Here is a 97,647-nt window from a genome sequence, read left to right on the forward strand (position 1 = left end):
TAGGGGCGCACGGGGCTCGCTCGGCGGCGGTCGCCGTCTACTACAGCGCCGTCAGCACCCGCGGGCCCTCGTCGGTGATCGCCACCGTGTGCTCCGCGTGGGAGGCGCGCGAACCGTCGAGCGTCCGGATCGTCCAGCCGTCGCGCGCCGTGTAGTGGTCGTCCGTACCGCCCCCGATGAGCATCGGCTCGATCGCGAGCACCATCCCGTGGCGCAGCTTCATGCCCCGGCCCGGCCGTCCCTCGTTGGGGACGCCCGGGTCCTCGTGCATGGTGCGGCCGATGCCGTGACCGCCGAAACCGTCCGGGACCCCGTATCCGGCGGCACGGCAGACGCGGCCGATCGCGTGCGCGATGTCACCGATCCGGTTCCCCACGACGGCCGCCGCGATGCCCGCCTCCAGGGCCTCCTCCGCCGCGGCGATCAGCCGGGTGTCCTCCGGCCTGGCCGGGCCGACCGTGAAGCTGACGGCCGCGTCGCCCGCCCAGCCCCCGAGCAGCGCCCCGCAGTCCGCGGAGACGAGGTCGCCGGGGGCCAGCCGGGTGCCGTCCGGGATGCCGTGGACGATGGCGTCGTTCACGGAGACGCACACGACCGCCGGGAACGGCACCGGCGCCCACTCCGGGTGGTAGTCGAGGAAGGGCGATCCGGCACCCGCCCCGGCCAGCACCTCCCGCGCCGCCCGGTCGAGCTCGGTCAGCGGGACACCGGGCGCCGCCGCCTCCCGCACGGCCGCGAGGGCGCGGGCCACCACCCGGCCCGCCTCACGCATAGCGGCCAGGTTCTCGTTCGTCTTGATCTCCACCATTCCAATTACTATACCGGTATTAGAATGGCGGCATGGTGCGCACACCCCTGACCCCCGAAGAGCGCGAGCGCGGCGAGCGGCTCGGCCTGTTCCTCCGAGCGGCACGCGGCGACCGGTCCATGGTCGAGATCGCCGCGGCAGCCGGCCTGTCCGCCGAGACCCTCCGCAAGATCGAGACCGGCCGGGCCCCGACCCCGGCGTTCTTCACCGTCGCGGCCCTCGCCGGGGTCCTCGACCTCTCCATGGACGAGCTGATCGTCCGGTGCGCGCCGGTGCCCGTCTGACGGACCGGGCCCGGGAGCGAGCGCCGGAGCGGGAATTCGGTGGCGCACCGGGCCGTCGCGGACGATCATGCGGAGCATGAGCGACGAACCCGTGCGATGGACCACCGCGACCGTCTACCCGGACATGTGGGCCGACCCGGACGACGACCCCCGCAACAACAACGGAGGGGACACTCCGGAGGGCGAGGCCGCGACGCTGCGGGACAGCCTGCGGGACTACCGCCTGACCCTGCGGATGAAGTGCGAGGGGCTGGACGCGGAGCAGCTGGCCCGCCGGTCGGTCCCGCCGTCGACCATGTCGCTGCTCGGTCTGGTGCGGCACCTCGCCGAGGTGGAGCGGGACTGGCGCAACTGGATCAGCGACGGTGAGCCGCTGTCGAAGCTGTACGGCGTGAAGGACGCGGACTTCCACGGGGCCGTCGCCGAACAGGCCGTGGTCGAGGCCGCGTTCGCCGATCTGGAGCGCGAGCAGGCGGCGCTCGACGCCGAACTGGCCGAGCACACGGACCTGGGCGCGCGGGTCGGGAAGGACGGGATCGCGATCCGGGAGCTGATGGTGCACCGGATCGACGAGTACGCCCGTCACTGCGGTCACGCCGACCTGCTGCGTGAGTGCGTCGACGGCAGGGTCGGCCAGTAGCACGTGGGGGGCCCGGAGAGGGTCCGGGCCGATGATCGGCGAGAGCCCGACCGGGGAGGCGCCCCGACCGGGGGCGCGTCGGCCGGGGGCGCCCCGGCCGCCGCGAGCCCGCCCGCGCGACCCTGACCCGCGCCTCCGGTCCGGCCCCGGCATAGGCTCCCGGGCATGATGCCCGAAGAGCTGCGGCGCGGCCGCTACATCAGCCTGACCACGTACCGGAAGAACGGCACGGGGGTCGCCACACCCGTCTGGTACGCGGTCGAGGGCTCCGAGCTGTACGCCTGGACCCGCACCGACTCCTGGAAGGTCAAGCGCCTGCGGAACGACCCGAGGGTCGAGGTCGCCGTGTGCGACCTGCGCGGGAACATCGCCGAGGGCGCCGAGCGCTTCACCGGCGAGGGCCGGCTCGTGGAGGGGGAGGAGCTGCGCCGGATCCGGCGGCTGCTCTCGCGCAAGTACACCTGGCAGTACTGGCTGACCGATGTCCCCGCCATGATCGTCCGGCTCGGGAAGCGCCCGCACACCGGGATCGTCGTGCGATTCGGGTGACGGGGGCCGTGACGCACACGCAGGAAAACGGTCCGTAGTCGTCCCGTAACACGACTGCGGTCCAATACCCGCGGACCGGAAGGTTCCAGTCGACTGCGGGGCAGGTGCGTAACGCATGACGGTGTATCAACTTCCGGTGGAAGTATCCACGTTCACGCTGTGGCTGGCGGAGCTCGCGGACCGCTTCCCGACCGGCGGCGGCTGGTACGGGGTATTCGCCGAGCGGGACCCGGAGGGGCTGCGCGCCTGCTTCGACGGGGCCGAGATCCTTCCCTGGGACGTCGTCGAATCCCTGCTCCAGGACGCCGGGGAGCCGGCCGACGGGCCGCTCGCCCTCCGGGGCAGGACCCTGTACCTGGCAGCCGCCGGCGTCCACGACCGCCGCCCCGGCGGGGCGGCGGCGCTCACCGAGCTCCGCGGCCGGATGGACCACGAACGCCGGTACGCCGAGTCCCGCGCCCATGAGCTGCTCGGCCGGCTCCGCGCCGTACCGGCCCCGGACCCCGCGGAGACCGCCCGGCTGGAACACGACCTGGCGTGGACCCGCGACGACCACGCCCGTGCGGTCGCCCGCGTGGCGGACCTGACGGCGCGGCTCGCGCGGCTCGCGCCGCCGCCCGCACCCACGGCCGGGCCCTCCTCCCGTCCGGCCAGGGCCGGGCGGCGGCCCCGCGGCGCGCGGTACGCCTGGCTGGAGGACGGCGACGACCAGGGGCCCGTGGTCGCGCCCGAAGCCGTGCCCGGCCTTCCGGTCGGGGGAGCGGAGGCACCCCGGGGGGCCCGGTTCGGTGCCTCCGCGGCCTCCTCCACCTCGCCCGGCGCGAGTGCCGCCGTCCCCGAGGCCGACTCCGCCGAGGCCGCCCGCGCCGCCGCCAACGCGGTCTACGCCCTGCGACGACTCCGCGCCCAGGGACGCAGCGGCGAGGCCCACGCCCTGCTCTGCGAGGCGCTCAACGGACCGCCCGCCCGGCTGCCGGCCCTCGCGGGGGAGCTGCACCGCGCCGGGCTCGGCGCCGACTGGTCGATCCTGCTCTGGGAGGCGGCCTCGCTGCCGCCGGGGCACCTGGCCGCCGTCGCCGGGGTGCTCGCCGACGAGGGCCGGGCCGCCGACTGCGAGCAGCTCCTCCGTCAGGGGGTGTCGCGTCCCGTCGAGGAACTCGCCGGGGCGTGCGGCGCCCTGCGCGCCGAGGGCCACCACCGCGAGGCCCGGGCGCTGCTCACCGCGTTCCTCCGCGTCCGCGCCCCCGAGGACGCGGCCCGCCTCGCGGCCGAGGACCCGCGCGGCCTCGTCCCCCAACTCCTCGAAGCGGCCCGCGCGGTATCCGCGGCCCGCGAGCGCGACCTGCTGCACGCCCTGCGGGTGGCGGGAATCGCGGGCACCTGACCGGCCCGGCGGGGGTGCCGGGGCGGAGCGGGCGCCCATGCGCCGGCCGGTCCCGCCGGGTGCGGCCCCCGCTCGTCGGCCGGTCCTGACAGGTGCGCCACCCGCTCGTCCGCCGGTCGCGCCGGGGGTGCGGCACACCTCTCTCGGCCGGTCTCGTTTTGTGCGTGTCGGGCATGCCGGTACGTGTCGGTACGTGTCCGACGTGGACCACTCGGGTATGAAACATGATCGACCCCGCCGCATCACGGCGGCGGTCTTGCTCCGAGGTGTGACGGGGCTTACGTTCTCCTCCTACGCATCGCGTCTACGTGCGTAGAGGCTCTCTGACGCCGTGCCGAAGGAGCAGCTCATGACCGACGTCGTACGCGCCGCGCTCGTCCAGGCGACCTGGACGGGCGACACCGAATCCATGATCGCCAAACACGAGGAGTACGCCCGGGAGGCCGCCCGGCAGGGCGCCAAGGTGATCGGCTTCCAGGAGGTGTTCAACGCCCCCTACTTCTGCCAGGTCCAGGAGCCCGAGCACTACCGCTGGGCCGAGCCCGTACCCGACGGCCCCACCGTCAGCCGGATGCGGGAGCTGGCCCGGGAGACCGGAATGGTGATCGTGGTCCCCGTCTTCGAGGTCGAGAGCGAGGGCTTCTACTACAACACCGCCGCCGTGATCGACGCCGACGGCAGCTACCTCGGCAAGTACCGCAAGCACCACATCCCGCAGGTCAAGGGATTCTGGGAGAAGTACTACTTCCGCCCGGGCAACGCCGGCTGGCCGGTCTTCGACACCGCCGTCGGACGGGTCGGGGTCTACATCTGCTACGACCGGCACTTCCCCGAGGGGTGGCGCCAACTCGGCCTCAACGGAGCGCAGTTGGTCTACAACCCCTCGGCCACCCACCGCGGACTCTCCTCCTACCTCTGGCAGCTGGAACAGCCCGCCGCGGCCGTCGCCAACGAGTACTTCGTCGCCGCCATCAACCGCGTCGGCGTCGAGGAGTACGGCGACAACGACTTCTACGGGACCAGCTACTTCGTCGACCCCCGCGGAAGGTTCGTCGGCGACGTCGCCTCCGACAAGACCGAGGAACTCCTCGTCCGCGACCTCGACTTCGGGCTGATCGAGGAGGTGCGCCAGCAGTGGGCGTTCTACCGGGACCGGCGCCCCGACGCGTACGACGGGCTGGTGCAGCCGTGAACGACCTCTACGACCGCCACCGCGCCGTCATCCCCGACTGGGTCGCCCTCTACTACCGGGACCCCATCGAGATCACCCACGGCGAGGGCCGTCACGTCTGGGACGTCGAGGGGCGCAGGTACCTCGACTTCTTCGGCGGCATCCTCACCACGATGACCGCCCACGCCCTGCCCGAGGTCACCAAGGCCGTCGCCGAGCAGGCCGGCCGGATCATCCACTCCTCCACGCTCTACCTCAACCGCCCGATGGTGGAACTCGCCGAGCGGATCGCCGGTCTCTCCGGCATCCCCGACGCCCGCGTCTTCTTCACCACCTCCGGTACCGAGGCCAACGACACGGCGCTCCTCCTCGCGACCGCGTACCGCCGGTCGAACCAGATCCTGGCCATGCGGAACAGCTACCACGGCCGCTCCTTCTCCACCGTCGGCATCACCGGCAACCGCGCCTGGACGCCCACCGGCCTCTCCCCGCTGCAGACCCTGTACGTGCACGGCGGCGTCCGCACCCGGGGCCCGTACGCCGAGTTCACCGACGAGCGGTTCACCGAGGCCTGCGTCGCCGACCTCGAGGACCTCCTCGGCCACACCAGGGACGTCGCCGCGCTCATCGCCGAACCCGTCCAGGGCGTCGGCGGCTTCACCTCCCCGCCCGACGGTCTGTACGCCGCCTTCCGCCGCGTCCTCGACCGGCACGGCATCCTGTGGATCTCCGACGAGGTGCAGACCGGCTGGGGCCGCACCGGCGACAACTTCTGGGGCTGGCAGGCGCACGGCCAGGCCGGCCCGCCCGACATCCTCACCTTCGCCAAGGGCATCGGCAACGGCATGTCCGTCGGCGGGGTCGTCGCCCGCGCCGAGATCATGAACTGTCTGGACGCCAACTCGATCTCCACCTTCGGCGGTTCGCCGGTCACCATGGCCGCCGGGCTCGCCAACCTCTCGTACCTCCTGGAGCACGACCTCCAGGGCAACGCCCGCCGTGTCGGCGGCCTGCTCATCGAACGGATCAGGGCCGCCTGCGCCGGAGTGGCGGCCGTACGGGAGGTCCGCGGCCGCGGACTCATGATCGGGATCGAGCTCACCGAACCGGGCACCGACCGGGCCGCCCCGGACGCGGCCGGCGCCGTCCTGGAGGCCGCCCGCGAACACGGGCTGCTGATCGGCAAGGGCGGCGGCCACAACACCAGCACACTGCGCATCGCCCCGCCGCTCTCGCTCACCGTCGCCGAGGCCGAGGAGGGCGCGGCGATGCTCGAAGCGGCCCTGCGAGAGCTGTAGAGGAGCGTCCGTCGACCGGCCGGGCCCCATCGGGCCCGCCCGGTCGACGGAACAGCCCCCTGGCCACACCGTCCCGCCGTATCGAGCAGGGAGAGTCCCCGTGAGCACCCGTACCGTTATCCGGGGCGGCCTCGTCGTCACCGCCGCCGACGAACTCCACGCAGACGTACTGATCGAGGACGGCCGCGTGGTCGCCCTCGCGGCCCACGGCTCCGACGCGGCGGCCGCCTGGACCGCCGACCGGACCGTCGACGCCACCGACCGCTACGTGCTGCCCGGCGGCGTCGACGCCCACACCCACATGGAGCTGCCCTTCGGCGGCACCGCCGCCTCCGACACCTTCGAGACCGGCACCCGCGCCGCCGCCTGGGGCGGCACCACCACCATCGTCGACTTCGCCGTCCAGAGCGTCGGCCGGAGCCTGCGCGAGGGACTCGACACCTGGTACGCCAAGGCCGACGGCAACTGCGCGATCGACTACGCCTTCCACATGATCCTCTCCGACGTCAACGAGCACTCGCTCAAGGAGATGGACCGGCTCGTCCAGGAGGGCATCACCTCCTTCAAGCTCTTCATGGCCTACCCCGGCGTCTTCTACAGCGACGACGGCAAGATCCTGCGCGCCATGCAGCGCTCCGCCGACAACGGCGGGCTGATCATGATGCACGCCGAGAACGGCATCGCCATCGACGTCCTCGTGGAGCAGGCCCTCGCCCGCGGCGAGACCGATCCCCGCTACCACGGGGAGGTGCGCAAGGCACTCCTGGAGGCGGAGGCCACCCACCGGGCGATCCAGCTCGCCCGGGTGGCGGGCGCGCCCCTCTACGTCGTGCACGTCTCGGCGGAGGAGGCCGTCGCCGAGATCGCGACCGCCCGCGACAAGGGACTGCCCGTCTTCGGCGAGACCTGTCCCCAGTACCTCTTCCTCTCCACCGACAACCTCGCGGAGCCGGGCTTCGAGGGTGCGAAGTACGTGTGCAGCACCCCGCTCCGGCCGAAGGAGCACCAGGCGGCGCTCTGGCGCGGACTGCGCACCAACGACCTCCAGGTGGTCTCCACCGACCACTGCCCGTTCTGCTTCACGGGCCAGAAGGACCTCGGGCTCGGCGACTTCTCCAAGATCCCCAACGGGCTTCCCGGGGTGGAGAACCGTATGGACCTCCTCCACCAGGCCGTTGTCGACGGGCACATCTCCCGCCGCCGCTGGATCGAGATCGCCTGTGCGTCCCCGGCCCGGATGTTCGGGCTGTATCCGCAGAAGGGCACGATCGCCCCCGGAGCCGACGCCGACATCGTGATCTACGACCCGCACGCCGTCCAGACCCTGTCGGCGGACACCCACCACATGAACGTCGACTACTCCGCGTACGAGGGGAAGAGGATCACCGGTCAGGTGGAGACGGTCCTCTCGCGCGGTGAACTCGTCATCGACCAGCGCAAGTACGTCGGTCACGCCGGCCACGGCACGTTCACCCCCCGGTCCACCTCCCAGTACCTGAACTGAACCGAACCGAGCCGCACCGAACGAACCAGGAGGTCCCGCGTGGACTTCGGACTCGTCCTGCAGACCGACCCGCCCGCCTCGCAGGTCGTCGGCCTCATGCGCCGGGCGGAACGCAACGGCTTCCGCTACGGCTGGACCTTCGACTCCGCCGTGCTCTGGCAGGAACCCTTCGTCATCTACAGCCAGATCCTCGCCAACACCACCAAGCTGCACGTCGGCCCGATGGTGACCAACCCGGGCACCCGTACGTGGGAGGTCACCGCCTCCACCTTCGCGACCCTCAACGACATGTACGGCAACCGGACCGTCTGCGGCATCGGCCGCGGCGACTCCGCGATGCGCGTCGCGGGCCGCAGGCCCAACACCCTCGCGCGCCTCGGCGAGGCCATCGACGTCATCCGCGACCTCGCTGAGGGCCGCGAGGCGGAGGTGGACGGCAGCCCGGTCCACATCCCGTGGATCAAGAACGGAAAGCTGCCCGTCTGGATGGCGGCGTACGGCCCCAGAGCCCTCGCCCTCGCCGGGCAGAAGGCCGACGGCTTCATCCTCCAGCTCGCCGACCCGTTCCTCACCGAGTGGATGGTCAAGGCGGTCCGCCAGGCGGCCGTCGACGCGGGCCGCGACCCCGACGCCCTGACGATCTGCGTCGCGGCCCCCGCCTACGTCACCGCCGACGACTCCCCGCAGGCCCTGGCGCACGCCCGCGACCAGTGCCGCTGGTTCGGCGGCATGGTCGGCAACCACGTCGCCGACCTGGTGTCCAAGTACGGCGAGCACTCCTCGATGGTCCCCGAGGAGCTCACCGCGTACATCAAGGACCGCCAGGGCTACGACTACTCCCACCACGGCCGCGCCGACAATCCCGACACCGCCTTCGTCCCCGACGAGATCGTCGACCGCTTCTGCCTCCTCGGCCCCGTCGACGCCCACATCGAGAAGCTCCGCCACCTGAAGAGCCTGGGCGTCGACCAGTTCGCCGTCTACGACATGCACGACAACCGGGAGGGCACGATCGACGCCTACGGCTCGGAGATCATCCCCGCGATCAACGCCTGAGGCGGCACCGCCGAGGCTCCACCGGCCGGCACGACATGGTGCCGGCCCTACTCGCTCGAGAAGCGTGGATTCTCGAGCAGCGCCGAGCGCACCTCTTCGGATTCATCGTCCTGAAGAGCGGCCAGTGTCTCCTCGCTGGTATTTCCGTTGACGGCAACCCATCGCCGGACCATCGGTGATGGATCCCGCGCCAGGATCTCCAATGTCTTCGGAGAGGCATGAGGGCCGGCGGCCATTTCCCTTCGGACTTGATCGCCGGCTTCTCTTGCGAGATGTTCAGCGAAGTGATCGATGACGTACGGGTTACGTGCGATCGCCATCATGACGAGTTCATCCATGTCGGCAGGGACATCGCCAGGGATGCGGGCGCAAAGAGCGCGGGCCGCTCTCGCGATACGCGGCGACAGCGGGCGCCATGCGAGTTTCGTGTAGACCGATGAATTCTCGTGCGAATCCCACCAGGACCGCCATCGATCCTGGATCGCATCACCGTCGAGTGAGGAATCCCGGGAAGGGGCGTCATCTCCGAGGGTTTCCCCGAGGAGGCGATCGAGATGGATCGCCGCCATCGACGAAAGTCGCAGATTGACCACGACGTACTCGATCGCTCCCACGCCGTAGCAGTCGACGAGTCGCCGCAGGGCGTCCTCCCGGACCAAGGAAAGAGTCGATTCCCTCAGGACGAACGAAACGAACTCCATGTCATCGGTAGTCCGATGCCCGCTCGGAGGCAGGGAGAGCGTCGAGTCGAGCATTTTGAGGCATCGAGCCGCGCTTCGGGGGATCGAGAACTCCGGCAGGCCGAGCTGGGGAGGGAGCTCCGGGATGAGGAACTCGTGGACGATCCGGGAGTGTGACTCGTTGTCCCAGTTCGGCGCCCTGCGTATGGCTGCGGGATCGCCGAGCCAGGCTTCGAGCCCTTCGCTCACGGAATCCGGCAGGCCGCAGGTCCGGCCGAATTCCGCGAAGGAGGCGACGGCCGGCCCGAAGTCGGGAGAGTCGCCGAACTTCGCCGCCACGCGGGTCCACACATCGGCAACATCGTCGTGGCGCAGATGTGCCACGCCCCTGAGGAAGAGTATTTTCGCATCTTCGGGATCGTGCTCGATGGCTGGACCGTGAATCGGGACGGGCGTTCCGTCCAACAGTGAGGACAATGCGGCCTCGCGCGAGATCAATTGTATGGACCCGGGGTAGCCGATCCTCATCAGAGGACTGTCCACGTAGATGATCTCTGACGGTCTCGCCATCAGGACGTGCGGCGTTGCCGCGCTGATGTACTCGAACTCGATGTCGACGAGGTTGAGCGTGCCCGTGACAGAGAGATCCAGGGTGAAGGGCTCCGCCTCGTACGGTCCGAGGTTCGACACCTCTCCGGGGAACGCCGAAACCCAGCTGCCCTGTCCCGCGGTCTGGAGGTTGAAGTCCAGTTGCAGACGGCGCCCTCGAAGATACTCCGCCCATTCGCCATTGATGGTGGATTTGATGGAGGCCGCCTTGAGGACGCGAATCGCCGTTATCTGGATCGGCGTCCGCCCCCTGTTGACGATGGAGAAATCCAGCTTCGGGAAACCGGGCCGAGCTTCGAAGATCACAGTCGGCGTGATGTCTCCACTTCCGGAGACGATCGCATCCGCGGGTTGGTGGACGTGATAGTGGACTTCGGTGTGAGAATTGCTGATGTTTCCGCCGGCGGACATCGACCCCGGCGCCGACGCTTCGACTGGGACGGGCTTCTTCCGCTTGGCCCGCCACGGCATCTTCACGGGCCCTGGTCCGTGACCTTCGTGCGTGCCCCGTCCACGTCCTGACGGGCGGCCAGCGAGCCGCGGCCCGAGGCGGACACGCCACGGCGGGCCATCAGTCGAGGCAACCACCCGCCGCGATGGGTCACTTCGATCTCCACGTCACGAGCCGATCCTCCGGTGGCGACGGCTCCCTCACCCGAGGCCGACACCGGGTCCTCGTCGCCCCGCGAGGGTGTGAGCCACCACTGGACGGCGATCCCGACCACCAGGAGGACGCCACCCGATACCCACCACACCACCGCGCCGTCGGTGAACCAGCCGGTGGCGATGTTCACCAGGGCCGCGACCGCCACGGTCCCGACAGCCCCCACCACGCGCTGAACCCCAGGACTCATGACGCTCCCCCAGTTCGTTTACGAACCGCCCGGTATCGTCCAGTATCGCTACCCTCTGGCACACCGCCCGAAGCATCCGACCAGCACGGTTCCTGAACACCGAACCTGATCGATCTCCCTCGAGTTTGATCGGACCGGTGACGGATCGCCCTCCTGTTAGCGTCATGTGGTGATCTCTCTGGGGGAACCCGTGTTCTTCAGTCGCCTGCGTGACGCGCGACGGGTGCTCATCGCCGGTGCGGGCGGCGGATTCGACGTGTACGCGGGGCTGCCGCTCGCTCTCGCCCTGTCGTCGGCGGGCAAGGAGGTGCACCTCGCCAACCTGTCCTTCGCCGACCTGTACGGCCTGGGTCTCGATGTGTGGGTGGCCCGGGACGTCGCGGCCGTCGGACCCGACACTCCCCTGCGCGGCGACTACTTCCCTGAACGGACGCTCGCCCAGTGGCTGGTCACGCAGGACCTGCCGTCGACCGTGTACGCGTTCCCGAGCATCGGGGTCGGTCCGCTGCGGGCGGCCTACCGGGCACTGATCGCCCATCTCGGCGGTGTCGACGCGGTGGTGCTGGTGGACGGCGGTACCGACATCCTGATGCGCGGCGACGAGCACGGTCTCGGCACCCCGGAGGAGGACATGGCCAGCCTGGCCGCCGTGAGCGGGCTCGACGAGGTCCCGCACCGGCTGGTGGCCTGCCTCGGCTTCGGGGTGGACGCGTATCACGGCGTGAACCACTCGCTCGTGCTGGAGAACCTGGCCGCCCTCGACCGGGACGGCGCCTATCTCGGCGCGTTCTCGCTGCTGGGGGCGGCTCGGGAGGGCGCGCTGTATCTCGACGCGGTGGAGCACGCGCAGCGTCACACGGCGAGCCACCCGAGCATCGTGCACGGATCCATCGCCGGCGCTGTGCGCGGTGACTTCGGCAACGTCCGGTTCACGGAGCGGACCAAGGACAGCGAGTTGTTCATCAACCCGCTGATGGCCCTGTACTTCTGTGTGGACCTGCCCGGACTGGCCCGCCGCAATCTCTACCTCGGTCTGCTGGAACGGACGGTGCTGATGCGGCAGGTGAGTTCCGTGATCGAGGAGTTCCGCGACACGCTGCCCCGTCAGCGTCCGCCGCGGACGTTCCCGCACTGAACCTGCCTCGACGGTCTTCCGCGGCTCGAACCGTTCGAGCAGGGCGCGCAAGGCTCGTTACGATCACCCGATGAACTCCACCCTCCTGCTCACGGCCCCCGCGACGCCGACCGCTCCCGCCCTTCTCGTGCGTCCCCGGCATGTCGACGACGTGGCGGAGTTGGTCGAGGCTTACCGGGATCCCGATCTGCGTCGGCGGGTGAGGGTGCCGATGGAGAACGAGGCCGACGGACTCGCCTGGGTGGAGGCCCAGCGGAAGGGCTGGGCGACGGGTGCGCGGTTCTGCTTCGCCGTCGTCGAGGAGTCCTTCGGCTCGGAGCCGCAGCGGCTCGCGGGCAGTGTGGTGCTCAAGGAGGTCGCGTCCGGCAAGCCGGGCGCCGAGGTCGGGTACTGGACGGCGGCGGCGTCCCGGGGGCGCGGTGTGGCGCCCCGCGCCCTGGAGGCTCTCACCGGCTGGGCCTTCGACAACTTCGAGGCCGATGGACTGGAGCGCATCGAACTCCTCCACCAGGTCGACAACCCGGCCTCCTGCCGGGTGGCGGAGAAGTGCGGCTACGCGTTCGGCAGGCTCCTTCCCGCGATGCCTCCCGAGTTCCCGCTGGACGGCCATCTCCACGTGCGGGGGCGGGCGTAGGCGTCCCGCGTACGGCGACGTGACGCGCGGGTCTACCCGCGTCGCGCGCCGAGTGGCAGAATCGGACCCCAACTCCATGGCCACAAGTGGTTCTTGACAGGCCACGATGGAGCCGATCCGGCATGGCACCCCTCGCCCCTCCCCGGGCGACACCTCGTTCCGTCCTCCCCGTCGAACGAAGGGTTCCTCCGTATGACCGCGACCGTCCCCCCGGGAAGAGCTTCCGGACCCGCCGCCGGCGACAGCCGGATCGAACTCGCCCCCGGCGCCACCCCCGCCGATCCCCGCTTCGTCAACGAGGACCTGCTTCCCGTCCCCGTCGCCCGACGTCGCTGGACCACCTACAACTTCGCTGCCCTCTGGGTCGGCATGGCCCACAACATCCCCTCGTGGCTGCTCGCCTCCGGTCTGGTCGCCCTCGGCATGGACTGGAAACAGGCGGTTCTCACCATCGGCCTCGCCAACGTCGTCGTCCTGCTGCCGATGCTGCTCACCGGGCACGCCGGACCCAAGTACGGCATCCCCTTCCCCGTTCTCGCCCGCGCCTCCTTCGGGCTGCGCGGCGCGAACCTGCCCGCCCTCGTCCGCGCCGGGGTCGCGTGCGCCTGGTTCGGCATCCAGACCTGGATCGGAGGCCAGGGCGTCTTCGTCCTCCTCGACAAGGTCTTCGGCGGAGGCTGGGCGGACGCGTCGAGGATCGGCGGTCAGCCGTGGACGCTCTGGCTCTGCTTCGTCCTCTTCTGGGCCCTCGAACTCGCCATCATCTACCGGGGGATGGAGGCCCTGCGCCGCTTCGAGAACTGGGCCGCGCCCTTCGTCATCGTCGGCGCGCTCGTCCTCCTCGGCTGGATCGCGGCCAAGGCGGGCGGTCTCGGACCGCTCCTCGACCAGCCGTCGAAGCTCGGCTGGGGCGCCGACTTCTGGCCGGTCTTCTTCCCCGCCCTCATGGGGATGATCGCCTTCTGGGCGACACTCAGCCTGAACATCCCCGACTTCACCCGCTTCGGCGCCGGACAGCGCGCCCAGGTGTGGGGGCAGACCCTCGGACTCCCCACCACCATGACGCTGTTCGCGTTGCTCTCGGTGCTCGTCACCTCGGGATCGCAGGCCGTGTACGGGGCGCCCGTCTGGGACCCGGTGGCACTCGCCGCCAAGACCGACAACGTCTTCGGACTGCTCTTCGCCCTGGTGACCGTCCTCGTCGCCACCCTGTCGGTGAACATCGCCGCGAACGTCGTCTCGCCCGCGTACGACCTCGCCAACCTCGCCCCGAAGCTGGTGAACTTCCGCAGGGGGGCGCTGATCACCGGGGTCGTCGGCGTCCTCATCATGCCCTGGAAGCTGACCGCCACCCCCGAGCTGTACATCTTCACCTGGCTCGGTCTCGTCGGTGGTCTCCTCGGTACGGTCGCCGGCATCCTCATCGCCGACTACTGGCTCGTCCGCCGGACCGTCCTCGACCTGGAGGGGCTCTACCGGGCCGACGGCCCCTACTGGTACCGGGGCGGCTGGAATCCGGCGGCCGTGCTCGCCTTCCTGGTCGGCGGTGTCCTCGCCGTCGGCGGCTCCCACTCCGCCCCGGGCACCGGGCCCTTCCCCGAGGACGGGCTCATCCCCTTCCTGAAACCCCTCGCCGACTACGGCTGGGCCGTCGGCCTCGCGGCCTCACTGCTGCTCTACACCGCCCTCATGAGACGCGGGGGAGCCTCCCGGTCGTCCGCTCGATCCAGCTGAGATACGAGCGCACCCGGGTGTTCACGGCGGGGGTGTCGGTGGCGCAGGCCTTGCCGTAGGACACCAGCCCGACGACGTACGGCCGCCCCCCGACCGTCCGGACCAGGGGGCCGCCGGAGTCGTACTGGCAGGTGTCGCGCCCGGGGGCGTAGGTGCAGATCTGGGTGGGGGCGACCTGCGCCATGCCCCGGCTCGCGCAGGCCGCGTTGCTGATGGTGCCGAGGGCCACGGTCCGCAGGACGTCGGAGGTGCGCCCGCCGAACGAGGTGGTGCCCCAGCCCGGAACCTCGACCCGGGTGTCCTCGGTGCCGCCGTGGACGGACGGGGCGGGCAGCCCGATCGGTCGCACATCGCGGTTGAGGGCGACCGGCTCGGCCAGTTCGATCACGGCGATGTCGTTCAGCTGGGTGTCCGGGTGGTACTCCGGGTGCGGGACGAACCGGGCCGGTGTCGCCATGACCGCGTGCGGGCTGTCGGCCCCGGTCGTCAGGTCGTGGTCGCCGAGCAGCACCCCCACCCGCGTGGGGCTGCTGTACGAGCCGGTCAGACAGTGGGCGGCGGTGAGGACGTACCGGTCGCCGATCAGCGCTCCGCCGCACATCACCCGCCGTTCGACGACATCCACGAGTCCCGCCATGAAGGGGTACTGGTGGGGCCGTGCCTCCTCGCCGCCGACCACCGCCCGCGCGGGTGGCGCGATGCCGAGGGGGACCACCGTGAGCACCGCGCCCGCGACCGCGGCCATGAGCCTTCTCGCCCGTCCCACCAGATCTCCGTACCCTCGGCGCCGTGTTCCCGGGGCCGAGGGCGTGCGGAGACGTTTCCTCTGAACCGCCCGGCCCATATGGGCATCAACGAACCGGGCGGACCGCGGTCACCCTCCGGGGGCCGTGTGAGGGAAGGGAAGCAGGGGCCAGGTGTTCGACAGACGCATGGCGGCCTCCGTGACCGCCGGGTCCGAGGAGCGCTCGGCCACCCCCATGAGGAACGCGTGCGCCGAGGCCTCGTACAACTCCGTCGTCGCCCGCTGACGGGCCCTGGTCGCCTCCGCCCGCAGCTCGGTGTCGTCGGTGGCCGACGCCTCCACCGCCCGCGCCCGCTGGGCGGCGAAGACGGCGTCCTCCCGCTGCCGCTCCAGCCGCGTGCCCCGCTCCAGATGGGAACGGTAGGAGTCGAGGTACGGGTGCTCCCGCAGCAGCCCCAGCAGGAGGCCGATGCCGCCCGACAGCACCAGAAGCGCCACGAACATCCAGGTCACGGTCGTCTGTTCGAGATGCAGGCTGTCGATCAGCGTCGGCTGCGGATCCCCCAGCCCGGCCACGTCGCCGTATTCCGCGGGGACCCGCTCCGGCTCGCGGTGCCGGAAGACGAGCTTGGACCGCAGATGGCCCAGGGCCCAGGTGGAGAAGCCCCAGACACCGATCAGCGTCAGCGCGGGCAGGTTCGCCCACTTCAGCGAGCCGGTGCCGGATCCGCCGCGCAGGGCGCGTCCGGCGAGGTGCGGGACGACGACCATGACGATCGCCGCCGAGACGGCGAGAGTGCCCGACAGGGTGTCCGACTCGGCGTTGCCGGACCCGTGGAAGGGCTGGAAGGCGATCCAGTAGATCGGCACCTCCACCGCCGCGATGACCAGCAGCAGGCTCCACACCATCCACCGCGGCAGGCCGGGACGGCCGGGCAGGCCCTCCCACTCGGTGGCGTCCGCCTGGGCACGCGCGGCGTGGTTCTCCGCCGACGAGGGCCGGTCCGACAGCCGGTGGAGGGCGGGACGGGCCGGACCGGGGGACGTCGTGTCCCGGTCCACCGGATCCCGGTCCAGGCTCTGGTAGTCCTCGTCGTCGTCGGGCAGCCGATGCGGTGTCGCGTCGGGACCGCCCGGGGCGTCGTCGTCGGAGCGGTCGCGGTCGCCGTCCGCGGAGGGGCGGCCGGGAGCGTCGGTGCCGTGGACGTCGCCGGACCGGCCCGCGAGGTCGTCCGCACCTCCCTCCGTGCCCGCGCCCTCGCGGCCGCGTCCGTCCGGCCCCTCGTCCAGGGCCAGATCGCCGAACCGGGCGCGCAGCCAGCGTTCCTCCACCCGCTCCCGCACACCGTCCCGGAACCGCTCCCAGCGCACGGACCGGGCCGCGAGCCGGTCCAGCTGCCGGCGGTTGGTGTCCAGCCACTTCCGGTTGTCGGCCAGCCGGTCCTCCAGCCGTCGGACGTCCGCCTCCGCGGCGGCGGCGGCCCTGGCGGCCCGGCTGCCCGCGGCGCGCAGCCGGGCCTCCTCCCGCAACGCCTCCTCGGACATCCGGGCGTGCAGGAGGTCCCGTACGGAGGCCAGTTCGGCGAAGTAGGGCACGCGGTCCCCACTGCCCAGGACCCAGGGGTCCAGGACGCGGCCCTTGGCCACCGCGCGCCCCCGGCGGCGGGCGGTGCGGCGCACACGCTCCTCGCGCCGGCTCTCGGTGACCAGCGGCACCCGGCGTTCCCCGGCCGGGTCCGCGGTGCGGCGGGTGCCACCCGCCGCGGCACCGGTGCCCCGCCGGAAGGGCAGGCGGAGCCTGGCGCGACGGGGCGTCCGTCCGGGGTCAGCGCCGGTAGTCGTCGTGGACACGGGCCTTGCCCCTCCTCACCATGAGCTCCGTCCAGAAGGCGTCGAACGGCTCGAACGCGCTCGGCTTGGCCTGACGGCTCATGCCGTAGCCCACCGGGTAGACGTCCATACCGGAGAGCGGCGGTACCCCGCGGGAGGCGATCAGCTTGTCGATCGACTTCCTGCGGGCCTCGGGCGTGGCGATGGACTTGCCGGTGAGCGCGAACTCGGGGTCGAACTGCTCGAAGTCGCTGACCACCAGCAGCGCCGTGCGGCCCGCTTCCGAGGGCAGCGCCTCCGCGGCGCGCGCGATCCCGCCGAGGACGTCGGAACCGCCATTGGTGTCGTGCGCGCAGGCGAGCATCGCGTGGGCACCCGCCACGGCCTTGACCCGGGCGTTCTGGCGGATCGCCGCCACATCGTCGGTGCTCTCGGACGGCGGGTCGAGGTCCACGTCGCTGATGTGGCACGGGGAGGCCTTGGAGGAGGCGGTGATCGGCGCGTAGGCCAGCGAGCCGCAGTGCTGGTCCTGCATGAACGGGACGATCGACGCGTTGAGTTTGGCCTTCGCGTCGAACCCCTTGTTCGCCGAGCCGGATCCAGAACCGTCCACGACGACCGCGCAGGCGGTGTCGAGGGCCTCGGGCTTGTCGTCGGTGACGCAGCCGGCCGAGGCCAGCAGGGCGGCGGCGAGCGGAAGGACGGTGAGCGGGCGGGCCAGCCTCCGGAACCGGAGCGGGTGTGGGCGTGGATCGGTGCTGCGGTGTCTCATCGGGTTCCCCTCCCGTGGTGGTCTGCGGCCCCGGGCGGCCGTTCCGAGCCGCCGCCGGCCCGGCCCCGGCGCCCCTGCGTGTCGAGGATCTCCAGTGCCCGGGCGACGGCGGGTATGCGGTCCCGGTCCCGCGGGGACCGCTCGGAGAGGCCCTCGACGAGCAGCCAGGCGTCGATGTCGTCCCAGCTGGCATCGAGCGTGACGCGCCCGGGCAGCCAGTGCTCGGGCCGGGCGGTGAACGGCGGGTAGGCCGGGGGCGTCCGGTCCGGCGCGACGGGCGCGACGGGCGACGCGATCGACGTGGCCGCCGCGGAGGCATCCGGCACAGGTCCCCGGGCGCCCCACGGCTCGTGCGCCCCCGTCGTCCGCGCCTGCGCGACCCAGGTCTCCTGAGCATCGGTCCCGTGCCTCCGGGCCCCCGGCACTCCGCTCCCCGGCGGCCAGGTTTCCGAGGTCCCGGTCTCCGGCGCGAGCCCGTTCCGCCGGTGTGCGTCGAGTGCCTCCGCCGCCCGCCGGTGTTCCTCGGCCCGGGCAGACTGGACGGTCAGCCAGACCGCGTCCCAGTAGCAGGCCAGCCGCTGGTTGGCCTCGTGCGTGAGCGCGGACGCGCGGGCACGGCACACCTCGGCGTCGGCCCGCCAGGCTCCGACCGTCGCGCCGTAGCGGGCGAGCGCGGCCGGTGACGGCACGTTCCGCACGTCGTACTGGGTCACCACGCGCACCGACTCCGCGTGGATGCCGATGATCGCCCGCCGTTCGTCCCGCAGCAGGCGGGAACGCAGCTGGCCCACCGCGCGCAGCGCGCCCGCGCGGGTCTCCATCACGAACGGCGTCACGATGTCCGGGAGTTCCAGGAGCGCTCCGGGCTCCGGCTGCGGCGGGTCCAGCAGGGGGCGCAGACCGGGGGCGTCGAGCCGGCCGCGCCGACGGGCCCGGAGCGCGGTCACCCGCCCGAGCCGGGCCCGGCGCGCGGGTCCCCTGATCTGGTCCGTGGCGATCATGATGACGGATTCCCCCTTCTCCGCTGCCCTCGTCCAGATGGAGGACGGTAGCCGAAGGAAAGCAGAAAGGCGCCCGTAATTCGAGAGGTTCTGGGCTTGCCGAGACCGCTGTTCGAATTCGTCCGGACGGCGCCCGGAAAACGACCGGAACAATCTCCGGAAGTGTTTGCGACCCGAGGCCAATTGCGTTGATACTCGATTCCGGTCCATCGGGGGAGGGCATGGTGCGCATCAGGATCGGCGGGACGCATTTCCCGCTGGAGACGCTCGGTCCGGGCCGTCGCCTCGGAGTGTGGTTCCAGGGCTGCCCGCTGGCCTGTGCCGGGTGCATGTCCCGGCACACCTGGGCGCCGGAAGGCGGCCGGGAATCATCGGTCGGTGAACTGCTCGACCTGTGGCGGGACGCGCTGGAGGACGGCGCGCAGGGACTGACGGTCAGTGGCGGGGAGCCGCTCGAACAGGCTTCGGCCCTGGCCGAGTTCCTGGCGGGAGCGGCGCTGCTGCGCGACACGGTGGAGGGGGCCGGGGGGAGCGGGGTGCGGCCGGAAGGGCGCGCCGACCTCCTCGTCTACACCGGTTACGAGCAGGACGAGTGGGATCCGGACCGGCTCCGGTCCCTGCGGCACGCGGACGCGGTGGTCGCGGGGAGGTTCGAAGTCGCCGAGCCCACCACGCTGGTGTGGCGTGGTTCGGCGAACCAGCGGCTGCTGGCCCGCACCGAACTGGGCCGGGCCCGTTACGCACCCCATCAGGACCGGCGGGCGACGGGCCCGACGGTCCAGGTGGTGGTGGAGGCGGGACGGAATCCCGGTGAGGCTCCGGCCGCCCGGCTCCTCGGAATTCCGGCACGGGGGGAAATGGCTTTCTATGAAAGGTGGTTGGGGGATCGTGGGCTGCGACTCAGGGAGCGGAGCTGGCGTCCGTGAGGAGCTCGGCCAGCTCGGGATCGCGGGTCACGAAGTGCACCGCCCAGTCCGGGTGCCGGCTCAACTCCTCCTGAACGGCCCAGCGCAACCAGCGGGCGGCCTTGACGGGAGGAAGGCCGCCCCGGCCGGATCCGAGCAGGGGGAAGCAGAGGGACGCCAGGGGAGGGTCGTATCTGTCCCGTTCCTCGTTCGCCAGGGCGAAGACGGCCGCCACGGCCTCGGCCAGCGTCTGGGGGGCGACGTGGTAGCCGCCGCCGTCGGCGTCGGGCAGGGCGACGGCCGCGTGGTAGATGCGGCGCACCCCCCGCCCGGCGAGGGCGCCCGGGGAGGTGGGGACGACGGTCCCGGGCCGCACGGGCAGTCCGGTGCGGCGGTGGGAGCGCATCCAGTCGGCGAGTTCCCGAGCGAGGACGTCGTCCGTGATCCCGCCGCCGGTGTCGCGTATCGCGGCGGCCCGGCGCAGAGCGCCCGAGACGGTGGGGCGGAAGGTCTTTGACATCTCCATGTGCGTGTTCTCCGAGGACACCAGGATGTCGATGTCCCGCAGCAGTTCTACGGAGGAGAAGTGCACGGTGATACGGCGCAGGGTCGCCGGCGGCAGCGCCGGGCCGGCCGCGCGGCTGGGGGGATCGGGCAGCTCGTCGGGGGCCTCGATCCGTGCCGGGGCGGCCGTGGTCGCGCGGGCCAACGCGAGTACGGAGCCCGCGAGTTCGGCGATGACCTCCTGCTCCTGGCCCCTGCGGAACCGTTCGGACGTGACGCCGTACACGGCGGCGGCCGCCTTGCGGCGCTCCGGGGCCGGGGCGCCCCGCCGGCCGGGGAAGAGGAGGCCGAAGGTGTGCGCGGCGGCCCGGCCCAGCGGATCACCCCGCCGGTCGTCCGCAGCGCCGTCGGGCGGGACGGACCCCCCGGGCGGGCCGGGGGTCGCGGCGAGACGTCGTGCGGCGGCCTCCAGCAGCGCCTCGATGCCGGCTGCCTCGTCCGTGCCGTCGGACGTGTGTCCGGTGATCCGGGCGACCTGTGCCAGGGCTTCGGGCCGCAGGCGTCTGAGACCGGCGAGGCCGGGTCGGCGCAAGGCGTGCAGTTCCTCCTCCAGGCAGGCGTGGGAGGGCAGTTCGGCCTCGGCCGGATCCGCGGCGGACCGCTGCTCCGGCAGGGACGGGGGAATCTGCTGGCTCATGGGCGACACGATAATCCCGCCGGTGGGATTCCGGCACCGAGCGGTGGGGGAAGCGACCGGAATGATCTTTTCCGACGGTGCGCGGTCCTTCGCGCGAAAGGGATATGCGAGTCCCCTTCGCCGGGGGCGGGCGGCATGAGTGCTCCCGAAAATTCCATCCCCTTGTTCGTGCTCCAGTTCGGAGGGAGGAGGACGTCATGACGACACTGCCGCCCACGGAATGGGACCCCGAGGGATTCGCCGGTCATTTCGACGGCGGCCCCGAGGAAACCCGCCGCGGACTCGACCGCGTCCCCGCCTCGCTCAGTGACCGACTGGACCTCACCGAGGTCCTCGGCGACGTCCGCCGGCCCGCCCAGGCGGTCGTGCTGAGGGTGAAGGACCGCGAGGCCCGCCACCGGGACGCCGCGGTACCGCTGGTCCTCAAGTGGTACCACCGCGCCTTCGCGCCCGACCCGGAGGCGAGCCGGGTGCTCACCGGCGACCTCGGCGAGCACGTCGTACGCGTCCTGGAACGCGGGATCGCCGACGGGCATCCGTACGAACTGCTGCCCTCGTACGGCGAGACCACCCTCGCCCAGTACCACGCCCGCAACCCCGGCGCCCTGCCCGCTCCGCTCGTGCGCACGACCGTCGCCCATCTGCACCGGGCCCTGACCGCCCTCCACGACCAGGAGCTCGTCCACCGGGACGTCACGCCCGACAACATCGTCGTGAGCACCCAGAACGCGGACCGGCTCGACCTGGTCCTCGTCGACTGCGGCGCCGCCGTGCACACCGGCCGGGACGAGGACTCCCCCCGCCGCCGGGACTGGCAGGGAAAGCCCCTCTACCTCGCCCCCGAGGCGAGCATCCACCGGCAGAGCGTCACCCCCGCCGCCGACTGGTGGTCCGTCGGCATGGTCGTGGCCGAACTCGCCGGCGGGCGGCACCCCATCGACTACCGCGGCGACGAGGAGGTCCTCGTCGAGATCGCCACCCACGACCCCGAGCTCCCGCTCGTGACCGACCCGCGCCTGCTGATGCTCTGCCACGGCCTGCTGACCCGGGCCCCCGAACACCGCTGGGGCGCCGAACAGGTGGGCCGCTGGCTCGCCGGCGACTCCCCGCCGGTCGCACCGCGCACCACCGGCGCGGCCCCCGAGAACCTGCCGCCACGTGCCACGACCGAACCCTTCGCCTTCCTGGGCCGCGCCATCACCAGCACGGAAGAGCTGGCCCGCCAGTTCGACGTCCAGTGGCGGGCCGCCGACGACCTGCTGGACCGCCGCGGCGGGCGCGAGCGACTGGCGGCCTGGCTCGGCCAGTTCACCGACCGGCCCGGCCGCTCCCCGGAGGACGCCAGGACCCTCGACGCGCTGCGCGACCTGCTCGCCCAGCCCCTGACCCCTCAGGACCGGCTGCGCCTGCTCAACTGGATGGGCCCCCGGCTGCCCGCGTCCTGGCACGGGGTGCCCCTGGACACCCTGGGCATCGCGGAACTGGAGCAGGCGGCGGTACGGGGCGACGACCGGAGCCGGGAGCTCGTGGCCGCCCTGGCCCGCCACGAACTGCTCCCCCTGCTCGGCGCCCGGCCCGGCGGCGAAGGCCTCGACGAGGTGCAGCGCCGCTGGGAGGGCTATCGGGAGAGCTGGCGAGAGGCCACCCCGGACCTGTTCTCCCGCGGCGGCCCGACCGACCGGCGGTCCGCGGGCCGGCTGCTCCGCCACGGCGTCGACCTGGACGCCCGGCTGCTGCGTCTCGCCCGCGAACCGGACCGCACGACCCTCCGGCTGCTGCACCGCACCGCCTGGGACCCGGGCCGCGGCGCCCCGCCCCCGTGGTACCGCGCGCTGCGCGCCGACGAGGACAACCCGCTGCGGCTCCTCGCCGCCTCGCTGCTCGCCGGACTCGCCCACCAGGAGGCCGAGCGGCAGCAGGCCGATGCGCAAGTCCGCGAGTGGGACAGGCTGTTCGCCCAGGAGACCGACGCCCGCTTCCACCTCCTGCGCCGCTTCGACCGGCCGCCCACCCTGGGCTGGGCCCTCCTCGGTGCCACTGTGACCACCGCGCCGTGGACCTTCGTCATCGGCCTCGCCGACCTGCTCGGCCGCGCCGAGCAGAGCGAGGTCGTCGTGGCCTGGATGCTCGCGCTGCCCGCCGCGGCGGTCGTGTTCGCGCTGGAACTGTGGATCGCGGTCTACATCGGTCCCCCCGTCTACCATCCGGCGCGATCCCTCGCCGGACTGCTGATCCGCACCGGTGAGGGGCCCGCCCGTGCCACCCGCTCCCGCGGCCGGCTCGGCACCGCGGTGGCCGCGGCGGCCCTGGTCGCGGTCGGGGCACTGGGCCTCTGGGCCGTCGTCCTCGCCCCCTGGGCCTGGCCGGCCGCGACCGTCGTCGCCCTCACGGCGTGGACCGTCCGACGGTGGTGGGCGTGGCGGAGGACCGCCCGGGACGCCCGGCTCGACCGGGCCGCCCACCGGGCCGGCCGGACCCGCGCACCCGGACCGGCACCCGGGGACCCGGCGCAGGCTCCGGTCCGGGGCCTCCCGCACCCACGGCACGGCGGACCGCGTGCGTCGGCACCCACCAGGAGGAACACATGAGCTACGGCATGGCCTACCCCTCGATCTCCGAGATCGTGCCGACGGTTGGCTATCCGACCTCCGCCTCGACCGGCACGGCCGACCTCGCCTCGCTGGCCGACGGTGCCGGCCAGAGCGTCGGGCACGCCGTCGACGGCGTGCAGGCCACGGCCTCGCACGCCATGGACGCCGCCGGCCACGCCCTCCAGGAACTCCTCGAACCCGCCGCCGTCGCACTCGGCGCACTCAGCGGCGCCCTGCTCGTGGGCCGCGCCGCGATGGTCACCACCCAGGCCCTCGCAGCGGCGGCCGTCCGCGCCGCCGACGAACAGCGCTGCCTCGAACACGTCCAGCAGGTCGCCGCGGCCGCCACCGCCCAGTGGGAGGCGGCGGCCTTCGCGGCCGTCCGAGCGAACGCGCGCCGCGCCGCCCTCGTCGCCCGGGTGCGCCGGGCGGCCTTCCGCACCGTGCCGGACACCCCTCCGCCCCCGATGCCCGACCTGCCGCCGCCGCTCACCCTCGTCGGAACCCGGCTGGACGCGCTGCGCCGGGAACTGGCCGAGATGGAGACGGCCTTGCGGCACGCGGAGTCGGTCCAGGACAGGTGGACGATGGAGCAGGCGCTCGGCACCGCCGACGGCCCGGAGGACGAGGACTGGCGGCGGCGACTGCTGGCCCGCCGCGAGGCCGCCGTACGGGCCCAGCAGGAGGAGCCGGCACCGTCCGCACCCGCCGTCCCGCCCCAGCCGCCCGCCGCGGACCTGCTCGACCGGAGTCGGACGGAGGAGTCGGGTGCCGAACTCCTCGCCCTGCTGGAGGCCGGCGCCGACCCCAAGGACGCCGAACTCGCCGTCGGCGCCGTCCGGCATGCCGTCGCATGCGCCGCGGAGCGGCCGGCCAAGGCCCGCAACCACCTCCGGGAGGCCCGCCGCTTCGTCACGGACGCCAACCGGGCGGTACGCACCCGGCTCGCGGCCCAGGAGAAGGCCGCCGTCCAGCTCGACTTCCTCCTCACCGAGGCGCCGCCCGGCGAGCCGCCGCTCGCCCCGGCCACCGAGGAGATCGCCCTGCTGCGCGGTGTGCTGGAGAAGGACCGGACGCTGGACGCCGACGAGCAGCGCAGCGTGGACCAGCGGGTGGGGGAGCGACTCGCGGACCTGGAGAGCCGCTACACCAGGGAGCTGATCGGGCTGGCCGTCGCACGGTTCGCCGACCCGACCGCCGGCGGTGCCGTACCGGCGGACGCCGACGCCGCGGCCCACGGAGGCGCCGACGGACCGCTGTGCCTCGACCTGACACCGGCCGGCTGGTGGCCCGACCACTGGCTGCGGATCACCGTCCGCGACAACGTCACCGAGATGGTCACCATGCACGCGGAGCGCCCCGGGCCGCGCGGCACGGCGGAGCTGGCCCTCGACGCCCGCCGTTGCCACGAGGCGCGCGGGCACCTGGAGGAACTGCGGGAGGCCGGGCTCCGGCTGGGGATCGACCTTCCGGTGCACTTCGAGGAGAGCGGATCGGCCGTCCCCGGGGTGCGGGGCGGGGACGGCGCGATCGTCCTGGACATGGCCGACGTGGCGGACGCGGCCGACGCGGAGGCCCGCCGGACGCGGGGCGGGACCGTCGGCGCGAGCGAGGCCCGCCGGTCCGAACCTCCCCGGGCACGACGCGTGGACGAGGACCGGAGGAGTGCCGGCCGATGAGTGCCGACGACCGGAGGGGTACGGGCCGATGAGTGCTGACGACCGAAGGGGTACGGGCCGATGAGTGTCGACGACCGAAGGAGTGCGGGCCGATGAGTGTCGACGACCGGATGATCAAGGCCCCCGTGACCGCGGGGACCCCGGGGCCCTCCCCGGACCCCGCCGCGGACCGGCGTGTCCCCCTGTTCGTCGAGGAACTCACCGGAACGCTCAGTGTCCACGCGCAGTACGTCCTGTACGGCAACATCCACGATCTGCACCTGGTGCGGCGCTCCGGCGGGGACCGCCACCACGAACTGGTCACCGTGCTGTGGAACTCCCTCCGCGCGCAGGGCTACCAGGCACTCGTGCGGTACGACCAGATCGCCGGGTTCAGCGTGGCCGCTCCCCGCGGCCCGGAGCGCGACACGGTCCAGCACCTGCTGACGGAGAGCGGGCCGGCCGCGCTCCCCAGGGCCGGCCGCGGCCCCCGCCCGTCGCAGCTCCTGGACGTCGTACCGCAGCTGGAGGAGCTCGTGGAGGGCTGGGCCCGGCGGCGCACGGCGGCCCCGCCCGGTGGACGCGAGGCCGAGCCGCTGCGGGTCGCCCTGCTCATCGACCACGCCGGCCGGCTGCCGGCCGATCCGAGCCGACTCACCGAGGCCGAGCGGGACTTCTTCCTCGCCTGCCTCAAACTGGCCGATTCGGCCGTCCCGCTCGCCCCGAGTCCGGCGGTCGCCCTGACCCTGCCCGACCACCACACCCCGCCCAAGCTGTTCAACCCGATCATCTGGCTCACGGACGGAGAACGGGACCTGCCGCACTGGCTCGTCTCCGGCAGCGACCGGATCCGCACGATCGCCGTCCCCGAGCCCGATGCCGACGAACGACGCCGGATGGCACGGCTGCTGGAGGACGAGCACGCCGACGAGTCGGGTCGCGCGCGCCGGCCCGGCGGAACCGGTTCCGGTGCCCGGCCCGCGGCGGAGGGCGGGACCGACCGGGCGGAGGTCTTCGCGCGGGCGGCCACGGGCATGACCCTGCGGGCGATGCGGGAGAGCGTCACCCTGGCCGTGGCCCGCCGCATGCCGTTCGCCGCGATGCCCGACGCGGTGCGCGTCTACCGCCTCGGAGTGGAGAAGAACCCATGGCGGCGGGAGGAGATCCGGCGGCGGATCACCGAGGGCGAGAAGCAGATCCCCGCCCGGGTCCTCGGCCAGGACGCGGCCGTGTCGATGACCCTCGCCATCCTCAAACGGGCGGCCCTCGGCCTGTCCGGAGCGCAGGCGAGCAGCCCCGGCCACCGGCCCCGCGGCACCCTGTTCTTCGCCGGACCCACCGGCACGGGCAAGACCGAACTGGCCAAGGCGGTCGCCTCGGTGCTCTTCGACAGCGACCAGGCCTATCTGCGCTTCGACATGAGCGAGTTCTCCGCCGCGCACTCCGCCGACCGCCTCGTCGGCGCTCCGCCCGGCTACGTCGGCTTCGAGGCGGGCGGTGAGCTGACCACGGCGGTGCGGGCCAACCCGTTCCGGGTGATCCTCTTCGACGAGATCGACAAGGCGGACAAGGGGGTCCTGGACAAGTTCCTCCAGGTGCTGGAGGACGGACGGCTGACCGACGGCCAGGGGGTCACCACGTACTTCAGCGAATGCGTCCTGATCTTCACCTCGAACCTCGGCGTCCAGCGCACGGATCCGGTGACCGAGGAGCGCCAGTGGATCGTCGAGCCCGGCACCCCCTACCGGGAACTGGCGCAGCAGGTGAAGCGCAACGTCAAGTACCACTTCGAGGCGGTCGTGGGCCGGCCCGAGCTGATGAACCGCATCGGCGGCAACGTCGTGGTCTTCGGGTTCATGACCGAGGAGACGGCCGGCCGGATCCTGGACCTCCAGATCGGCAACATCGGACGCCAGCTGGCCGCCGAGCACCGGCTCCGCCTGGAGCTGTCCCCCGAAGCGCGCAGCCGGCTCGCCACGTACTGCACCCGGGACCTGTGGAACGGCGGCCGGGGCGTCGGGATGATCCTCGAGACGCATCTGCTCAACCCGCTGGCCTGCGAGCTGTTCGACCGGCCCGGGGTCGGTCCGGGTGACACCGTCCTGGTGCGGGCCCTCCGCGAGACGGAGGACGGGCAGGTGGAGATCGACATCGAGACACTGCCGGGAGAGTGATGAGTACGCCGGACGACGACTGGGACGACCTGGACGCGGTGGATCCGAGGCACGACCCCGCCCCGGAGCTCGCGCCGCGGCCGTCGCCGCCGGACGCCTCGGCGGCCCCGGCCCGGCTGCGGTTCGGCGAGGTCGCGCTGACGCTGACCGTCCCGCCCGGAACGACGACAGGGCTGGGCCGCGACCCGGACTGGGCGCCCGGCACCGCCGCCGCGCTCGCCCCTCACCCCACCGTCTCGTCCCGGCACGCCACGGTGACGGTCGCGGCGGACGGCTCCGCGACCGTCACCGAGGAACTGCCGGGAGCCGTCAACCGCACCCGCCTGAACGGCATCGACCTGGTCCCCGGCCGGGCCTACCCGCTGACCGACGGGGACCGGCTGTGGCTCGGTGCCCGGATCAGCTGCGTGGTCACCCTGGGCCGCCGGCCCGGGGGACCGGGCGGCGGCTAGGTCGTCCCTGCCTGGCAGGACAAGGAAGAGACGACCTGGACCGTCGCTTCCGGGTCGGGCAAGATCCGGAAGAGACGGCCCGAAACGGTGGGCCCGCCGCCGCGCCAGGTCTCAGAGGGCCTCCTCCGGGAGCGAGATCCGGGCCCGCAGCGGCTCCAGCAGGGCGTTCGCCTCCTCCACGCCGGCTTCGTCGTCCAGGCACAGGGTCGCGGAGGGCTCGGGGAGCAGCGGCCCCCCGCCGCAGCGGTCGCCGAACAGCTGGAGGGCAGGGCGGGGACGGCAGCGCTTGGACTGCCACAGCAGGCCCTCCGCCCCGGCGCACTGCTCACGGATCAGCCGTGCCCAGTAACGGGTCTTGGCGTAGTCCTCCTCCTCGCAGTCCACCAGCCAGCTGTCCTGCCAGACCGCGGCCAGGCCCTCCGCGGTCGTGAGGTCGACCAGCCGCAGCTCCGCCGTGGTGCGCAGCACCGAGAGGCGGTAGCGGGAGGCCTGCGCCCAGGGCACCAGCCGGACCCCCGTGGCATCGTCGAACTCGACCGAGCGCAGCAGGACTTCGGAGAGCGCCGTGACCGGGTCCAGGGCGGCGTACAGATAGGGGTACGGGTCCTTCTCGGTGGCGTCGAACCGGCTGCCCCGGAAGAACTCGTGGGCGAGCCGCGGGTTGAACTCGGCCGCCTCGTAGCGGTGCAGGTGCAGTCGCCACAGCCGGGTGCCGGCCGGCACGGTGTGCGTCAGAGGCGTCATCGGTACGCCGGCGGGCGGGATCTGGCGTGCCATCAGTCGCCCTCCACCAGTTCGCGAGCGGCCCGCGTCAGGTCCTCGTCGGGTACCGAGCCGAGGAGTTCCGCCGGTACGCCGCCCAGCCATCGGTTGCCGCCCAGCCACCAGCCGGCCGCGCCCCAGGGGTCCCGGCCGGCCATGAGCAGGCGGTTGATGCGGCTGACCACCGGCAGGGGCCGGGCGGTGCCCGCCGCGAACTGGAACAGCGGGTAGCGGTAGCCCCCTTCGGGCTGGCGGAGGCGGATGAGACCGGGGTCGCCCGGGGCGGCCTCGACGTCGGCGTCGGCCACCGAGGGCGCCGCCAGCAGTCGGGCGCGCGCCGGGTCGGCCGGCGGCGGACCGTGCAGCGTCGCCAGCAGGGCGAGCAGCGGGGCCCGGTCGGTCACCGGGGTGTCCGCGGCGCCCGCGAAGCGGACGGTGCCCCGCAGCGCCAGGGCGACCGGGTGCTCGTCGGGCAGGACGCGCAGCAGCCGCCGCAGACGTCGCAGTACCGCCTGTACGGCCTGGGGCTCCGTGGTGTCCGCCAGGCTCCGCAGGAGTGTCGCCAGCTCCTCGCGGGTGGCCGGGTCGAGCGCCGTGAGCGTCTGGGGCCAGTGCTCGCGGAGCAGTGCGACGAGTTCGTCGGGTGTCATGCGGTCGGTTCTCCTTCCCCGTGGTGCCGCCGGGTCCCGGGCGCGGGCAGGGGTGCCCCACCCGGTAGGGGCGTGGGGTTGCCCTGGTGGATGAAGGCGCCCCAGAAGGCGGGTCCGGTCAGTTCCGGCAGGGCCGCGGTTCGCAGCAGGGGCGGGGTCAGGCCCGTCACCCGGGGCCGGTGCGAGGCGGGCGCCAGCATCCACCGCTGGGCCGCCCGGAGGGCGTCGGGCGGGGCGAGACCGGCGGCCACATGGTGGTGGAAGACGGTCATCAGGACGGCCGAGGCGTCGTCGCCGACCTGCCAGCGCGAGCCGACGGCGTCGGCCGCGAGGCCGTGCACGAAGGCGGTGGTCACGGTCAGCGCCTCGTCGTGGTCACGGGTGCTGAGGTCGGTCTCGCAGGCGCTGAGGACGACGAGCGGCCGGCCCGCGCCCTCCGGTCCCGCCGGGGTGTCCAGCAGGCGGGTCACCGAGAGCCATCCGGCCTCGGGATCCGCGCCGACGGGACGCCCCAGTTCGAGCACCGACGAGCCGGGGTCCGCGCCGGCCCTGCCGTGGCAGACCAGATGGACGACGGCGACCGGCCGCGCTCCGGGCTCCGGAGCTCCGAGCAGCCCCAGCACCTCGGCCGGGGTGCCGCGGGGCAGCGACGGCTCGGAACCGAGTGTGTCGAACTCGCCGTACAGGGAGGCCCCCGGGTAGTACGCGTCGCGCACCGCCAGCACTTCGTCCTCGGCCATGTCCAGATCGGCCGGTACGCAGACCAGGGCCTGCCCCTGGACGAGCGGGAGGCGCCGGGTCAGCACCGCCCGCAGGAACTCGCGGCCGGAGGCGGCGTAGGTCAGTACGGCCGGCTCGCAGGCCCGTACCGTCTCGGGAGCACCCGCGACCCGCCACCGGTCAGGGACGGTGACCCGGGCCGCCTGCCACGGCACCACACCCAGGTTCCCGCAGGCGACGAGGGTCAGTCGCACCGGATCGGCCGCCGCCGCGGAGTCCGCTCCGGCGAGCAGTCCCGCCTCCCGAAGTCCCCGCTCCCACAGACCGAGTTCGTCGAGGACCGGCCCCATGATCCCGGTGCCGGCCCAGTCGCAGAGCGCGTCGAGGGCGGCCTCCCAGCGCTCCGCGCCGCGGCGGGCTGAGGACTGGGCGCCGGTGGCCTCCAGATAGGCGGCGACCGGGGCGCGGCCCGGCCCGGACAGGGCCGGCAGGGGCAGCGCCCAGGGCGGCCGGTCCGGCACCACGAACAGCGCCCAGCCCTCCTCGGCCGTCTCGTCCGCGCCCGGCAGCAGGTAGACGAGGGCGTCCGTGCCCGACCGGCCGACGGCGTCCCGCAGTTCGGCGACCCCGGGCACCCGGCCGTCCTGCCCGTCGCCCCGGCCGCGCAGCAGTTCCAGCGCCCGGCGGCGCAGTCCGCTGGGCAGCCGGGGCTGGTCGAGCGGGCTGTCGAGCAGGGCCGTCAGCAAGCGGGCCGAGCCCCCCTCCGCCCCGGTGTCCGAGGCGCCGGACCGGGCCTCCCGCCACTGACGGGCCAGTTCCTCCTCGCCGAGCGCGGCGAGCCGTTCCGGCACGGTGGCCGAGACGGCCGCGGCGGCGAGCACCAGGGCGCGCCCGGCCTCCAGACAGGCCACCGCCTCCTCGGGACGGTCCGCCCGAACGGCCCAGGACGCGGCGAGCAGTCCGCGTGCGGCGCCGCCGCGGGCGACCTCCAGACCGTGCTGGACGCCCTCCTGGAGCAGGACGTCCGCGGCGGTCGCGCGCAAGGAGTCGCGGGTGTCGGCGACGGCCCGGGCGAGGTCGGGGACGGGGTCGGGGCCGAGGCGGGCTCGCATGGCGTAGGCCTCGGCCAGGTCCCAGTGCAGCGCGGAGGTGGCCTGCGCGGTGTCGGTGGGCGACTCGGCCCGGGCGTGCTCCAGCTCGGTGATCGCCTCGTCGAGGACCGCCGGATCCCCGGTCGACCGGTACTGGAGGGCGAGGGCCATGGCGATGCCCATCCGGGTGCGGGTCCGCTGGTCGGCGAAGACGGGGTTGTCCTCGAGGGACGCCCTGGCGCGGGCCACCGCGGCGGCGACCCGTTCGGGCTCGGGGTCCAGGAACGAGGTGAGGGCCAGCAGGGGCGCCCACAGGGCGTCCATGAGTTTCTGCGCGAACGGGTTGGGCCGCGCGGCCGCGTAGGCCTGGTCCAGGTGGTGGACGGCACCGCGCAGGACGCCGGCGTCGGAGGTGCTCCGCGCGAGGGCCAGCTGGGCGTAGCCCAGGAGGAACAGCGGCATGAACCGCCGGGCGTCCCGGGCGTCGGGGTCGTCGGGACGGGCCGGCCGACCGTGGGCGGCCCGCCCCTCGGACGAGCCGGACGATTCGGCCGCGTCGGACGAGCCGGACGATTCGGCCGCGTCGGACGGGCCGGATGAGCCGGACGGGCCGGACGAGCCGGCCGCGTCGGGAGGGCCGGCCACGCCGGGTGCCTCGGGCGCGTCCACGTCCTCCAGTTCGTCCAGCAGGTCGAGGATGTCCCCGATCGACTTCTCCAGGGCCGGTACGTCGTGCGCGTCGGCGGCCCGCGTCAGCTCCGACAGCAGCAGCATGTTCCGGTTCATCCGGAGCAGTTCGTCGGCCCCGGGCCGGTCGGGGGGCTGCCGGGCGATCAGCGGACCGGTCCCGGGGGCGAGCGATTCCATGAGCAGCTTCTCGGCCGCGGCGAGGTCCGCCTTGCTGCCGCCGGTCAGCGCGGAGCCGGCGAGCAGCCCCGGCAGCACCCCGCGTACGAACCAGGGGAAGTCCTCGTCCTCGGGCTGTCCCTCGGCGGCCCGGCGCAACAGCTGCAGGGCCTGCTCGAACTGGCCGGCGTCGCCGGTGCGGCCGCCGAGGAGCGCGTGCGCGATCGCGAGCAGGGGATCGGAGACCAGGTGTCCCGCCTGCTTCCCGGGGTCCTCGGCCTCCTCGATCAGGCCGGAGATCTGCTCGGCCGAGAGGGCGCCCGGCCGGGCGGTCTCGGTCATCAGGCCGAGCAGCGACCGCAGTCCCTGCTGTTCCTCCGCGGTGGGGAGCCGTACATCGGCGGCGGACGGCTGGTTCGCCCCCGTCGGCAGCATGTTCCGCAGCATCGCGACCATCGGCGCCATCGGACCCAGCACGCTCTGGTCCAGGGTGTCCAGCCGGTCCATCAGCCCCAGCACACCGGCGCCGTCCCCGGAGACGAGCGCCGCCTGCAGATCCGTCTGGAAGGTGAGGAACTCCGCCATGGCCGGCGGCAGCCCTCCGGGCGTGGCGGCGCCGATCTCGTGGACGAGCCGCTCGATCTCGGGGGCGGCCTCGATGAGGCCGGGACCGCCGTTCTGTTCGGGAACCGAGGCGTCCAGGATGTTCTGCACGCCGCCGAGTCCCGTCGACTCCCGCGCGGTGATCGGTCCCACCATCAGGAGGAGCAGGTCCCGGGCCGCCGCGGTGTGCGGCCGGACGTCCAGCAGGCCGTCCTCGCGTGCCCGGCGCAGCAGGGCCATGCCCTCCTCGCGGTCGGCCGGGTCGCCGTGCTCGGTCCAGCGGGCGCCGACCAGCGCGCCGAGCCTGCCCAGGCAGGTGGGCAGCAGGGCCTCGTCGTCCGGCGGCGACTCGGTCAGGCGCGGGATGAGCAGCCGTAACTCCTCGATGAGGATGTCCCGTTCGTCGGCCGAAGGCCCCGGAACCGGGACCGTGCCCCTCGGCAGGACCCTGGCCCCCTCGGAGCGCCGCACCATCTCCCGGGCTGCTCGGGCGAGTTCTCCGGCACGTCGTTCCGACCCCTGATTCCCTGTCTCCAACGCCCCTCCTCCGTCAGCGGATACGGATCATCATGGACCGTTCGCCCGGTGCGGGGGGAGTGGTCGCGCAGGCCCGCGGAACCCGACCGGGCAACGGCCGGACTACGGCCGGACGAGCCGGATCGGCCGGCGGTCCGCGTGGCACGATCGGGACGAGGGGGCCCGCCGACCGGCCCGGCCCCCGCCCCGGTCCACCGCTCCGGAAGGCGGCCGCCCTTGACCGTGCTCCCCTACCTCGAAGTCACCGCCGCGTCCTACGCCGCCTCGTACACCGCCGGGCTGCTGGTGACCGGCACCCCGGACGGTGCCGTGCTCAGCGGCACGTGTCCCCGCTGCGCCTGTCCCTTCGACTTCACGTACACCCGCCGTGTATACCGCCATCGGCCCGTCGCCGGCCGGTCCCCGCACACCGTCACCGTGCCCGTCCTGTGCGTGTGCGAGACCGCGCACGAGGGGAGGCCCGCCGACGAGGAGGGCTGTGGCGCGTACTGGAACGTCCTGCTGGAGAGGACGGCTCGATGACCTGGCGGGCCGGCCCCGGCCCGGCCGGGACGCCCGCCGACCTGGCGGCCGCCCGGCGCGGGCGCCGGCTGCTGCGCGAGGAGCTGCCACGGGTCCGGGAGGCGGCGCTGGCCTGGCGCAACGGCCTCGGCGCCCTGCTCCTGGGGCTGATCGGCTTCGGCCTGCTCAAGGGGCGTACGGACGTGGGTGCGCTCGCACCGCCCTACGGTCCACTGGTCGGTGCGCTGCTGCTGGGCGCGCTGCTCTGCGGGGCGGCCGGCGGGATCCTGCTGCTGCGCGCCGCGCACGGCCGCCCGGCCGCCTCCACCGTGCCCGATCCCGTCCCGGGGACGCTGCCCGCAGGGCCGGTCACCGCCGGGCACGCGGAGGCGCTGCGCGCGGCACGGGCCCTGACCCGCGGTGTGGTGGCCACCGTCGGCTGCGCCGTGCTGCTGACCGCCGCCGTGGCCCTGACCTGGTACGGCCCTGCCAAGGAGGGTCCCCGGATCGCCGTCACCACCCCGGCCGGCACCCTCTGCGGGGAGCCGCTGAGCACGGCCGGCGGGCGGCTCCGGCTCAAGACGGAGACGGGCGAGAGAACCGTCGAGCTGTCGACCGCCGTCGCACTGCGGGCGGTCGCCTCCTGCGCGCCGCAGGGTCAGCCGTGACCGGGCGGGGCGAATCCGGCCGACGGGTGCCGCCCGGGGAAACGGAGGGTGACACGAGGGCCGGTCTCGATGTCGGCGACCCGTGCTTAGCTGGACACATGAGCGATGAGTTCCTTGACCACGTCCTCGGCGGCCGGACGGCCGAGGTGGAGGAGGCGGTCCGCAAGGCGGCCGCCGCCGAGATCATGCCCCGTTTCCGGCAGCTCACGGCCGACGACATCGTCGAGAAGAACGGGCCGCACGACCTGGTCACCGTCGCGGACCGGGCCGCCGAGGCCCATCTCACGGCGTCCCTGACCGCCCTGCTGCCCGGCTCGGTCGTCGTCGGCGAGGAGGCGGTCCACGCCGACCCCGCCGTCTACGAGGCGCTGCACGGCGACGCGCCCGTCTGGATCGTCGACCCCGTGGACGGCACCCGTCAGTTCGTCCACGGCGACCCCGGCTTCTGCACCCTGGTCGCCCTGGCGCGGCACGGCGAGCTGCTCGCCTCCTGGACCTACGCACCCGCCCTCGACGAGTTCGCCGTCGCCGTGCGCGGCAGGGGCGCGACCCTCAACGGGCAGCCCCTGCGCTCCGGTTCCCCCGCCCCCGGTGCCGTCCTCCACGTCGCCACCTCCCACCCCGACTACAGCAGCCCGGACCAGAAGCGGGCCCTGCTCGGTCTGGTCACCGAGGGCGTGAGCCCCCGCCCCTGCGGATCCGCCGGACTCGAGTACCTGGCCGTGGCGCGCGGCGCCCTCGACGGCACCGCCTTCTCCTGGGAGTACGCCTGGGACCACGCGGCCGGGCTGCTCCTCGTCACCGAGGCGGGCGGCACGCACCTGACCCTCGCGGGGGAGCCGTACCGGATCACCGGGGGCAACGCCCTGCCGTTCACGACGGCCCGGGACGCCGAGACCGCGAAGCGGATCCGGAGCCTCCTCGGAGGCCGCTGAGGGACCCTCGACAGGGGCCGGTGGGGGCCCCGGAACCACCGGCCTATCCTGGGAGTCCTGGCCATCGGCAGACGAAGGAGTCCGAAGGTGTCGAAGGGGACGTCGATGCTCGATGCGGTCGTCGTGGGGGCGGGACCCAACGGTCTCACCGCCGCCGTCGAACTGGCCCGCCGCGGCTTCTCCGTGGCCGTCTTCGAGGCCAGGTCCACCGTCGGCGGGGGAGCCAGGACCGAGGAGCTCACCCTCCCCGGCTTCCGCCACGACCCCTGCTCCGCCGTCCACCCGCTCGGGGCCGGCTCGCCGGTCTTCAAGACGATGCCGTTGAAGCGGTACGGACTTGAGTGGCTCCACCCCGAACTGCCCATGGCCCATCCCTGGGACGACGGCACCGCCGCCGTCCTCGCCCGCTCCGTCGCCGAGACCGCCGCCTCCCTCGGGCCGCGCGACGCGGGCGCGTACCGCAGACTCGTCGCGCCGTACGCGGGCAAGTGGGACACGCTCGCCCGGGACTTCATGCAGCTGCCGCTCACCGCGCTGCCCCGCGACCCGGTCACCCTCGCCCGCTTCGGCCTCACCGGACTGCCGCCGTCCACCTGGCTGATGCGCCGCTTCCAGGACGAGAAGGCCCGCGCGCTCCTCGCCGGGCTCGTGGGTCATGTCATCGCCCCGCTCGGCGGCTTCGCCACCGGCGCCGTCGGTCTGGTCTTCGCGCTCGCCGCCCACGCCGAGGGCTGGCCGATGCCCCGGGGCGGCTCGCAGTCCATCTCCGACGCCCTCACCGCGTACCTCAAGGACCTCGGCGGCGCCGTCCACACCGACTTCGAGGTCAAGCGGCTCGACGACCTGCCGCCCGCCCGTGCCTATGTCTTCGACACCTCGCCGACGGCCCTCGCCCGGATCGCCGGTTTCGGCGGGCACTACGACCACTACCGGTACGGCGCCGCCGCCTTCAAGATCGACTACGCCCTCGACGGCCCCGTGCCGTGGACCGCCGAGGAGGCGCGGCGCGCCGGAACCGTCCAGGTCGGCCCCACCGCGCGGGAGATCGACACCGCGCTGCGTCAGGCCTCCTCCGGAACCGCCCCCGACACGCCCTTCCTCATCACCGCCCAGCCCAGCCTCGTCGACCCCTCCCGCGCCCCCGAGGGCAAGCACGTCTTCTGGGCGTACGGCCATGTGCCGAACGGCTGGCGGGGCGATCTCACCGAGGCGATCGAGCGTCAGATCGAGCGCTTCGCCCCCGGCTTCCGCGATCGCGTCCTGGCCCGCGCCACCGCGGGACCGCCCGAACTCGCCGCCCGCAACGCCAACTACGTCGGTGGCGACATCGCCTGCGGCGCCGCCCGCGGCCTCCAGCTCCTGCTGCGCCCCACGCTCTCGCTGCGCCCCTACGCCACCCCGCACCCGGCGGTCTTCCTCTGCTCCTCCGCCACCCCGCCCGGCCCCGGCGTGCACGGCATGTCCGGGCACAACGCGGCGAAGGCCGTCTGGCGTCGGCTGCGCGCCTCCGCCCACAAAAATTAGACTGCCCCCATGGCGAAGTACTTCGACGTGCACCCCGACAACCCCCAGCCCCGCACCATCGGCGCGGTGGCCGACAGCATCCGGAACGGTGCGCTCGTCGCGTACCCGACCGATTCCTGCTACGCGCTGGGCAGCCGACTCGGAAGCCGGGACGGCATCAGCCGCATCCGCGCGATCCGCGACCTCGACGACCGGCATCACTTCACCCTCATGTGCCAGAACTTCGCCCAGCTGGGCCAGCTCGTGCACATCGACAACGACGTCTTCCGCGCGGTCAAGGCCGCCACCCCCGGCGCGTACACCTTCATCCTCCCGGCGACGAAGGAGGTGCCGCGCGCGATGCTCCACCCCAAGAAGAAGACGGTCGGCGTCCGCATCCCCGACCACGTCGTCACCCAGGCCCTCCTCGCCGAACTGGGCGAACCGCTGCTCTCCAGCACCCTGCTGCTGCCCGAGGAGGCGGAGCCGCTGACGGTGGGCTGGGAGATCAAGGAGCGGCTCGACCACCAGGTGGACGCGGTGGTCGACTCCGGCGACTGCGGCACCGAACCCACCACCGTCGTCGACTTCTCCAGCGGCGAACCCGAGATCCTGCGCCGGGGCGCGGGGGACACCGCCCGCTTCGAGTAGCGGACGCGCCGCAGCGGGCCACGGCTCGTGAAGCGGCCCTTACGGCACGGACCGCGGCCACCGTACGGTCGGGTGGGGACCCGCCCGACCGACGGAGGACCGAGGCACGTGATCGTCATCGCCCATGTCAGCGACATCCACGTCGACCTGGAGCGGCGCAGCGCCGACCGCACCCGCGCGGTCATGCGCCATCTGGAGGACCTGCCGTACGACCTGGCGGCCGTGCTCGTCACCGGGGACATCGCCGACCACGCGAGCCCGGACGAGTACGCCGTCGTGCGGGAGCTGCTGACCTCCCGCCATCCGCTGCTCGTCTGCCCGGGGAACCACGACGACCGCGCCGTCCTGCGGAAGGTCCTCCTCTCCGAGGAGACCGGAACGCACCCGTACGCACCCGTCAACCAGGTGTTCCGGGGCGAGGGCTTCGTGATCGCCCTCTGCGACTCCTCCGTCCCCGGCAAGGACGAGGGCCACCTGGAGGACGAGACGATCGGCTGGCTCGACGGGGTCCTCGACGCCACCCCGCGCGACGTGCCCGTCCTCGTCGGCTTCCACCACCCGCCCGTCCCGCTGCACATCCCGTACGTGGACGGGATCCGGCAGTTCGGCGAGGAGCGGCTGTCCGCGCTCGCCGACCGCCACCCCCACCTCACCGCCTTTCTCGCGGGCCACGCCCACACGGCCGCCGCCACGACCTTCGCCGGACGCCCGCTGCTCGTCGCCCCCGGGGTCGTCTCCACGATCCGGCTGCCCTGGGAGCGCCCGGGGACGCATCCGCACGTCCACCTCGACCAGCCGCCCGCGCTCGCCTTCCACGTCCTCGGCGGGGACGGCAGGGTCACCACCCACTACCGGACCGTCACGGTCTGAGCACGCCCGGCGGCGCCCGGCCGCGGCGGACCGCGCCCGACCATGAGGACGGCGGTCCGACTGTGCCCGACCGTGAAGCACGCCGACGACCGGCGCCCGGCGCCCGGCGACCGGTGACCGGCGCCCGGCCACGACGACGGCCCTCCGACCACCATGTCGTTTTCTCGCCAGCCCGCGAGCCGTCCGTCCCCGATCCTGGACTCATGCACACCGACACCGAGCGCTGCGTACGGGCCGTCCAGTCGAAGGACGCCCGCTTCGACGGCGTGTTCTTCACCGCCGTCCGCACCACCCGGATCTACTGCCGGCCCAGCTGCCCCGTCGTCCCGCCCAAGCCCGAGAACATGGAGTTCCACGCCAGCTCCGCCTCCTGCCAGCGCGCCGGATTCCGGGCGTGCAAGCGCTGCCGGCCCGACACCAGCCCCGGCTCGCCCGAGTGGAACGTCCGCGCCGACGCCGTCGCCCGGGCCGTACGGCTCATCCAGGACGGGGTCGTCGACCGGGAGGGCGTCCCCGGGCTCGCCAAGCGGCTCGGCTGGTCCACCCGCCAGATCGAACGCCAGCTCCTCGCCGAGCTCGGTGCCGGACCGCTCGCCCTGGCCCGCGCCCAGCGCGCCCAGACCGCCCGGGTCCTCATCGAGACGACCCCGATGCCCCTGGGAGAGATCGCCTTCGCGGCCGGCTTCTCCTCGATCCGCACCTTCAACGACACCGTCCGCGAGGTCTTCGCCCTCACTCCGGGCGAGCTCCGGGCCCGCGCCGCCCGCCCGGCCCAGGACCGCTCCCCGACACCCGGCGTGATCAGCCTCCGACTGCCGTTCCGCACCCCCCTGGAACCCTCCAACCTCTTCGGCCACCTCGCCGCGACCGCCGTCCCCGGCGTCGAGGAGTGGCGCGACGGCGCCTACCGGCGGACCCTCGACCTGCCGTACGGACACGGAATCGTCGCGCTCGCGCCCCGCGCCGACCACATCGCCTGCCGGCTCTCCCTCACCGACCCCCGCGACCTCACCCACGCCATCAGCCGCTGCCGTCGGCTCCTCGACCTCGACGCCGACCCCGTCGCCGTCGACGAGCGGCTGCGCGCCGACCCGCTGCTGGCCCCGCTCGTCGACGCGGCCCCCGGCCGCCGGGTGCCTGGGAGCGTCGACCCCGCCGAGTTCGCGGTACGGGCCGTCCTCGGCCAGCAGGTCTCCACCGCCGCCGCCCGCACCCACGCGGCCCGGCTGGTCACCGCGCACGGCACCCCGGTCGACGACCCCGAGGGCGGCCTCACCCATCTCTTCCCGCGCCCCGAGGCACTCGCCGCCCTCGACCCCGAGACCCTCGCCCTGCCCCGGAGCCGCCGCACCACGCTCCTCACCCTGGTCCGGGCGCTCGCCGACGGCTCGCTCACCCTCGGTCCCGCCGACGACCGCGAGGAGGCCCGCGCCCGGCTGCTCGCCCTGCCCGGCTTCGGCCCCTGGACCACCGAGATCATCGCCATGCGGGCCCTCGGCGACCCCGACGCCTTCCTCCCCGGGGACCTCGGCGTCCGGCGCGCCGCCGAAGGACTCGGTCTGCCCGGCACCCCGGCCGCCCTCACCGCCCGCGCCGCCCACTGGCGCCCCTGGCGCGCGTACGCCGTCCAGTACCTCTGGGCGACCGACGACCACCCGATCAACCACCTGCCCGGCGAAGGACACTGAACCCCCATGACCCCGATCGTTCGGCACACCGTCGTGGACAGCCCGTACGAGCCGCTGACCCTCGTCGCCCTCGACGGCGTCCTCAGCCGCGTCCACATGACCGGTCAGCGGCACCGCCCGCCCGAGGAGACCTTCGGCGAGCCCGACCCGCGGCCCTTCGGCGAGGCGATCCGTCAGCTCGACGCCTACTTCGCCGGCGAACTGACCGAGTTCGACCTGCCCCTGCGCCTGGTCGGCACGGAGTTCCAGCTGCGGGTCTGGGAGGAGCTCCGCCGCATCCCGTACGGGGAGACCCGTACGTACGGCGAACTCGCCGAGCTCCTCGGCAACCCCGGCGCCTCCCGCGCCGTGGGCCTCGCCAACGGCAAGAACCCGGTGAGCGTCATCGTCCCCTGCCACCGGGTGGTCGGCGCGGGCGGCGGACTCACGGGTTACGGGGGCGGGCTCGACCGCAAACAGCGGCTGCTCGCCTTCGAGTCGGGCCGCGACTCCACCCTTTTCTGACGCGGCCGGCGAACGGGTGCTAGTTTCCCGGCATGGCCAAGGTGAACGTGGGACTCGACGCCGAACTCGTCGTGGAAGTCATGGTCCTGGCCGGAATCGGCAACCCCCAGGACGCCGTCGAGGCGGTGGTCCGCGACTACATCGCCCGAGGGCACCGGACGGAGGCCCGGGCCGTCAGCCGCGACGAGGCCGTGCGCACGGGCGAGGTCGCCCAGCCGGAACCGCCCCAGGGCTGACGGAGGTCGGGAGCACCCGGCCTGCCGCACCGTCCGATCGGCCGCCCGTTCCCCGGGCGCGAGGCCCTGCCTCCGGTGTACCGAACGGGGCGGCCGGACGGCCGGGCGTTCGCCGAACCCCCCGGTCAGCTCCGCGGACCGTCCTCCGGCGGCTCCGTGTCCGTGCGCGCCTTCGCCGCCCGGCGCAGCCGGTGGTGGCGGGACCCGCCCTGCTCGGTGATCGCCTCGCCGACCAGGGCCCGTACCGCGTCCCCCAGCCCGTGCAGGGCGTGGTGCCGCGCCGGGCCCGCGCCCGGGTCGTCCCGGAGCTCCCTCAGCAGCGCCCAGCACAGCACCAGCATCACCACCACGAACGGCAGCGCCACCAGGATCGTCGCCGTCTGCAGCGATTTCAGACCGCCCACCACGAGCAGCACCGCCGCCACGGCGGCCATCAGGACGCCCCAGGCCACCACGAGCCAGGTCGGCGGATGGAGCGAGCCCCCGCTCGTCAGCGAGCCCATCACCAGCGAGGCCGAGTCCGCGCTGGTGATGAAGTACGTCATCACCAGGAGCATCGCGACGACCGAGGTGACCGTGCCGATCGGCAGTGCCTCCAGCATCGCGAAGAGCGAGGCCTCCGCCCCGTCCTTCAGCGCCGTCGCCAGGTCCGCCGCGCCGGTGGACTGCAGCCGGATCGCCGTACCGCCCATCACGCAGAACCACACCACCGTCGCCCCCGACGGCACGAGCAGCACGCCCACCAGGAACTCCCGGATCGTGCGGCCCCGTGAGATCCGGGCGATGAAGGTGCCGACGAACGGCGCCCAGGACAGCCACCACGCCCAGTAGAAGATCGTCCACGCCCCGAGCCACTCGCGGTCGGTGAACGCGCCCGTACGGCTCGCCATCGGCAGCAGCTGGTGCAGATATCCGCCGACGGAGGCCGGGATCGTGTCGAGGATGTAGACGGTCGGGCCCAGCAGGAACACGAACAGCATCAGACAGCCCGCGAGGACGATGTTCATCGTGGACAGCCACTTCACGCCCTTGTGCAGGCCCGAGAAGGCCGACAGGACGAAGGCCGCGGACAGCGACACGATGATGATCAGCTGGGTGGAGGTGGAGTTCTCCACGTCCATGGTCAGATTCAGCCCCTCGGCGACCTGGAGGGCGCCCAGGCCCAGGCTCGTCGCCGTGCCGAACACCGTCGCGAACACCGCGAGCAGATCGATCGCCCGGCCCGGCCACGAAGCCGCCCGGCGCGCCCCGATCAGCGGCACGAACGCCGAGCTCAGCCGGTTGCCGCGGCCCTTGCGGAAGCCCGCGTACGCCAGGGCGAGCCCGGCGATGCCGTAGATCGCCCACGGGGTCAGCGTCCAGTGGAAGAACGAGTACTCCAGGGCGGTACGGGCCGCCGGGCCGGTACCCGCCGGGACACCGGTCGCCGGGGGAGGGAACAGGAAGTGGGTGAGCGGCTCCCCGACCCCGTAGAACATCAGGCCGATGCCCATGCCCGCGCTGAACATCATCGCGATCCACGCCACATTCGTGAACTCGGGCTCCGAGTCGTCCGCGCCCAGCCTGATCCGGCCGAACCGGCTCAGCGCGATCACCACGCACAGCACCAGGAAGGTGTCCGCGGCGACCACGAACAGCCAGGCGAAGTTGTCGAGCACCCACCGCAGGGCCGTGGACGAGGCGCTGTCGAAGGAATCCTCGCCGAGGGCCGCCCAGGCGACGACCGCGACGACGGCCGCCATCCCGATGCCGATGACCTCGAGGTCGGGAGCGTGGCGCTCCTGAGCTGCCTGTTCACGGGGTTCCGTACTCATGTGACCCCACTATGGTGCGAAATATCAGCCGATCCGGGGGTGGCACGCCGTCCGGCGGTACGGATAGGGTCGGCGACGGCGCGACTGCACGTTCGAAAGCAAGGGATGCAAGGTGACGGACGGGGCAGCAACTCAGGTCGCTCACGTGCTCGTGGCGGCCGACAAGTTCAAGGGCTCGCTCACGGCCGTACAGGTCGCGGAGCGGGTCACAGCAGGACTGCGACGGGTCGTCCCGGAGCTCACGGTGGAGACACTGCCCGTCGCGGACGGCGGCGACGGCACCGTCGCCGCGGCCGTCGCGGCCGGATTCGAACGCCGCGAGGTACGGGTCACGGGACCGCTCGGTGAGGAGGTCACGGCGGCCTTCGCGCTGCGCGGCACCACCGCGGTCGTCGAGATGGCCGAGGCCTCGGGCCTCCAGCTCCTCCCGCCCGGGGTGTTCGCCCCGCTGACCGCGACCACGTACGGCTCCGGCGAACTGCTCCGCGCGGCCCTGGACGCCGGTGCGACCACCGTCGTCTTCGGCGTCGGCGGCAGCGCCACCACCGACGGCGGCGCCGGCATGCTCGCCGCGCTCGGCGCCCGCTTCCTGGACGCGTCCGGTGCCCCGGTGGGCCCCGGCGGCGCGCCCCTCGCGGAGCTGGCCACGGCGGACCTCGGAGGCCTCGACCCCCGCTTCGCCTCGGTCGACCTGATCCTCGCGAGCGACGTCGACAACCCGCTCACCGGCCCCAAGGGCGCCCCCGCCGTCTACGGCCCGCAGAAGGGGGCCACCCCGGACGACGTCCGCACCCTCGACGCGGCCCTCGCCCACTTCGCCACCGTGCTGGAGAAGGCCATCGGCCCCAAGGCCGCCGAGGCGGCGGCCGCCCCCGGCGCCGGGGGCGCGGGAGGCATCGGCTACGGCGCGCTCATCCTGGGTGCGAGCTTCCGCCCCGGCATCGAGCTGATGCTGGAGGTGCTGGGCTTCGCCCCCGCCCTGGAGCGCGCCACCCTGGTCGTCACCGGCGAGGGCTCCCTCGACGAGCAGACCCTCCACGGCAAGGCGCCGGCGGGCGTCGCCGCCGCCGCCCGCGCGGCGGGCAAGGAGGTCGTCGCGGTCTGCGGTCGTCTCGCCCTGCCGCCCGAGGCCCTCGGCAGGGCCGGCATCCGCCGCGCCTACCCCCTCACGGACCTGGAACCCGACACGGCCACGTGCATCGCGAACGCGGGCCCGCTCCTGGAGGACACGGCGGCCCGCATCGCCGAGGACTTCCTGCGGTAGAACCCCGGGACCGCCGCCCGCACGGGCGGCGGACCGGGCTCCAGGGACTTTCCGGACACCCCCTAGCGGACCGAGAGCCGCCGCTCCGGCTCCCCGGTGCGCGCATCGAGACGCACGGTCATCACCCCGCCCTCCCCGGTCGTGAGGACCAGGGCGTCGGGCCCCGACCAGGCCACCTTCGTCACTACGCCGTCGGCGGAGTCACCGTTGAAGGTGCCGACGGTCCAGTGGCGCGCGGTGAGCCCCGACCCGTCCACGACCGACACCCGCCACAGCGGGTCGATCATGAGCGAACCCTCCTCCACCACGACGTACCGGTCCGCGCCCTCCGGCGCGGCCGTCCGGCCCGTCTCCTGCCAGTCGGCGCCCAGCATCGGGAAGAGGACCGTCCGGAACCAGACGGCGGCCACGGCCGCGACCACGCACACCGCGAGCACCCGCCTCCGGAGCGGCCCCCGGGCCAGCAGCCGGACCGCCGCGCCGAACAGCGTGACCGCCACCAGGAAGCTGGGCCAGCGGTACTCGAAGGCGCCGGTCAGGACGAGCAGCCCCGTCGACTCGGCGAGCCGGGGCCCCGCCAGACAGCCGACTCCGGCCGCCACCCCGCCGCCCAACAGCACCCGCCCGAGGGTCCGGTGCCGCGGGCGGTCCGTACGTATGTCCGCAGTGATCGTCACGGGCCCATCCTGACAGGCCCGTTCGACCGCCCGGGGCGCGAGCACCGGTGGCCGCGCGGCCGGTCCGGCGGGCTCAGACCGAGCCCCCCGCCGCCGTCAGCCGGAACGCGTCCAGCGCCAGCGTCATCTCCGTCAGGTCCCGCGGCCGGGACAGCGACCGGGACGTCAACTGCTCCAGCCTCCGCAGCCGGTTGAAGACCGTGTTCCGGTGGCAGTAGAGACGCCCTGCCGCCCGGCCCGCCGATCCCTCGCACTCCAGCCACGCGTCCAGCGTCTCCAGAAGCACCGCCCGGTCCGCCGGGTCGAGTTCGAGCAGGCCGCCCAGGACGTCCGAGACCAGCAGACCGGCCATCTCGGGCTGCCCCACCACCAGCGCGCCCGTCATCCGCCGGTCGAGCCGCACGATCTCGCGGCTCCCCGGCGGACAGGTCCGCAGCGCCAGCTCCGCGAGCCGCCGCGCCCGGCCCAGCTCGGTGAGGCCGACCACCACCGGGCTGATCCCACCGGGCCCCGGGCACCGCCCGTCGAGGAGCTCCGACAGCGCGTCCAGACCCGTCTCCCCGGCCAGCGCCACCACGCCCAGCTCGCAGTCGGCGCCCATCCGCCACAGGAACCGCACCCCCTCGCCCTGCACCTGACGGTGGAACGGCTCCCGTTCCTCCCGTCGGTCGTAGCGGAGCACCACCACCGCGTACCGGCCCTGCTCCGGCAGATCCAGCCCTGCCGCCGCCCGCGAGACCAGCTCGGGCGACCGCCGGCCCTGCAGCAGCGCGTCCAGGAGCGCCTGCAACTGCTCGTCCGTACGGCGGCGCAGTTCGAGCTCCGTCGTCCGGTACGCCTCCGACGCCGTGTCCGCCTGCGCGTCCACCGCCGACCACACCGTCGTCGCCGACTGCATCAACGCCGCCAGCTGCGCCGTGTCCGTCCCCGCGCCCTCGATCAGCGCGTCCCAGACCAGATGCCCGGCATGCCGGTAGGCGTGGACGACCAGCTCCAGCGGCATGCCCTGCGCGGCCCGCCGCCGGCCCATCCGGTCGGCGTGCTCCAGATCCCGCCGGGGCGAGCTCCGCGGCGCCGAGATCATCTCGATCCCGATGCGTATCGCCTCCTGGGCCTCCTGCCAGTGCTGGTCGTACGGCAGGATCCGCCCGTAGGCGGGCTCGTACGCGTGGAGTTCCCTCAGATGCTCGTCCACCAGTTCCGGCACCCGCTCCAGAAGCGCCGTGCACGCCTGAGCGAGCACCTTCCAGTCGTCACCGGTCCGCCGTCTGCGCCGTCCCATGCCCGGAGGATCCACTGCTCCGGCCCCCGCCGCACAGCCCTGACGCGCACTGTTGTGCGCATGCACAGCCCGTCGGCGCACCCGCTGGTCACCGGCAGCGATTCGGCCGCGGAGCGTGGACGCGCGGTCCGGCGCGGTGTTGGGGTGAGCGCCATCGAACGGCCGAGTAACAAGAAACGGCCGGGACACCGGAAAAAGGGGAACCATGGGAGGTACCGCACCCGCCCTCGAGGTGACGGACCTGACGGCGGGATACGGGCCGGTACGCGCACTGCGGCAGGTGTCGCTGACCGTGCCGGCGGGTGAGGTCGTCACCGTCCTCGGCGGCAACGGAGCCGGCAAGTCGACACTGCTGCGGGCGGTCTCGCGCACCCTGCGGTTCCACGGCGGCGCCGTGGTCTCCGGCACGGTGCGCCGCGACGGCCGGCCGCTCGACGGACTGCCGCCCGACCGGGTCGTCGCGGCCGGCGTCTCCCAGGTGCCCGAGGGCCGCCAGGTCTTCGCCCGGATGACGGTCGAGGACAACCTGCGGGCGGGCGCGCTCGGCAGGCGCGGCGGCCGGGCGGCGAAGGCCGCCTCGCTCCGCCGGGTCCACGAGCTCTTCCCGGTCCTCGCCGACCGGGCCCGCCAGCAGGCGGGGCTGCTCTCCGGCGGCGAGCAGCAGATGCTGGCCGTCGGCCGCGCCCTGATGGCCGCACCGGGCCTGCTCCTCCTCGACGAGCCCTCGCTCGGCCTCGCCCCGCTGATGGCGGCCCGGATCGCCGACGCGATCCGTGAGATCAACGCCCAGGGCACGGCGGTACTGCTCGTCGAGCAGAACGCGGCGCTCGCGCTGCGGCTCGCCTCCCGTGCGTACGTCCTGGAGGTCGGCGAGGTCACGCTCTCCGGTCCGGCCGCCGAACTCGCGGCCTCCGACGAGGTGCGCCGCCGCTATCTGGGCGTCGTCGACGAGGACGCCGCGGCCGACGCGGCCCGCGCCCGCGCCACGCACCCGGTCCTGTCCCGCTGGGAGGAGACGACATGACGGCCCCGCCCCCGCCGCCCGGCGAGCACATCCCCGCCCTCGAGGTCCGTGACCTCACGGTCCGCTTCGCCGGCCTCACCGCCCTCGACGGAGTCGGTTTCACCGTCCGGCCCGGCACCGTGCACGCCCTCATCGGCCCCAACGGCGCCGGGAAGTCCACCTGCTTCAACGTGCTGTCCGGCGTCTACCGGGCCACCGAGGGCTCCGTCCGCCTCGGCACCCACGAACTGACCGCCCTGCCCCCGCACCGGATCGCGGACCTCGGGGTCGGCCGGATCTTCCAGAACCTCGCCCTGCCGCCCCGCGCCACCGTCGAGGACAGTCTGATGCTCGGCAGGCACCGGCTGACCCGTACCGGCTTCGTCGCCGCCGGGCTCCGGCTGCCCTCCGCCGCCCGCGAGGAGGCCCGTCACCGGGCCAGGGTCCGGGAGATCGCCGCCTTCGTCGGACTGGAGCCGCAGCTCGACCGACCGGCGGGCTCCCTCCCGTACGGGCAGCAGAAGCTCGCCGAACTGGCCCGCGCCCTCTGCATGGAGCCGAAGCTCCTGCTGCTCGACGAGCCCGTCGCCGGGATGACCGCCGACGAGCGGCGCCGTACCGCCTCGGTCATCGCGGGGGTCCGCGACAGCCTCGGCATCTCGGTCCTCCTCGTCGAGCACGACATGGGCCTGGTGATGCGGCTCGCCGACTCCGTCACCGTCCTCGACTTCGGCCGCCGCATCGCCGACGGCGCCCCCGGCGACGTCCAGAACGACCCGGCGGTCGTCCGCGCCTACCTCGGAGAGGAGTCCGCCGCGTGAGCACCTTCGCCGAGTTCCTGATCAACGGCATCTCCCTGGGCTCGATCTACGCCCTCATCGCCCTCGGCTTCGTGGTCATCTTCCGCGCCACCGAGGTCGTCAACTTCGCCCACGCCTCACTGCTCCTGGCCGGCGGCTACGTCACCGCCGTGCTCCACGACGAGATCGGCTTCTGGCCCGCCCTGCTCGCCGGCATCGCGGGCGCCGCGGTGGTCGGCGCGGCCGTGGAGTTCTTCGTGATGCGCCGCCACCGGGGCGGCGACCACAGCGTCCTCGCCATCGTCACCATCGGCGTCGACATCCTCCTCGCCACCGAGCTGACCCGCCGGATCGGCACCGACATCCTCGCCCTCGGCGACCCGTGGGGCGACGCGGTCGTCTCCGTCGGAGGGGTCACCGTCGCGGAGACCCGGATCGCCGCCCTGCTCGCCGCGGGCCTCCTCATCACCGCGTTCCTGCTCGCCTTCCGGTACACCTCCTGGGGCGTCGCCATGCGGGCCGCGGCCGAGAACCAGGAGACCGCCGCCCTCATGGGCATCCGGCTCGGCCGGGTCTCGCTCGGGGCCTGGGCGGTCGCCGGCGGGCTCGCCGCCGTCGCCGCCCTCTTCCTGACCGTGTTCCCCACCCCGGGCCTGGAACGGGCCACCTCGCTCGCCGCGCTCAAGGCCTTCCCCGCCGCCATCCTCGGCGGCCTCGACTCCACCACCGGCGCCCTCGTCGGCGGTCTCCTGGTCGGCGTCACCGAGTCGCTCGCCACCGGCTACCAGGGCGACCTGGCGTTCCTCGGCCGGGGGATCGGCGACCTCGCCCCCTATCTCGTCATGGTCGCGGTGCTCCTGATCCGCCCGGCCGGACTCTTCGGCACGAAGGAGCTCGCCCGTGTCTGAGACCCTCGCCCGGAGCGGCCTGCGGGTCCGCACCCCCTCGGTCTACGGGTGGGCCGCCGCCGGCCTCGTCCTGGTCGCCCTGCCGTTCTACCTCGACCGGTTCTGGCTCCAGGCGGGCCTGTTCGCGATGGCCGCCGCCCTCGGCGCGATCGGCATCAACCTGCTGACCGGCGCCACCGGACAGCTCTCCATGGGGCACGCCTTCTTCCTCGCCGTCGGAGCCTACGGCTACTGCGCCTTCGCCGGGGACGGCACCGACGGACTCGCCGGGCTTGGCCTGCCCGGCTGGCTCGCCGCCGTCCTCGCGGTCGCCCTCTCCGGCCTGGCGGGCGGGGTGTTCAGCCCCATCGCCGGACGGCTGCGGGGCGCGTACCTGGGCATCGCCACCCTCGCGCTGATCTTCATCGGCCAGCACGTGCTGTTCAACGCCCACGACCTCACCGGCGGTTACAACGGCCGCGCCGTGCCACCGCTCTCCCTCTTGGGCCTCACCTTCGACGACACCGAACTCCTGGTCGCCCAGGTGCCGTTCGGTGCGGTGGAGAAGCTCTGGTACCTCGGACTGATCCTGCTCCTCGGCGGGGTGCTCTTCGCCCGGGGTGTCCTCCGGGGCCGCCCCGGCCGCGCGATGAACGCCATCCGGGACCACCGGATCGCCGCCGGTGTCATGGGCATCCCGGTGGCCCGCTACCGCGCCGCCGTCTTCGTCCTGTCCTCCATGTACGCGGGCCTCGCCGGGGTCCTGCTCGCCCTGGTCTTCCAGCGCACGGTGCCGGAGTACTTCGGCATGGCGCTCTCCCTGGAGTACCTGGCCATGATCGTCATCGGCGGTCTGGGCTCGGTCGCGGGCGCGGTGGCCGGAGGCGTCTTCGTCTCCCTGCTGCCGCAGATCCTCAACCGGTACAGCGACGCGCTTCCCCTGGTCTCCGCCCCGGGGACGGGCGGCATCGCGCCGGGGGAGGCCTCGCGCTACCTGTACGGCGCCGCCGTCGTCGCGGTGGTGCTCTTCCTGCCCGGCGGTCTGGCCAGGCTGGCGGCCCGAAGGCCCGGCCGGCCCGAGAACCCGCCGCCCACCGCCCCCACACCCACCGCCCACCCACCCTCCGAACCCCCACCCTCCGAACCCCCGTCCACCGACATCCCGTCCCACGCACCCTCGAACAACGAACCCTCAGGGGAGGCACGATGACCCACAGACGACAGGCCGTGCGGGGCCTGGCCGCCGCGCTCGCCGCACTGGTCGCCCTCACCGCCGCCGGATGCAGCTCCAAGGCCAAGACCGACGACGGCAAGCAGACCGGCGCGGGCGGGGTGAAGACCGGCAAGGGCGTCACCGACAAGACGATCTCGCTCGGCGCGCTCACCGACATGACCGGCGTGTACGCCACCCTCGGCAAGAGCGTCACCCAGTCCCAGCAGCTGTACGTGAAGCAGGTCAACGCCGCCGGCGGGATCTGCGGCCGGCAGCTGGAGCTCACGGTCCGCGACCACGGCTACGACCCGCAGAAGGCCCTCGCCGCCTACACCGAACTGGAGCCGAAGGTCGTCGGCTACGCCCAGTTCATCGGCTCCCCGTTCGTCGCGTCCGTCAAGCCCAAGGTCGACGGACTCGACAAGGGCCTCGTCCTCCCGCAGGCCTGGTCGGCCTCGCTGCTCGGCTCCCCGTACATCCGCGTCCTCGGCGCCACGTACGACGTCGAGACGATCAACGCCGTCGACTTCCTCCTGAAGGAGAAGGGCCTGAAGTCGGGCGACAAGCTCGGCCACGTCTACTTCGAGGGCGACTACGGAGAGAACGCCCTCAAGGGCTCGAAGTACGCCGCCGAGAAGGCGGGCCTGACCGTCGTCGAGCAGAAGATCAAGCCCACCGACAACGACATGTCGGCGCAGGTCGCGGCGCTCAAGCAGGCCGGGGTCAAAGCCGTCGTCATCAGCGCGGGCCCGCGCCAGGCGGCCTCCCTCGTCGGGGTCGCCGCAGCCACCGGCATGAAGGTGCCGGTCGTCGGCAACAACTCGGCCTTCGCCCCGCAGCTGCTCGGCACCCAGGCCGGACCCGCCCTGGAGAAGATGTACTGGTTCGCCTCCCCGAGCCTCCCCATCGGCGCGGACACCCCGACCGCGAAGAAGCTCGTCGCCGACTACAAGGCCGCCTACCCGAGCGACACCCTGGACAACGGCATCGTCGCCGGCTGGACCGCGGCGAGCGTCTTCGGCGAGGCCCTGAAGAAGGCCTGCGCGAACAAGGACCTCACCCGCGACGGCGTCGACAAGGCGCTCCTCACGATGACGTCCCACGACGCCGGCTTCGGGATGAGCCACAACCTCGGCGACCCCAAGGCCCCGTCGTCCCGCGAGTCCGTCGTCATCCAGCCCGACAAGTCCGTCCCCGGCGGCATGCGCACGGTCCGGCAGCCCTTCGTCTCGGACGCGGCGAAGTCCTACACGCCCTGACCGGACGGCCCGTAACCCCGGTCCGCGAAGCCCGTCCGCCAGGACGGGTGGGCCGGGGACCAGCCCAGCGCACGGGCCCGGGCGTTCACCGCGCCCCGGGCCCAGGGCGCCCGGCCCTCGCTCCGCACCGGGGCGGGGACACCCAGGGCCGCCGCGAGCACCGGCAGCCAGACACGGCCGGGCGCCGGCTCGTCGTCCACGACGTTGTACGCGCCCGAGGGCCACTCCAGCGCCCGTACGGCGGCCTCGGCGGCGTCGTCGACGTGCACGAGGGAGCTCACCGAATCGTCGGCCGCCGTGCTGCCCAGGAACCGCGCCCCCGGGTCCCCGGCCAGCGCGGCGGCCACGGCGCCACCCGGGGCGTACCAGGTACCGGGGCCGTACAGGATCCCGTACCGCAGCACGACCGCCTCCGGGAGCTCCGCCACGGCGGACTCCAGGGCGCGCACCCCGGCGACGATCCGCGACCGGGGCACCTCCTCCGTGGAATCGAGCGGTACGGACTCGTCGGCGGGCCCGTCCCCGGGGGCGTACGCCCAGCTGATCGACTGCGCGACGATCCGGCCGACACCGGCCGCGAGAGCCGCGTCCACGAGGTTCCGGGTGCCCTCGACCCGTATCCGGTTGTTCGCGGCCCCGTCCGCCGCCCCGAGGTCCGTGAGCTGGTGGACGACCGCGTCCGGCATGGCCTCGGCCACCGCACGGCGCACCGCCCCGGCGTCCAGGACGTCCACGGGGCGTGGACCGCGCCGGGAGATGCCCACGACCTCATGGCCGGCCGCCTCCAGGCGAGGCACGAGCCGACGACCCACGGCGCCCGTGGCGCCCGCTACCAACACACGCATCCCCATGGACCGCAGCCTAGAAGATCGTCACACGCGCGAAACACCGTGGTGTGAAGCTCGACCCCATGAACGTGACGATCGAGGAGAACCGCTCCCACCCCTGTCTCCCTGACCTGCTCGGCGCGTACCACCTGGTCAACCAGGCCGAGAAGGGGAACGCCGTGACGGCGGTCGCCGAGCTTCCGGCCGTATACCGGGGCGAGGCCGAGGACCCGGCCGCCGTCTTCACCGCCGACACGGTCCTGCTCGCCACCCCGGCCGGAGACGAGCTCCCGGCCGGCTGTGTCGTCCTCAAGGCACCGCGCGAGGGCCGGGCGCCGGAGATCAAGCGACTGTGGGTCGCCCCCGAGGCACGCCGCAGGGGGATCGCGAAGGCCCTCATGGCCGAGGCCCTGCGCAGAGCGGCGGCCTCGGGTGCCGCCGCCGTACGGCTCACGGTGTGGAACTGGCGGGAGGAGCCGCTGGCCCTCTACCGGAGCCTCGGCTTCGAGACCGTCGCCTCCTGGGACGAGCGCCCCGACCTCCTGTGCCTGGAGAAGACGCTGGAGAAGGGCCGGGACACGGCACGGGCGAAGACCGCGGGGCCCACGGGTCCCGACCGCGTCGAGCGACTCACCCCCGGCGAGGTGCGCGCCCACGCCTCCGCCGGCCTCGCCGCCCTCCTCGTCGACGCCGTGGACGGCGGGGCCTCCGTGGGCTTCCTGGCGCCCCTGGCGGTCCGGGAGGCGGCCGCCTGGTGGTCCCGCGTCGCCGACGAGGCGGCCGAGGGCGTACGGGACGTCTGGGCGGCCCACGGCCCCGACGGGGACCTCACCGGAGTCGTCACCCTGGTCCGAGCGACCACGGCCAACGGCAGGCACCGCGGCGAGATCGCCCGGCTCCTGGTGCACCGCTCCGCCCGGGGCCGGGGCCTCGGGTACCGGCTGCTCGCCACGGCCGAGGCCCACGCCGCGGCCACGGGCCTCACCCTTCTCGTCCTGGACACCCAGACGGACAGCCCGGCGGAGCGTCTCTACCGGGGAGCGGGCTGGACGGCCGCCGGCACGATCCCGGAGTACGCCGCCGACCCGGCGGGCGTCCCGCGCGCGACCACGCTCTACTACAAGCGCCTCGGGTAGGTCCCGGACGGACTCCGGACGGGCCCGGGCGGAACCCGGAGATCCCGGACCGACCCCGGGCACGCGGAAGGGCCCCGGAGGCGATGCGCCTCCGGGGCCCTTCCGTACGTCGTTCGTCCGCCTACGGCAGCTGTGCCGCCCGCGCCTCCCGGCTCTCACGCCGGTTGCCGCGGAAGGTGTTCACCCGACGGGCCGTCGCGAAGAGGGGGATCACGGCGCCCATCACGACCTGGAGCGCGCAGCCGGTCTGGAGCAGGAACTGCCCGCCCGGGGCGTCGAACGCCCAGGCCGCCAGCATGCCCATCGCACCGACGATCCAGCTGAGCATCGCCACCGCGAGGATTCCCCGCGGCTTGGGGTACTCGACCCGGCTCACCATCAGCCAGGCGACCCCGATGATCGCGAGCAGCGTCGGGATGAACGGCAGCTCGAGGAGCACGATCGAGACGACGGTCAGCGCGCCGAAGGGGCTCGGCATGCCCTGGAACATGCCGTCCTTCATGGTCACGCACGAGAATCTCGCCAGCCGCAGCACCACCGCGAGGAGCACCACGATCGCGGCCACCGCCGAGACCTTCTGCTGCGCGTCGTCCGCGACCATCCCGTACACGAGGACGAAGTAGGCCGGGGCCAGACCGAAGCTGATCAGGTCCGAGAGGTTGTCGAGCTCGGCGCCCATCGGCGACGAGCGCAGCTTGCGTGCCACGATCCCGTCGAAGAGGTCGAAGATCGCCGCGCACAGCATCAGGATCACGGCGGTGGCGGCGCTGTTGCGCGCCATGCCGGTCTCGGTGCTGCCCGTCAGGTGCGGGATGAGGATTCCGGTGGTGGTGAAGTACACCGCCATGAATCCACACGTGGCGTTACCGAGCGTGAGGGCGTCCGCTATGGACAGCCTCAACGACAGCGGCATCTCCTCGGCCTCTTCGGCCGCTTCCTCATCGGTGCCGGCGACCCAGTCGGCGGCCCGTGTGTCGGGATCAATCACGGTCAATGCGAGTCACCCCCGCTGTGGTGGCCTGGCCGACCTCGACGGCGACCTCGACACCCTCGGGGAGGTAGATGTCGACGCGCGAGCCGAAGCGGATCAGACCGATACGGTCACCCTGCTCGACCTTGGTCCCCTGCGGGATGTACGGCACGATGCGCCGGGCGACGGCGCCGGCGATCTGCACCATCTCGATGTCACCGAGCTCGGTGTCGAAGTGCCAGACAACGCGCTCGTTGTTCTCGCTCTCCTTGTTGAACGCCGGGACGAACCCGCCGGGAACGTGCTCCACGGACGTCACGGTGCCGGCCAGCGGCGCGCGGTTGACGTGGACGTTCAGCGGGCTCATGAAGATGGCGACCCGGGTGCGTCCGTCCTTCCACGGCATGATGCTCTGCACCACACCGTCGGCGGGGGAGATGACCCGGCCCTGAGCGATCTCGCGCTCGGGGTCGCGGAAGAACCACAGCATGCCGGCCGCGAGCGCGGTGACCGGCACGGCGATGGCCGCGGCACGCTTCGACTTGCGCGCGCGCACGAGGCTGAGCGCCGCGGTGGCGACGGTCGGCAGAAGCCACGGCGATGCTCCGCGCGCGAGGCGTACGCCCGTGAGGCTGTCGCGGTGTGCAGAGGTTTGGCTGTGGGGCATGGATGACCTTCGTAGCGGATGATGCCGCACTGGCAACGGGGGACGGCGGCTTTCCCTCGATGCTATCGGTTGCGGGGCGCAACTGGGTAAGCCAGGAACCGAGTCGACGGCCGGAAGGCGAACACAGGGTGTGATCTTCTTCGCGGCCGAAACGACTCAAAACCGACAATCAACCCTGGAATCGGTACTCCTCGAGCAGCCGACGACCAATGATCATTTTCTGGATCTCGGCGGTACCTTCACCGATGAGCAGCATCGGCGCCTCGCGGTAGAGGCGCTCGATCTCGTACTCCTTCGAGAACCCGTAGCCGCCGTGAATGCGGAAGGCATCCTCGACGACCTCCTTGCAGTATTCGGAGGCGAGGTACTTCGCCATCCCTGCTTCGAGGTCGTTTCGTTCCCCGGAGTCCTTTTTGCGTGCTGCATTCACCATCATGGCATGAGCGGCCTCGACCTTGGTAGCCATCTCGGCCAGCTTGAACTGAATCGCCTGGTGCTGGGCGATCGCCTTGCCGAAAGTGTGACGTTGCTGGGCATACGAGACACCGAGCTCGAATGCACGCTGAGCGACGCCGCAGCCACGGGCCGCCACGTTCACGCGACCGACCTCGACGCCGTCCATCATTTGGTAAAACCCTCGGCCGGTGACCCCGCCGAGGACCCGATTGGCCGGAATGCGCAGTCCGTCCATGATGAGTTCGGTCGTGTCGACGCCCTTGTAACCCATCTTGTCGATCTTCCCCGGGATGGTGAGGCCGGGGCGGACCTCTCCGAAGCCGGACTCCTTCTCGACGAGGAAGGTCGTCATCGACTTGTGGGGGGCGGTGCCCTCCGGGTGTCCTTCGTCACTTCGGACGAGAACGGCGACCAGCGTTGACGTTCCGCCGTTCGTCAGCCACATCTTCTGACCGTTGAGGACGTACTCGTCGCCGTCCTTGACCGCCTTGGAGGTGATGGCCGACACGTCCGAGCCGAGGCCCGGCTCCGACATCGAGAACGCGCCACGCGTCTCGCCGGCAGCCATCCGCGGAAGGAAGTAGTCCTTCTGCTCCTGGGTGCCGTGCTGCTTCAGCATGTACGCCACGATGAAGTGCGTGTTGATGATGCCGGAGACCGACATCCAGCCACGGGCGATCTCCTCCACGCACAGCGCGTAGGTGAGCAGCGACTCACCCAGACCCCCGTACTCCTCGGGGATCATCAGACCGAAGAGACCGAGCTCCTTGAGCCCGTCGACGATCTGCTGGGGGTACTCGTCGCGGTGCTCCAGCTCGGTGGCGACCGGGATGATCTCCTTGTCGACGAACTCCCGGACGGTCTTGAGGATCTCCTGCTGGACGTCCGTGAGCCCGGCGGTCTGGGCGAGTCGTGCCATGGCTACTTCTCCGTCTTCTTGGCGGGCTCGATGAGCTCGGGGCGGCCGGGCTGCTCGCCGCCGCGCTCCTTGATGTACGTCTCGGTGGGGACCATCACCTTGCGGCGGAAGACGCACACGAGGGTGCCGTCCTGCTTGTAGCCCTTGGTCTCGACGTAGACGATCCCGCGGTCGTTCTTCGACTTCGACGGGGTCTTGTCGAGGACCGTCGTCTCGCCGTAGATCGTGTCGCCGTGGAAGGTCGGCGCCACGTGCCGCAGCGACTCGATCTCCAGGTTGGCGATGGCCTTCCCGGAGACGTCCGGCACGGACATGCCGAGCAGCAGCGAGTAGATGTAGTTGCCGACGACGACGTTCTTGCCGAAATCCGTCGTGTTCTCGGCGTAGTTCACATCCATGTGCAGTGGATGGTGGTTCATCGTCAGCAGACAGAAGAGGTGGTCGTCGTACTCGGTGACCGTCTTCCCGGGCCAGTGCTTGTAGACGGCACCGACTTCGAACTCTTCGTAGGTACGACCGAACTGCATGGGGATCAGGCCTCCGGGATCTCGAACTTGCCGGTGCGCTGCATACCGGCGGCGCGGCCCTTGCCGGAGATGACCAGGGCCATCTTGCGGGAGGCCTCGTCGATCATCTCGTCGCCGAGCATCGCGGAGCCCTTCTTCCCGCCGGCCTCGGACGTGTAGTAGTCGTACGCGTCGAGGATCAGCTCGGCGTGGTCGTAGTCCTCCTGCGACGGCGAGAAGATCTCGTTCGCGGCGGCGACCTGGTCCGGGTGCAGCACCCACTTGCCGTCGAAACCGAGGGCGGCGGCGCGCTGCGCGACGGCCTTGTAGCCCTCCTGGTTGCGGATCTGCAGGTAGGGGCCGTCGATCGCCTGGAGGTTGTTGGCGCGGGCGGCCATCAGGATGCTCATCAGGATGTGGTGGTACGCGTCCGCCGGGTAGCCGGGCGGCTGCTCGCCCACGACCAGCGACTTCATGTTGATGGAGGCCATGAAGTCGGCCGGGCCGAAGATGATCGTCTCGACGCGCTGGGAGGCCTGCGCGATCGCGTTGACGTTGGTGAGGCCCTGGGCGTTCTCGATCTGCGCCTCGATGCCGATCTTGCCGACCTCGAAGCCCATCGTCTTCTCGATCTGGGTCAGCAGGAGGTCGAGCGCCACGATCTGCTGGGCGTCCTGGACCTTCGGCAGCATGATGCAGTCGAGGTTCTGGCCGGCGCCCTCGACGACGGTGACGACGTCACGGTACGTCCAGTGGGTCGTCCAGTCGTTGACGCGGACGACACGGGTCTTGCCGGTCCAGTCGCCCTCGTTCAGGAACTTCACGATGGTGTGCCGGGCCTCGGGCTTGGCCAGCGGGGCGCACGCGTCCTCCAGGTCCAGGAAGACCTGGTCGGCCGCGAGGCCCTGGGCCTTCTCCAGGAAGCGCGGGTTGGAACCGGGGACCGCCAGGCAGGAGCGGCGCGGACGCAGGCGGTTCACGGGGCTGGTCATGCGGGGACCTCCGTACTTTCAAGGGGGTGGAGCTTGTTCGCTGTCCGGATCTCGTCGACGATACGTCCGATGATCTCCGTGATACCGAAGTCCTTCGGTGTGAAGACGGCGGCCACACCCGCGCGCTTCAGTTCTGCGGCGTCGGCGTTCGGGATGATCCCGCCGACGATGACCGGCACATCGGTCGCGCCCGCCTCGCGGAGGCGCTCCAGGACGTCCGGGACCAGCTCGGCGTGCGAGCCGGAGAGGATCGACAGACCCACGCAGTGCACGTCCTCGGCGAGGGCCGCGTTCACGATCTGCTCCGGGGTCAGCCGGATGCCCTGGTAGACCACCTCGAAACCGGCGTCGCGCGCGCGTACGGCGATCTGCTCGGCCCCGTTGGAGTGTCCGTCGAGGCCCGGCTTGCCGACGAGCAGCCGCAGCCGCCCGGCGCCGAGCTCCTCGGCGGTCCGCGCCACCTTCTCCCGTACGAGAGCCAGCGGGGTGCCCGCCTCGGCCGTCACCGCGACCGGGGCGGAGGACACGCCCGTGGGGGCGCGGAACTCGCCGAAGACGTCCCGCAGCGCCCAGGACCACTCCCCGGTCGTGACGCCCGCACGCGCGCACTCCAGGGTGGCGGCGAAGAGGTTGCCGTCACCGGCAGCCGTCGCCTTCAGCGTCGCCAGGGATTCCTGGGCGCGGGTCTCGTCGCGGTTGTCGCGCCACTCGTGGAGGGCCGCGACCACCCGCGCCTCGTTCGCCGGGTCCACCGTCATGATCGCGGTGTCCAGGTCGGCGGTGAGGGGGTTCTCCTCGGTCGCCTGGAAGATGTTGACGCCGATGATCTTCTCGTCACCGGCCTCGATCCGGGCGCGCCGCTCGGCGTGCGAGGAGACGAGCTGCGACTTGAGGTAGCCGGACTCGACGGCGGCCATCGCGCCGCCCATCTCCTGGATCCGCTCGATCTCGGCCAGGCACTCCTCGACGAGCGAGTCGACCTTGGCCTCGATGACGTGCGAGCCGGCGAAGATGTCCTCGTACTCCAGCAGGTCGGACTCGAGGGCGAGGACCTGCTGGATGCGGAGCGACCACTGCTGGTCCCACGGGCGGGGCAGCCCGAGCGCCTCGTTCCAGGCCGGCAGCTGGACGGCCCGCGCGCGGGCGTCCTTGGAGAGGGTGACGGCCAGCATCTCCAGGACGATCCGCTGGACGTTGTTCTCCGGCTGGGCCTCGGTCAGACCGAGCGAGTTGACCTGCACGCCGTAGCGGAACCGGCGCTGCTTCTCGTTCCGGATGCCGTACCGCTCGAGGGTGATCTTGTCCCAGATGCGGCCGAAGGCGCGCATCTTGCACATCTCCTCGATGAAGCGGACGCCCGCGTTCACGAAGAAGGAGATGCGGGCGACGACCTCGCCGAAGCGGTCGGCCGGGACCTGTCCGGAGTCGCGCACCGCGTCGAGCACCGCGATCGCGGTGGACATCGCGTACGAGATCTCCTGGACCGGAGTGGCCCCGGCCTCCTGCAGGTGATAGCTGCAGATGTTGATCGGATTCCACTTCGGGATGCTGTTCACCGTGTAGGTGATCATGTCCGTCGTGAGGCGGAGGGAGGGGCCGGGTGGGAAGACGTGCGTCCCGCGCGACAGGTACTCCTTCACGATGTCGTTCTGGGTGGTGCCCTGGAGCCGGGTGACGTCCGCACCCTGCTCCTCCGCGACCACCTGGTAGAGCGCCAGGAGCCACATCGCCGTGGCGTTGATGGTCATCGAGGTGTTCATCCGGTCCAGGGGAATGTCCTGGAACAGCCGCCGCATGTCACCGAGGTGCGAGACGGGGACCCCGACCCGGCCGACCTCGCCGCGGGCGAGGATGTGGTCGGGGTCGTATCCGGTCTGCGTCGGCAGGTCGAACGCGACCGAGAGGCCGGTCTGACCCTTGGCGAGGTTGCGCCGGTACAGCTCGTTGGACGCCTCGGCGGTCGAGTGACCGGCGTACGTCCGCATGAGCCACGGCCGGTCCTTCTGGCGCTCAGTCATCTATGGTCCCGGGCTCAGATGTTGCGGAAACGGTTGATGGCGTCGATGTGCTGGGCACGCATCTCCGGGTCGCGCACGCCCAGGCCCTCCCGGGGGGCGAGCGCGAGGACGCCGACCTTGCCCTGGTGGAGGTTGCGGTGCACGTCGTAGGCGGCCTGGCCGGTCTCCTCGAGGGAGTACACCTTGGAGAGCGTCGGGTGGATCTTGCCCTTGGCGATCAGGCGGTTGGCCTCCCACGCCTCGCGGTAGTTGGCGAAGTGCGAGCCGATGATCCGCTTGAGCGACATCCACAGGTAGCGGTTGTCGTACTCGTGCATGTAGCCCGAGGTGGAGGCGCAGGTGGTGATGGTGCCGCCCTTGCGGGTGACGTAGACGCTCGCACCGAAGGTCTCGCGGCCCGGGTGCTCGAAGACGATGTCGATGTCCTCGCCGCCGGTGAGCTCGCGGATGCGCTTGCCGAAGCGCTTCCACTCCTTCGGGTCCTGGGTGTGCTCGTCCTTCCAGAACTTGTAGCCCTCGGCGTTGCGGTCGATGACCGCCTCGGCGCCCATCGACCGGCAGATGTCGGCCTTCTCGGGGGAGGAGACGACACAGATCGGGTTGGCGCCGCCGGCCAGGGCGAACTGCGTGGCGTACGAGCCGAGGCCGCCGCTCGCGCCCCAGATGAGGACGTTGTCGCCCTGCTTCATGCCGGCGCCGTTGCGGGAGACCAGCTGGCGGTACGCGGTGGAGTTGACGAGACCGGGGGAGGCCGCCTCCTCCCAGCTCAGGTGGCCGGGCTTCGGCATCAGCTGGTTCGACTTGACCAGGGCGATCTCCGCCAGGCCGCCGAAGTTGGTCTCGAAGCCCCAGATGCGCTGCTCGGGGTCGAGCATCGTGTCGTTGTGGCCGTCCGAGGACTCCAGCTCGACCGAGAGGCAGTGCGCGACGACCTCGTCGCCGGGCTTCCACGAGTTCACGCCGGGGCCGGTGCGCAGCACGACGCCCGCGAGGTCGGAGCCGATGACGTGGTACGGCAGGTCGTGACGCTTGCTGAGCTCGCTGAGCCGGCCGTAGCGCTCCAGGAAGCCGAAGGTCGAGACGGGCTCGAAGATCGAGGTCCAGACCGAGTTGTAGTTCACGGAGCTGGCCATGACGGCGACCAGGGCCTCGCCCGGGCCGAGCTCGGGGAGGGCCACGTCGTCGAGGTGCAGCGACTTGCGCGGGTCCTTGTCACGGCTGGCGAGCCCGGCGAACATCTCGGCCTCGTCCTTGTGGACGGTGATGGCGCGGTACGACTCGGGGAGCGGGATGTTCGCGAAGTCGGCGGACGTGGAGTCCGGGGACTGGATCGCGTCCAGGATGTCCTTCACGGGGTTGCCTCCGGCGGTGCGGCGTCCGAGGGGAGGACGCGCTGAGGGTTACGTCTTGGAGTGCTGCTGTGGAGGTGTGCCGTCGGTTCGGCGGGTGGTGCGGTGGCTGCGCCGGGTGGGCGCGGTGGGTGCCTGTGACGCAGGCGTCCGGGCGCACAATCACGATCGCTTGTGGGGACAGCCGGCGCACGAGGAGATCTCTGCGCGCCGACCGCCCGGACAACATCAACGTATGGCACCGCGTGTCACGTGACAAGGCACTGCGTGCCAACAATTTCACTCAGATGCAATCTGCTGGTCACAGATGAGCGATGATCGATCGAACTGCAGGTCAAAACGGGTGAAGGCCGCCCCTGGGGGGAGCGGCCTTCGTCGTGCGGAGGGTGTCAGTTCTTCGTCAGCGCCTGCTGGATCGTGCGCATGACCTCGTCGAGCGGTGCGTCCGTCCTGGCCACCGCGACCACCACGTCACCGGTGGTGGAGGCCCGGACCGCCGGCGCGGGATCGGCCTGCGGGGAGGACGAGGAGGGGGCCGGACGGCCCGCGCCTATGCCCGAGCCGAAGGTCTCCCGGACGATCGCGAAGGCGTGGTCCAGCTGGGTCTCCACATCGCCCTGGCCGCCCGCCCGCAGCCAGCGGCGCAGGACGTGGTTGTGGGCCGTGACGACCGCGGAGGCGGCCACCTCGGCGAGCAGCGGGTCGTCGTTGCCGTCGTGGTGGTCCCGCTCGTCGAAGTGCCCGAGCAGATAGCGGGTGAACAGCCGCTCGTAGCGGGCCACCGACGCGATCTCCCGCTCCCGCAGGGTCGGCACCTCACGGGTGAGCCGGTAGCGCGCCACGGAGACCGCGGGGGAGCCCGCGTACATCTTCATGACTTCCTTGATGCCCCGGCACACCGTGTCGAGCGGGTGCTCGTGCGGCGGGGCCGCGTTGAGCACCGCCTCCGCCCGCACCAGGGTGTCGTCGTGGTCGGGGAAGATCGCCTCTTCCTTGGAGCGGAAGTGACGGAAGAACGTCCGCCGCGCGACCCCGGCCGTGGCCGCGATCTCGTCGACCGTCGTGGCCTCGTACCCCTTGGTGGCGAAGAGCTCCATCGCCGCGTTGGCCAGCTCCCGGCGCATCTTGAGCCGCTGGGCGGCGGCACGAGTGCCCGCCGCGCTCTCCGGAGCGTCGGACGGGGAGGTGGCACGGGGTGTCTTCGCGGCCTTGGGCATGGTCCGAACGTACTGCATCGGAGGGGGAGTGTGCCCAGGTGGGGGCAGGGAGACCCCCGGCGCACCGACGGTGCCCGGGGGACTCAGCAGACCGCCCCAGCCGGTCGCTCCCGGCTCAGCGTCGGGCATATTCGCGGAAGCCGCGCCCCGTCTTGCGGCCGAGGCAGCCCGCCGCCACCAGGTGCTCCAGGAGCGGGGCCGGGGCGAGACCCGGGTCGCGGAACTCGCGGTGCAGCACCTGCTCGATCGCGAGCGAGACGTCCAGACCGACCACGTCCAGCAGCTCGAACGGGCCCATCGGGTAGCCGCCGCCCAGCTTCATGGCCGCGTCGATGTCGTCCAGGGTCGCGTAGTGCTCCTGGACCATCTTGATCGCGTTGTTCAGGTACGGGAAGAGCAGCGCGTTCACGATGAAACCGGCCCGGTCGCCGCAGTCCACCGGGTGCTTGCGGATCTTCGTGGTGACCTCGCGGACGGTGGCGTGGACGTCGTCGCCGGTCAGCACCGTACGGACGATCTCGACCAGCTTCATCGCCGGGGCCGGGTTGAAGAAGTGCATCCCGATGACGTCCTGCGGACGCGAGGTGGCGCGGGCACAGGCCACGACCGGCAGCGAGGAGGTCGTGGTGGCGAGCACCGCACCCGGCTTGCAGATCTTGTCGAGCCGCGCGAACAGTTCCTGCTTGATCTCCAGGTCCTCGGCGACGGCCTCCAGGGCCAGATCGACGTCGGCGAAGGCGTCGAGCGTGCCGGCCGGGGTGATCAGGGCCAGCGTCGCGTCGCGGGCCTCGCCCGTCATCCGGCCCTTGTCGACCGAGCGGGCCAGCGACTTCGCGATCCGGGCCTTGGCCGTGTCCGCCTTCTCCTGGGAGCGGGCGGCGAGGACGACCGAGTACCCGGCCTTGGCGAAGACCTCGGCGATGCCGGAGGCCATGGTGCCCGAGCCGGCGACGCCGACCGAACGGACCTCTCGGCCGCCGGCGGCGGCCGCGGAACCGAGCGGGGTCAGCGCGTCCCGCACGACCTCGCCGGAGCCCGGCGCCTCGTAGGTGTAGAAGCCGCGGCCCGACTTGCGGCCGGTCAGACCGGCCTCGCTGAGCTGCTTGAGGATCGGGGCGGGGGCGTGCAGCCGGTCGTGCGAGTCCGCGTACATGGCCTCCAGGACCGTACGGGCCGTGTCGACGCCGATCAGGTCGAGCAGGGCCAGCGGACCCATCGGCAGACCGCAGCCCAGCTTCATCGCCGCGTCGATGTCCTCGCGGGAGGCGTACTTGGCCTCGTACATGGCCGCGGCCTGGTTCAGGTACCCGAAGAGCAGGCCGTCCGCGATGAATCCGGCCCGGTCGCCGACCGCCACCGGCTCCTTGCCGAGGTCCTGGGCGAGCCGGGTGACGGCGTCGACGGCCCGGGGGTCGGTCAGCACGGAGGAGACCACCTCGACCAGCTTCATGGCCTGGACCGGGGTGAAGAAGTGCAGGCCGAGGACCCGCTCGGGGTGCGCCGAGTCGGCGGCGAGCCGGGTGACGGAGAGCGCGTTGGTGCCGGTGGCCAGGATGGTGCCGGGCCGGACGATCCCGTCGAGGGCCCGGAAGACCTCCTGCTTCGCCTCGTACGACTCGGGCACGACCTCGATCACGAGGTCCGCCTCGGCGGCCGCGTGCAGGTCGGAGAAGGTACGGAAGCGGGCCAGGACGTCCTGCCGCTCCTCCTCGGTGATCCGCTCGCGGGCCACCGCACGGGCGGTGGAGGCCTCCAGGGCGGCGACGGCCTGGGCGGCGGCGGTGTCGCTGATGTCGATGCCGATGACCTCGCGGCCGGCGCGGGCGAGGACATCGGCGATACCGGTGCCCATGGTGCCGAGACCGACGACGGCGATGGTGGAGAGAGGGGTGTCCATCAGGGGACTCCAGAGAGGAAGAGTGACGACTGAGGGCAGTACGTGCGAGGGCAGTACGTGCGGGTGGTGCCGCTGAATTGCGCGAAGAGAGGGCGCGAGGAGAAGTCGCGGGAGATCACACGGGAGAAGGCCCGGAGAAAGGGCGGTGCCCGGTGAAAGGGCGACGGACTCTGTCCCGGAGCCGTCGAAACTGCCGAACCGACAAACACCCACAACGGCTGCGTCACCAGGCCATTGTGAGAAGCGGGGGGTGTCCCGCTCACCTGAGACTAACCGGCGGGTAACGAGCGCGCCAGTCCCGGGAAGTTGAGGAAAATGTGATCTGGATCGCGGATAGGCTCGGATTCATGGAATACGCCGAGGATCCGGAATTCTGCTCGATGATCGATCGATTGCGCGACGAGATCGAGAATGACACCGGAGAGGTCCCGGCGGCATTCGAACGCCTCGCGGAAACCGTCGACCGGGAGGAACTGCACCACGTCCTCACCGCCCCCGGGCAGCCCCTCTGGGCCCGCGAGATCGCGGCCTACGCCCTCGGCGTCGCGGGCGACCCGCGCGCCTTCGAGGCGCTCGTCCTCCTCCTCAACCACCGGGACTCCGAGCGCTGTGTCACCGCGGCCCACGCCCTGACCCGGCTCGGCGACCCCCGCACCGCCCGCGCGGCCGCCGCCCTGGCCACCAATGAACTCCGGGCCGCGTACGCCCTGCTGCCGGTCCGGCTGCTCGCCGAACTCCGCGCCCCCGAGTCCGTGCCCGCCCTGATCACCGTGCTCGAACGGCGCCTTCCCGCAGACGACCCGCACTGGCGGGTCGGCCTCGCCTGTGTCGAGGGCCTCGGCACTCTCGCCGACCCCCGGGCCCGGCCGGCTCTGGAGGCCGCGCTCCCGCACCCGCGGCTCGGCGCCGCGGCGCGGTGGTCACTCGGCCGGCTCGGCACCGCCGACTGACCGCAGATACGGGCGGGCGGCGCCGCCCACCACCCCGGACTCCGTCGCCGGCTCGGGGACGAGTGCGAACGCCTCGATCTCCACCAGCAGTTCCGGGCGGACCAGCGCCGACACCTGCACCGCGGAACTCGCCGGCAGCGGCGCCCCCGCGAAGTGGGCGTCCCGCGCGTCGCGGATCGCGGGAAGGTGGGCCACGTCCGTGACGAAGTACGTCAGCTTCACCACGTCCCGGAACCCGGCGCCCGCCGCGGCGAGGCAGCGGTCCAGGTTCGCGAAGACCTGACGGGCCTGGGCCACCGCGTCCCCCTCGCCGACGACCGCGCCCGAGGCGTCGAGGGCGCACTGGCCGGATATCGCGACGAAGCGACCCGTCCCCCACACGACATGGCTGTACTGGGGGCTGGCGGCGACGCCGTCGGGAGCGGGCACGTGGGTGAGGTGGCTCGTCATGCCCCACATCCTCGCGCACACCACTGACAGTGCCCGCGCCCCTTGGGGCGCGGGCACTGCCGGGGGAGCGGCCGCCGTCAGCGCACGTGGCCGAGGAACCCGTGCAGGGTGTCGCCGGCCGGCCCGGCCCCGGCGGAGTTCGCCGGGGCCGGGAGGGTCCGGGCCGCGGACTTCTTCCCGGCCGGCGGCGCCGACGGCTCGGGCGTCGGCTCCGGGAGCGCGGCGCAGACCGCGTCCACCTCGGAATCGCCCTCGGCGCGCGGGACCTTCCCGTCGGCGAGATAGGTGGCCAGGTGCTCGTCCAGGCAGTCGTTCCCGCCCAGGCTCACCCCGTGGTTCCCGCCCCCCTCCTCGACGACGAGGCTGGAGCCGCGCATCAGCCGGTGCAGGGCGACACCTCCCTCGTACGGGGTCGCCGCGTCGTCCGTCGCCTGCAGGATGAGGACCGGCGGCACCTGGTCGTTCGCGACCTCCGGCGGGGTCAGCGACTCCACCGGCCAGAAGGCGCACGGAGCGTTGTACCAGGCGTTGTTCCAGGTGGAGAAGGGCGCCTTGGCGTGCACGTCCCAGCTGTCCTTGCGCCAGACGTTCCAGTCGCGGGGCCAGGCCGCGTCCCGGCACTGCACGCTCGTGTAGACCGAGTAGCCGTTGTCCGCGGCCGAGTCGGCCTCCCCGTACCGCTCGTACGCCTCCGTCAGCGGCACCGCGTCGGCGTCGTTGACGTAGGCGGAGAACGCCTTCGCGAGGCGGGGCCAGTAGCCGTTGTAGTACCCGCCGGGAAGGAAGGTGTCCTCCAGCTCGCCCGGTCCGACCTTCCCGCCGGCCGGGGCCGCGCGCAGCGCGTCGCGCATCCGGTACCAGGCCGCCTCGACCGCCGCCGGATCGGTGCCCAGCCCGTACGCGGCGTCGTGCTCGGCCACCCAGGCCATGAAGTCCTTGTGACGGGTGTCGAAGGCGTAGTCCTGCGCGATGTTGTCCTCGTACCAGACGCCGTGCGGATTCACGACGGAGTCCAGCGCCATCCGCCGCACCCGGTCCGGGTGGAGCCGCGCGTACACGGCGCCCAGGTAGGTGCCGTACGAGTAGCCGAGGTAGTTGATCTTCTCGGCGCCGAGCGCCCGCCGGATGAGGTCCATGTCCCGGGCGGTGCTCACGGTGTCGATGTACGGCAGCACGTCCGCGTACTTCTTGCCGCAGGCCTCGGCGAAGGACTGCGCCCGCTCGACCGCGGTCCGCTCGCTCGCCGCGCCGGACGGCACCGAGTCCGGGCGGACCGGCGCGAAGTGGCCGGGCTTGCAGTCGAGCGCGGGCTCGCTCTTGCCGACCCCGCGCGGGTCGAAGCCGATCACGTCGTATTCGGCGGCCACCTTCGGGGGCAGTGAGGCGGCCACGTACCCGGCCATGCCGCGCCCGCTGCCGCCGGGACCGCCCGGATTGACGAGGAGCGGCCCCTGGAAGGTCTTCGCGGTGTGCTGGACCCGGGTGAGGGCGAGCGTGACGGTCCGGCCGGCCGGGTCGTCGTGGTTGAGGGGCACCTCGAGGGTGGCGCACTGGAGCTCGGGGTACGCCTTCGTGGCGCAGTCGGTCCAGGCGAGCGGGGGGAGCGGGCGGGGGGTCGGTTCACCGGCGTCCGCGGGGGTGGCGGGCAGGACGGTGACCGTCCCGGCGACCAGCGCTCCTGCGGCGATCAGCATTCCTGCGCGAGGGGTCATAGGGCGTTTGTGTCCCGAACGGGCGTGGAGAGGACCTGTTTCGCCGAGAGTTGACCCGAACGGAGGGTGATCCGACGGCGTGTCAGGTGACCGGTCCGATGATCCGAGGAGGTGCTCGGGGAGGCGCTCGGAGCAGGGTGAGCTGCTCGGCGGAGGCGCTCGGAGCGGGGTGGGTCGCTCGGGGGAGGCGCTCAGAGCAGGGTGAGCTGCTCGGGGACGGCCCCCGGGGACGGCTCCTCCCTCGCGGGGATCCGGCGCGCCGCTCCGCGCTGCGCGGGACCTATGCCGAACTCGGCGGCCAGCTCGTGGACCTGACGGGTGATCCGGCGCTGGTACCAGGTCGGCGCGTAGGCCCCGTCCCCGTACATCCGCTCGTACCGTCCCACCAGACCGGGGTGGTGGCGCCGCAGCCACTGCGTGAACCACTCGCGGGCGCCCGGGCGCAGATGCAGCACGAGCGGGGTGACCGAGCTCGCCCCGGCCTCGGCGATCGCGCGGACCGTCTCGCGCAGCTGCTCGGGCCGGTCGCCGAGGAAGGGCACCACGGGGGCCATCAGGACCCCGCAGTCGATGCCGTGCTCACCGAGCGTGCGGACCACGTCGAGGCGGCGCTGCGGGGAGGGGGTGCCGGGTTCGATCGTGCGCCACAGTTCCCGGTCGGTGAAGCCGACGGAGACGGAGATGCCGACCTCGGTGACCCGGGAGGCCTGGGTGAGGAGCTCCAGATCGCGCAGGATCAGCGTGCCCTTGGTGAGGATCGAGAAGGGGTTGGCCCGGTCGCGCAGGGCCGTGAGGATGCCCGGCATCAGGCCGTACCTGCCCTCGGCCCGCTGGTAGCAGTCGACATTGGTGCCCATCGCGATGTGCGCGCCCTGCCAGCGGGCGGAGCCGAGCTGCCGGGCCAGCACCTCGGGGGCGTTGATCTTGACGACGATCTGGGAGTCGAAGCCCAGCCCGGTGTCGAGGTCGAGATAGCTGTGGGTCTTGCGGGCGAAGCAGTACACGCACGCGTGCGTGCAGCCCCGGTACGGGTTGACCGTCCATTCGAACGGCATCCGGGAGGCCCCCGGCACCCGGTTGAGGATCGAGCGGGCCCGCACCTCGTGGAAGGTGATGCCCCGGAACTCGGGGGTGTCGAAGGTGCGGGTGGTCACCGCGTCCGTGCCGAACAGGGCGATGTCGGCGGGAGCGGCAGGGGTGTCGCCCAGATTGTCCCAGCGCATGGACGCCTCCTCGGTGGCTCTGCCTCGACGGTTGCCTCGGCTCCGCTCGGGGTCCGACGCGACTCCGGCCCGACCGTTCGGCCAGAATAGAACATCTGTTCCCTTGATCGCCGCAACCCGGATTTCGCGCCCCGGAGCCCACGTGGTTCGCTTGGCCCACATCCCTGAGGAACCACGAGCTGGAGGAAGTCAATGGCGCAGGTCGAGGCCACCACGGAACGGATCATCGCCGCGGACGCGGAGACGGTGTTCGACGCGCTGGCCGACTACAGCGGCACGCGCGCGAAGCTGCTCCCCGAGCACTTCAGCGAGTACGAGGTGCGCGAGGGCGGCGACGGCGAGGGCACCCTCGTCCACTGGAAGCTCCAGGCCACCAGCAAGCGCGTCCGCGACTGCCTCCTGGAGGTCACCGAGCCCACCGACGGGCAGCTCGTCGAGAAGGACCGCAACTCCTCCATGGTCACCACCTGGATCGTGACCCCGGCCGGCGAGGGCAAGTCCAAGGCCGTCGTCACCACCGTCTGGGACGGCGCCACCGGTGTCGGCGGCTTCTTCGAGCGGACCTTCGCGCCCAAGGGCCTCGGCCGTATCTACGACGCCGTCCTCGCCAAGCTGGCGGACGAGGTCGAGAAGTAACGCTCGGAGCGTTCACCGATTCGAGTGGATCGCCCGCACCCCCGCAACCGGCGCCCCCGCGCACCGGGGGGCGCGGGCTCCCTCGTAAACGCGCTGATGAGCGACCCAAGTGCGCCGTGACGCACGGTCGTTCACCTCCCCGGGTGCCACTGTCCTCCCGTACCGCCCGACTTGCTCCCCCTTCGTGCCCAATGTGAAGAATGGCGCGGCGCAGACGCCGTGACGACGGGAGCAGGCACGTGGGTTCGATCGCGATGGCGAAATCCACCGAGGACACCGAGGGCGGGACGGGCACGGAACCGCTCCCCGCGGGCGGCCCGCCCACCCGCACCGACGCACCGCCCGACCCCGGACCCGCCGGCTCCCTGGACCCCCGCCGCGTCCGGCTCGTCTTCTGCGGCCTCATGCTCGCGCTGCTCCTCGCCGCGCTCGAGCAGATGATCGTCGCCACCGCACTGCCGAAGATCGTCGGCGAACTCCAGGGCCTCGACCGGATGTCCTGGGCGATCACCGCCTACCTGCTGACCTCCACCATCGGCCTGCCGATCTACGGAAAACTCGGCGACCTCCTCGGCCGCAAGGGCGTCTTCCTCTTCGCCATCGTCGTCTTCGTCATCGGCTCCGGACTCGCGGGCTGGTCCCGCAGCATGGACGAGCTCATCGCCTTCCGCGCGATCCAGGGCATCGGCGCCGGCGGCCTGATGATCGGCGTCCAGGCGATCATCGCCGACATCGTCCCCGCCCGGGAACGCGGCCGCTACATGGGCCTGATCGGCGCCGCCTTCGGCCTCGCCTCCGTCGCCGGACCCCTCCTCGGCGGCTTCTTCACCGACCATGTCTCCTGGCGCTGGTGCTTCTACTTCAACGTGCCCTTCGGCCTCGTCACCCTCGCCGTCGTCGCCGTCGTCCTCAAACTCCCCAAGCCCAGGGCGCGCGCCCGCTTCGACGTCCTCGGCGCGCTCCTCCTCGCCGCCGCGTCCACCTGCCTGGTCCTGCTCACCAGCTGGGGCGGCACCGAGTACGCCTGGGACTCCCGGGTCGTCCTCGCCCTCGCCTGTGGCGCCGCGGGAACCACCCTGCTCTTCCTGGTCGTCGAGCACCTCGCGCCCGAACCCCTCATCCCGCTCCGGCTGTTCCGCGACCCGGTCTTCACCGTCACCGCGCTCGTCGGCGCCGTCGTCGGCATCGCGCTCTTCGGCGCCGCCAGCTACCTCCCCAGCTTCCTGCAGATGGTCGAGGGAGCCAGCGCCACCGAGTCCGGCCTCCTGATGCTGCCCCTCATGGGCGGCATCGTCATCGCCTCCGTCGTCTCCGGACAGCTCATCAGCCGCACCGGCCACTACAAGATCTACCCGGTGGCCGGCAGTGCCGTCTCCGTCCTCGGCATGTGGCTGCTCTCCCGGATGGACGCCGACACCCCCCGCCTCCAGCACAGCCTCTGGCAGGCGGTCCTCGGCACCGGCATCGGCCTCGTCATGCCGGTGCTCGTCCTCGCCGTGCAGAACTCCGTACGTCCCGCCGACCTCGGCACCGCCACCAGCGCCCACAACTACTTCCGCCAGATCGGCGGCAGCATCGGCGCCGCCGTCTTCGGCACCCTCTTCGCCTCCCGGCTCGACGACGCCCTCGGTGACCGGCTCGCCGGTGTGCTCTCCGGCGGCCCGACCGCCCTGCCGCCCGCCGAGTCGATCACCCCGCAGACGGTGCACACCCTGCCGCCCGCCGTGCGCGACGCCTACATCCAGGCGTACGCCGACGCGATGCCGCGGATCTTCCTCTACCTCGTGCCGGTCCTCGTGCTCGGCCTCGTCCTCGCCTTCTTCCTCAAGGAGAAACCGCTGGTGACCCATCACAGCCCCACCACCGAGGCCACCGGAGCCGACGAGTTCGGCAGCGCCCGGGCCGTCCCGGGCGCCCGCCACGCGGCCCCCGCGTCCGCCGCCGTCCCCCTCGCCCCGGCGCACTCCGGGCTCCCCGTCTGCGGCACCGTCCAGCACCACGACGGCAGCCGGGTCCCCCGCGCCGCCCTCACCCTCATCGACGTCCAGGGCCGGCAGGTCGGCCGGGGCGCCAGCGGCGAGGACGGCCGGTACGCGCTCAGCGTCCCCGGCGGTGGCGCGTACGTCCTCATCGCGGCGGCCGGCGGACACCAGCCCCAGGCCGTCTCCGTGACCGTCGGCGACCGGCCCATCGAGATCGACGTGGTCCTCGGCGGCGCCGGGCGGCTCGCGGGCAGCGTCGTCACCGCCGACGGAACACCCGTACGGGACGCGGCCGTCACCCTCACCGACGTACGCGGCGAGGTCGTCGCCTCCACCCGCAGCGGCCGCGAGGGCGGATACGTCATCTCCGACCTGGTCGCGGGCGAGTACACGCTCTCCGCCGGTGCGCCCGCCTTCCGGCCCGCCGCGCTCCCGGTGAGCGTCCAGGCCTCCCGCGAGACCCGTCAGGACATCGAGCTGGCCGGCGGCGCGGTGCTGCGCGGCACCGTACGGGCAGGGGGCGGGCGGCCCGTCGAGGACGCCCGGGTCACCCTGCTCGACGCCGCCGGCAACGTCGTCGACACCCTCACCACCGGGGCCGACGGCACCTTCCGCTTCGTGGACCTGTCCTCCGGCGAGTACACGGTCATCGCCGCCGGTTACCCGCCCGTCGCCACCGTCCTGCACATGGCCGGTGGAGGCCGCACCGAACGCGACCTCCAGCTCGGCCACCAGGACTGACCCGGCCCTCTCAGGAGGTGGTCGTCGCCCTGCGCAGCGCGCTGATGCAGGTGCCGATCGCCTCCTGGAGGGATTCGAGACGCTGGAGCATGTCCGCCTCGTAGATGTCCTCCTCCATCACCTCGTCCAGCGTCAGCTCCTCGAAGACCTTCGTCGCCTTCTGCAGGCTGTTGTAGAACTTCGTCCGCCGCTCCTGCACACGGAGCGCCGGGTCCTCCTCGACGGCCTTGGCGACCAGGCCCTTCACCGCGTCGTACGCCTCACCGGCCCACTCGCCCGCCTCCTCGGAGTCGTCGAGCTCGTCGAGGAGCGACAGATGCCGCTCGGCCTCGGCCCGCAGCTCGGCCGGCGCCTCCACGGTCTGCCCGGCGGGGGTCTTGATCCGGCCGTTCTCGACGATCTGGCGCACATAGCCGATGCGGTCGGCCGCCTTCGCCTCGCTCGCCACCGCCTTCTTCAGGTCGTCGGTCCGCGCGATGGCACGGGCCATCTCGGTCTGCAGGGCCGGGTCCTCCTTCATCCGGTCGAGGAGCGCGCCGCGCGCCGCCTCCGCCGTCCCCGGGTCGGCCAGGATCGCGGCCCGCAGCGCCGTCGGGTTCTCGGCGACCTCCAGCGCCTTCGTCGGCCGGATGCCCTCCGCCTCGGCCGCCGCGCTGATCGCCTGACCGCGCACCGACGAGGCGCTGTTGCGGGAGGTGTAGTACGAGAGCCAGACGTCCGCGTCCGGCAGTTCGATGTCCTCGCCCGGCACGAGCACCTCGAACTGCGGCACGACACCGTCGTCGGCCGCCATGTCCCAGGCCTTGTAGTAGCGCATGACCCGCTCCGGGGAGCAGCCCGCGAGCTCGGCGAAGGCCTTCGCCGAGACCTTCGTCGCGGCCGTCCCCTCGGCGGGCTGGCCGCCGGGGCGGACGCTCCGCGCCACCTTGAGCGCGAAGGCCCAGCCGCCGGTCCGCGCGTACACGCCGAAATCCTCGGCGTCACGGACGACGACGGGGTCGGCGTCGGCGACGCTCTCCTGCGCGGAGGGCTCGCCGGTGCTCTCCTGCGCCGAGGGCTCGCCGGCGGTCCCCTCCGAAGAGGGCTCTTGGGCGGCCTCGTCGGCGGGCTCGTGCGCGGAAGCCTCCGCGGCCTCCGGCTCCGGCTGCTGGACCCAGAACTCCTCCGACGAGTCCGTCCGCCCCGCGGTCGGGGGCTCGGATTCGGCGGGCGCGGGGACGGCGGGGGAGATGTCGGACGGGTCGAGGGCGATGGTCACCGAGAGCACTCCGGAAGGTCGGGTACGAGAACTGCGGCAGACAGCCTATACGCACCCCTTGGCGACGTTTCGCCCGATTCGGAGAGCGGGCTTCCGGAAAATCGGTGGCGCGGCGGCCGACCGGCGGACAGGATGCCGCCATGACCTACGGAATCGAGTCCCACCCCGCGCGATGAGCGCGCCGTACGAGCGCCCGACGCTCGCACCCTCCCTGCTCGCGTACGCCGAGGGCCTGCGCGACGCCGCCCCCGACGCACCTCCGCTCGCCGGCGGCCTTCCGCTGCCCGACAGCGCGTACCCACCGCGTGACCCGGCCGACGCCCGCACCGCCCGCGAGACCCGGCTCGCCCTCCCCGGGCTCCTTCTCCCCTTCCTGGCCGACCCGGAGCCCGAGCGGGCCGCCGTGGAGCTGGAGCGCGCGCTCGCCGCGATCAACGTCCGCGACCGGGCCGTCTTCGCCGCCGCGGCCGCCCTGCCGCTCCCCGGGGATCCCGACGCCCGGAGCCGGGCCCGAGCCCTCGCACGGTGCCTGACCCGGCGGGGAACGATCGTCCGCGCCGTGGCCGCCGGCCTCGGCCTCCTCTCCCGCCTCGGCGAGCCCGAGGACGTACCCCACCTGCGCACCCTCGGCCTTCTCGACCGGCTCGGCATCCACGTCGTCGCGACCCTCGACCCCCTGGACCGGAAGGCCGCCGCCCTGGTGTGGCTCCTCCATCAGGCCGACGACGAGGAGCTGCGCGCCTTCGCCGCCGCCCTGGCCGCGGGGAACGAGACGGCCGCGCTCGACCGACTGACCCGGCTCACGGGCACACCCCGCGAGCCGGCCCCCCACGACGCGCGGCGCGTCGCGGAGGCCGTCGGCCTGCCGGGGGTCCTCCGGCGGGAACCGCACCGCCCCGGGCTCCTCGCCCAGGCGCTGCGCCTCCTCACCCGCATGTGCAGCGGCCGGAACTACACAGCCGAGATCCGCGCGTACGGCGAGGCCGTCGCGCTGTACGAGGCGGTGGCCGCCCACGCCCGTCTACTGCCCCCGGAACAGGACCACCGGGCCCGCCTCGTCAGCCTCGCCCTCGGCCTGCACAGCGGCACCTCGCACCTCCTGCCCTGGCCGGAGGGCCGCAGGCGCGAGCTGATCACCCTCCTCCTGGACGCCGCGGGCGAGCCCGAGACCCCTCCGGACCTCGAAGGGCGACGGCGCGCCGAATGGATCCGCCGTACCGCACGGCACCTCCGCGCCGCCAGGCCCGAGGAACCCGCCGACACCCCCGTACTCCGGATCGAGATCGCCGTCCCCGACCCCGGTGACGTGGACGTCGTCGAGACACGCTTCCTCGTCGACGGACGCCCCCTCCTCCCCGAGGCCTTCGGCCAGGGGCCCGGTGAACCGCCCGAAGCGCTCCTCGAGGGCGGAGCACTGCGGGCCGGACCCGAACCGCACGAGGTGCGGCTCGCCGAGGCGTACTGCACCGAGGGCTGCTGCGGCGCCCTCTACGTCACCGTGCGGCGCGAGGGCGCCCACGTCGTCTGGGACGGCTGGCGCAGGCCCTACGCGCCCCGAGGATTCCCGGACCTCCCCGCCCACCGCTTCGACGCTGACGCGTACGACCGCGAGATCGCCCGCGCCGAGCAGGACCGCGGCTGGACCTGGCCGGCCCGCCGGACCGCCTGGCTGATCAGCGCGGGCCTCCGCGAGCGGCCCGAGATCCTCGCCCGCTGGGGGCTCGGGCGAGGATGGATCTCCACGGACTTCCACACACCCGACACCACCGTCGTCACCTTCAACGGCCCGCCCCTGGCGGCCGACGGCACACCCGACACGGAGCAGCCGGTGCAGCAGTTCCTCTGGTACCTCCCGGACGACGGAGCCCCGCCCGAACAGCGGGCGGCGGCCGCCCTGCGCCGCCTCGCCGAGGAGAACCCCAGGGGCTATGCGGAACCCCCCGGCTGATCCGTACCGCCGTCCCGGTGAGTGCCATTGGTCCACTCCAACGACGGTTTTCCACAGGGGTGGTGAGCCCGCCGGGCGGCGCGTACGGTGCCAGACATGAAGATCCTCATCAGCGCCGACATGGAGGGCGCGACCGGTGTGACCTGGCCCGCCGACGTGCTGCCCGGCACGCCCCAGTGGGAGCGGTGCCGCTCGATGTTCACGTCCGACGTGAACGCCGCCGTGCTCGGCTTCTTCGACGGCGGCGCGGACGAGGTCCTCATCAACGAGGCGCACTGGTCCATGCGGAACCTGCTCCTGGAGCGGCTCGACGAGCGGGCCGAGATGATCACCGGCCGCCACAAGACCCTCTCCATGGTCGAGGGCGTGCAGCACGGGGACGTCGACGGCATCGCCTTCGTCGGCTACCACACCGGCGCGGGCACCGAGGGGGTCCTCGCCCACACCTATCTCGCCAACTCCATCACCGGGGTCTGGCTCAACGGCGAGCGGGCGAGCGAGGGCCTGCTCAACGCCCATGTGGTCGCGGAGTACGGCGTCCCCGTCGTCCTCGTCACCGGCGACGACCTCACCTGCGAGGACGCCCTCGGATACGCGCCCGGGGCACCCAAGGTCGCCGTCAAGGACCATGTCTCGCGGTACGCGGCGGTGTGCCGCACCCCGGCCAGGACGGCGGCCGACATCCGGGCGGCGGCGAAGACCGGCGCGGCGCTCGCCGTGCGCCACGAACCGGTCCGGGGCGGCCCCTTCACGGTGGAGCTGGAGTTCGACGCCGACCACCTGGGCGCCTCCGCCACGGTGGTTCCCGGCGTGGCGCGGAGCGGAGAGCGGCGCGTCACGTACACCAGCGGGACCATGTACGAGGCAATTCGCACGTTCAAGGCGGTCACGACCATCGTCTCGGCCGCAGTGGAGGAGCAGTATGGCTGAGGAGGTCCGGGGCCCGGACACGACGGCGCTCGACGAGGTGGTCACCTTCACCTCCGAGCTCATCCGCATCGACACCACCAACCGGGGCGGCGGCGACTGCCGCGAGCGCCCCGCCGCCGAGTACGTCGCCGAGCGGCTCGCCGCCGCCGGCGTCGAACCCACCCTCCTGGAGCGGACCCCCGGCCGCACCAACGTGGTGGCGCGCATTCCCGGCACCGACCCCTCGGCCGAGGCGCTCCTCGTCCACGGCCATCTGGACGTCGTGCCCGCCGACCCCGCCGAGTGGACCGTCCACCCCTTCTCCGGAGAGGTCCGCGACGGGGTCGTGTGGGGACGCGGCGCGGTCGACATGAAGAACATGGACGCGATGGTGCTGGCCGTCGTCCGCGCCTGGGCCCGGCAGGGCGTCCGGCCGCGCCGCGACATCGTCCTCGCCTACACCGCCGACGAGGAGGCCAGCGCCGAGGACGGCTCCGGCTTCCTCGCCGACCGGCACGCCGGGCTCTTCGAAGGCTGCACCGAGGGCATCAGCGAGTCCGGGGCGTTCAGCTTCCACCCGCACCCCGGCACCACGCTCTACCCGATCGCCGCGGGGGAGCGGGGCACGGCCTGGATCAAACTGACCGCCCAGGGCCGCGCGGGCCACGGCTCCAAGGTGAACACGGCGAACGCCGTCACCCGTCTCGCCGACGCCGTCGCCCGGATCGGCGCGCACACCTGGCCGGTCCGCCTCACCGCGACCGTCCGCGCCGCCCTCGCCGAACTGGCCGCGCTGTACGCCCTGGACATCGACACCGCCGCCCCCGATCTCGACGTGGACCTCCTCCTCGACAAGCTCGGACCCGCCGCGGCCCTCGTCGCGCCGACCGTCCGCAACAGCAGCAACCCGACGATGCTGGAGGCCGGTTACAAGGTCAACGTCATCCCGGGCCAGGCCGTCGCCTACATCGACGGACGCACCCTGCCGGGCACCGAGGAGGAGTTCGCGGCGACCATGGACCGGCTCACCGGCCCGCACGTGGAGTGGGAGTTCCACCACCGCGAGGTCGCCCTGGAGGCCCCCGTCGACTCGCCGACCTTCGCGAAACTGCGGGCCGCCGTCGAGCGCTTCGACCCGGCCGGACACGTCGTGCCGTTCACCATGTCCGGCGGTACCGACGCCAAGCAGTTCTCCCGGCTCGGCATCACCGGCTACGGCTTCTCGCCGCTCCGGCTGCCCCCGGACCTCGACTACGCGGCCCTCTTCCACGGCGTCGACGAACGTGTTCCCGTGGAGGCCCTGCACTTCGGTGTCCGGGTGCTCGACCACTATCTGAAGACGGCCTAGGACCGTGCCGGTCCGCGCAACAGGGGGAGTCGACATGGCCACGACCACGGCCGCCTACGGCAGCTGGCCCTCACCGGTCGACGCGGCGCTCGCCGCCGCCCACGACGGGCGGCCCGAGTACCTCGGCGTCGTCGGCGACGAGCTGTGGTGGACCGCGCCACGCCCCGCCGAGGGCGGCCGGCGCGCCCTCGTCAGGCGGCGCGCCGACGGCACCGAGGAGAGCCTGCTGCCCGCGCCGTGGAACGTCCGCAGCCGGGTGATCGAATACGGCGGCCTCCCCTGGGCGGCGGTCGCCCGCCCGGCGGGCGGACCCCTGACGGTGTTCTGCCACTTCCCGGACCAGCGGCTGTACGCCTACGAGCCCGACGCCGCTCCCGGCGCCGAGCCCCGGCCGCTCACCCCCGTCTCCGGGATCGGCGGCGGCCTGCGCTGGGTGGACCCGGTGATCCACCCGGACCGGGGCGAGGTGTGGTGCGTCCTGGAGGAGTTCACCGGACCGGCACCCACCGATGTGCGCCGGGTGCTCGCCGCCGTGCCCCTCGACGGCTCGGCCGCCGAGGACCGTACGGCGGTACGTGAACTCACCGACGCAAGCCACCGGTTCGTCACCGGCCCACGGCTCTCGCCGGACGGACGGCGGGCGGCCTGGATCGCCTGGGACCACCCCCGGATGCCCTGGGACGGCACCGAGCTCCGACTGGCCGAGGTCGCCCCCGACGGCACCTTCCGCGGAGCCAGGACCGTCGCGGGCGGGCCCGCCGAGTCGATCCCGCAGGTCGACTGGGACGCGGCCGGCCGACTGCTCCTCGTCAGCGACCGCACCGGCTGGTGGAACCTCTACCGGACGGAGCTCGACGAGGACGGCCGCCCGGGAGAACCGGCCGCGCTCTGCCCGCGTGCCGAGGAGTTCGGCGGACCGCTCTGGAAGATCGGGCTGAACTGGTTCACCCCCCTGGAGAACGGGCTGATCGCCGTCGTCCACGGCAAGGGCACCACCGCCCTCGGCATCCTCGACCCCGAGCGCGGCGCACTCGTCGACGCCGCGGGACCCTGGACCGAGTGGGCCTCGACCCTCGCCGCCCACGGCACCCGCGTCGTCGGTGTCGCCGCCTCCCCGCACAGCTCCTACGAGCTCGTCGAACTCGACACCCGCACGGGCCGCACCCGGGTGGTCGGCGCCGCGCACACCGACGCCGTCGACCCGTCCCACCACCCCGAGCCCCGCGTCCGTACCTTCACCGGGCCCGGCGGACGGGAGATCCACGCCCAGGTCCACCCGCCGCACCACCCCGGGTTCACCGGGCCGGACGACGAACTGCCGCCCTATGTGATCTGGGCCCACGGCGGGCCCACCGGCCACGCCCCGCTCGTCCTCGACCTGGAGATCACGTACTTCACCTCCCGGGGCATCGGCGTCGCCGAGGTCAACTACGGAGGCTCGACGGGCTACGGCCGGGAGTACCGGGAGCGGCTCCGCGAGCAGTGGGGCGTCGTCGACGTCGAGGACTGCGCCGCCGTCGCCGCGGCCCTCGCCGCCGAGGGAACCGCCGACCCGGCCCGGCTCGCCGTGCGCGGCGGCAGCGCCGGCGGCTGGACGACCGCGGCCTCCCTCGTCGGCACCGACGTGTACGCCTGCGGCACGATCATCTACCCCATCCTCGACCTGCGCGGCTGGGCCACCGACGAGACCCACGACTTCGAGTCCCAGTACCTCCGGGGCCTCGTCGGACCGCTCGACGACGTGCCCGCCCGGTACAAGGAACGCTCGCCGATCGAGCACGTCGACCGTGTCACCGTGCCGTTCCTGCTGCTCCAGGGCCTCGACGACGTCATCTGCCCGCCCGCCCAGGCCGAGCGCTTCCTCGACCGCACGGCCGGCCGGGGGATTCCGCACGCCTACCTCGCCTTCGAGGGGGAGGGGCACGGCTTCCGCAGAGCCGACACGATGGTGCGCGCCCTGGAGGCCGAACTCTCCCTGTACGCCAAGACCTTCGGCGTGCACCGGACCGACGTTCCCGACCTGGAGTACCGGACATGACCACGCCCGAACCGGAGTACCGGACATGACCACGCCCGAACCGGGGTCGACGCCATGACCACGCCCGATCCCGCCGCCGGCCTCGACGGGGCGGCGGCGACCCGGCCGCACGTCGAACCGCTCACCCGGCCCCACCGGCTGCGGCCGGGGGCACGGGTCGCCGTCGTCGCCCCCAGCGGCCCCGTCCCCGAGGAGAGACTCCGGGCGGGTCTCGACATCCTGCGGGGCTGGGACCTCGACCCCGTGGTCGCCCCGCACGTCCTGGACACCCACCCCACCCTCGGACACCTCGCGGGCGCCGACCGGGCCCGTGCCCGGGACCTGACCGAGGCCTGGTGCGACCCCGCGGTCGCCGCGGTCATCTGCGCGCGCGGCGGTTTCGGGGCACAACGGATGGTCGACCTCGTCGACTGGAGGGCGATCCGGGAGGCCGGGCCCAAGGTGTTCGTCGGCTACAGCGACATCACCGCCCTGCACGAGGCCTTCGCCCTCCGGGCCGGTTACGCCACCCTGCACGGCCCCATGGTCGCCGCGGGCACCTTCCTCTCGGACCCGCGCACCCAGGAGTCCCTGAGGGCGACGCTGTTCGAGCCCGAGTCGGTGCGGACGCTCGGACTGGAGACGGCGCGGGCGCTGGCACCGGGCCGGGCCCGGGGGGTGACGCTCGGCGGCTGCGTCAGTCTCTTCGCCGCCGACCTCGGCACCCCGTACGGCCGGCCCTCGGCCCGTGGCGGGCTGCTGCTCCTGGAGGACGTGGGGGAGGAGCCGTACCGGCTCGACCGCATCCTCACCCAGCTCCTGCGGTCCGGACGGCTCGACGGAGTGGCCGGCATCGGGCTCGGCTCCTGGTCCGAGTGCGGCCCGTACGAGGAGGTGCGGGCGGTGCTCGCCGACCGGCTCGGCGGGCTGGGGGTGCCGGTCGTGGAGGAGATGGGCTTCGGCCACAGCGCGACGGCGCTGACCATGCCGCTCGGGGTGTCCGGCGTGCTCGACGCGGAGAGGGGCACCCTCACGCTCGACGCACCGGCGCTGCGCTGAGACCGGACGGCAGGACGACTCCGGCCGGCCGGCTCGTCGCGCCGGTACGTCGAGCGTGAGGGTGCCGGGCGTCACCCGCACCCTCACCGGCCGGCCTGCCTCAGGGACGGGCGGACCGGCCCCGGACGTCTCTTCCGGATCCTGCCCGGCCCGCGCCGGATCCGGAAGAGGTGACTAGACGGTCCGCAGCTCGGCGTACCCCGGGCGGACGACCTCGTCGATCAGCCGCCGCCGCTCCGGAAGCGGGAGGAAGGCGGCGTCGAGCGCGGCGACCGTGAACTCCTCGAAGACCTCCGGGCCGTACCCGAACGCGTCCACCATGTGCTGGAACTCCTCGCTCATGGTGGTGCCGGAGACCAGCCGGTTGTCCGTGTTGAGCGTGATCCGGAAGCCCAGTCGGCGCAGCTCGTCGATCGGGTGCGAGGCGTAGTCCTTCGCGGCACCGGTCTGGAGGTTGGAGGTCGGGCAGACCTCCAGGGCGATGCGGTTGTCCCGGACGTACGAGGCGAGCCGGCCCAGGGTGCCGTCCTCGGCGATGTCGTCCGTGATCCGCACGCCGTGGCCGATCCGCTCGGTGCCGCAGACCTGCACGGCCTCGTGGATCGACTCCGCGCCGACGGCCTCGCCCGCGTGGATGGTGAAGTGGCAGTTCTCCCGCTTCAGGTGCTGGAAGGCGGGGAGGTGGCGGGCCGGCGGGTTGCCGATCTCGCCGCCGGCGATGTCGAAGCCCGCCACGCCCTTGTCCCGGTGGGCGACGGTGAGCTGCGCGATCTCCAGCGAACGGTCCGTGTGGCGCATACCGGTCAGCAGCGCGCGGACGGTGATGCGGCCGCCGGAGCGGAGCTCGCCCTCGCGGAAGCCGTCGTTGACGGCCTCGACGACCTCGTCGAGGGTCAGTCCGCCCTCCAGGTGCTGCTCGGGGGCGTAACGGATCTCGGCGTACACGACACCGTCCGCCGCCAGGTCCTCGGCGCACTCGGCCGCGATGCGCGTGAGCGCCTCGCGGGTCTGCATCACCGCGCAGGTGTGGGCGAAGGTCTCCAGGTAACGCTCCAGCGAACCGGAGTCGGCGGCGTCCCGGAACCAGACCGCGAGCGCGGCCGGGTCCTCGGTCGGCAGCGCGGAGTAGCCGCACTCCCGTGCCAGCTCGACGACGGTCGCGGCGCGCAGCCCACCGTCGAGGTGGTCGTGGAGGACGGCCTTGGGGGCCCGGCGGATCCACTCGGAGACGGTGGCGGCGGCAGGCGTGGCAGGGTTGTCAGACAAGTGCATGGCGGGGAAGTGTACGCCACGGGAGAGGGCGGTGCTGCGAGGGCTCTGACCGGGGCGGGACGGGCGGCCCCGGCGGGTCGCGGGGCGGCCACGCCGGCCGATGGGCGCGAGCGGGCGCCGGCGGGGTCGCGGCCGAGTTGTCGCGGCGTCGGGAGGGCGGCCGCGGAAGGACCGGCGCAGGGGTGTGGAGGCGCGGGGCCGTGGGGTCGCCGGAGGGCGGTCCCGGGGGTGTTCCGCCACTCGTGCGGGCCCCGGACACCCCCTAGTGGGACTGCAGCACCGGCAGTGCGGGAGCACCCGTCGGCAGCATGTGCTTGGCGGCCAGGACCGGCGTCTCGCCGACCCTCACCACCTGGGTGACCAGCACGGCGGGGGTGTCCGCCGGGCGGCCCAGCTGCTCCCCGCGCCGCCGGCCCAGCAGCGTCGCCGTGATGCCGCTGTGCGCGCTCAGCGCCGTCTCGCGCGAGGCCCCGACCAGGACCGACAGCATGGAGACGGCGGCTCCGCGCGCGGAGCCGCCGGCCTCCGCCTCCGTCGCCCGCAGGGCCCGCGCGAACTCGGGGTGCACCCGGTCGAGCAGCGCGTCGGCGGCGGCCCACTCGTGGCTCAGGGCCGCCGCCGCACCCTCTCCGGCCAGCACCGACTCCCAGAACCTCAGCTCGGCCCGGGCCGGGGCGAGCAGGTGCTGGGTGGTGAAGTCGGTCGGTTCCTCGACCGTCCTCAGCAGCGACGTCACCCGCAGCGGCGTCCCCGCCCCGATCAGCTCCTCGAGCGGCTGGACGTGCTCGAAGCCGCGCCGCGGCGGCCGGTCGTTGACGGTACGGCCCACCCCGCGCCGTACGGTCAGCACGCCGTCCTCCTGGAGCAGCAGCAGCGCCTCGCGCAGGGCGGGCCGGCTGACGCCCAGCTCGGTGGCGAGCCTCGGCTCCGAGGGGAGCGTCGAACCCGGCGGATAGGTGCCGTCGTGGACGGCGTCCGCGATCCGCTCGTAGAGCGCCACGACCGGTCGCCGCCGCTGTCCGCTGACCGCCACGGCCGCTCCTCGTCTCGTCCTCGCCGGTGTTCTGCACCACGGTAGTCGGCCCACGTTGTCTGACAAGTCACCCGTACGGCCTTCCTCGCCGTCACGGTGTGGCTCCACTCACCCCATTCTGGTCCCACGGCGGTGGCCGGGTACGACCGACGGCACGACGGAGGAGAGGGCCGGGCAATGAGTCCCAACGAGACGTCATGGACAGCGGGCGGGGGCAGGTCCCGGCTCGCCGAGGCCTTCACCCCGAGCCGGATCGGGATGGTGGTGCTCGCCGTCGTCGCCCTGGCCCGCGTCTTCGAGAACACCCGCGAGGTCCGCATCCGCCTCCTGAGCCCCGAGGTCTCGATGCCGCTCGGTCCGGCCCTGCCCGCGACCGCGCTCCTCGGCGCCGACACCGCCGCCCGGGGGCGGAAGTGAAGCGGCGCGCCGTCGTCGGCGCCGGCGCGGTCCTCGCCCTCGCGGCCGTCGCCGTCAGCTCGACGGAGGAGAGCGCGGCGGCCGACGACGCCGGGACCCGCCCGATGCCCGACTTCCTCGACCGCGGTCTGTGGAGCGTCTTCACCCGGCTGGACCGCCGTACCCGGCTCGCCGTCCACGACGTGAGCGGACGTGACCGGCGGGTGCTGTGGCCGCCGAGCTGGGAGGTCTGCACGCAGTACCCGGCGGCGGGCACGGACCTCGACCGCCGGACCACCGTCACGATCGGAGTCGTACGGAAGGGCGAGACCTGCCCGCCGCGCGTCCGCACGGCGCGGCGCTGACGGTCCGGCTCGCGCGTGGGCGTACGGCGCGGGGCCGGCGGTCCCGCTCGCGCGCGTGTACGTACGGCTCAAGGCCGGCGGTCCGGCTCCTGGGCGGAGCGGCGCCGGCCTCTCCCGCCGAGGACCCGCGCGGCGAGGCGGCGAGGCGTCTCGTGTCCCGGCGGTGCGCTCAGCGCTTGTAGTTGATCTTCATCGTGTCGAGGTCGGTCACGGTCGAGCGCAGCCCCTTGAACCCGTGGCCGAGTCCCCTCAGCGCCGTCTCCACCCGGTCCTCCGCGAGCGCGCCCGCCATCTCCTCGCCGTCCTCGGCGTCGGAGACGACGACCAGGCGGTACGAGAAGTGCTTCAGCGTCCGGTCGTAGGCCAGCGAGCCCTCCTCGGTGAACTGCATCGCCGTCAGCCCGTGCGCGTCCACCTCGGCGAGCAGCCGGGTGCGGCTCTCCTCCGACAGACCGTCGAACGTGCCGCGCACGATGACCCGGTAGGTGTGCTGCGTGCCCATTCCTCGTACTCCCTGTGCCCTGAACCCCGGCCGCCGGGCGGCGGGCCGACCCTTCACACTACGGCGGCGGCCGTCCGCTCCGCCGGGAATATCCGGCCGGCCCCGGCCCTGCCCTTTACCGAAGCCTGACGTGGAGAACCCCTGGTCAGGACAGGCTTCGGCGTGTTCCATGGGGCCATGACGACCGTACGACGTGCCGTACTGACGCTGCCCGCGGCCCCGTTGGGCCCGGACAACCCTCTTCCCGCACTGCGGGCCCCCGCCGGACCCGGGGCCCACGCGGTCGACGCCCGGACCCTCGCGGAACTCCCGCGCGACATGGCCCGGGGTATCGGACGGGCGCCCCTGCGCAGCCTGCTGCCCGCCCCCGTACGCGACGGCTACGGCCGTGCGCGCACCCCCGCGGGCCTCGACACGATCGTGATCGAGAACGAGCGACTCCGGGTCACCGTGCTCCCCGGCCTCGGCGGCCGGATCCACTCCCTCCACCACAAGCCCACCGGACGCGAACTCCTCTACCGCAACCCGGTGTTCCAGCCCGCCGCCTTCGCGCTCAACGGCGCCTGGTTCTCCGGCGGCGTCGAGTGGAACATCGGCGCCACCGGCCACACCACCCTGTCCTGCTCGCCCCTCCACGCCGCGACCGTCCGCGCGCCCGACGGCGGGCCGATGCTCCGCCTCTGGGAATGGGAGCGGCTGCGCGATCTGCCCTTCCAGGTCGACCTCTGGCTCCCGGAGGGATCCGACTTCCTGTACGTCGGGGTCAGGATCCGCAACCCCCACGAGCACCCCGCCCCCGTCTACTGGTGGTCCAACATCGCCGTCCCCGAGGACCGCAGGATCCTCGCACCCGCCGACGCGGCCTGGCACCACGGCTACGAGCGGGGCCTGCGCCGCGTCCCGGTACCGGTCACCGAGGACGGCACCGACCGCACCTACCCGCTGAACAGCACGCACGCCGCCGACTGGTTCTACGACCTGGCCGAGGAGCAGCGCCGCTGGATCGCCGCCCTCGACGCGGACGGCACCGGACTCGTCCAGACCTCCACCGACCCGCTGCGCGGCCGCAAGCTCTTCGTGTGGGGCACCGGACGCGGCGGGCGCCGCTGGCAGGAGTGGCTGACGGAACCCGGCACCCCCGGCTACGCCGAGATCCAGGCCGGACTCGCCCGCACCCAGCTGGAACACCTGGAGCTCACGGGCGGCGAGGAGTTCAGCTGGCTGGAGGCCTACGGCCCTCTCGCCGCCGATCCCGCCGCGGCCCTCGGCGACGACTGGCCCTCGGCCCGCGCCGACGTCGAACGGAGCCTGGCCGGCGCGTTGCCCCGCACCGTCGTCGACACGGCGTACACGGCCTGGCGGGAGAGCGCCGCCGACGCCGAGCCGGACGAGGTCCTCGCGGCCGGCTCCGGCTGGGGTGCGCTCGAAGTGCTGCGCGGCGGTCACACGTTGCCCGGCACTCCCTTCCCCGAGGCGACGCTCGGCCCGGAGCAGTACCCCTGGCGGGAGCTGCTGCGCACCGGCGTCCTGCCGCCCCCGGCGAAGGGGGCGGGGCCCGGTGCGCCGCTGGTCTCCGGACCCTGGCGGGACATGCTGGAGACCGCCCCCGCCGACCCGTCCACCGAGTACCACCTCGGTATCGCCCAGTGGCACGCCGGTGACCGGGCGCAGGCGGTGCGGAGCTGGGAGCGGGGCCTCAAGGAGGCGGTCGTGCGGTGGCCCCTGCTGTACTGCCTGGCCGTCGCCGACCGTGAGGACGGACACCCCGACCGGGCCGCCGAACGCTTCGCGGAGGCCTTCGCCGACCACGGGGGAGACGAGAGGAACCCCACCACCGCCACCGAAGGCGCCGCCACGTCCGCCGCCCTCGGTCGCGAGGCCCTCCTCGCCCTGCTCGCCGCCGGTCTGTCCGGCCGGGCCCGGGACCTCTGGGGCCGGCTGACGGAACACGACCGCCGCGGCGGTGCCTTCCGGCTGATCGAAGCCCGGCTGCTGCTCGCCGAGGGCCGGAGGGACGCGGCGCGGGCCGTCTTCGACGAGGGCTTCGAGGTCGCCGACCTGCGCGAGGGCGCCGAGATCCTGGGCGAGCTCTGGGCGCGCCTCACCGACGAACCCCTCCCGGACGCCTACGAGTTCAGGATGCGCCCGAGCTGCGCCCGGGTCGATTCGGGGGTGCGGTCGCTACCCTGAAGGGCACGGAGACCGTGAGGGGACGGAGGTCCGGAGATGGCGGCCTGGGCGACACAGGAGTGCCGGTGCGGACATCCTCGTTTCCGCCACGGGGAGCCCCGCTTCTCGGGCACCTGCGGCGGCTGCCTCTGCGGATTCTTCGAGATGCCGCCGCCTGCTCCGGACGTCCAGGGCCCGCCCCCGCCGCCCGAGCCGGACCGCACCCCCCATCCGAGCTGCCCTCTCCAGGACCCGGACTGCCTCGGGGTGCACGACTTCTCCTGAGGACCTCTCCTGAGGACCTCTTCTGAGGACTTCTCCTCAGGACATCTCCTCAGGACTTCTTCCGAGGATCCGGAGCAGCGCGCCGTCGTCACGTCGTACCCGCTCGTGAACGGGTACAGCGGCGACCATGGGAAGGGGCATCCCGGCCGGGGGGTGCCCGTTTCCCGCACAGGAGGTACGTGAATGGCGCCCACGCGCGAGGTCTACCTGTACGACTACGCGGCCGACTTTGGACTCAGTGGTCTCGCCGGCACGCTCTGCGCCCGTGCGACGCTCCGTCTCGACGAGCCGGTGGTGCTCTGCGTCGCCGAATCCGAGGCGGAGGACGACGACTACCGGCTCGGTGCGGACGTACGGCTCCTCCTGGACTCCGCGCTTCCGGAGGAGGTGCTGCACACCGTGTGGCTGGCGGCCGTACGCCGCTGCTTCGACCCGGCGGAGGAGGGCACGGACACCCGGGCCTGGCTGGACCGGATCGCGGAGCTGTGCCCGCCGCGCGCACCGGAGCGCGACCCGTTCGAGGAGAAGTCCCTGGAAGCGTCGCGGCCGGTGGTGCCGGAGGAGGAGCTGAGGACGGCGGTGGCGGCGGAGATCGAGGCGGCCTCGGCCGGTCTCGAACTCCGTGTCGCCGTGCCGGGAGTCGGGCCGGCCCTCCACCGGGTCGTGCGGGAGGTGGACGCCGACCTCGGCTTCCGGCTGTTCCTGCGGGCCCTCAAGGCCTATTCCGTGCCCGTCGAGGCTGACACGTTCGACCGGCTGCTCGCCATCGGCGATCTGCTGGCCTACCCATGGGCCGCCGTCCAGGAAGGGCTGAGCGTGCGCTGGCGGCCCCTCGATCCCGGCCGTCGCGACCTCGTGTCGGGCCGCTTCGGCCTGCCGATGCTCGCGGCGGCTCTCCACGGCACGGACCGGCATTACGCGGGAGTCGCGCACGAGGCGATCCGGCAGGTCGCCGCCGACGGCCTCGGGCGGGCTCCGGGCGCCTACGCCGCCGTGCTCCTCGACGACGTCTGGCGGCTCCTCGACTCCGCCCTTCCGGACGAGGCGATCGGCCTGCTCTGGCGCACCGCCTCCGGACGTCTGTACGTCGTGGGCGAGGAGGAGTTCGACGTCGACGGAAGGGCCTGGCTGGAGCAGGTCTCCGAGGTGTGCCACGCGCATCTGGCGGAGGTCGATCCGGCGTACGCGCCCTTTCTGGCCCCGGCCAGGACGGATCTGACGGAGCCGGTGCTGAGGGAGGTGCGCGAGGCGGCCCACGCCGACGCGGAGCCGGTACGGGGAGCGGCTCGGGTCCTGGAGGACGTCGTCACGTCGGTCGACCCGGACCTCGGCTTCCGGCTCCTCGTCCACGTCCTCGCCACGTACGACGTGCCCGTCACCGGCGACCGGCGCGACCGCTACCGGGCGATCGCCGCACACCTCGGGTTCGGCGCGGACCACCTCGACGACCGGCTGCCCGAGGCCGCCGACGTCGCTTGAAGCGTGTTCTTCCGGTCTCCGAGCCCTGGGTCCGCCGGTCAGGACACCCGGCAGAGGATCTCGCCGTGCGGGACCATGAACCAGGCGTCCTCCCGGGTGCCCCACTCCCGCCACGCCTCCGCGATCGACGTCAGCTCGGCGCCGGTCGCGTGGCCGCCGGACACGGCCAGGTCCGCGTAGCCGGAGTCGGTCGTGCGGTCCGCCCACAGGCCGCTCCACCAGGCGCGCTCCTCCGGAGTGGCGAAGCACCAGGTGGCGGCGGTCGTCGTGATCTCGGTGAAGCCGGCCTCGCGGGCCCAGGCGAACAGCCTTCGGCCCGCGTCCGGTTCGCCGCCGTTGGCTCGGGCGACGCGGTGGTACAGGTCCAGCCAGCCGTCCAGGGCGGGCCGCTCGGGGTACCAGGCGAAGGCCCCGTAGTCGCTGTCGCGGGCGGCGACGACACCGCCGGGCCGGCACACCCGGCGCATCTCGCGCAGTGCCTGCACCGGGTCGCCGACGTGCTGGAGCACCTGGTGGGCGTGGACGACGTCGAAGGAGTCGTCGGGGAAGTCCAGGGCGTGGACGTCGGCGACGGCGAACCCGACGTTCTCCAGGCCGCGTTCGGCCGCCACGGCGCGGGCCTTCACCAGGACGCCCTCGGCCGCGTCGACGGCCGTCACCCGGCCGGGGGCGACCAGGGCGGCCAGGTCGGCGGTGATGGTGCCGGGTCCGCAGCCCACGTCCAGGACGTCCAGGCCGGCGGAGAGCGAGGGCAGCAGATAGGCCGCCGAGTTGGCGGCGGTCCGCCAGCTGTGCGAGCGCAGGACCGACTCGTGGTGGCCGTGGGTGTAGACGGCGGTCTCTTGGGCCGCGGGGTGCGCGGAAGGGGTGGAGGCATGCGTCATCGGAGCGTCTCCCTCGGTGTGGGTGCGTGCTCACCACCGTACGCACGGATGTCGAATGATGAGACCCGTGTCTTGAAATATGGACGGCCTGTCAGCTGAACAGATCGCGCCGGTACCGGAGTTCCTCCAGGACGCGGCCGCCCGTCTCCTCGCGCACGGCCTCCCCGTCCGGTCGCCAGCCGGCCGCCTCGTAGAAACGGCGAGCCCGCGCGTTCCCCGCGAACACCCACAGCGCCGCCGTGCGGAACCCGGCCGTCGCGAGCGCCTGTGTGGACTCCGCGAGCAGCGCTCTCCCGACTCCGGTGCCCCACACCTCCGGCAGGGAGTAGAGCGCCGCGAGCTCGGCCGTGGTCCCGGGATCGAACTCCTCGCCCCGCCAGGCCCGGAAACAGGAGAACGCCCGCACCCGTCCGCCGGAGCAGGTCGCGACCAGGACCGCGGGCCGGTCCGGCACCGTGAGACGGGCCCGCCACTCGGCGGAACGCTCCTCGATGTCCAGGGCGTCCAGAAAGGGGCCGGGGAGCAGGTCGCGGTAGGCGGCCCGCCAGGACAGGACGTGCACGGCGGCGATCTCGGCCGCGTCCTCGGGATGTGCTTCACGCATCGGCATGCGGCATTGTCGGCAGGTGAGCCCCGCGGCCGCCTCCGCAATTCCCGTCCGTGCAGAGTCGCTTCAGGGCGTCCGCCCCCGAGTTCCGGGTGTCCGGCGTCGGTTGCCGGGCGGTCGACCGCGATGCGGGGCGTGCCGTCGCCGGCCTCTCGGGCCCGCTGCCGAACGTACCTGACGAACCCACTGTGACAGCCGCGTGAACGGACCGCCCGGACCGCCTCCGCGCCCCTAGGATCGGCCGCGCCGCCGACCGGTGGTGCGCCTCTCCCCCTGCCGAGGAGTCCCGTGCAGAACCCGCCCGCGCCCGCCCGCCGCTCCCTGCTGAAGGTCCTCGCGGCGGCCCCCGCGGTCTCCGTCATCGGGGGTGCCGTCACCGCCGCACCCGCGCACGCCGCACCCGCGCCCGTGGTCGCCGGCGGCGCTGCCGCACCCGCGTCCACCGCCCCCGGGCTCCTCGCCGCGCCCGGCATCGTCAAGGCCCTTCCGGCCGAGTACTTCACCGTCCGCGGCACCAACGCCGAGGCGCGCTTCGACGGATTCGGCGACACCGGCGCGCTCACCCCCGCGGACCGCTTCTTCGTCCGCAACCACACCTCCACCCCCGTCCTCGACGCCGCCGACTGGCGTCTGACCCTCTGGGGCGACGGACTGCACGGCCGCGCCCCGGTCCACTTCACGTACGGGCAGCTCCGCGACCTGCCCTCCGTCACCCGTACGGCCCTGATCGAGTGCGCCGGAAACGGCCGCAGTCTCTACGCGAGCCAGCAGGGCGAGCCGGCCACCGGGACCGCCTGGACCCTCGGCGCCGTCGGAGCCGCCCGCTGGCGCGGGGTGCGCCTCTCCGACGTGCTCCGACGTGCCGGGATCGCCCGGGACGCCGTCGATCTCCTGCCGCGCGGTCTCGACGACCCGTACGTCTCCGGCGGCCTCGACCACGGCCGGGTCCGCCGCCCGCTGCCGGTCGCGAAGGCCTTCGACGACGTGATCCTCGCCTACGAGATGAACGGCGAGCCCCTCCCGTACGACCACGGCCACCCGGTCCGGCTCGTCGTGCCCTCCTGGGTCGGCATCGCCTCGATCAAGTGGCTCGGCGACATCGAGGTCTCCACCCGCCCGCTCACCTCGCCCTGGTCCACCGACTGGTACCGCCTCTTCGGCCCCGCCCACCCCGAGGGCGGCTCCGCCCCGATCAGCCGGCAGACGCTCAAGTCCGCCTACCAGCTGCCCTTCGGCGCCACCCTGGAGGCCGGCCGCGTCCACCGGCTCACCGGCCGTGCCTGGTCCGCCCTGGCGCCCGTCCGGAAGGTCGAGGTCTCCACCGACGGCGGCGCCCACTGGCGACGGGCCGAGCTCCGCGACACACCCCGGCGGGACGGCTGGGTCCGCTGGAGCGTGCCGTGGCGACCGCGGACCACCGGTCCGGTCACCCTGCTCTCCCGGACCACCGACACCGCGGGCAACGTCCAGCCCGAGCGGGCCGTCCACAACACCCAGGGATATCTCTTCAACGCGGTCGTCCGGCACCCGGTGACCGTCGTCTGACCCGTTTCCGCCCCGCTCCCCGCACGCCCCGACCACCCCGTCCGTCACCCCGACCGTCGCCTGAAGCGACGCCTGGAGCGGCGAAACCGGTCGAACCTTCGTATAAAGGGCACGGGGGTGCCGTGCCGGCGCCCCCGTGCGCTCAGGAGGTACGGGACATGCGCCAGACGGCTCCGGACGGCCGCGGCCCGGTGCGCTACGGCCCTCCCGCCCCCGACACCGGCCTGCCCGTCCTGCCGGGGCTCGCCGGACTCCTCGCCGCCGCCGCGGGACGGACCACCCCCGAGCCGCCCGGCGGCGGCCCCGTCCTGCGCGAGGCGGCCTCCGGCTACTGGTGGCGCCGCGGCCTGCGCACCCACCCCGAGGACGTGGTGGCGGGCCCCGGCGCCCCCGCCCTGCTGCTCGCCCTGATCGCCGCCCACGGCGGCGACCTGCTGCTGCCCCGGCCCTGCCCCGCCTGGTGGACCCCGCAGGCCCGCCTCCTCGGCCGCCCGGCCTACCACGTGCCGACCCCCGCCGAGTGCGGCGGCATTCCGGACCCGTACGCGCTCCTGGAGACCGTCCGGCGGGTCCGCGCCGAGGGCGGCACCCCGCGCGTCCTCCTGCTCTCGGTCGCCGACGACCCCACGGCCACCGTCGCCCCGCCCGAACTCGTCCGCGAGGCCTGCGAGGCCGCCGTCGCCGAGGGCCTCCACGTCATCAGCGACGAGACCTGGCGCGACACCCGCCACCACCCCGAGGACACCGTGCTCCTCAGCCCCGCCGAGATGTGCCCGGACGACGTGACCGTCCTCTGCGACCTCGCCGGCGCGCTCGCCCCGGCCGCCTGGCCCTGCGCCGTCGCCCGCTTCCCGCCCACCGACCCGTCCCGCGCCGACCGCTGGACCGACCGCAGGGCCCGCGTCCTCGACGTGCTGACCGCCCTCGGGGCCGTCGTCCCCGGGCCGGTGGCCCCCGCCGTCGCGCACGCCCTCGACGAACCCGAGGACGTCTCCGTACGGGCCCGGCGCGCGGCCACCGTCCACGGCCGTCTGGCCGCGGCCGCGCACCGCACCGCGCTCGCCGCCGGTGTCCTCGCCCGGCCCCCGCAGGCCGGCCGCCACCTCTACGCCGACCTCGGACCGCTGCGCGCCGGTCTCGCCGCCCGCGGTGTCACCGACTCCCTGGAGCTGGAGAGTCACCTGACCGCCCGGCTCGGCGCGCCGGCCACCGGCGGCCACCGCTTCGGCGACGAACTCGGCGCCCTGCGCGTCAGGTTCGGCACCGACATGTTCCTGGGCGGTACGGAGGAGGAACGCGCCGAGACGCTCGGGGCGCGGGATCCGGAGGAGCTGCCCCATGTGGCCCGGAGGCTCGCGGAGTTCGGAGGAGCCCTGGAGGAACTCCGGTGACAGGGAGCGTCGTCGGCCGCCGACGGCGACAGCCGTCCTGTTCCGCGCCCGGGTGCGGTACGCGGTGCCGACGGCGACCGCCGCCCCGTACCGCGCCCGGGTGCGGCACGCGGCACGGCCGAAGCCCCTCGCGCCGGCGACCACCGGCACCACCCGTACGAGCCGCGCAGAACGGAGCCCGCAGATGACGGAACGGACGGCGGACCCCGCGCGGGCCGCCCAGGCCCCGTGTCCCCCCGACCCTGCCACGGCCCCCGCCCCCACTCCCGTGCTCCAGCCCGTCGGGCGGCTGCGCCCGGACTGGCCCCGCACGTTCGCCGACCGGCTCACCGCCCCCCTTCCGGGCGTGGGGGCGCTGGCGCGCCTCGCCCGCGAAGGGGCCGTACGCCCCCGGCCCGAGGGGCTCCGCGACATCCCGCTGCTCCCGTTCGAACCGGGACCGCTGCCCCCGGCGGGACCCGACACCCTGGCCGTCACCTGGGCGGGGCACGCCAGTTGGGTGCTGCGGGTCGGCGGACTCACCGTCCTCACCGACCCCGTCTGGTCCCGCCGCATCTTCGGCACCCCCGCCCGGCTCACCCCGGTCGGCGTCCGCTGGGAGGACCTGCCGCGCGTCGACGCCGTCGTCATCAGCCACAACCACTTCGACCACCTCGACGCCCCCACCCTGAAGCGGCTGCCCCGGCACACTCCGGTCTTCGTTCCCGCCGGCCTCGGCCGCTGGTTCGCCCGCCGCCGCTTCAGCCGCGTCACCGAGCTCGACTGGTGGGAGGCGGCCGAACTCGACGGCGTGCGCTTCGACTTCGTCCCCGCCCACCACTGGTCCAAGCGCACCCTCCTGGACACCTGCCGCTCCCTGTGGGGCGGCTGGGTGCTGACCGACCGGTCCGGGCGGCGCGTCCACTTCGCCGGGGACACCGGCTACGGCCACTGGTTCGCCGAGATCGGCCGCCGCTTCCCCGGGATCGACCTCGCGCTGCTCCCCATCGGCGCCTACGCCCCCCGCTGGTGGCTCAGCGACGTCCACACCGACCCGGAGGAGGCGGTCCGCGCCCACCAGGACCTGGGGGCACGGCGGATGGCGCCCATGCACTGGGCGACCTTCGTGCTGTCCTCGGAGCCCGTCCTCGAACCCCTCACCCGGGTCAGGACCGCCTGGGAGCAGGCCGGGCTGCCCCGCGAGGACCTGTGGGACCTGCCCGTCGGCGGCTCACGGGTGCTCGCGCCCTGACACCCCGTCGACGTCCGTCCTTCCCCGGACCCGCCGCCACAGCGACGGGACGGCGCTGATCAGCACCGTGAGGCCCACCGCGGCGACGACCCCCTGCCACGGCTCCGGGAAGAGCGAGCCGCCCAGGATCCCGATCAGCTGGTACGTCGCCGCCCAGGCCAGACAGGCGGCCGCGTCGCCCCGGGCGAAGCGCCGCAGCGGCATCTCCGACAGCAGACAGGCCAGCATCACCGGGATCCGCCCCGCCGGCACGAGCCGGGACAGCACGAGCACCGACACCTGATGGGTGTCGAGCCGCTCCTGCGCGTGGGCGAGCCGCTCAGGGGTCACCCGGCCGCGCAGGGCGGAGAGCCACCGCGAGCCGTTGCGGGACCGGACTCCGCGCTGTCCGAGCCAGTAGAGGGCGGTGTCGCCGAGCCAGGCGGCGAGGGCCGACAGCAGGAAGACGTGGAGCAGCGCGAGCGGCGAGGACTGGTGGAAGGCGACGACCGCCGCCGAACTGACGAGCGCCCCCGTCGGCACCACCGGAACGAGCGCGCCGAGCGCCACCAGCAGGAACAGTGAGGGATAGCCGACCGCCTGCTGCGTCGACTCCGGCGGCAGCTCCCGCACCGCCGCGGCCATCCCGCCGAGAGCGTGGATCACCTGGCGACCTCGGGCCGGACCCGTTCGCCGTGGGCGAGGAGGTGCACCGTCACCTTCGGCGCCAGCCGTGCCGCGTGCCGGACGAACTCGTCCCCCGGCGCGTGGAACTCGTGCGGCCGGATCCCGTCCAGCCCGATCGGCCAGTACGTGCCGAAGTGCACCGGGACCGCCGCCGCGGGCGACAGCGCGGCGAGAGCCTCGGCGGCCCGGCCCGCGTCGAGATGGCCTTGCCCGAGATACGGGCCCCAGCCGCCGACCGGCAGCAGAGCCACGTCCACCGGCCCCACCGCCTCCGCCATCCCGTCGAACAGCCCGGTGTCCCCGGCGAAGTACGTCCGCGCCTCGCCCTCGACGACATAACCGAGCGCGGGGGCGCGGTGCGGTCCGACCGGCAGCCGCCGCCCGTCGTGACGCGCCGGCACGGCCCGTACCGTCACACCCTCCACCGTCAACGTGTCGCCCGGTTCCACCTCGGTCAGCCGTATCCCGTTCCCGTCGAGCCTCCGCAGCCCCGGCACGGCGGCGGGGGCCCCGCGCGGCACGATCAGACGCGTCCCGGGCGCGAGCCGGGCCAGCGACGGAAGATGCAGATGGTCGGAGTGCAGGTGCGACACGAGGACGGCCTCGGCGACCGCGGCCTCGGGCGGCGGCAGGGCTCCGCGCCGCCGCCGCAGATGCGCGAGGCGCCGCGCGAACAGCGGATCGGTGAGAAAGCGGACCCCGGAGTCCTCGACCGTGCAGGTCGCGTGACCCCACCAGGTGACCTCCACCGGCATGCCGCCTTCCGTCGTCGGGGCCGCGGTCGCCGCGCGCGATGTCCACGGCCGTTCCGTAACTCCTTGACGAGGGTAAATGTCCGGAGCGGGCGCCGGAGGATGTTCGGCCGTCCCGTCCCGCAGTAGGGTCGGCGCATGGACGACGTTCGGGTGGCGGCGATCGCCAGCCTCACCCCGCTCGAAGAGCTGGACAGCGACCCCTTCCTTGTCGACACGCGCGGTCAGCACGCGCTGTGTGCCCGCTGGGCCGACGACAAGGGGTACGTGGTCGCCCGCAAGTTGCTGTTCTACGGAATGCGGCCCGATCACGCGGCGCTGTGGGCGGACGTGGAGGCGGGCGCGGTCGACCTCTTCGTCGCGGCCAACGAGCGGGTGCTCGCGCGCGCGGTGACCTCCGTCTCCGGATTCCGCGACGAGTGCGCGCGGCGCGGAGTGCGGGTGGAGACCGCCTGTCCCGACGAACCGGCGTGCGAACCGGAGTACGACGCGGCGGCCAAGGCGGGGGTCCACCGGCGGCTCTCCATGCCGACCGCGGGGTACGACGGCTCCTGACCCGGCACCGCGAGCCGGCCCGGCCCGAGGTACGACCTGACACACCCGGTCCGGTCCCGGTCACCCGTTTCCCCCGCCGACCGTGGGCGTTGTGCCACGCTTGAGACAGGAAACGGGCGAAAGGTGAAGCGGGCGTGGGTGACGGGCGATGGGGTGGCGCCGAGCGCTGGCGGTCCGCGGGCGGGACGCTGGGGCGGGTGATCGTGGTGTGGGCCGTGTCCACCCTCACCATGCTGATCCTCGCCGGGCTGCTCCCCGACTTCGAGCTCCAGTCCGCCGACGGCGACAGCTTCACGAGAACGGCGCTCACCGCGGCCGCCGCGGCCGGGGCGTTCGGTCTGCTCGGCGCGCTCGTCTGGCCGCTGATCGTGCGCGCCCTGCTGCTCGTCCCGGCGCTCGTCCTCGGCCTCCTCGTGTTCTTCCTCAACGGGTCGATGCTGCTCGTCGCGCTCTGGGTCATCCCGGACGGGCGCGGCGCCGCCAACCCGGAGACCGCCGTCGTGGTCGCCGCCGTCATGTCCGCGGTGGCCTCCGCGACCTCCACCGGTCTCGCCGTACGGGACGACGACGCCTACCGCCGCCGCCTCTACCGGCTCACCGGCCGCACCCGGCCCCGCGCGTCGGTCGACGCCCCCGAGCAGGTCCCCGGCACGGTCTTCCTCCAGCTCGACGGCGTCGGCCACCACGTCCTGCGCGACGCCGTCGCCGACGGGCTCATGCCGACCGTCGCGGCCTGGATCGCGGACGGCCACCGGCTCACCCCCTGGCGCACCGACTGGTCGAGCCAGACCGGCGCGAGCCAGCTCGGCATCCTGCACGGCTCCAACGAGGACGTGCCCGCCTTCCGCTGGTACGAGAAGGACACCGGCCGGCTGATGGTGTCGAACCGCCCGGCCAGTGCCGTGGAGCTCCAGCGCCGGGCCGTCCGCCGCACCGGCGACGGCGGCCTGCTCACCGTCGACGGGGCCTCCCGGGGCAACCTCTTCAGCGGCGGCGCCGACCAGCTCGCGCTGGTCCTCTCGATGGCCGCCCGCCGCGGCCCGCGCAACCGCTCGCGCGCCGGCTACTTCGCGTACTTCTCCGACCCGGCCAACGCCGTCCGCACCGCCGGATCGTTCGTCGCCGAATGCGGCCGCGAGATCTTCCAGTCCACCCGGGCCCTGCTCCGCCGTGACACCCCGAGGGTCTCGCGAGGCGGCACGTACCCCTTCGTCCGCGCCTTCGCGACGGTCCTGGAGCGGGACGTCGTGGTCTCCGCGGTGATGGGCGACATGCTCGGCGGGCGGACCGCGGTCTACGCCGACCTCGTCGCGTACGACGAGGTGGCGCACCACTCGGGTCCCCACGGCCGGGACACCGACCAGGTCCTCCGCCGGCTGGACCGCTCGATCGCGCTCATCGCCACCGTCGCCGAGCACGCTCCCCGCCCGTACCGGATCGTGCTCCTCTCCGACCACGGTCAGAGCGCCGGCGAGACCTTCGAAGGGGCGTACGGGCTGACGCTCAAGGAGCTCGTCAGGGCGGGGTGCGGGCTTCCGGTGCCGCGTCGGGTGCGCCGGACCCGCAGCGGCTCGGAGGCGCGGGACGCGGCGCGCGACGCACTGCGGCTCGCGCTGCACCGGCCGGTGGACGAGACCGGGGAGACGGCGCGGGAACTGTCCGCCCGGTCCTCCGAACCGCTCGTCCTCGCCTCGGGCAACCTGGGCCTCGTCTCCTTCCCCGACGTGCCGCACCGGATGACCCGGGAGGAGATCGACCGGCGCCATCCGGCGCTGCTCCGCACCCTCGCCCACCATCCGGGCGTCGGCTTCGTGCTGGTGGCCAGCGCCGAGCACGGTTCGGTGGTGCTCGCCAGGGGCGGGGTGGAGGTGCCCGTGGCCGAGCTCGACGACGGGGGACCGCTCGCGGTCTTCGGGCCGGGCGCGGCGCGGGCGGTCCGGCGCACGGACGGCTTCCCGCACGTCGCGGACATCATGGTCAATTCGATGTACGACCCGGCGACCGGTACCGTGCACGCCTTCGAGGAGCAGATCGGCTCGCACGGCGGGCTCGGCGGGGAGCAGTCGCACCCCTTCCTGCTCTCGCCGCCGGAGCTGTCGCCTCCCGTCGGCGCGGGGGAGGAGCTGATCGGCGCGGAGCAGGTGCACCGGGTGCTGCGGCGCTGGCTGCGCGAGTGCTCGGGCCCGCAGGTGCCGCTGGAGATCTCGCCGTCCACGGAGGAAGCGCAGCCGATGCTTCCGGTTGATCGACCGGTCGCGCAGGACAAGAACCACTGATTCGGGCGCCTGTTCGTCCCCACCGGACCATGGCCCGAGGCCCGGGGGAGACGGGCCCCCCGGAGGACGGACCTCCCGGACGACGGGCCTTACGCCGCTCGGGCGGATCTCCGGCCCGGTGGGCCTCTCCGGGGTCCTCGCGGGGCAGGACGGTTCACCGTGAGCCCCGTGCACCGGACGACCCGCGTGCCCGCCACCCCGGCGGGCCGTCGGCCGCGCCCGGGCCCCCGGCGGCGCTGGTGGACCGTGCTGCTCCTCGTGCTCGCCGCACTGCTCGGCACCGGTGCCGCCGCGATGCTCACCGGCGGCGCCGAGGCGCGGCCCGCCGCGGCCTCCCCGGCCTCCGACCCCGGTGCCGAGTCGCACGACCCGACCGCGGCGGAGGCGGCGCTGCTCGGACGGGGCCGCCGGCACCGTAC

85 protein-coding genes and 1 pseudogene are annotated in these 97,647 nt (G+C 73.2%); 51 read left to right on the forward strand and 35 right to left on the reverse strand.

Annotated features, from left to right (window positions below):
- Nucleotides 1-40 precede the first annotated feature (40 nt).
- Nucleotides 41-808 carry a type I methionyl aminopeptidase gene (gene map, locus IE311_RS27955; protein WP_189834612.1) on the reverse strand — a complete coding sequence of 256 codons (768 nt, stop codon included), beginning with the start codon at nt 806-808 and terminating at the stop codon, nt 41-43.
- 32 nt (nt 809-840) lie between these two features.
- On the opposite strand from map, the gene IE311_RS27960 reads away from it, so the two are divergent.
- The 8 genes from IE311_RS27960 (at nt 841) to IE311_RS27995 (ending at nt 8,694) form a co-directional block, all read left to right on the forward strand.
- Nucleotides 841-1,092: a helix-turn-helix domain-containing protein gene (locus tag IE311_RS27960; RefSeq protein WP_189834613.1), complete on the forward strand. Its 252-nt coding sequence runs from the start codon at nt 841-843 to the stop codon at nt 1,090-1,092.
- Between the two features lie 67 nt (nt 1,093-1,159).
- A complete protein-coding gene (locus IE311_RS27965; protein WP_189834614.1) occupies nt 1,160-1,732 on the forward strand; it encodes a DinB family protein in 573 nt (190 codons plus the stop codon).
- A 165-nt stretch (nt 1,733-1,897) separates the two neighbouring features.
- On the forward strand, nt 1,898-2,281 hold the full coding sequence (locus tag IE311_RS27970; RefSeq protein WP_189834615.1) for a PPOX class F420-dependent oxidoreductase: 384 nt from the start codon (nt 1,898-1,900) through the stop codon (nt 2,279-2,281).
- 115 nt (nt 2,282-2,396) lie between these two features.
- Entirely contained in the window at nt 2,397-3,665 is a 1,269-nt protein-coding gene (locus IE311_RS27975) for a UL36 very large tegument protein (protein WP_189834616.1), read from the forward strand.
- 349 nt (nt 3,666-4,014) lie between these two features.
- Nucleotides 4,015-4,857, forward strand: a complete 843-nt coding sequence (locus IE311_RS27980; RefSeq protein ID WP_189834617.1) for a nitrilase-related carbon-nitrogen hydrolase — start codon at nt 4,015-4,017, stop codon at nt 4,855-4,857.
- Entirely contained in the window at nt 4,854-6,134 is a 1,281-nt protein-coding gene (locus tag IE311_RS27985; protein ID WP_189834618.1) for an aspartate aminotransferase family protein, read from the forward strand. Before IE311_RS27980 ends, IE311_RS27985 begins: the two co-directional genes overlap by 4 nt.
- Nucleotides 6,135-6,234: 100 nt before the next feature.
- Entirely contained in the window at nt 6,235-7,638 is a 1,404-nt protein-coding gene (gene hydA / locus IE311_RS27990) for a dihydropyrimidinase (RefSeq protein ID WP_189834619.1), read from the forward strand.
- Between the two features lie 39 nt (nt 7,639-7,677).
- A complete protein-coding gene (locus IE311_RS27995; RefSeq protein ID WP_189834620.1) occupies nt 7,678-8,694 on the forward strand; it encodes a TIGR03842 family LLM class F420-dependent oxidoreductase in 1,017 nt (338 codons plus the stop codon).
- A gap of 47 nt (nt 8,695-8,741) precedes the next feature.
- Here IE311_RS27995 and IE311_RS28000 read toward each other — a convergent pair whose 3' ends face one another.
- Both IE311_RS28000 and IE311_RS28005 read right to left on the reverse strand, forming a co-directional pair.
- Nucleotides 8,742-10,460 carry a HEAT repeat domain-containing protein gene (locus tag IE311_RS28000; protein WP_189834621.1) on the reverse strand — a complete coding sequence of 573 codons (1,719 nt, stop codon included), beginning with the start codon at nt 10,458-10,460 and terminating at the stop codon, nt 8,742-8,744.
- On the reverse strand, nt 10,457-10,837 hold the full coding sequence (locus IE311_RS28005) for a hypothetical protein (RefSeq protein ID WP_189834622.1): 381 nt from the start codon (nt 10,835-10,837) through the stop codon (nt 10,457-10,459). The genes IE311_RS28000 and IE311_RS28005 overlap by 4 nt, the downstream gene beginning before the upstream one ends.
- Before the next feature lie 169 nt (nt 10,838-11,006).
- Here IE311_RS28005 and IE311_RS28010 point away from each other — a divergent pair, with 169 nt between their 5' ends.
- The 3 genes from IE311_RS28010 to IE311_RS28020 all read left to right on the forward strand — a co-directional run bounded on the left by IE311_RS28010 (nt 11,007) and on the right by IE311_RS28020 (nt 14,340).
- Nucleotides 11,007-11,972: a DUF1152 domain-containing protein gene (locus tag IE311_RS28010; protein WP_189834623.1), complete on the forward strand. Its 966-nt coding sequence runs from the start codon at nt 11,007-11,009 to the stop codon at nt 11,970-11,972.
- Between the two features lie 70 nt (nt 11,973-12,042).
- Nucleotides 12,043-12,606 (forward strand): GNAT family N-acetyltransferase, encoded by a 564-nt coding sequence (locus IE311_RS28015; RefSeq protein ID WP_189834624.1) that lies wholly within the window; start codon nt 12,043-12,045, stop codon nt 12,604-12,606.
- A gap of 192 nt (nt 12,607-12,798) precedes the next feature.
- A complete protein-coding gene (locus IE311_RS28020; protein WP_189834625.1) occupies nt 12,799-14,340 on the forward strand; it encodes an NCS1 family nucleobase:cation symporter-1 in 1,542 nt (513 codons plus the stop codon).
- Here the strand turns inward: IE311_RS28020 and IE311_RS28025 are convergent.
- The 4 genes from IE311_RS28025 to IE311_RS28040 form a co-directional block, all read right to left on the reverse strand.
- Complete coding sequence (locus IE311_RS28025) at nt 14,294-15,085, reverse strand: serine protease (RefSeq protein ID WP_189834626.1); 792 nt, start codon at nt 15,083-15,085, stop codon at nt 14,294-14,296. The two genes, IE311_RS28020 and IE311_RS28025, sit on opposite strands and share 47 nt — an antisense overlap.
- A gap of 129 nt (nt 15,086-15,214) precedes the next feature.
- Nucleotides 15,215-16,936 carry a hypothetical protein gene (locus IE311_RS28030; protein WP_189834627.1) on the reverse strand — a complete coding sequence of 574 codons (1,722 nt, stop codon included), beginning with the start codon at nt 16,934-16,936 and terminating at the stop codon, nt 15,215-15,217.
- Nucleotides 16,911-17,687 carry a hypothetical protein gene (locus tag IE311_RS28035; protein ID WP_189834628.1) on the reverse strand — a complete coding sequence of 259 codons (777 nt, stop codon included), beginning with the start codon at nt 17,685-17,687 and terminating at the stop codon, nt 16,911-16,913. Before IE311_RS28035 ends, IE311_RS28030 begins: the two co-directional genes overlap by 26 nt.
- Nucleotides 17,684-18,688, reverse strand: coding sequence for a hypothetical protein (locus tag IE311_RS28040; RefSeq protein WP_189834629.1), 1,005 nt, complete (start codon nt 18,686-18,688; stop codon nt 17,684-17,686). The genes IE311_RS28035 and IE311_RS28040 overlap by 4 nt, the downstream gene beginning before the upstream one ends.
- Before the next feature lie 221 nt (nt 18,689-18,909).
- On the opposite strand from IE311_RS28040, the gene IE311_RS37125 reads away from it, so the two are divergent.
- Entirely contained in the window at nt 18,910-19,614 is a 705-nt protein-coding gene (locus tag IE311_RS37125; protein ID WP_189834630.1) for a 4Fe-4S single cluster domain-containing protein, read from the forward strand.
- Here IE311_RS37125 and IE311_RS28050 read toward each other — a convergent pair.
- Nucleotides 19,589-20,794, reverse strand: coding sequence for a macro domain-containing protein (locus tag IE311_RS28050; RefSeq protein ID WP_229902214.1), 1,206 nt, complete (start codon nt 20,792-20,794; stop codon nt 19,589-19,591). The two genes, IE311_RS37125 and IE311_RS28050, sit on opposite strands and share 26 nt — an antisense overlap.
- A 197-nt stretch (nt 20,795-20,991) precedes the next feature.
- On the opposite strand from IE311_RS28050, the gene IE311_RS28055 reads away from it, so the two are divergent.
- The 4 genes from IE311_RS28055 to IE311_RS28070 all read left to right on the forward strand — a co-directional run bounded on the left by IE311_RS28055 (nt 20,992) and on the right by IE311_RS28070 (nt 27,669).
- Nucleotides 20,992-23,382: a protein kinase domain-containing protein gene (locus IE311_RS28055; RefSeq protein ID WP_189834631.1), complete on the forward strand. Its 2,391-nt coding sequence runs from the start codon at nt 20,992-20,994 to the stop codon at nt 23,380-23,382.
- Complete coding sequence (locus IE311_RS28060; RefSeq protein ID WP_189834632.1) at nt 23,379-25,064, forward strand: hypothetical protein; 1,686 nt, start codon at nt 23,379-23,381, stop codon at nt 25,062-25,064. Before IE311_RS28055 ends, IE311_RS28060 begins: the two co-directional genes overlap by 4 nt.
- A 92-nt stretch (nt 25,065-25,156) precedes the next feature.
- Nucleotides 25,157-27,217 (forward strand): AAA family ATPase, encoded by a 2,061-nt coding sequence (locus IE311_RS28065; RefSeq protein ID WP_229902215.1) that lies wholly within the window; start codon nt 25,157-25,159, stop codon nt 27,215-27,217.
- The gene (locus IE311_RS28070; protein ID WP_189834633.1) at nt 27,217-27,669 is read left to right on the forward strand and encodes an FHA domain-containing protein; all 453 of its coding nucleotides are present in this window, start codon (nt 27,217-27,219) and stop codon (nt 27,667-27,669) included. The genes IE311_RS28065 and IE311_RS28070 overlap by 1 nt, the downstream gene beginning before the upstream one ends.
- 111 nt (nt 27,670-27,780) lie before the next feature.
- On the opposite strand, the gene IE311_RS28075 is transcribed toward IE311_RS28070, so the two are convergent.
- The 3 genes from IE311_RS28075 to IE311_RS37130 are packed head-to-tail and all read right to left on the reverse strand — an operon-like array spanning nt 27,781 to nt 32,815.
- Nucleotides 27,781-28,446, reverse strand: coding sequence for an RES family NAD+ phosphorylase (locus IE311_RS28075; protein WP_189834634.1), 666 nt, complete (start codon nt 28,444-28,446; stop codon nt 27,781-27,783).
- Nucleotides 28,446-29,081: a hypothetical protein gene (locus IE311_RS28080; RefSeq protein ID WP_189834635.1), complete on the reverse strand. Its 636-nt coding sequence runs from the start codon at nt 29,079-29,081 to the stop codon at nt 28,446-28,448. Before IE311_RS28080 ends, IE311_RS28075 begins: the two co-directional genes overlap by 1 nt.
- A complete protein-coding gene (locus IE311_RS37130) occupies nt 29,078-32,815 on the reverse strand; it encodes a CHAT domain-containing protein (protein ID WP_189834636.1) in 3,738 nt (1,245 codons plus the stop codon). The genes IE311_RS28080 and IE311_RS37130 overlap by 4 nt, the downstream gene beginning before the upstream one ends.
- 279 nt (nt 32,816-33,094) lie before the next feature.
- Between IE311_RS37130 and IE311_RS28090 the strand changes: the two genes are divergently transcribed.
- The 9 genes from IE311_RS28090 to IE311_RS28130 all read left to right on the forward strand — a co-directional run bounded on the left by IE311_RS28090 (nt 33,095) and on the right by IE311_RS28130 (nt 40,434).
- Nucleotides 33,095-33,400, forward strand: a complete 306-nt coding sequence (locus IE311_RS28090; protein ID WP_189834637.1) for a hypothetical protein — start codon at nt 33,095-33,097, stop codon at nt 33,398-33,400.
- On the forward strand, nt 33,397-34,047 hold the full coding sequence (locus IE311_RS28095; protein WP_189834638.1) for a hypothetical protein: 651 nt from the start codon (nt 33,397-33,399) through the stop codon (nt 34,045-34,047). Before IE311_RS28090 ends, IE311_RS28095 begins: the two co-directional genes overlap by 4 nt.
- 98 nt (nt 34,048-34,145) lie before the next feature.
- A complete protein-coding gene (locus IE311_RS28100; protein ID WP_189834639.1) occupies nt 34,146-34,982 on the forward strand; it encodes an inositol monophosphatase family protein in 837 nt (278 codons plus the stop codon).
- A gap of 105 nt (nt 34,983-35,087) precedes the next feature.
- Nucleotides 35,088-36,506 (forward strand): phytoene desaturase family protein, encoded by a 1,419-nt coding sequence (locus tag IE311_RS28105; protein WP_189834689.1) that lies wholly within the window; start codon nt 35,088-35,090, stop codon nt 36,504-36,506.
- Nucleotides 36,507-36,515: 9 nt separating this feature from the next.
- Entirely contained in the window at nt 36,516-37,136 is a 621-nt protein-coding gene (locus IE311_RS28110) for an L-threonylcarbamoyladenylate synthase (RefSeq protein WP_189834640.1), read from the forward strand.
- A gap of 108 nt (nt 37,137-37,244) precedes the next feature.
- A complete protein-coding gene (locus tag IE311_RS28115) occupies nt 37,245-38,006 on the forward strand; it encodes a metallophosphoesterase (protein ID WP_189834641.1) in 762 nt (253 codons plus the stop codon).
- A 203-nt stretch (nt 38,007-38,209) separates the two neighbouring features.
- Nucleotides 38,210-39,694, forward strand: a complete 1,485-nt coding sequence (locus IE311_RS28120; RefSeq protein WP_189834642.1) for an AlkA N-terminal domain-containing protein — start codon at nt 38,210-38,212, stop codon at nt 39,692-39,694.
- Between the two features lie 6 nt (nt 39,695-39,700).
- Entirely contained in the window at nt 39,701-40,198 is a 498-nt protein-coding gene (locus tag IE311_RS28125) for a methylated-DNA--[protein]-cysteine S-methyltransferase (protein ID WP_308439833.1), read from the forward strand.
- A 32-nt stretch (nt 40,199-40,230) separates the two neighbouring features.
- Nucleotides 40,231-40,434, forward strand: a complete 204-nt coding sequence (locus tag IE311_RS28130; protein ID WP_189834643.1) for a DUF2191 domain-containing protein — start codon at nt 40,231-40,233, stop codon at nt 40,432-40,434.
- A 125-nt stretch (nt 40,435-40,559) separates the two neighbouring features.
- Here IE311_RS28130 and IE311_RS28135 read toward each other — a convergent pair whose 3' ends face one another.
- Nucleotides 40,560-42,248 carry a BCCT family transporter gene (locus IE311_RS28135; protein WP_189834644.1) on the reverse strand — a complete coding sequence of 563 codons (1,689 nt, stop codon included), beginning with the start codon at nt 42,246-42,248 and terminating at the stop codon, nt 40,560-40,562.
- A gap of 112 nt (nt 42,249-42,360) precedes the next feature.
- Here IE311_RS28135 and IE311_RS28140 point away from each other — a divergent pair, with 112 nt between their 5' ends.
- Nucleotides 42,361-43,512, forward strand: a complete 1,152-nt coding sequence (locus IE311_RS28140) for a glycerate kinase (RefSeq protein ID WP_189834645.1) — start codon at nt 42,361-42,363, stop codon at nt 43,510-43,512.
- A 62-nt stretch (nt 43,513-43,574) separates the two neighbouring features.
- On the opposite strand, the gene IE311_RS28145 is transcribed toward IE311_RS28140, so the two are convergent.
- Complete coding sequence (locus IE311_RS28145; protein ID WP_189834646.1) at nt 43,575-44,189, reverse strand: hypothetical protein; 615 nt, start codon at nt 44,187-44,189, stop codon at nt 43,575-43,577.
- Between the two features lie 73 nt (nt 44,190-44,262).
- The gene (locus tag IE311_RS28150; protein ID WP_189834647.1) at nt 44,263-45,471 is read right to left on the reverse strand and encodes a PucR family transcriptional regulator; all 1,209 of its coding nucleotides are present in this window, start codon (nt 45,469-45,471) and stop codon (nt 44,263-44,265) included.
- Nucleotides 45,472-45,676: 205 nt separating this feature from the next.
- Here IE311_RS28150 and IE311_RS28155 point away from each other — a divergent pair, with 205 nt between their 5' ends.
- From IE311_RS28155 to IE311_RS28175, 5 genes are read left to right on the forward strand one after another with little or no spacing between them, the layout of a single operon-like run.
- Nucleotides 45,677-46,495: an ABC transporter ATP-binding protein gene (locus tag IE311_RS28155; protein ID WP_189834648.1), complete on the forward strand. Its 819-nt coding sequence runs from the start codon at nt 45,677-45,679 to the stop codon at nt 46,493-46,495.
- Nucleotides 46,492-47,295: an ABC transporter ATP-binding protein gene (locus tag IE311_RS28160; protein ID WP_189834649.1), complete on the forward strand. Its 804-nt coding sequence runs from the start codon at nt 46,492-46,494 to the stop codon at nt 47,293-47,295. Before IE311_RS28155 ends, IE311_RS28160 begins: the two co-directional genes overlap by 4 nt.
- Complete coding sequence (locus IE311_RS28165; RefSeq protein ID WP_189834650.1) at nt 47,292-48,182, forward strand: branched-chain amino acid ABC transporter permease; 891 nt, start codon at nt 47,292-47,294, stop codon at nt 48,180-48,182. Before IE311_RS28160 ends, IE311_RS28165 begins: the two co-directional genes overlap by 4 nt.
- Complete coding sequence (locus IE311_RS28170) at nt 48,175-49,371, forward strand: branched-chain amino acid ABC transporter permease (protein WP_373313996.1); 1,197 nt, start codon at nt 48,175-48,177, stop codon at nt 49,369-49,371. Before IE311_RS28165 ends, IE311_RS28170 begins: the two co-directional genes overlap by 8 nt.
- Nucleotides 49,368-50,633: an ABC transporter substrate-binding protein gene (locus IE311_RS28175; RefSeq protein ID WP_189834651.1), complete on the forward strand. Its 1,266-nt coding sequence runs from the start codon at nt 49,368-49,370 to the stop codon at nt 50,631-50,633. Before IE311_RS28170 ends, IE311_RS28175 begins: the two co-directional genes overlap by 4 nt.
- Here IE311_RS28175 and IE311_RS28180 read toward each other — a convergent pair.
- Nucleotides 50,621-51,478, reverse strand: coding sequence for an NAD-dependent epimerase/dehydratase family protein (locus tag IE311_RS28180; protein ID WP_189834652.1), 858 nt, complete (start codon nt 51,476-51,478; stop codon nt 50,621-50,623). The genes IE311_RS28175 and IE311_RS28180 overlap by 13 nt on opposite strands.
- 65 nt (nt 51,479-51,543) lie before the next feature.
- On the opposite strand from IE311_RS28180, the pseudogene IE311_RS36890 reads away from it, so the two are divergent.
- Together IE311_RS36890 and IE311_RS36895 are read left to right on the forward strand one after the other, a co-directional pair.
- Nucleotides 51,544-51,969 (forward strand): annotated as a pseudogene (locus IE311_RS36890) (GNAT family N-acetyltransferase); the annotation flags it as partial.
- Nucleotides 51,970-52,104: 135 nt separating this feature from the next.
- Nucleotides 52,105-52,596: a GNAT family N-acetyltransferase gene (locus tag IE311_RS36895; protein ID WP_229902218.1), complete on the forward strand. Its 492-nt coding sequence runs from the start codon at nt 52,105-52,107 to the stop codon at nt 52,594-52,596.
- 121 nt (nt 52,597-52,717) lie between these two features.
- On the opposite strand, the gene pssA is transcribed toward IE311_RS36895, so the two are convergent.
- The 9 genes from pssA to IE311_RS28230 form a co-directional block, all read right to left on the reverse strand.
- Complete coding sequence (gene pssA / locus IE311_RS28190) at nt 52,718-53,584, reverse strand: CDP-diacylglycerol--serine O-phosphatidyltransferase (RefSeq protein WP_189834691.1); 867 nt, start codon at nt 53,582-53,584, stop codon at nt 52,718-52,720.
- Entirely contained in the window at nt 53,577-54,233 is a 657-nt protein-coding gene (locus tag IE311_RS28195) for a phosphatidylserine decarboxylase (RefSeq protein ID WP_189834654.1), read from the reverse strand. Before IE311_RS28195 ends, pssA begins: the two co-directional genes overlap by 8 nt.
- Nucleotides 54,234-54,402: 169 nt before the next feature.
- The gene (locus IE311_RS28200) at nt 54,403-55,608 is read right to left on the reverse strand and encodes an acyl-CoA dehydrogenase family protein (RefSeq protein WP_189834655.1); all 1,206 of its coding nucleotides are present in this window, start codon (nt 55,606-55,608) and stop codon (nt 54,403-54,405) included.
- Nucleotides 55,609-55,610: 2 nt separating this feature from the next.
- Complete coding sequence (locus IE311_RS28205) at nt 55,611-56,135, reverse strand: MaoC family dehydratase (RefSeq protein WP_030320137.1); 525 nt, start codon at nt 56,133-56,135, stop codon at nt 55,611-55,613.
- 5 nt (nt 56,136-56,140) lie between these two features.
- Nucleotides 56,141-57,106: an HpcH/HpaI aldolase/citrate lyase family protein gene (locus IE311_RS28210; RefSeq protein ID WP_189834656.1), complete on the reverse strand. Its 966-nt coding sequence runs from the start codon at nt 57,104-57,106 to the stop codon at nt 56,141-56,143.
- Nucleotides 57,103-59,124 carry a protein meaA gene (locus IE311_RS28215; RefSeq protein ID WP_189834657.1) on the reverse strand — a complete coding sequence of 674 codons (2,022 nt, stop codon included), beginning with the start codon at nt 59,122-59,124 and terminating at the stop codon, nt 57,103-57,105. The genes IE311_RS28210 and IE311_RS28215 overlap by 4 nt, the downstream gene beginning before the upstream one ends.
- A 14-nt stretch (nt 59,125-59,138) precedes the next feature.
- Nucleotides 59,139-60,476 carry a crotonyl-CoA carboxylase/reductase gene (ccrA, locus tag IE311_RS28220; protein ID WP_189834658.1) on the reverse strand — a complete coding sequence of 446 codons (1,338 nt, stop codon included), beginning with the start codon at nt 60,474-60,476 and terminating at the stop codon, nt 59,139-59,141.
- A gap of 386 nt (nt 60,477-60,862) precedes the next feature.
- Nucleotides 60,863-61,690 (reverse strand): TetR family transcriptional regulator, encoded by an 828-nt coding sequence (locus IE311_RS28225; protein WP_189834659.1) that lies wholly within the window; start codon nt 61,688-61,690, stop codon nt 60,863-60,865.
- A 115-nt stretch (nt 61,691-61,805) separates the two neighbouring features.
- Nucleotides 61,806-63,587 (reverse strand): 3-hydroxyacyl-CoA dehydrogenase family protein, encoded by a 1,782-nt coding sequence (locus IE311_RS28230; RefSeq protein ID WP_189834660.1) that lies wholly within the window; start codon nt 63,585-63,587, stop codon nt 61,806-61,808.
- Between the two features lie 347 nt (nt 63,588-63,934).
- Here IE311_RS28230 and IE311_RS28235 point away from each other — a divergent pair, with 347 nt between their 5' ends.
- On the forward strand, nt 63,935-64,537 hold the full coding sequence (locus IE311_RS28235; protein WP_189834661.1) for a HEAT repeat domain-containing protein: 603 nt from the start codon (nt 63,935-63,937) through the stop codon (nt 64,535-64,537).
- On the opposite strand, the gene IE311_RS28240 is transcribed toward IE311_RS28235, so the two are convergent.
- The 3 genes from IE311_RS28240 to IE311_RS28250 form a co-directional block, all read right to left on the reverse strand.
- A complete protein-coding gene (locus tag IE311_RS28240; protein WP_189834662.1) occupies nt 64,508-64,987 on the reverse strand; it encodes a RidA family protein in 480 nt (159 codons plus the stop codon). The two genes, IE311_RS28235 and IE311_RS28240, sit on opposite strands and share 30 nt — an antisense overlap.
- Before the next feature lie 77 nt (nt 64,988-65,064).
- Entirely contained in the window at nt 65,065-66,699 is a 1,635-nt protein-coding gene (locus IE311_RS28245) for an alpha/beta hydrolase (RefSeq protein ID WP_189834663.1), read from the reverse strand.
- A gap of 191 nt (nt 66,700-66,890) precedes the next feature.
- The gene (locus IE311_RS28250; protein WP_189834664.1) at nt 66,891-67,922 is read right to left on the reverse strand and encodes an Rv2578c family radical SAM protein; all 1,032 of its coding nucleotides are present in this window, start codon (nt 67,920-67,922) and stop codon (nt 66,891-66,893) included.
- A gap of 192 nt (nt 67,923-68,114) precedes the next feature.
- Here IE311_RS28250 and IE311_RS28255 point away from each other — a divergent pair, with 192 nt between their 5' ends.
- Nucleotides 68,115-68,558, forward strand: a complete 444-nt coding sequence (locus IE311_RS28255) for an SRPBCC family protein (protein WP_189834665.1) — start codon at nt 68,115-68,117, stop codon at nt 68,556-68,558.
- 254 nt (nt 68,559-68,812) lie between these two features.
- A complete protein-coding gene (locus IE311_RS28260; RefSeq protein WP_189834692.1) occupies nt 68,813-71,281 on the forward strand; it encodes an MFS transporter in 2,469 nt (822 codons plus the stop codon).
- Between the two features lie 10 nt (nt 71,282-71,291).
- Here IE311_RS28260 and IE311_RS28265 read toward each other — a convergent pair whose 3' ends face one another.
- Nucleotides 71,292-72,539 (reverse strand): hypothetical protein, encoded by a 1,248-nt coding sequence (locus tag IE311_RS28265; RefSeq protein ID WP_189834666.1) that lies wholly within the window; start codon nt 72,537-72,539, stop codon nt 71,292-71,294.
- A 172-nt stretch (nt 72,540-72,711) separates the two neighbouring features.
- Here IE311_RS28265 and IE311_RS28270 point away from each other — a divergent pair, with 172 nt between their 5' ends.
- From IE311_RS28270 to IE311_RS28290, 5 genes are all read left to right on the forward strand, one after another.
- Nucleotides 72,712-74,487, forward strand: a complete 1,776-nt coding sequence (locus IE311_RS28270) for a hypothetical protein (protein ID WP_189834667.1) — start codon at nt 72,712-72,714, stop codon at nt 74,485-74,487.
- 96 nt (nt 74,488-74,583) lie between these two features.
- On the forward strand, nt 74,584-75,417 hold the full coding sequence (locus IE311_RS28275) for a M55 family metallopeptidase (protein WP_189834668.1): 834 nt from the start codon (nt 74,584-74,586) through the stop codon (nt 75,415-75,417).
- Nucleotides 75,410-76,744 carry a M20/M25/M40 family metallo-hydrolase gene (locus IE311_RS28280; RefSeq protein ID WP_189834669.1) on the forward strand — a complete coding sequence of 445 codons (1,335 nt, stop codon included), beginning with the start codon at nt 75,410-75,412 and terminating at the stop codon, nt 76,742-76,744. Before IE311_RS28275 ends, IE311_RS28280 begins: the two co-directional genes overlap by 8 nt.
- A gap of 34 nt (nt 76,745-76,778) precedes the next feature.
- On the forward strand, nt 76,779-78,782 hold the full coding sequence (locus IE311_RS28285; protein ID WP_189834670.1) for a S9 family peptidase: 2,004 nt from the start codon (nt 76,779-76,781) through the stop codon (nt 78,780-78,782).
- A 54-nt stretch (nt 78,783-78,836) separates the two neighbouring features.
- Nucleotides 78,837-79,820, forward strand: coding sequence for a S66 peptidase family protein (locus IE311_RS28290; RefSeq protein ID WP_189834671.1), 984 nt, complete (start codon nt 78,837-78,839; stop codon nt 79,818-79,820).
- Between the two features lie 174 nt (nt 79,821-79,994).
- On the opposite strand, the gene IE311_RS28295 is transcribed toward IE311_RS28290, so the two are convergent.
- The gene (locus tag IE311_RS28295) at nt 79,995-81,092 is read right to left on the reverse strand and encodes an adenosine deaminase (RefSeq protein WP_189834672.1); all 1,098 of its coding nucleotides are present in this window, start codon (nt 81,090-81,092) and stop codon (nt 79,995-79,997) included.
- A 262-nt stretch (nt 81,093-81,354) separates the two neighbouring features.
- Nucleotides 81,355-82,125, reverse strand: coding sequence for a GntR family transcriptional regulator (locus tag IE311_RS28300; protein ID WP_189834673.1), 771 nt, complete (start codon nt 82,123-82,125; stop codon nt 81,355-81,357).
- Between the two features lie 177 nt (nt 82,126-82,302).
- On the opposite strand from IE311_RS28300, the gene IE311_RS28305 reads away from it, so the two are divergent.
- Nucleotides 82,303-82,542: a DUF1049 domain-containing protein gene (locus IE311_RS28305; RefSeq protein WP_189834674.1), complete on the forward strand. Its 240-nt coding sequence runs from the start codon at nt 82,303-82,305 to the stop codon at nt 82,540-82,542.
- Nucleotides 82,539-82,886, forward strand: a complete 348-nt coding sequence (locus IE311_RS28310) for a hypothetical protein (RefSeq protein ID WP_189834675.1) — start codon at nt 82,539-82,541, stop codon at nt 82,884-82,886. Before IE311_RS28305 ends, IE311_RS28310 begins: the two co-directional genes overlap by 4 nt.
- 169 nt (nt 82,887-83,055) lie before the next feature.
- Here IE311_RS28310 and IE311_RS28315 read toward each other — a convergent pair whose 3' ends face one another.
- Entirely contained in the window at nt 83,056-83,388 is a 333-nt protein-coding gene (locus IE311_RS28315) for a DUF6204 family protein (RefSeq protein ID WP_189834676.1), read from the reverse strand.
- Between the two features lie 177 nt (nt 83,389-83,565).
- On the opposite strand from IE311_RS28315, the gene IE311_RS28320 reads away from it, so the two are divergent.
- Nucleotides 83,566-85,578: a DUF5107 domain-containing protein gene (locus tag IE311_RS28320; protein ID WP_189834677.1), complete on the forward strand. Its 2,013-nt coding sequence runs from the start codon at nt 83,566-83,568 to the stop codon at nt 85,576-85,578.
- A 447-nt stretch (nt 85,579-86,025) separates the two neighbouring features.
- On the forward strand, nt 86,026-87,321 hold the full coding sequence (locus IE311_RS28325) for a hypothetical protein (RefSeq protein ID WP_189834678.1): 1,296 nt from the start codon (nt 86,026-86,028) through the stop codon (nt 87,319-87,321).
- A 38-nt stretch (nt 87,322-87,359) separates the two neighbouring features.
- Here IE311_RS28325 and IE311_RS28330 read toward each other — a convergent pair whose 3' ends face one another.
- Together IE311_RS28330 and IE311_RS28335 are read right to left on the reverse strand one after the other, a co-directional pair.
- Nucleotides 87,360-88,205 carry a methyltransferase domain-containing protein gene (locus IE311_RS28330; RefSeq protein WP_189834679.1) on the reverse strand — a complete coding sequence of 282 codons (846 nt, stop codon included), beginning with the start codon at nt 88,203-88,205 and terminating at the stop codon, nt 87,360-87,362.
- A gap of 91 nt (nt 88,206-88,296) precedes the next feature.
- A complete protein-coding gene (locus IE311_RS28335; protein WP_189834680.1) occupies nt 88,297-88,809 on the reverse strand; it encodes a GNAT family N-acetyltransferase in 513 nt (170 codons plus the stop codon).
- A 291-nt stretch (nt 88,810-89,100) separates the two neighbouring features.
- Between IE311_RS28335 and IE311_RS28340 the strand changes: the two genes are divergently transcribed.
- The 3 genes from IE311_RS28340 to IE311_RS28350 all read left to right on the forward strand — a co-directional run bounded on the left by IE311_RS28340 (nt 89,101) and on the right by IE311_RS28350 (nt 92,979).
- The gene (locus tag IE311_RS28340) at nt 89,101-90,357 is read left to right on the forward strand and encodes a sulfite oxidase (RefSeq protein ID WP_189834681.1); all 1,257 of its coding nucleotides are present in this window, start codon (nt 89,101-89,103) and stop codon (nt 90,355-90,357) included.
- A 158-nt stretch (nt 90,358-90,515) separates the two neighbouring features.
- On the forward strand, nt 90,516-91,748 hold the full coding sequence (locus IE311_RS28345; RefSeq protein WP_189834682.1) for an aminotransferase class I/II-fold pyridoxal phosphate-dependent enzyme: 1,233 nt from the start codon (nt 90,516-90,518) through the stop codon (nt 91,746-91,748).
- Nucleotides 91,749-91,932: 184 nt separating this feature from the next.
- The gene (locus IE311_RS28350; protein WP_189834693.1) at nt 91,933-92,979 is read left to right on the forward strand and encodes an MBL fold metallo-hydrolase; all 1,047 of its coding nucleotides are present in this window, start codon (nt 91,933-91,935) and stop codon (nt 92,977-92,979) included.
- Here the strand turns inward: IE311_RS28350 and IE311_RS28355 are convergent.
- Nucleotides 92,959-93,603, reverse strand: a complete 645-nt coding sequence (locus IE311_RS28355; RefSeq protein ID WP_189834694.1) for a DedA family protein — start codon at nt 93,601-93,603, stop codon at nt 92,959-92,961. The two genes, IE311_RS28350 and IE311_RS28355, sit on opposite strands and share 21 nt — an antisense overlap.
- 17 nt (nt 93,604-93,620) lie before the next feature.
- On the reverse strand, nt 93,621-94,400 hold the full coding sequence (locus tag IE311_RS28360; RefSeq protein ID WP_189834683.1) for an MBL fold metallo-hydrolase: 780 nt from the start codon (nt 94,398-94,400) through the stop codon (nt 93,621-93,623).
- A 135-nt stretch (nt 94,401-94,535) separates the two neighbouring features.
- Here IE311_RS28360 and IE311_RS28365 point away from each other — a divergent pair, with 135 nt between their 5' ends.
- The 3 genes from IE311_RS28365 to IE311_RS28375 all read left to right on the forward strand — a co-directional run.
- Complete coding sequence (locus tag IE311_RS28365; RefSeq protein WP_189834684.1) at nt 94,536-94,952, forward strand: recombinase family protein; 417 nt, start codon at nt 94,536-94,538, stop codon at nt 94,950-94,952.
- Between the two features lie 134 nt (nt 94,953-95,086).
- Complete coding sequence (locus tag IE311_RS28370; RefSeq protein WP_189834685.1) at nt 95,087-97,228, forward strand: phage holin family protein; 2,142 nt, start codon at nt 95,087-95,089, stop codon at nt 97,226-97,228.
- Nucleotides 97,229-97,387: 159 nt separating this feature from the next.
- Nucleotides 97,388-97,647: hypothetical protein (locus tag IE311_RS28375; protein ID WP_189834686.1), on the forward strand; the 260-nt coding region annotated here is incomplete at its 3' end.

The organism is Streptomyces zaomyceticus, from assembly GCF_014656215.1.
Classification (GTDB): domain Bacteria; phylum Actinomycetota; class Actinomycetes; order Streptomycetales; family Streptomycetaceae; genus Streptomyces; species Streptomyces zaomyceticus.

What these genes read in the sequence shown, in the direction of transcription:
- IE311_RS28180 (WP_189834652.1), bottom strand. Translation starts at nt 51,478, where the DNA reads ATGCGTGTGTTGGTAGCGGGCGCCACGGGCGCCGTGGGTCGTCGGCTC.
- IE311_RS28270 (WP_189834667.1), top strand. Translation starts at nt 72,712, where the DNA reads ATGAGCGCGCCGTACGAGCGCCCGACGCTCGCACCCTCCCTGCTCGCG.
- IE311_RS28025 (WP_189834626.1), bottom strand. Translation starts at nt 15,085, where the DNA reads ATGGCCGCGGTCGCGGGCGCGGTGCTCACGGTGGTCCCCCTCGGCATC.
- IE311_RS28255 (WP_189834665.1), top strand. Translation starts at nt 68,115, where the DNA reads ATGGCGCAGGTCGAGGCCACCACGGAACGGATCATCGCCGCGGACGCG.
- IE311_RS28260 (WP_189834692.1), top strand. Translation starts at nt 68,813, where the DNA reads ATGGCGAAATCCACCGAGGACACCGAGGGCGGGACGGGCACGGAACCG.
- IE311_RS28330 (WP_189834679.1), bottom strand. Translation starts at nt 88,205, where the DNA reads ATGACGCATGCCTCCACCCCTTCCGCGCACCCCGCGGCCCAAGAGACC.
- IE311_RS27965 (WP_189834614.1), top strand. Translation starts at nt 1,160, where the DNA reads ATGCGGAGCATGAGCGACGAACCCGTGCGATGGACCACCGCGACCGTC.
- IE311_RS28285 (WP_189834670.1), top strand. Translation starts at nt 76,779, where the DNA reads ATGGCCACGACCACGGCCGCCTACGGCAGCTGGCCCTCACCGGTCGAC.
- IE311_RS28015 (WP_189834624.1), top strand. Translation starts at nt 12,043, where the DNA reads ATGAACTCCACCCTCCTGCTCACGGCCCCCGCGACGCCGACCGCTCCC.
- IE311_RS27975 (WP_189834616.1), top strand. Translation starts at nt 2,397, where the DNA reads ATGACGGTGTATCAACTTCCGGTGGAAGTATCCACGTTCACGCTGTGG.
- IE311_RS28130 (WP_189834643.1), top strand. Translation starts at nt 40,231, where the DNA reads ATGGCCAAGGTGAACGTGGGACTCGACGCCGAACTCGTCGTGGAAGTC.
- IE311_RS28050 (WP_229902214.1), bottom strand. Translation starts at nt 20,794, where the DNA reads ATGAGCCAGCAGATTCCCCCGTCCCTGCCGGAGCAGCGGTCCGCCGCG.
- IE311_RS28035 (WP_189834628.1), bottom strand. Translation starts at nt 17,687, where the DNA reads ATGAGACACCGCAGCACCGATCCACGCCCACACCCGCTCCGGTTCCGG.
- IE311_RS28135 (WP_189834644.1), bottom strand. Translation starts at nt 42,248, where the DNA reads ATGAGTACGGAACCCCGTGAACAGGCAGCTCAGGAGCGCCACGCTCCC.
- map (WP_189834612.1), bottom strand. Translation starts at nt 808, where the DNA reads ATGGTGGAGATCAAGACGAACGAGAACCTGGCCGCTATGCGTGAGGCG.
- IE311_RS28355 (WP_189834694.1), bottom strand. Translation starts at nt 93,603, where the DNA reads ATGGCCGCGGCGGTGCGGGAGCTGCCGCCGGAGTCGACGCAGCAGGCG.
- IE311_RS28110 (WP_189834640.1), top strand. Translation starts at nt 36,516, where the DNA reads ATGGCGAAGTACTTCGACGTGCACCCCGACAACCCCCAGCCCCGCACC.
- IE311_RS28295 (WP_189834672.1), bottom strand. Translation starts at nt 81,092, where the DNA reads ATGCACTTGTCTGACAACCCTGCCACGCCTGCCGCCGCCACCGTCTCC.
- IE311_RS28070 (WP_189834633.1), top strand. Translation starts at nt 27,217, where the DNA reads ATGAGTACGCCGGACGACGACTGGGACGACCTGGACGCGGTGGATCCG.
- IE311_RS28215 (WP_189834657.1), bottom strand. Translation starts at nt 59,124, where the DNA reads ATGACTGAGCGCCAGAAGGACCGGCCGTGGCTCATGCGGACGTACGCC.
- IE311_RS28175 (WP_189834651.1), top strand. Translation starts at nt 49,368, where the DNA reads ATGACCCACAGACGACAGGCCGTGCGGGGCCTGGCCGCCGCGCTCGCC.
- IE311_RS28105 (WP_189834689.1), top strand. Translation starts at nt 35,088, where the DNA reads ATGCTCGATGCGGTCGTCGTGGGGGCGGGACCCAACGGTCTCACCGCC.
- IE311_RS28060 (WP_189834632.1), top strand. Translation starts at nt 23,379, where the DNA reads ATGAGCTACGGCATGGCCTACCCCTCGATCTCCGAGATCGTGCCGACG.
- IE311_RS28210 (WP_189834656.1), bottom strand. Translation starts at nt 57,106, where the DNA reads ATGACCAGCCCCGTGAACCGCCTGCGTCCGCGCCGCTCCTGCCTGGCG.
- IE311_RS28150 (WP_189834647.1), bottom strand. Translation starts at nt 45,471, where the DNA reads ATGGGACGGCGCAGACGGCGGACCGGTGACGACTGGAAGGTGCTCGCT.
- IE311_RS28200 (WP_189834655.1), bottom strand. Translation starts at nt 55,608, where the DNA reads ATGGCACGACTCGCCCAGACCGCCGGGCTCACGGACGTCCAGCAGGAG.
- IE311_RS28065 (WP_229902215.1), top strand. Translation starts at nt 25,157, where the DNA reads ATGAGTGTCGACGACCGGATGATCAAGGCCCCCGTGACCGCGGGGACC.
- IE311_RS28315 (WP_189834676.1), bottom strand. Translation starts at nt 83,388, where the DNA reads ATGGGCACGCAGCACACCTACCGGGTCATCGTGCGCGGCACGTTCGAC.
- IE311_RS28160 (WP_189834649.1), top strand. Translation starts at nt 46,492, where the DNA reads ATGACGGCCCCGCCCCCGCCGCCCGGCGAGCACATCCCCGCCCTCGAG.
- IE311_RS28100 (WP_189834639.1), top strand. Translation starts at nt 34,146, where the DNA reads ATGAGCGATGAGTTCCTTGACCACGTCCTCGGCGGCCGGACGGCCGAG.
- IE311_RS28245 (WP_189834663.1), bottom strand. Translation starts at nt 66,699, where the DNA reads ATGACCCCTCGCGCAGGAATGCTGATCGCCGCAGGAGCGCTGGTCGCC.
- IE311_RS28350 (WP_189834693.1), top strand. Translation starts at nt 91,933, where the DNA reads ATGACGGAACGGACGGCGGACCCCGCGCGGGCCGCCCAGGCCCCGTGT.
- IE311_RS28280 (WP_189834669.1), top strand. Translation starts at nt 75,410, where the DNA reads ATGGCTGAGGAGGTCCGGGGCCCGGACACGACGGCGCTCGACGAGGTG.
- IE311_RS28195 (WP_189834654.1), bottom strand. Translation starts at nt 54,233, where the DNA reads ATGCCCCACAGCCAAACCTCTGCACACCGCGACAGCCTCACGGGCGTA.
- IE311_RS28240 (WP_189834662.1), bottom strand. Translation starts at nt 64,987, where the DNA reads ATGACGAGCCACCTCACCCACGTGCCCGCTCCCGACGGCGTCGCCGCC.
- IE311_RS28325 (WP_189834678.1), top strand. Translation starts at nt 86,026, where the DNA reads ATGGCGCCCACGCGCGAGGTCTACCTGTACGACTACGCGGCCGACTTT.
- IE311_RS28230 (WP_189834660.1), bottom strand. Translation starts at nt 63,587, where the DNA reads ATGGACACCCCTCTCTCCACCATCGCCGTCGTCGGTCTCGGCACCATG.
- IE311_RS28305 (WP_189834674.1), top strand. Translation starts at nt 82,303, where the DNA reads ATGAGTCCCAACGAGACGTCATGGACAGCGGGCGGGGGCAGGTCCCGG.
- IE311_RS37125 (WP_189834630.1), top strand. Translation starts at nt 18,910, where the DNA reads ATGGTGCGCATCAGGATCGGCGGGACGCATTTCCCGCTGGAGACGCTC.
- IE311_RS28005 (WP_189834622.1), bottom strand. Translation starts at nt 10,837, where the DNA reads ATGAGTCCTGGGGTTCAGCGCGTGGTGGGGGCTGTCGGGACCGTGGCG.
- IE311_RS28275 (WP_189834668.1), top strand. Translation starts at nt 74,584, where the DNA reads ATGAAGATCCTCATCAGCGCCGACATGGAGGGCGCGACCGGTGTGACC.
- IE311_RS28155 (WP_189834648.1), top strand. Translation starts at nt 45,677, where the DNA reads ATGGGAGGTACCGCACCCGCCCTCGAGGTGACGGACCTGACGGCGGGA.
- IE311_RS28290 (WP_189834671.1), top strand. Translation starts at nt 78,837, where the DNA reads ATGACCACGCCCGATCCCGCCGCCGGCCTCGACGGGGCGGCGGCGACC.
- IE311_RS28365 (WP_189834684.1), top strand. Translation starts at nt 94,536, where the DNA reads ATGGACGACGTTCGGGTGGCGGCGATCGCCAGCCTCACCCCGCTCGAA.
- IE311_RS28235 (WP_189834661.1), top strand. Translation starts at nt 63,935, where the DNA reads ATGGAATACGCCGAGGATCCGGAATTCTGCTCGATGATCGATCGATTG.
- IE311_RS27980 (WP_189834617.1), top strand. Translation starts at nt 4,015, where the DNA reads ATGACCGACGTCGTACGCGCCGCGCTCGTCCAGGCGACCTGGACGGGC.
- IE311_RS28360 (WP_189834683.1), bottom strand. Translation starts at nt 94,400, where the DNA reads ATGCCGGTGGAGGTCACCTGGTGGGGTCACGCGACCTGCACGGTCGAG.
- IE311_RS37130 (WP_189834636.1), bottom strand. Translation starts at nt 32,815, where the DNA reads ATGGTGCGGCGCTCCGAGGGGGCCAGGGTCCTGCCGAGGGGCACGGTC.
- IE311_RS28020 (WP_189834625.1), top strand. Translation starts at nt 12,799, where the DNA reads ATGACCGCGACCGTCCCCCCGGGAAGAGCTTCCGGACCCGCCGCCGGC.
- IE311_RS28080 (WP_189834635.1), bottom strand. Translation starts at nt 29,081, where the DNA reads ATGACACCCGACGAACTCGTCGCACTGCTCCGCGAGCACTGGCCCCAG.
- IE311_RS28335 (WP_189834680.1), bottom strand. Translation starts at nt 88,809, where the DNA reads ATGCGTGAAGCACATCCCGAGGACGCGGCCGAGATCGCCGCCGTGCAC.
- IE311_RS27960 (WP_189834613.1), top strand. Translation starts at nt 841, where the DNA reads ATGGTGCGCACACCCCTGACCCCCGAAGAGCGCGAGCGCGGCGAGCGG.
- IE311_RS28075 (WP_189834634.1), bottom strand. Translation starts at nt 28,446, where the DNA reads ATGGCACGCCAGATCCCGCCCGCCGGCGTACCGATGACGCCTCTGACG.
- IE311_RS28125 (WP_308439833.1), top strand. Translation starts at nt 39,701, where the DNA reads ATGACCCCGATCGTTCGGCACACCGTCGTGGACAGCCCGTACGAGCCG.
- IE311_RS28040 (WP_189834629.1), bottom strand. Translation starts at nt 18,688, where the DNA reads ATGATCGCCACGGACCAGATCAGGGGACCCGCGCGCCGGGCCCGGCTC.
- IE311_RS28095 (WP_189834638.1), top strand. Translation starts at nt 33,397, where the DNA reads ATGACCTGGCGGGCCGGCCCCGGCCCGGCCGGGACGCCCGCCGACCTG.
- IE311_RS28120 (WP_189834642.1), top strand. Translation starts at nt 38,210, where the DNA reads ATGCACACCGACACCGAGCGCTGCGTACGGGCCGTCCAGTCGAAGGAC.
- IE311_RS28345 (WP_189834682.1), top strand. Translation starts at nt 90,516, where the DNA reads ATGCGCCAGACGGCTCCGGACGGCCGCGGCCCGGTGCGCTACGGCCCT.
- IE311_RS28225 (WP_189834659.1), bottom strand. Translation starts at nt 61,690, where the DNA reads ATGCCCAAGGCCGCGAAGACACCCCGTGCCACCTCCCCGTCCGACGCT.
- IE311_RS28320 (WP_189834677.1), top strand. Translation starts at nt 83,566, where the DNA reads ATGACGACCGTACGACGTGCCGTACTGACGCTGCCCGCGGCCCCGTTG.
- IE311_RS28055 (WP_189834631.1), top strand. Translation starts at nt 20,992, where the DNA reads ATGACGACACTGCCGCCCACGGAATGGGACCCCGAGGGATTCGCCGGT.
- IE311_RS28250 (WP_189834664.1), bottom strand. Translation starts at nt 67,922, where the DNA reads ATGCGCTGGGACAATCTGGGCGACACCCCTGCCGCTCCCGCCGACATC.
- IE311_RS27970 (WP_189834615.1), top strand. Translation starts at nt 1,898, where the DNA reads ATGATGCCCGAAGAGCTGCGGCGCGGCCGCTACATCAGCCTGACCACG.
- IE311_RS28205 (WP_030320137.1), bottom strand. Translation starts at nt 56,135, where the DNA reads ATGCAGTTCGGTCGTACCTACGAAGAGTTCGAAGTCGGTGCCGTCTAC.